This window comes from Tritonibacter mobilis F1926, from assembly GCF_000376545.2.
Taxonomy (GTDB): domain Bacteria; phylum Pseudomonadota; class Alphaproteobacteria; order Rhodobacterales; family Rhodobacteraceae; genus Epibacterium; species Epibacterium mobile.
Genome location: NZ_CP015231.1, coordinates 334,963 through 448,387 on the forward strand (window position 1 = coordinate 334,963; position 113,425 = coordinate 448,387).

At 58.7% G+C, this 113,425-nt stretch carries 115 protein-coding genes, 2 tRNA genes and 5 pseudogenes (2 of these 122 running past the window's edge); 69 read left to right on the forward strand and 53 right to left on the reverse strand.

Features of this window, described 5'->3' with window-relative positions:
• The 4 genes in view from K529_RS17050 to K529_RS17065 are tightly spaced (each overlapping or abutting the next) and all read left to right on the forward strand, a layout consistent with a single transcriptional unit that may run on beyond the window.
• Positions 1-518 carry the 3' end of an ABC transporter substrate-binding protein gene (locus K529_RS17050; RefSeq protein WP_005640572.1) on the forward strand. It extends 1,402 nt beyond the left edge of the window, so 518 of the gene's 1,920 nt are visible here — the last part of the coding sequence; its start codon lies off the left edge, out of view; its stop codon occupies positions 516-518.
• On the forward strand, positions 518-1,546 hold the full coding sequence (locus tag K529_RS17055; RefSeq protein ID WP_005640569.1) for an ABC transporter permease: 1,029 nt from the start codon (positions 518-520) through the stop codon (positions 1,544-1,546). The genes K529_RS17050 and K529_RS17055 overlap by 1 nt, the downstream gene beginning before the upstream one ends.
• Entirely contained in the window at positions 1,543-2,700 is a 1,158-nt protein-coding gene (locus K529_RS17060; protein ID WP_005640567.1) for an ABC transporter permease, read from the forward strand. Before K529_RS17055 ends, K529_RS17060 begins: the two co-directional genes overlap by 4 nt.
• Positions 2,697-4,049: a CoA transferase gene (locus tag K529_RS17065; RefSeq protein WP_046002713.1), complete on the forward strand. Its 1,353-nt coding sequence runs from the start codon at positions 2,697-2,699 to the stop codon at positions 4,047-4,049. Before K529_RS17060 ends, K529_RS17065 begins: the two co-directional genes overlap by 4 nt.
• Before the next feature lie 199 nt (positions 4,050-4,248).
• Here the strand turns inward: K529_RS17065 and K529_RS17070 are convergent, their stop codons facing one another.
• Positions 4,249-6,606 (reverse strand): mechanosensitive ion channel family protein, encoded by a 2,358-nt coding sequence (locus K529_RS17070; protein ID WP_005625964.1) that lies wholly within the window; start codon positions 6,604-6,606, stop codon positions 4,249-4,251.
• A 416-nt stretch (positions 6,607-7,022) separates the two neighbouring features.
• On the opposite strand from K529_RS17070, the gene K529_RS17075 reads away from it, so the two are divergent.
• Genes K529_RS17075 through K529_RS17105 form a run of 7 tightly spaced genes read left to right on the forward strand, consistent with a single transcriptional unit; the run spans position 7,023 to position 13,563 of the window.
• Positions 7,023-8,243, forward strand: a complete 1,221-nt coding sequence (locus tag K529_RS17075; protein ID WP_005625966.1) for a glycosyltransferase family protein — start codon at positions 7,023-7,025, stop codon at positions 8,241-8,243.
• Positions 8,240-9,484, forward strand: coding sequence for a glycosyltransferase family 4 protein (locus K529_RS17080; RefSeq protein ID WP_046002712.1), 1,245 nt, complete (start codon positions 8,240-8,242; stop codon positions 9,482-9,484). Before K529_RS17075 ends, K529_RS17080 begins: the two co-directional genes overlap by 4 nt.
• Positions 9,481-10,587 (forward strand): glycosyltransferase family 4 protein, encoded by a 1,107-nt coding sequence (locus K529_RS17085; RefSeq protein ID WP_046002711.1) that lies wholly within the window; start codon positions 9,481-9,483, stop codon positions 10,585-10,587. Before K529_RS17080 ends, K529_RS17085 begins: the two co-directional genes overlap by 4 nt.
• Entirely contained in the window at positions 10,584-11,168 is a 585-nt protein-coding gene (locus tag K529_RS17090) for a histidine phosphatase family protein (RefSeq protein WP_046002710.1), read from the forward strand. Before K529_RS17085 ends, K529_RS17090 begins: the two co-directional genes overlap by 4 nt.
• Positions 11,165-12,304: a glycosyltransferase family protein gene (locus K529_RS17095; protein ID WP_046002709.1), complete on the forward strand. Its 1,140-nt coding sequence runs from the start codon at positions 11,165-11,167 to the stop codon at positions 12,302-12,304. Before K529_RS17090 ends, K529_RS17095 begins: the two co-directional genes overlap by 4 nt.
• A 19-nt stretch (positions 12,305-12,323) precedes the next feature.
• A complete protein-coding gene (locus K529_RS17100; RefSeq protein WP_046002708.1) occupies positions 12,324-13,082 on the forward strand; it encodes a polysaccharide deacetylase family protein in 759 nt (252 codons plus the stop codon).
• Between the two features lies 1 nt (position 13,083).
• Positions 13,084-13,563 (forward strand): class I SAM-dependent methyltransferase, encoded by a 480-nt coding sequence (locus K529_RS17105; protein WP_005681150.1) that lies wholly within the window; start codon positions 13,084-13,086, stop codon positions 13,561-13,563.
• Between the two features lie 397 nt (positions 13,564-13,960).
• On the opposite strand, the gene K529_RS17110 is transcribed toward K529_RS17105, so the two are convergent.
• Positions 13,961-15,103 (reverse strand): alpha-D-ribose 1-methylphosphonate 5-triphosphate diphosphatase, encoded by a 1,143-nt coding sequence (locus tag K529_RS17110; RefSeq protein ID WP_046002707.1) that lies wholly within the window; start codon positions 15,101-15,103, stop codon positions 13,961-13,963.
• A 52-nt stretch (positions 15,104-15,155) separates the two neighbouring features.
• On the opposite strand from K529_RS17110, the gene K529_RS17115 reads away from it, so the two are divergent.
• Positions 15,156-15,839, forward strand: coding sequence for a DUF1045 domain-containing protein (locus tag K529_RS17115; RefSeq protein WP_046002706.1), 684 nt, complete (start codon positions 15,156-15,158; stop codon positions 15,837-15,839).
• Here K529_RS17115 and phnN read toward each other — a convergent pair.
• From phnN to phnG, 8 genes are all read right to left on the reverse strand, one after another.
• Positions 15,821-16,393, reverse strand: a complete 573-nt coding sequence (gene phnN, locus K529_RS17120) for a phosphonate metabolism protein/1,5-bisphosphokinase (PRPP-forming) PhnN (protein ID WP_046002705.1) — start codon at positions 16,391-16,393, stop codon at positions 15,821-15,823. The genes K529_RS17115 and phnN overlap by 19 nt on opposite strands.
• Positions 16,390-17,073 (reverse strand): phosphonate C-P lyase system protein PhnL, encoded by a 684-nt coding sequence (gene phnL, locus K529_RS17125; protein WP_005669178.1) that lies wholly within the window; start codon positions 17,071-17,073, stop codon positions 16,390-16,392. The genes phnN and phnL overlap by 4 nt, the downstream gene beginning before the upstream one ends.
• A 17-nt stretch (positions 17,074-17,090) precedes the next feature.
• Entirely contained in the window at positions 17,091-18,035 is a 945-nt protein-coding gene (locus K529_RS17130; RefSeq protein ID WP_005669181.1) for a magnesium transporter CorA family protein, read from the reverse strand.
• A 2-nt stretch (positions 18,036-18,037) separates the two neighbouring features.
• Positions 18,038-18,808 (reverse strand): phosphonate C-P lyase system protein PhnK, encoded by a 771-nt coding sequence (gene phnK / locus K529_RS17135; protein ID WP_005669184.1) that lies wholly within the window; start codon positions 18,806-18,808, stop codon positions 18,038-18,040.
• Positions 18,808-19,689, reverse strand: coding sequence for an alpha-D-ribose 1-methylphosphonate 5-phosphate C-P-lyase PhnJ (locus tag K529_RS17140; protein ID WP_005669187.1), 882 nt, complete (start codon positions 19,687-19,689; stop codon positions 18,808-18,810). The genes phnK and K529_RS17140 overlap by 1 nt, the downstream gene beginning before the upstream one ends.
• Positions 19,690-19,845: 156 nt before the next feature.
• Entirely contained in the window at positions 19,846-20,949 is a 1,104-nt protein-coding gene (locus tag K529_RS17145) for a carbon-phosphorus lyase complex subunit PhnI (RefSeq protein ID WP_046002704.1), read from the reverse strand.
• A gap of 4 nt (positions 20,950-20,953) precedes the next feature.
• The gene (phnH, locus tag K529_RS17150; RefSeq protein ID WP_046002703.1) at positions 20,954-21,529 is read right to left on the reverse strand and encodes a phosphonate C-P lyase system protein PhnH; all 576 of its coding nucleotides are present in this window, start codon (positions 21,527-21,529) and stop codon (positions 20,954-20,956) included.
• Positions 21,529-21,981 carry a phosphonate C-P lyase system protein PhnG gene (phnG, locus tag K529_RS17155; protein ID WP_046002702.1) on the reverse strand — a complete coding sequence of 151 codons (453 nt, stop codon included), beginning with the start codon at positions 21,979-21,981 and terminating at the stop codon, positions 21,529-21,531. Before phnG ends, phnH begins: the two co-directional genes overlap by 1 nt.
• A gap of 122 nt (positions 21,982-22,103) precedes the next feature.
• Between phnG and phnF the strand changes: the two genes are divergently transcribed.
• Complete coding sequence (phnF, locus tag K529_RS17160) at positions 22,104-22,826, forward strand: phosphonate metabolism transcriptional regulator PhnF (protein WP_046002701.1); 723 nt, start codon at positions 22,104-22,106, stop codon at positions 22,824-22,826.
• Positions 22,827-23,034: 208 nt separating this feature from the next.
• Here phnF and K529_RS17165 read toward each other — a convergent pair whose 3' ends face one another.
• From K529_RS17165 to K529_RS17190, 6 genes are all read right to left on the reverse strand, one after another.
• Positions 23,035-23,649, reverse strand: coding sequence for an LbetaH domain-containing protein (locus K529_RS17165; protein WP_005612276.1), 615 nt, complete (start codon positions 23,647-23,649; stop codon positions 23,035-23,037).
• Between the two features lie 157 nt (positions 23,650-23,806).
• Positions 23,807-25,126 (reverse strand): phosphonate ABC transporter, permease protein PhnE, encoded by a 1,320-nt coding sequence (gene phnE, locus K529_RS17170; protein ID WP_005612274.1) that lies wholly within the window; start codon positions 25,124-25,126, stop codon positions 23,807-23,809.
• A gap of 3 nt (positions 25,127-25,129) precedes the next feature.
• The gene (gene phnE / locus K529_RS17175; RefSeq protein ID WP_005612271.1) at positions 25,130-26,008 is read right to left on the reverse strand and encodes a phosphonate ABC transporter, permease protein PhnE; all 879 of its coding nucleotides are present in this window, start codon (positions 26,006-26,008) and stop codon (positions 25,130-25,132) included.
• A 109-nt stretch (positions 26,009-26,117) separates the two neighbouring features.
• Positions 26,118-27,020, reverse strand: a complete 903-nt coding sequence (gene phnD, locus K529_RS17180) for a phosphonate ABC transporter substrate-binding protein (protein ID WP_005612268.1) — start codon at positions 27,018-27,020, stop codon at positions 26,118-26,120.
• 68 nt (positions 27,021-27,088) lie between these two features.
• Entirely contained in the window at positions 27,089-27,907 is an 819-nt protein-coding gene (phnC, locus tag K529_RS17185; protein WP_005612266.1) for a phosphonate ABC transporter ATP-binding protein, read from the reverse strand.
• Between the two features lie 116 nt (positions 27,908-28,023).
• On the reverse strand, positions 28,024-28,956 hold the full coding sequence (locus tag K529_RS17190) for a LysR family transcriptional regulator (protein ID WP_046002779.1): 933 nt from the start codon (positions 28,954-28,956) through the stop codon (positions 28,024-28,026).
• 105 nt (positions 28,957-29,061) lie between these two features.
• Here K529_RS17190 and K529_RS17195 point away from each other — a divergent pair, with 105 nt between their 5' ends.
• Entirely contained in the window at positions 29,062-29,835 is a 774-nt protein-coding gene (locus K529_RS17195; RefSeq protein WP_046002780.1) for an SDR family oxidoreductase, read from the forward strand.
• Between the two features lie 195 nt (positions 29,836-30,030).
• A complete protein-coding gene (rpe, locus tag K529_RS17200; protein WP_005642243.1) occupies positions 30,031-30,714 on the forward strand; it encodes a ribulose-phosphate 3-epimerase in 684 nt (227 codons plus the stop codon).
• Positions 30,715-30,822: 108 nt separating this feature from the next.
• Here rpe and K529_RS17205 read toward each other — a convergent pair whose 3' ends face one another.
• From K529_RS17205 to K529_RS17225, 6 genes are all read right to left on the reverse strand, one after another.
• Complete coding sequence (locus K529_RS17205) at positions 30,823-31,245, reverse strand: PaaI family thioesterase (RefSeq protein ID WP_005642240.1); 423 nt, start codon at positions 31,243-31,245, stop codon at positions 30,823-30,825.
• Positions 31,246-31,374: 129 nt separating this feature from the next.
• Positions 31,375-32,607: a Tm-1-like ATP-binding domain-containing protein gene (locus tag K529_RS17210; RefSeq protein ID WP_005642238.1), complete on the reverse strand. Its 1,233-nt coding sequence runs from the start codon at positions 32,605-32,607 to the stop codon at positions 31,375-31,377.
• Between the two features lie 101 nt (positions 32,608-32,708).
• Positions 32,709-34,175, reverse strand: coding sequence for an aldehyde dehydrogenase family protein (locus K529_RS23205; RefSeq protein WP_131665022.1), 1,467 nt, complete (start codon positions 34,173-34,175; stop codon positions 32,709-32,711).
• Complete coding sequence (locus tag K529_RS17215; protein WP_046002781.1) at positions 34,058-35,677, reverse strand: tripartite tricarboxylate transporter permease; 1,620 nt, start codon at positions 35,675-35,677, stop codon at positions 34,058-34,060. Before K529_RS17215 ends, K529_RS23205 begins: the two co-directional genes overlap by 118 nt.
• 27 nt (positions 35,678-35,704) lie before the next feature.
• A complete protein-coding gene (locus K529_RS17220) occupies positions 35,705-36,235 on the reverse strand; it encodes a tripartite tricarboxylate transporter TctB family protein (RefSeq protein WP_005654452.1) in 531 nt (176 codons plus the stop codon).
• A gap of 97 nt (positions 36,236-36,332) precedes the next feature.
• Entirely contained in the window at positions 36,333-37,277 is a 945-nt protein-coding gene (locus K529_RS17225) for a tripartite tricarboxylate transporter substrate binding protein (RefSeq protein WP_005654450.1), read from the reverse strand.
• Positions 37,278-37,494: 217 nt separating this feature from the next.
• On the opposite strand from K529_RS17225, the gene K529_RS17235 reads away from it, so the two are divergent.
• Positions 37,495-38,274, forward strand: a complete 780-nt coding sequence (locus tag K529_RS17235; RefSeq protein WP_046002782.1) for an IclR family transcriptional regulator — start codon at positions 37,495-37,497, stop codon at positions 38,272-38,274.
• A gap of 29 nt (positions 38,275-38,303) precedes the next feature.
• Positions 38,304-39,671, forward strand: a complete 1,368-nt coding sequence (locus K529_RS17240; protein ID WP_046002783.1) for an aspartate aminotransferase family protein — start codon at positions 38,304-38,306, stop codon at positions 39,669-39,671.
• Between the two features lie 139 nt (positions 39,672-39,810).
• Here the strand turns inward: K529_RS17240 and K529_RS17245 are convergent, their stop codons facing one another.
• The 3 genes from K529_RS17245 to K529_RS17255 all read right to left on the reverse strand — a co-directional run bounded on the left by K529_RS17245 (position 39,811) and on the right by K529_RS17255 (position 43,386).
• Entirely contained in the window at positions 39,811-40,545 is a 735-nt protein-coding gene (locus K529_RS17245) for an FkbM family methyltransferase (protein WP_005664855.1), read from the reverse strand.
• A gap of 125 nt (positions 40,546-40,670) precedes the next feature.
• Positions 40,671-41,960 (reverse strand): type I glutamate--ammonia ligase, encoded by a 1,290-nt coding sequence (locus K529_RS17250; protein WP_046002784.1) that lies wholly within the window; start codon positions 41,958-41,960, stop codon positions 40,671-40,673.
• A 166-nt stretch (positions 41,961-42,126) separates the two neighbouring features.
• Positions 42,127-43,386 (reverse strand): cytochrome P450, encoded by a 1,260-nt coding sequence (locus tag K529_RS17255; RefSeq protein WP_046002785.1) that lies wholly within the window; start codon positions 43,384-43,386, stop codon positions 42,127-42,129.
• Positions 43,387-43,459: 73 nt separating this feature from the next.
• Between K529_RS17255 and K529_RS17260 the strand changes: the two genes are divergently transcribed.
• Positions 43,460-44,170: a type 1 glutamine amidotransferase gene (locus tag K529_RS17260; protein WP_040643107.1), complete on the forward strand. Its 711-nt coding sequence runs from the start codon at positions 43,460-43,462 to the stop codon at positions 44,168-44,170.
• On the opposite strand, the gene K529_RS17265 is transcribed toward K529_RS17260, so the two are convergent.
• Positions 44,167-44,817: a GntR family transcriptional regulator gene (locus K529_RS17265; protein WP_046002786.1), complete on the reverse strand. Its 651-nt coding sequence runs from the start codon at positions 44,815-44,817 to the stop codon at positions 44,167-44,169. The two genes, K529_RS17260 and K529_RS17265, sit on opposite strands and share 4 nt — an antisense overlap.
• Positions 44,818-45,061: 244 nt before the next feature.
• On the opposite strand from K529_RS17265, the gene paaA reads away from it, so the two are divergent.
• The 7 genes from paaA to K529_RS17300 all read left to right on the forward strand — a co-directional run bounded on the left by paaA (position 45,062) and on the right by K529_RS17300 (position 50,689).
• The gene (gene paaA, locus K529_RS17270) at positions 45,062-46,054 is read left to right on the forward strand and encodes a 1,2-phenylacetyl-CoA epoxidase subunit PaaA (protein ID WP_005665833.1); all 993 of its coding nucleotides are present in this window, start codon (positions 45,062-45,064) and stop codon (positions 46,052-46,054) included.
• An 88-nt stretch (positions 46,055-46,142) separates the two neighbouring features.
• Complete coding sequence (paaB, locus tag K529_RS17275; RefSeq protein WP_005654578.1) at positions 46,143-46,427, forward strand: 1,2-phenylacetyl-CoA epoxidase subunit PaaB; 285 nt, start codon at positions 46,143-46,145, stop codon at positions 46,425-46,427.
• Positions 46,427-47,188: a 1,2-phenylacetyl-CoA epoxidase subunit PaaC gene (gene paaC / locus K529_RS17280; protein ID WP_046002787.1), complete on the forward strand. Its 762-nt coding sequence runs from the start codon at positions 46,427-46,429 to the stop codon at positions 47,186-47,188. Before paaB ends, paaC begins: the two co-directional genes overlap by 1 nt.
• 125 nt (positions 47,189-47,313) lie before the next feature.
• Positions 47,314-47,790, forward strand: coding sequence for a 1,2-phenylacetyl-CoA epoxidase subunit PaaD (gene paaD, locus K529_RS17285; protein WP_046002788.1), 477 nt, complete (start codon positions 47,314-47,316; stop codon positions 47,788-47,790).
• Between the two features lie 13 nt (positions 47,791-47,803).
• Positions 47,804-48,874 (forward strand): 1,2-phenylacetyl-CoA epoxidase subunit PaaE, encoded by a 1,071-nt coding sequence (paaE, locus tag K529_RS17290; RefSeq protein ID WP_005669936.1) that lies wholly within the window; start codon positions 47,804-47,806, stop codon positions 48,872-48,874.
• Between the two features lie 144 nt (positions 48,875-49,018).
• Positions 49,019-49,882 (forward strand): branched-chain amino acid aminotransferase, encoded by an 864-nt coding sequence (locus tag K529_RS17295; RefSeq protein WP_005669939.1) that lies wholly within the window; start codon positions 49,019-49,021, stop codon positions 49,880-49,882.
• Between the two features lie 351 nt (positions 49,883-50,233).
• Complete coding sequence (locus K529_RS17300) at positions 50,234-50,689, forward strand: universal stress protein (protein ID WP_005626394.1); 456 nt, start codon at positions 50,234-50,236, stop codon at positions 50,687-50,689.
• 302 nt (positions 50,690-50,991) lie between these two features.
• On the opposite strand, the gene K529_RS17305 is transcribed toward K529_RS17300, so the two are convergent.
• Positions 50,992-51,066 (reverse strand) — tRNA-Thr (locus K529_RS17305).
• A gap of 83 nt (positions 51,067-51,149) precedes the next feature.
• Here K529_RS17305 and K529_RS23725 point away from each other — a divergent pair.
• The 18 genes from K529_RS23725 to K529_RS17390 all read left to right on the forward strand — a co-directional run bounded on the left by K529_RS23725 (position 51,150) and on the right by K529_RS17390 (position 63,684).
• A complete protein-coding gene (locus K529_RS23725) occupies positions 51,150-51,305 on the forward strand; it encodes a hypothetical protein (protein ID WP_005626392.1) in 156 nt (51 codons plus the stop codon).
• Between the two features lie 5 nt (positions 51,306-51,310).
• Positions 51,311-52,582, forward strand: a complete 1,272-nt coding sequence (murA, locus tag K529_RS17310) for a UDP-N-acetylglucosamine 1-carboxyvinyltransferase (protein WP_005626389.1) — start codon at positions 51,311-51,313, stop codon at positions 52,580-52,582.
• Positions 52,582-53,058, forward strand: coding sequence for a DUF2948 family protein (locus K529_RS17315; protein ID WP_005626385.1), 477 nt, complete (start codon positions 52,582-52,584; stop codon positions 53,056-53,058). Before murA ends, K529_RS17315 begins: the two co-directional genes overlap by 1 nt.
• 24 nt (positions 53,059-53,082) lie before the next feature.
• Positions 53,083-53,595 (forward strand): GNAT family N-acetyltransferase, encoded by a 513-nt coding sequence (locus tag K529_RS17320; protein ID WP_005626383.1) that lies wholly within the window; start codon positions 53,083-53,085, stop codon positions 53,593-53,595.
• Positions 53,596-53,668: 73 nt separating this feature from the next.
• Entirely contained in the window at positions 53,669-54,973 is a 1,305-nt protein-coding gene (gene hisD / locus K529_RS17325) for a histidinol dehydrogenase (protein WP_046002789.1), read from the forward strand.
• 279 nt (positions 54,974-55,252) lie between these two features.
• On the forward strand, positions 55,253-55,732 hold the full coding sequence (locus tag K529_RS17330) for a UPF0262 family protein (RefSeq protein ID WP_005620767.1): 480 nt from the start codon (positions 55,253-55,255) through the stop codon (positions 55,730-55,732).
• Positions 55,733-55,735: 3 nt separating this feature from the next.
• Positions 55,736-56,191, forward strand: coding sequence for an arsenate-mycothiol transferase ArsC (locus tag K529_RS17335; protein WP_040642297.1), 456 nt, complete (start codon positions 55,736-55,738; stop codon positions 56,189-56,191).
• On the forward strand, positions 56,192-56,587 hold the full coding sequence (locus tag K529_RS17340) for a ketosteroid isomerase-related protein (RefSeq protein ID WP_005620772.1): 396 nt from the start codon (positions 56,192-56,194) through the stop codon (positions 56,585-56,587).
• Positions 56,587-57,174 carry a GNAT family N-acetyltransferase gene (locus K529_RS17345; RefSeq protein ID WP_005620778.1) on the forward strand — a complete coding sequence of 196 codons (588 nt, stop codon included), beginning with the start codon at positions 56,587-56,589 and terminating at the stop codon, positions 57,172-57,174. The genes K529_RS17340 and K529_RS17345 overlap by 1 nt, the downstream gene beginning before the upstream one ends.
• 106 nt (positions 57,175-57,280) lie before the next feature.
• On the forward strand, positions 57,281-58,159 hold the full coding sequence (locus tag K529_RS17350; RefSeq protein ID WP_005620779.1) for a carbon-nitrogen hydrolase family protein: 879 nt from the start codon (positions 57,281-57,283) through the stop codon (positions 58,157-58,159).
• Between the two features lie 84 nt (positions 58,160-58,243).
• A complete protein-coding gene (gene infA, locus K529_RS17355) occupies positions 58,244-58,462 on the forward strand; it encodes a translation initiation factor IF-1 (protein ID WP_005620785.1) in 219 nt (72 codons plus the stop codon).
• Positions 58,463-58,594: 132 nt separating this feature from the next.
• Positions 58,595-59,176, forward strand: a complete 582-nt coding sequence (locus K529_RS17360) for a Maf family protein (protein WP_005620787.1) — start codon at positions 58,595-58,597, stop codon at positions 59,174-59,176.
• A complete protein-coding gene (locus tag K529_RS17365; protein ID WP_005620790.1) occupies positions 59,173-60,195 on the forward strand; it encodes a ribonuclease E/G in 1,023 nt (340 codons plus the stop codon). The genes K529_RS17360 and K529_RS17365 overlap by 4 nt, the downstream gene beginning before the upstream one ends.
• Positions 60,192-60,374, forward strand: coding sequence for a DNA gyrase inhibitor YacG (locus K529_RS17370; protein WP_005620791.1), 183 nt, complete (start codon positions 60,192-60,194; stop codon positions 60,372-60,374). The genes K529_RS17365 and K529_RS17370 overlap by 4 nt, the downstream gene beginning before the upstream one ends.
• Positions 60,375-60,455: 81 nt before the next feature.
• Positions 60,456-60,530 (forward strand) — tRNA-Phe (locus tag K529_RS17375).
• A gap of 227 nt (positions 60,531-60,757) precedes the next feature.
• On the forward strand, positions 60,758-60,865 hold the full coding sequence (locus K529_RS23615; protein ID WP_131665015.1) for a helix-turn-helix domain-containing protein: 108 nt from the start codon (positions 60,758-60,760) through the stop codon (positions 60,863-60,865).
• A 731-nt stretch (positions 60,866-61,596) separates the two neighbouring features.
• Positions 61,597-62,745 (forward strand): copper-containing nitrite reductase, encoded by a 1,149-nt coding sequence (gene nirK, locus K529_RS17385; RefSeq protein ID WP_005620794.1) that lies wholly within the window; start codon positions 61,597-61,599, stop codon positions 62,743-62,745.
• Positions 62,746-62,817: 72 nt separating this feature from the next.
• Positions 62,818-63,684, forward strand: a complete 867-nt coding sequence (locus tag K529_RS17390; RefSeq protein ID WP_005620795.1) for a formylglycine-generating enzyme family protein — start codon at positions 62,818-62,820, stop codon at positions 63,682-63,684.
• Here the strand turns inward: K529_RS17390 and hemN are convergent.
• The gene (gene hemN / locus K529_RS17395; RefSeq protein ID WP_005620796.1) at positions 63,672-65,027 is read right to left on the reverse strand and encodes an oxygen-independent coproporphyrinogen III oxidase; all 1,356 of its coding nucleotides are present in this window, start codon (positions 65,025-65,027) and stop codon (positions 63,672-63,674) included. The two genes, K529_RS17390 and hemN, sit on opposite strands and share 13 nt — an antisense overlap.
• A gap of 272 nt (positions 65,028-65,299) precedes the next feature.
• Here hemN and K529_RS24080 point away from each other — a divergent pair, with 272 nt between their 5' ends.
• Both K529_RS24080 and K529_RS17400 read left to right on the forward strand, forming a co-directional pair.
• On the forward strand, positions 65,300-65,506 hold the full coding sequence (locus K529_RS24080; RefSeq protein WP_080929635.1) for a 5-formyltetrahydrofolate cyclo-ligase: 207 nt from the start codon (positions 65,300-65,302) through the stop codon (positions 65,504-65,506).
• 163 nt (positions 65,507-65,669) lie between these two features.
• Complete coding sequence (locus K529_RS17400; RefSeq protein ID WP_005620803.1) at positions 65,670-66,365, forward strand: Crp/Fnr family transcriptional regulator; 696 nt, start codon at positions 65,670-65,672, stop codon at positions 66,363-66,365.
• An 11-nt stretch (positions 66,366-66,376) separates the two neighbouring features.
• On the opposite strand, the gene K529_RS17405 is transcribed toward K529_RS17400, so the two are convergent.
• A complete protein-coding gene (locus tag K529_RS17405) occupies positions 66,377-66,631 on the reverse strand; it encodes a DUF1858 domain-containing protein (RefSeq protein WP_005620806.1) in 255 nt (84 codons plus the stop codon).
• A 125-nt stretch (positions 66,632-66,756) separates the two neighbouring features.
• Here K529_RS17405 and K529_RS17410 point away from each other — a divergent pair, with 125 nt between their 5' ends.
• From K529_RS17410 to K529_RS17440, 7 genes are all read left to right on the forward strand, one after another.
• Positions 66,757-67,209, forward strand: a complete 453-nt coding sequence (locus K529_RS17410; protein WP_005620807.1) for a c-type cytochrome — start codon at positions 66,757-66,759, stop codon at positions 67,207-67,209.
• A 66-nt stretch (positions 67,210-67,275) separates the two neighbouring features.
• Complete coding sequence (locus K529_RS17415; protein ID WP_005620809.1) at positions 67,276-68,619, forward strand: cbb3-type cytochrome c oxidase subunit I; 1,344 nt, start codon at positions 67,276-67,278, stop codon at positions 68,617-68,619.
• Between the two features lie 2 nt (positions 68,620-68,621).
• The gene (locus K529_RS17420) at positions 68,622-69,416 is read left to right on the forward strand and encodes a CbbQ/NirQ/NorQ/GpvN family protein (RefSeq protein ID WP_005620811.1); all 795 of its coding nucleotides are present in this window, start codon (positions 68,622-68,624) and stop codon (positions 69,414-69,416) included.
• Positions 69,417-69,420: 4 nt separating this feature from the next.
• Positions 69,421-71,298, forward strand: coding sequence for a nitric oxide reductase activation protein NorD (locus K529_RS17425; RefSeq protein ID WP_046002790.1), 1,878 nt, complete (start codon positions 69,421-69,423; stop codon positions 71,296-71,298).
• A 1-nt stretch (position 71,299) separates the two neighbouring features.
• Positions 71,300-71,479, forward strand: a complete 180-nt coding sequence (locus K529_RS17430) for a hypothetical protein (RefSeq protein WP_005673214.1) — start codon at positions 71,300-71,302, stop codon at positions 71,477-71,479.
• A complete protein-coding gene (locus tag K529_RS17435) occupies positions 71,476-71,700 on the forward strand; it encodes a hypothetical protein (RefSeq protein ID WP_046002791.1) in 225 nt (74 codons plus the stop codon). Before K529_RS17430 ends, K529_RS17435 begins: the two co-directional genes overlap by 4 nt.
• Positions 71,697-72,380 carry an NnrU family protein gene (locus K529_RS17440; RefSeq protein WP_005673154.1) on the forward strand — a complete coding sequence of 228 codons (684 nt, stop codon included), beginning with the start codon at positions 71,697-71,699 and terminating at the stop codon, positions 72,378-72,380. Before K529_RS17435 ends, K529_RS17440 begins: the two co-directional genes overlap by 4 nt.
• A gap of 106 nt (positions 72,381-72,486) precedes the next feature.
• Here K529_RS17440 and K529_RS17445 read toward each other — a convergent pair whose 3' ends face one another.
• The 4 genes and pseudogenes from K529_RS17445 to K529_RS23220 all read right to left on the reverse strand — a co-directional run.
• Positions 72,487-73,686 (reverse strand): NnrS family protein, encoded by a 1,200-nt coding sequence (locus K529_RS17445; RefSeq protein ID WP_046002792.1) that lies wholly within the window; start codon positions 73,684-73,686, stop codon positions 72,487-72,489.
• A gap of 79 nt (positions 73,687-73,765) precedes the next feature.
• On the reverse strand, positions 73,766-74,194 hold the full coding sequence (locus tag K529_RS17450) for a pseudoazurin (protein WP_005658351.1): 429 nt from the start codon (positions 74,192-74,194) through the stop codon (positions 73,766-73,768).
• 661 nt (positions 74,195-74,855) lie between these two features.
• Positions 74,856-75,314: pseudogene (locus tag K529_RS23215) on the reverse strand (type I restriction enzyme endonuclease domain-containing protein); the annotation flags it as partial.
• A pseudogene (locus K529_RS23220) lies at positions 75,315-75,812 on the reverse strand (type I restriction-modification system subunit M N-terminal domain-containing protein); the annotation flags it as partial. It lies immediately after the preceding pseudogene.
• A gap of 429 nt (positions 75,813-76,241) precedes the next feature.
• On the opposite strand from K529_RS23220, the gene K529_RS17460 reads away from it, so the two are divergent.
• From K529_RS17460 to K529_RS17475, 4 genes are all read left to right on the forward strand, one after another.
• The gene (locus tag K529_RS17460; protein ID WP_131665020.1) at positions 76,242-77,597 is read left to right on the forward strand and encodes a DUF4123 domain-containing protein; all 1,356 of its coding nucleotides are present in this window, start codon (positions 76,242-76,244) and stop codon (positions 77,595-77,597) included.
• On the forward strand, positions 77,594-79,381 hold the full coding sequence (locus tag K529_RS17465) for a hypothetical protein (RefSeq protein WP_046002794.1): 1,788 nt from the start codon (positions 77,594-77,596) through the stop codon (positions 79,379-79,381). The genes K529_RS17460 and K529_RS17465 overlap by 4 nt, the downstream gene beginning before the upstream one ends.
• A gap of 11 nt (positions 79,382-79,392) precedes the next feature.
• Entirely contained in the window at positions 79,393-79,740 is a 348-nt protein-coding gene (locus K529_RS17470) for a hypothetical protein (RefSeq protein WP_005612570.1), read from the forward strand.
• Positions 79,741-80,324: 584 nt separating this feature from the next.
• On the forward strand, positions 80,325-80,624 hold the full coding sequence (locus K529_RS17475; RefSeq protein WP_040641479.1) for a hypothetical protein: 300 nt from the start codon (positions 80,325-80,327) through the stop codon (positions 80,622-80,624).
• 100 nt (positions 80,625-80,724) lie between these two features.
• On the opposite strand, the pseudogene K529_RS23225 reads toward K529_RS17475, so the two are convergent.
• A pseudogene (locus tag K529_RS23225) lies at positions 80,725-81,362 on the reverse strand (IS5 family transposase); the annotation flags it as partial.
• A gap of 57 nt (positions 81,363-81,419) precedes the next feature.
• On the opposite strand from K529_RS23225, the gene K529_RS24085 reads away from it, so the two are divergent.
• Positions 81,420-81,680, forward strand: coding sequence for a BrxA family protein (locus K529_RS24085; RefSeq protein ID WP_052032028.1), 261 nt, complete (start codon positions 81,420-81,422; stop codon positions 81,678-81,680).
• Here the strand turns inward: K529_RS24085 and K529_RS23530 are convergent.
• Entirely contained in the window at positions 81,610-82,077 is a 468-nt protein-coding gene (locus K529_RS23530; RefSeq protein ID WP_005635798.1) for a hypothetical protein, read from the reverse strand. The two genes, K529_RS24085 and K529_RS23530, sit on opposite strands and share 71 nt — an antisense overlap.
• 576 nt (positions 82,078-82,653) lie before the next feature.
• On the opposite strand from K529_RS23530, the gene K529_RS17495 reads away from it, so the two are divergent.
• Entirely contained in the window at positions 82,654-82,827 is a 174-nt protein-coding gene (locus K529_RS17495; protein ID WP_005635795.1) for an Arm DNA-binding domain-containing protein, read from the forward strand.
• An 83-nt stretch (positions 82,828-82,910) separates the two neighbouring features.
• Here the strand turns inward: K529_RS17495 and K529_RS23535 are convergent.
• Positions 82,911-83,425, reverse strand: a pseudogene (locus tag K529_RS23535) (integrase core domain-containing protein); the annotation flags it as partial.
• 74 nt (positions 83,426-83,499) lie between these two features.
• Here K529_RS23535 and K529_RS17505 point away from each other — a divergent pair.
• The 3 genes from K529_RS17505 to K529_RS17515 all read left to right on the forward strand — a co-directional run bounded on the left by K529_RS17505 (position 83,500) and on the right by K529_RS17515 (position 85,871).
• The gene (locus K529_RS17505; protein ID WP_005635793.1) at positions 83,500-83,889 is read left to right on the forward strand and encodes an NUDIX hydrolase; all 390 of its coding nucleotides are present in this window, start codon (positions 83,500-83,502) and stop codon (positions 83,887-83,889) included.
• Positions 83,890-84,091: 202 nt separating this feature from the next.
• Positions 84,092-84,343: a GlsB/YeaQ/YmgE family stress response membrane protein gene (locus K529_RS17510; RefSeq protein ID WP_005635792.1), complete on the forward strand. Its 252-nt coding sequence runs from the start codon at positions 84,092-84,094 to the stop codon at positions 84,341-84,343.
• Between the two features lie 82 nt (positions 84,344-84,425).
• The gene (locus tag K529_RS17515; protein ID WP_005635790.1) at positions 84,426-85,871 is read left to right on the forward strand and encodes a phospholipase D-like domain-containing protein; all 1,446 of its coding nucleotides are present in this window, start codon (positions 84,426-84,428) and stop codon (positions 85,869-85,871) included.
• Positions 85,872-85,958: 87 nt separating this feature from the next.
• Here K529_RS17515 and K529_RS23540 read toward each other — a convergent pair whose 3' ends face one another.
• From K529_RS23540 to K529_RS17535, 4 genes are all read right to left on the reverse strand, one after another.
• Positions 85,959-86,348 (reverse strand): hypothetical protein, encoded by a 390-nt coding sequence (locus K529_RS23540; protein ID WP_065335637.1) that lies wholly within the window; start codon positions 86,346-86,348, stop codon positions 85,959-85,961.
• Positions 86,345-86,809, reverse strand: coding sequence for a pyridoxamine 5'-phosphate oxidase family protein (locus K529_RS17525; RefSeq protein WP_005635787.1), 465 nt, complete (start codon positions 86,807-86,809; stop codon positions 86,345-86,347). Before K529_RS17525 ends, K529_RS23540 begins: the two co-directional genes overlap by 4 nt.
• A 15-nt stretch (positions 86,810-86,824) precedes the next feature.
• Positions 86,825-87,784, reverse strand: a complete 960-nt coding sequence (locus K529_RS17530; RefSeq protein WP_052699557.1) for a UdgX family uracil-DNA binding protein — start codon at positions 87,782-87,784, stop codon at positions 86,825-86,827.
• A 160-nt stretch (positions 87,785-87,944) separates the two neighbouring features.
• Entirely contained in the window at positions 87,945-89,423 is a 1,479-nt protein-coding gene (locus K529_RS17535) for an FAD/NAD(P)-binding protein (protein ID WP_080929645.1), read from the reverse strand.
• A 144-nt stretch (positions 89,424-89,567) separates the two neighbouring features.
• Between K529_RS17535 and K529_RS23545 the strand changes: the two genes are divergently transcribed.
• Positions 89,568-89,729 (forward strand): hypothetical protein, encoded by a 162-nt coding sequence (locus K529_RS23545; protein ID WP_157888511.1) that lies wholly within the window; start codon positions 89,568-89,570, stop codon positions 89,727-89,729.
• A gap of 277 nt (positions 89,730-90,006) precedes the next feature.
• Complete coding sequence (locus tag K529_RS17540) at positions 90,007-90,831, forward strand: Crp/Fnr family transcriptional regulator (protein ID WP_005610707.1); 825 nt, start codon at positions 90,007-90,009, stop codon at positions 90,829-90,831.
• 52 nt (positions 90,832-90,883) lie between these two features.
• Here the strand turns inward: K529_RS17540 and K529_RS23910 are convergent, their stop codons facing one another.
• From K529_RS23910 to K529_RS17565, 5 genes and pseudogenes are all read right to left on the reverse strand, one after another.
• Positions 90,884-91,069, reverse strand: coding sequence for a DUF892 family protein (locus K529_RS23910; protein ID WP_005610704.1), 186 nt, complete (start codon positions 91,067-91,069; stop codon positions 90,884-90,886).
• A gap of 257 nt (positions 91,070-91,326) precedes the next feature.
• Positions 91,327-92,004 (reverse strand): annotated as a pseudogene (locus K529_RS23730) (IS110 family RNA-guided transposase); the annotation flags it as partial.
• 200 nt (positions 92,005-92,204) lie between these two features.
• The gene (locus K529_RS17555) at positions 92,205-93,236 is read right to left on the reverse strand and encodes a reverse transcriptase family protein (protein WP_005610701.1); all 1,032 of its coding nucleotides are present in this window, start codon (positions 93,234-93,236) and stop codon (positions 92,205-92,207) included.
• A gap of 182 nt (positions 93,237-93,418) precedes the next feature.
• On the reverse strand, positions 93,419-94,204 hold the full coding sequence (locus K529_RS17560; RefSeq protein ID WP_005610698.1) for a DUF3037 domain-containing protein: 786 nt from the start codon (positions 94,202-94,204) through the stop codon (positions 93,419-93,421).
• Positions 94,201-94,986, reverse strand: a complete 786-nt coding sequence (locus K529_RS17565) for a HipA family kinase (RefSeq protein WP_005610693.1) — start codon at positions 94,984-94,986, stop codon at positions 94,201-94,203. The genes K529_RS17560 and K529_RS17565 overlap by 4 nt, the downstream gene beginning before the upstream one ends.
• A 471-nt stretch (positions 94,987-95,457) precedes the next feature.
• Here K529_RS17565 and K529_RS17575 point away from each other — a divergent pair, with 471 nt between their 5' ends.
• Positions 95,458-95,997 (forward strand): hypothetical protein, encoded by a 540-nt coding sequence (locus K529_RS17575; RefSeq protein ID WP_005610687.1) that lies wholly within the window; start codon positions 95,458-95,460, stop codon positions 95,995-95,997.
• A gap of 321 nt (positions 95,998-96,318) precedes the next feature.
• Here K529_RS17575 and K529_RS23735 read toward each other — a convergent pair whose 3' ends face one another.
• Positions 96,319-97,008, reverse strand: a complete 690-nt coding sequence (locus K529_RS23735) for a type 1 glutamine amidotransferase family protein (RefSeq protein ID WP_204149975.1) — start codon at positions 97,006-97,008, stop codon at positions 96,319-96,321.
• A 49-nt stretch (positions 97,009-97,057) separates the two neighbouring features.
• On the opposite strand from K529_RS23735, the gene K529_RS17585 reads away from it, so the two are divergent.
• Positions 97,058-97,333: a hypothetical protein gene (locus tag K529_RS17585; RefSeq protein ID WP_046002898.1), complete on the forward strand. Its 276-nt coding sequence runs from the start codon at positions 97,058-97,060 to the stop codon at positions 97,331-97,333.
• A 5-nt stretch (positions 97,334-97,338) separates the two neighbouring features.
• On the forward strand, positions 97,339-97,908 hold the full coding sequence (locus K529_RS17590; RefSeq protein ID WP_005660644.1) for a LysE family translocator: 570 nt from the start codon (positions 97,339-97,341) through the stop codon (positions 97,906-97,908).
• A gap of 674 nt (positions 97,909-98,582) precedes the next feature.
• Here K529_RS17590 and K529_RS23915 read toward each other — a convergent pair.
• Positions 98,583-100,706 (reverse strand): BapA/Bap/LapF family prefix-like domain-containing protein, encoded by a 2,124-nt coding sequence (locus K529_RS23915; RefSeq protein WP_065317494.1) that lies wholly within the window; start codon positions 100,704-100,706, stop codon positions 98,583-98,585.
• A gap of 547 nt (positions 100,707-101,253) precedes the next feature.
• On the opposite strand from K529_RS23915, the gene K529_RS17600 reads away from it, so the two are divergent.
• From K529_RS17600 to K529_RS17610, 3 genes are all read left to right on the forward strand, one after another.
• On the forward strand, positions 101,254-103,206 hold the full coding sequence (locus tag K529_RS17600) for an ATP-binding response regulator (protein WP_227512354.1): 1,953 nt from the start codon (positions 101,254-101,256) through the stop codon (positions 103,204-103,206).
• 86 nt (positions 103,207-103,292) lie between these two features.
• Complete coding sequence (locus tag K529_RS17605) at positions 103,293-103,931, forward strand: response regulator transcription factor (protein WP_040641406.1); 639 nt, start codon at positions 103,293-103,295, stop codon at positions 103,929-103,931.
• 126 nt (positions 103,932-104,057) lie between these two features.
• Positions 104,058-105,296, forward strand: coding sequence for a glycosyltransferase (locus tag K529_RS17610; RefSeq protein WP_005611437.1), 1,239 nt, complete (start codon positions 104,058-104,060; stop codon positions 105,294-105,296).
• Between the two features lie 18 nt (positions 105,297-105,314).
• Here K529_RS17610 and K529_RS17615 read toward each other — a convergent pair whose 3' ends face one another.
• The 6 genes from K529_RS17615 to K529_RS17640 all read right to left on the reverse strand — a co-directional run.
• A complete protein-coding gene (locus K529_RS17615) occupies positions 105,315-106,637 on the reverse strand; it encodes a BamA/TamA family outer membrane protein (protein ID WP_227512500.1) in 1,323 nt (440 codons plus the stop codon).
• A gap of 52 nt (positions 106,638-106,689) precedes the next feature.
• A complete protein-coding gene (locus K529_RS17620) occupies positions 106,690-107,784 on the reverse strand; it encodes an HlyD family efflux transporter periplasmic adaptor subunit (protein WP_005611432.1) in 1,095 nt (364 codons plus the stop codon).
• Positions 107,785-107,856: 72 nt separating this feature from the next.
• A complete protein-coding gene (locus K529_RS17625) occupies positions 107,857-110,004 on the reverse strand; it encodes a type I secretion system permease/ATPase (RefSeq protein WP_040641402.1) in 2,148 nt (715 codons plus the stop codon).
• 49 nt (positions 110,005-110,053) lie between these two features.
• A complete protein-coding gene (locus K529_RS17630; protein WP_005611422.1) occupies positions 110,054-111,337 on the reverse strand; it encodes a TolC family protein in 1,284 nt (427 codons plus the stop codon).
• Positions 111,334-112,125: a BapA/Bap/LapF family prefix-like domain-containing protein gene (locus tag K529_RS17635; protein ID WP_005611420.1), complete on the reverse strand. Its 792-nt coding sequence runs from the start codon at positions 112,123-112,125 to the stop codon at positions 111,334-111,336. The genes K529_RS17630 and K529_RS17635 overlap by 4 nt, the downstream gene beginning before the upstream one ends.
• A gap of 247 nt (positions 112,126-112,372) precedes the next feature.
• A protein-coding gene (locus K529_RS17640) for a hypothetical protein (RefSeq protein ID WP_005611416.1) crosses the window boundary here: on the reverse strand, positions 112,373-113,425 show its 3' portion. It continues 915 nt past the right edge of the window; only the last 1,053 of its 1,968 coding nucleotides appear in the window; its start codon lies beyond the right edge, outside the window; it ends in the stop codon at positions 112,373-112,375.

Consider the following 113,425-nt stretch of genomic DNA (forward strand, 5'->3'; position numbering starts at 1 on the left):
AAATCATCACCGACGACTGGCGCGATGTGGGAGTAAAACTGGTGATGCGCCCGCTTGACCGGGACATTCTGCGCAATCGCGTGTTCTCTGGCACCACCATGGCATCGGTCTGGTACGGCTGGGACAATGGCCTGCCGCAAAGCTACACCTCTCCCGCCTATCTTGCGCCAACAGATCAAGTCTTTCTGTCGTGGCCCAAATGGGGGCAGTTTTATCAGACCAGCGGCGCGGTGGGCGAAGCACCAGATATACCAGCAGCACAACGCCTGATGGAGTTGTTGGACAATTGGAATAACGCCCCCGACGCCAACAAACGCGCCGAAGCATGGCACGAGATGCTTCAAATCCACGCCGACAACGTTTTTGCCATCGGTCTGGTGGCCGGGGCACCGCAGCCGGTGGTGGTCTCCAACCGTCTGCGCAACGTACCCAAAACAGCCATCTGGGCCTGGGAGCCCGGCGCACATTTCGGCGTGCACCGCATGGATGAATTCTACTTTGAGGACGGCGAAGGCTGATGGAAATTCTGCGCTACGCGGTCTATCGCTTTGGCACCATGCTGCTGACACTGCTTCTGGTGTCGGTGTTGATCTTCTGGATCATCAACCTGCCACCGGGGGATTTTCTCTCCAATCAGATCGCAGAGCTGCGCGCCACCGGTCAGGAAGCAGGCGTCGCCAAGGCCGAATTCCTGCGCAAGGAATATGCACTCGACCGATCGCTGACAGAGCAATATCTGATCTGGATGGGGTTTTGGCCCGGGCCACACGGGTTTTCCGGCATGCTGCAGGGCAATTTCGGCTGGTCGTTTGAATTTGATCGCCCGGTGTCGGAAATCGTTGGGGAAAGCCTCTGGCTCACGGTACTGGTGAACCTCGCAGCCGTTCTGTTTGTTTATATGGTCGCGCTGCCCTTGGGCGTTCTGGCCGCCGCCAAGTCGCGCACCATGATCGACTACACCGCTGCTTTTATTGGCTATCTGGGCCTTGCCACACCGAATTTCCTGCTCGCGCTGATCCTGTTTTATTACGGGCACCAATACCTGAACCTGCCCATCGGGGGCCTGATGGCACCCGAATTTGAAGGCGAGCCAATGACTTGGGAGAAGGTCAAATCCATCCTGATCCACCTGATCGTGCCGACCTTTGTGATCGGCACCTCCGGGGCTTCTGCGATGATGCAGCGGTTGCGGGCAAACATGCTGGATGAGCTAGGCAAGCCCTATGTGGAAACCGCCGTGGCCAAGGGCATGCGTCCCTCAAAGATGCTTGCGAAATATCCGCTGCGAGTGGCGTTTAATCCCTTTGTGGCCGACATTGGCAACCTGCTCCCCGCCATGGTCTCAGGCTCGGTGCTGGTCTCCGTGGTGCTGGGGCTGCAAACCATCGGCCCGGTCTTGCTGCAGGCGCTTAAATCGCAGGACATGTTCCTGTCGGGGTTCGTTTTGATGTTCGTGGCGCTCTTGACCCTCATCGGCACCATGATTTCCGACGTGCTGCTGGTTCTGCTTGATCCGCGCATCCGCTATGAGGGGCGTGAGACATGAGCCAGAAGTCCCCCGATGGGCGGTATGTCGATGATGCGCCCTATGATCCGCAGACCTCGATCCGCGAATTGGAGCGCAAGGATCTGGACGCGCCCAACTGGGTGTTGATCTGGCGCAAGTTCAAGACCCATCGTCTGGGCCTGATCTCCGGCATCTTCCTGCTGTTTTGCTATGTGATGCTGCCCTTTGTCGGCTTCATCGCCCCCTATGGGCCGAATGAACGCGACGCCGAACATCTTTACTCGCCACCGCAATCGGTAAATCTGTTCCATGAGGGCGAATTTATCGGCCCTTTCATCTATCCGCTGACGTCTGAAGCCGATCTTGAGACCTTTCAGTGGGTGGTAAAGCCCGACTACGACAACCCGCAAAAGATCCGGTTTTTCTGCGAGGGAGAACCCTATCGGCTGGCGGGGGTGATCGAAGCCGACACCCGCCTGTTCTGCGCCCCCGAGGGCGCGACGCTGTTCCTCTGGGGGTCGGATCGTTTGGGGCGCGATATTTTCAGCCGTATCCTGTTTGGCGCGCAGCTGTCGCTGACTGTGGGCCTGATCGGGATCACGGTATCTTTTGTGCTGGGGATCTTTTTTGGCTCTGTCGCGGGCTATTTCGGCGGTAAGATTGACTGGGTCATCAACCGCGCCATTGAGATCCTGCGCAGCCTGCCAGAGCTGCCCTTGTGGCTGGCGCTCTCGGCGGCGGTGCCTTCGACCTGGTCGCCGGTGGCGGTGTTTTTCATCATCTCAATCATCCTCGGCATTCTTGATTGGCCGGGGCTTGCGCGTTCTGTCAGGGCCAAATTCCTCAGCTTGCGCGAGGAGGAATACGTCCGCGCGGCTGAAATGATGGGAGCCTCCTCTGGCCGCGTCATCAGAAAACACCTGTTGCCCAACTTCATGAGCCACCTCATCGCCTCGGCCACATTGTCGATCCCGGCGATGATCTTGGGCGAAACCGCGCTCTCGTTCCTCGGCCTTGGTCTGCGCGCACCTGCGGTCAGTTGGGGCGTGATGCTCAATGATGCCCAAAACCTCGCCAATATCGAGATCTACCCTTGGACTGCGATCCCGATGCTGCCCATCATCGTCGTGGTGCTTGCGTTCAATTTCCTCGGCGATGGGCTGCGCGACAGTCTGGATCCCTATCAGCAATGAGCCTCGTAACCACCCTGCCCGCGACTGGCATCTATCGCGTGACCAGCGAAGGCCATCGCCCCAGCCTTTATGCGGTGTCGGAGCTCGCCAATGCCTCGGTTGCTGCTGTGGGTCTGGCGATGGCGGATCTCATAAAGGCACTCGGGTTGGCCCCGCATGCGCCCGAGGTCACCGTGGATCAGCGTCTGGCGTCCTTATGGTTTGGCTATTCTTTCCGTCCCGAAGGGTGGGAGATGCCATCGCTGTGGGACCCGATTGCAGGCGACTACCCTTGCGCGGATGGCTGGATACGGCTGCACACCAATCTGCCACATCACCGCGCTGCAGCGCTCTCTGTGCTGGGCTGCGCTGAGGCGCGTGACGCCGTGGCGGCAGCGGTGCTGAACTGGCAGGGCGACGCTTTGGAATCTGCGGTGGTCGGCGCGGGTGGCGTTGCAGCCGCCATGCGCGGCCGCTCAGATTGGCTCGACCATCTGCAAGGAGCGGCAGTGGCGCAAGAACCACTGATCGACTGGATCAAACCTCGCCGGGTTGTGCTGCGGGATCGCCCGAAGGCATGTCTGTCCCGCCCCCTTCAGGGGATGCGGGTGCTCGATCTGACGCGCGTGTTGGCCGGTCCGGTCAGCACCCGCACGCTGGCCGGGTTCGGCGCCGATGTGCTCAGGGTCGACCCGCCGGAGTGGGACGAGCCGGGCGTGTTGCAGGATATCTCGCTGGGCAAACGGATGGCCTCGCTGAACCTGCGAACAACATCAGGCCGTGACCGCCTCAGAGATCTGATGTCGGAGGCGGATGTATTAGTCCATGGATATCGTCCGGGGGCATTGGACGCGCTGGGGCTGGATCTGGCCACGCGCGATGCCATCGCCCCCAACCGCGTTGAGGTCACACTCAACGCCTATGGCTGGACCGGTCCTTGGGCCGATCGGCGCGGGTTTGACAGCCTTGTACAGATGAGTTCCGGGATTGCCGAGGCCGGGTGGCGATGGGCACAGGCTGAAAAGCCAACCCCCTTGCCGGTTCAGGCCTTGGATCACGCCACCGGTTACATGATGGCGGCCGCAGTTCTCTCCGGACTGGCCACGGCAGCGCGAGGCGAAAGTGTCGGTGTTGCGCGCCTGTCGCTTGCACGGATGGCGGAGGAATTGACCGGCTTGCCAAAAACACTTCCTGGGCCTGAGATTACAGGGGCCACAGGCGAAGACTACGCCAGCCACGAGGACAGCGGTTGGGGACCCGCATTGAGACTACGGCCGCCGCTCTCGCTTCATGGCTGTCAGATGTGCTGGAGCCTGCCATCCAATCCAAGCGGTCGTCATCCGGCGCAGTGGCCTGAGGCGCATTTCTGACCTCATTTCCCACGCCCTCTGTCTCAGAATAGTCGTATGCGACACCCGACAGGTATGATTTCGCTTCGGGCTTTGCCCGAAGCGACCCGCGCGGCGCGGACCCTCTGGGTCCGCGCCGCGCCAGGCCCAACTCCAAAGGAGGCGCAGGGCACCTGCGGCTCACTGCGGAGGCGGGAGTGCCCCCGGTCCGGCTCCCCTGTCAGCGATCGTCTCCAGTACCGCCGTCATTGGCATCCATCAGATCATCCTCAATCGCCGCATGCGCCGCCCCCAAGGCCGCATCGCGCTTGGCTGGCGTGACCTTTTCACCGTTGTCGGCAACAACCCGCACCGTAACCTCGCGGTGCGCAAACTTGATACCTTCGCGTTCAAACAGATCGCGAATCTCCTGAAACACCTTCTTGCGCACCAGCCATTGATCACCGGGTTTGGTCATGAATTTCACGCGGATGATCATCGCAGAATCCTGCATCTCGATCACACCTTGCGATTTCAATGGCTGGATGAAGTTATGCCCGATCACCGGATCGTTCAGCAGCTCCTGACCCAGTTTCTTGATCAGCTTGCGAACCTTTTCAACATCCGTGTCATAGGTCACCCGCAATGGCAGTTTCATAATCACCCAATCGCGCGAGTAGTTGGTCAGCACCTGAATTTCACCAAAGGGGATCGTATGCAGCGCACCAAGGTGATGGCGCAACTGGAATGAGCGCACGGAGATCTTCTCTACCGTTCCTTTCACACTGCCAATGTCGATATATTCCCCGCGCCGGAACGCATCATCAATCAAGAAGAACGCGCCCGAGAAGATATCACGCACCAGCGTCTGAGACCCGAACCCCACCGCAAGACCGACAACACCCGCCCCAGCAAACAGCGGGCTGACGTTGATGCCGATTTCCATCAGCACGATGAGAACGATGGTGACAACGACCACCGCCAGAATAGCCCCTCGAAACAGCGGCAACAAAGTGGCGAGACGGCTGGCACTGCTGCCGCCGCCCTCGTCGCCCAACTCCCCATCCGGCTGGTCCTGCGTCTCTTCCTCAATTTTGCTGTCGATCCAGATCCGCGCGATGTGAAAGACCAGATAGCCGATGAACAGGATCACCAGCACATCAATCGTCCGGTCCAGCCGGGGCGCATCCTGAAGCGCAAACTCCGGGTCCCAGACATAGATCAGCGACACAGCCCCGCCGAGAAAGGCAAGGATACCTGCCGCGCGCCGGGCCAGATCCTTGAACGTCGCGATGGGGTGCGGTGCACGCCCCGGCGCCGGGGCATCGTCCAACAGTACCTCCGCCCCCTCATCTTCTGCGCTGTCAGAGCTTGGCACATCAGAGATCACCCTGCGACGGGTCGCGAATTGCTCAATCACATAGTTGATCAAGCCGTAGACCACCAAAATCGAGGTCAACACCGCAAACAGACCCATGTTCGGCGGCACCGGGCTTGGGTTTTCCAAGACCAGATCAAAGGTCAGCGCAAGCCAGCCAAAGACAATGTAAAGGATCACCATCGGCGCCCAGACCCATGACAGCAACCGATTGGGCCAGGCCACCGCCTGCGCCTCTCCGTTGCCTCGGATCGCACCAGAAATTGCCCCTGCGTTAAACAGCACCAACAAGATTGCCAGCAATGACGACGCCAGCATCAGGATCGAATAGGTCAATGCGTAGATATTGTAATTCAGGCCAAAATCCTGAACCCAGGTCGAGACCATCACCGCCGCGAAATCAAAGGTCGCAAGCCCCGACAGCCAGAAATAGAGCCGCCGTGCGGCTCGGTCATCCAGCGACGGAATACGGTATTGGCTGAGATAGGGCGACAATACCATGCGCCAAAGATCGGAGATGGTCCGCGCCACAAAAAAGGTCAGATAGACCGCAAGCGAGGTGAACTCGACCGACACATCGCCAGAGGTTCCAAATACCAACAGCGTCACCACCAAGGCAAATATCATCGCAAAAAGCGTCGCCCCGACACCTGCGAAAAAGCGGATGAACAAAAAGGGCATCTTGCCCGCGTAGCCTTCGGGTTGCTCTTCAATACGGCTCACCACATAGCGTTTGATCAGTCGCTTGCCGTAGATCTCTGTCGAAAGCCAACGCCCGATCAGCAGCAGTATCGTGGTAATCACCACCACACGCACATAAGTCATGATGCGCCCATCCGGGCTGGTGGCGCGCAAAATATAGGCCATCTCATTATACGAACTGGGCAGCGCTTTGAGCCGCTCGTTCAGCTTGGCGCGAAAATCACGCACCTCGCTTTGGGCTTTCATCATGGTGGATGCGCCGCCCATGACGCCGGGTTCCTTGACCATTTCGGCTTCGGCCTGCGCCACGACCTCTGCACCACTCAGCGCCCGACCGCTGCTGTCGACAATCACCACACCGACACCAGCCTCTGCGGCTTGGCGAATGGCCGAGGCCAGATCCTGCTGTGCTGCTGCCTGCGGTGTTTCCGCAGCCTGCGCCTTGAGGGCAGCACCGCTTAGAAGACACAACGTGGCAGCAACCAGACACAGGCATAAGGCATTTATAAGTCTTGGCATGGCATCGCTTCCTCTCCCTCGGGCGCATTATTTTCCAGCTTAGCCGCAAACGGGCCACGATTGTCGATTTTGCGCCTCCGATTACGCTCGGATTCCATAGGTTTGATTGCACGATGGGCCGACGCAAGCTATATCACGGATGTTTCAGAGCTTGGGTTGTTGTCATGGCGTGTTCACACGGCCATATGAAGCCCCGGTAACAGGCATGAGAAATCCGGCCGCGCCGCTGGTTCAAAGAGGCGCGTTCAAAGGACGTTGGGGCGGAATATGGCCAAGACGCATCGCGCCACTCAATCGAGGCGCTGCACATCCCCCCCGATGCGGCACCACGCCGTCTCTCGCCATGCGCGATTATCACATTGCCTGCGCCCCTCTTTGACCATCCGCCCGACCATCAGTTGCAAGCGAGCCCCCGCATGAGCGCCAGCACCACCCCCCGTTTAGGCCCCTCGGACCGCGGCCCGCGTATCCTGTTTTACAGCCACGACACTTTTGGCCTTGGCCATCTGCGCCGCTCGCGCGCTCTGGCGGCGGCGATCACCTCCGCCGATCCAAAGGCCTCTGCGATGATCCTGACCGGCTCTCCGGTGGCGGGGCGGTTTGCCTTTCCCAACCGGGTGGACCACATGCGCCTGCCCGGCGTCATCAAACGTGCCGATGGCTCTTATGCCAGCCGCACCATGGGCATGAATATCGAAGAAACCACTGAGTTGCGCGCCGGGCTTATCCGCTCCACCGCCGAACAATTCGCGCCCGATATTCTGGTGGTTGATAAAGAACCCACCGGTTTTCGCGGCGAGTTGATCCCGACACTGGACCTGTTGCAGGATCGCGGTCAGGCGCGATTGGTTCTGGGGCTGCGCGATGTGCTGGACGAACCCGAAGTGCTGCGCGCCGAGTGGGACCGCAAATCCGCTCTGCAGGCCACCGAAAAATACTACGATGAAATCTGGATTTACGGGCTGCATGATGTCTACGATCCGACCGCCGGCTTATCACTGAGCAAAGAGGCGCAGGCACGGATGCATTGGACCGGCTACCTGCGCCGCGACCTTGGCGAGGTGGGAGAGCCACCCGAGCAGCCCTATGTGCTGATTACCCCCGGCGGCGGTGGCGATGGCGCCATGATGGTGGATCTGGCAATCTCGGCTTATGAACGCGACCCCACCCTCGCACCCCGCGCGGTTCTGGTCTACGGTCCGTTCCTGTCGGGAGAGACCCGCGCCGCGTTTGAGGATCGCGTCGCAGCACTGGATGGTCGTGTCACCGCTGTCGGCTTTGAAAGCCAGATCGAGACTCTGTTTGCCGGTGCGCAGGGGGTGATCTGCATGGGCGGTTACAACACCTTCTGCGAGGTTCTGTCCTTTGACAAACCCGCCGTGATCGTGCCCCGCACCACCCCCCGTCTGGAGCAATGGATTCGCGCCAGCCGCGCCGAGGAACTGGGCCTTGTCACCATGCTCGATGAAACCCGCGATGGCTGGACGCCGGATGCGATGATCGGCGCAATCCGCGCGCTGGAGCGTCAGCCCAACCCGTCCAAAGCAATCTCTGACGGGCTGCTTGATGGGCTTGATTATGTCACCACACGGGTGGATGCCTTGTTGCACCAACTCCCGCGCGAGGCCGCCGAATGACCGCTGAACGCCCGGCGCTCGCCGTATTGGTCAAAGGCTGGCCACGCCTGTCTGAGACCTTCATCGCGCAGGAACTCGTCGCCCTTGAGGATGCAGGCCAGCCATTTGAGATCTGGTCGCTGCGCCACCCCACCGACAAGAAAACCCACCCGCTGCATGATCGCTTGCAGGCCCCGGTGCATTATCTGCCGGAGTATCTCTATGACGACCCGGCCCGCGTGGCCAAATCGCGCGCCATGGCGCAAGCCCTGCCCGGCTATGCCGCCGCCTATCGCATCTGGCGCGCGGATCTGCGCCGTGACCCCAGCCACAATCGCATTCGCCGGTTTGGTCAGGCTTGTGTGCTGGCGGCGGAACTGCCGCCTGAGGTGCGCGGGCTCTATGCGCATTTCCTGCACACGCCCTCATCGGTGGCGCGCTACGCCGCCATCATGCGCGGCCTGCCATGGAGCTTTTCCGCCCACGCCAAGGACATCTGGACCTCGCCCGAATGGGAATTGCGCGAAAAGCTTTCATCACAGACCCATGGCGCGGCCTTTGGCGCGACCTGCACGGGCTTTGGCGCGAAACACCTGCAAGATCTCTCGGCTGGCACACCGGTAGACCTGATCTATCACGGCCTTGACCTGACGCGGTTTCCTGCCCCGCCCGACCGCGCGTTGCGCGCGCCTGACGCCCCCTTTCACATGATGTCGGTAGGGCGTCTGGTCGAGAAAAAGGGCTTTGACCGGCTGATCGCCGCGCTGGCGCTGCTGCCTGCGGACCTGGACTGGCACTGGACCCATATTGGCGGTGGCGGGTTGGGCGATCTGCTGCAAGGCATGGCCGAGGACGCAGGGATTGCAGCGCGCATCACATGGCGCGGTGCCTGTGACCAGCCGGAGGTGATCGCCGCCATGCGCGCTGCCGACCTCTTTGTGTTGCCCTCGCGTGTGGCCGAGGATGGCGATCGCGACGGGCTGCCCAATGTTCTGATGGAGGCAGCATCGCAGGGCCTGCCGATCCTGTCGACGCCCGTGTCGGCGATCCCGGAATTCATCCAAAGCGGCACCCATGGTCTCCTAAGTGATGACGCGCCCGCAGCGCTTGCCGATGCGATGCTGCGCCTCGCGCATGCCCCAGACGAGGCCCGCCGCATGGCCGACGCCGCGCTCAACCGCCTGCGTCGTGATTTTGGCATGGCCCCGGGCATCCAGCAGCTGAACACCCGCCTGAACACCATGCTCAAGGCCCCTGCATGACCGCGCCCCGCATCGCCTATTATGCGCCGATGAAGGCCCCGACCCATCCGACGCCCTCCGGCGACCGGGCCATGGCACAAAGCCTGATGGGCCTGTTGGAAAGGGGCGGTGCGGAGGTCATTCTCGCGTCCGAGCTGCGCCTGCATGACAAACTCGGCGACCGCGACCACCAGCAGATCCTGCAACAGCGCGCTGCGGATGAGGTGGGCCGCCTGATAGAAGAGCTGCCCGAGGTCGACGCCTGGGTGACCTATCACAACTATTACAAAGCCCCCGACCTGATCGGCCCCGCCGTGGCTGCCGCCCGCGACATTCCTTATGTGCAGATCGAGAGCACCCGCGCCAGCAAACGCCTGACGGGCCCGTGGTCGGAATTTGCGCAAGCCGCACATGCGGCAGCCGATCAGGCGGCGGTGATTTTCTACCTCACCGAACAGGACCGCGAGACACTCGAGCGTGATCGTGCGGGCAACCAGCAACTGGTGCACTTGCGCCCCTTCCTGCCGCAGGATGCCCTCCCCGCGCCCAGCACGGGTGATGGCCCAATGCTTGCTGCCGGTATGATGCGACGGGGTGACAAGCTGGCCTCCTATGCGCTCATCGCCGAGACGCTGCGCCATCTGGAGAGCACAGAGCGCGCGGTCGACTGGCAGCTTTTGATTGCGGGCGACGGTCCCGCGCGCGCCGAAGTGGAATCGCTTTTTGCACGCTTTGGAGCACGCGTGCGCTTTCTCGGGGAGCTTGATGCCGCAGCCATGGCGGAGGCCTATCGCGCAGCACAGCTGTTCCTTTGGCCCGGCGTCAATGAGGCCTTCGGCATGGTTTACCTGGAAGCGCAATCCCACGGGCTGCCGGTGGTGGCGCAAGACCGCCCCGGCCTGCGCGATGTGTTATTGCCCACAATGCCCGGTGCCTATACTGCGCCCGACGCCGGGGCCTCCGCACTGGCGGGTCGCGTTCTGCGCCTTCTCGACAGTGCGTCTGAGCGCGACGACCTCGGGCGGCGGGCGCGCGAACATATCGCCACGCACCACCTGCGACCCGCCGCCGCAGACACCCTTTGGGCTGCGCTGGGGCCACTGATAAAGGAACGGGGCATATGATCCGTCTTGCCCTGCTGCGTCACGGCCATACCGCATGGAACCGTGCGGGCCGCATTCAGGGGCGCAGCGACATCCCGCTTGATGAGACCGCACGCGCAGACCTCGCCGCGCAGTCTCTCCCCGAGGGTTGGAACGACGCGGATCTCTGGTCCAGCCCCCTCACACGCGCCTCTGAAACCGCCGCGCTTGTGGCCGGGCGCGCCCCCCAGACCACAGCTGCGCTCATCGAGATGAACTGGGGCGCATGGGAAGGCCAGCACGGGGTGGACCTGCGTGCAGATCCCGCGTCCGGCTTTCGCGACATCGAACACTGGGGCTGGGATTATCGCCCCCCCGGCGGTGAAAGCCCGCTTGAGGTCTGGAACCGCATCAATCCGTGGATCAAGAGCCTCGCGCGCGACACCATCGCGGTCTGTCATATCGGGATCATGCGTATGATCCTTGCCCGCGCCTATGGCTGGGATTTCGACGGCCCTGCTCCGTTTCAGGTCAAACGCAATCGGCTCTTTGTGGTGGAGGTTTCTGGCGACAAGCTCACGCCCTGGCCCGATCCCATTCGACTTGAGCGACGCCCATCATGAAGGTTCTGATTGCCGTCACTCACCTTTTGGGCACCGGGCATCTGTCACGCGCCCTGACACTGGGGCGCGCATTTGCGTCCGAAAATCATCAGGTTACGGTGGTTTCTGGTGGTTTTCCGGCACCGCAACTCTCTGCGCAGAGTCTGCAGTTTGAGCAGCTACCTCCCCTGCGCTCTGATGGCGTGGAGTTCTCGCGCCTGCTTGGCGCGGATGGCACGGTTGCGGATGAGGCCTATCACGCGCGCAGGCGGCAACAGATGCTGGCGCTGGTGCAGGATCAGCAGCCGGATGTGCTGATCACCGAGCTCTATCCGTTTGGCCGTCGTTCCCTCCGGGGTGAGTTTCGCGCCCTCTTGGAGGCGGCGCACGCTCTGCCCCGCCGTCCGCTGGTGCTGTCGTCAATCCGCGACATCCTCGCACCGCCCTCCAAGCCCAAGAAGGCCGAAGACGCCGATGCAATGATCGCCACCTATTACGATGGCGTGCTCGTTCACTCGGACCCCAAGGCCACGACGCTGGACGTCAGTTGGCCGGTCTCAGAGATGCTGGCGTTACGGCTGCAGTATACAGGCTATGTCGCACCACCTGCTGCTGCACCGCACCCCGAGGGCCTCGGCAAAGGGGAAATCCTCGTCAGTGCAGGCGGTGGCAGCGTCGGGGATGCGCTTTACGCTTGCGCGATCGAGGCCGCCAAACTGATGCCCGATCACCGCTGGCGCATTCTGGTTGGCGGCGCGGATGCACGCGCGCGCATCGCTGATCTTGAGGATGCAGGCTCGCCCGCGATCCTGGAACCTGCCCGCCCGGATTTTCGCGCCATGCTGCCCCACGTGGCGGCCTCTGTCAGCATGTGTGGCTACAACACCGCGCTTGATCTGCTACAATCCGGCACACCCGCCGTTCTGGTGCCGTTTGATGCGGGCAAAGAGGTGGAACAATCCCTGCGCGCCCAGAGCCTTGCACCCCTCGCGGGCATTGAGGTGGAGGGGGCAGCAACCCTCACCCCGGCTCGTCTGTGCGCCGCACTCTCCCGTGCCATGCACGATACGCAACGCGGCCTTGACGGCTTTGAATTTGACGGGGCGCAGCGGAGCGTGGAGATTGCCGCAACGCTGCTGAGGCGGCAGCGCGCTTGAGCGCAACGGGGGGACGGACATGACACAAGGCTGGGACGCGCTGGACGCGGAGTTGGCGCATTGGGCCACGGAGGGCCTGCGGCTGCCGCTCTGGTGGCGGGATGATGATGCGATTGCGCCCACGGAGGCGCTGGCCCGGCTGGAAGCACTGGCGACGCGGCTCGACCTGCCGGTGCATCTGGCGGTGATCCCCGAAACTGCGCAGCAGGAACTGGCACAGGCGGTTGCGCAATCCAGCCACCTGATCCCGGTGGTGCATGGCTGGGCGCATAAAAACCACGCCAGCGCCGACAAGAAGAAATGCGAATTTCCCAGCACCCGCCCGGTGGATGAGGCGCTCAATGCGGCGGAGCAGGGGATGGATCGCCTGAAACATCTGTTTGGCCCGGCGTTGCAGCCGATGTTTGTGCCCCCTTGGAACCGGATTTCTCCAGCCATGCTGCCCTGGCTTGCGGGTCTGGGCTTTGCTGCGGTCTCCACCTATGGGCCACGCAAGCGCGTTCAGGCCGCGCCGGGTCTGGTGCAGATCAACACCCATATCGATCCCATCGACTGGAAACATGGACGGGGTCTGGTGCCCGAGGAGCACCTCCTGACTCGGTTGGTCGACACGCTCATAGCGCGCCGCACCGGTCAGCAAGATAACGCAGAGCCACTTGGCCTGCTGACACATCATCTTGTGCACAGTGCCGAGGTGTGGGAATTCTGCGAAACACTGCTGCGCCGACTGCTGGATGGCCCGGCACACCCTTGGCGTTTCAATGAAAGGATTGGCTGAGATGAGCCGACTGGACAGCATGCTGCGCCGCCTCACTGCGCAACGCGATGGGCTAAACTGGGCCGCGCAACAGATCTCGGGCGTTGCGGGGGATGTGCTTGATCTGGGATTGGGCAACGGGCGCACCTATGACCATCTGCGCGAGGTCATGCCGGAGCGGCGGGTCTGGGTCATTGATCGCGTCCTGCAATGCCACCCTTCTTGTGTGCCCCCGAAAGAAAACTTCCTGCAAGGCGAGGCAGAACCGATGCTGGCGCGACTTGCAGACGGCGGACACCGGCTGGCGCTTGCACATTACGATCTGGGGTTTGGCGTCAAGGAACAGGATGTTGCCGAAGCCGCAAAACTCTCGCCCGCGATTTTGCAGGTTATGGCAGCGGGAGGGCTGATCATTTCGGGCCAGCCACTGGTTGGGTTTGAGGAAATCGACGGCCCCGAAGGCATCCCCGAAGGCCGTTACATGTTCTACCGCGCCGGGTAGGCCGCGATCTCTTACCCCAGCGGAGAGCCTTGCGGCTCTCAGGTTTTGCGCTTTGCTTTGCAAATCGCGGTGGGGCGGTGGCCGCGCCTGCGGCGCGGCCACCGCCCGGCCCAACGCTTTTGGGGGAGGCTTTGCCTCACTCATAAAGGGGCGGGAGGTCCCCCTCCCTGCAACACAGAGAATAGATCAGCACTCCTGTCATATTGTTTCGCATGCGAAACAACAGGTCACAGAGACTGATACTTTATGTGGGCGTTGCGCATGCAACGTACGCTGACATCTGGGGATGCGCTGGCTTGCACCAGATGTGAACGGACTCACCGGCTCTTTAAACTACTGAAACATAACGCGCACCCACGTAAGGCGCGCGTGTTATCGCTTCCCAACGCCTTCCCCGTCAGGCGACACGCGCACCGCGCGCATAAACCGCCCGTGGCATCGGAACCCCTTCGCCAACACGGAACCGGATGAGGTCTGCGCGTTTGCCAACCTCCAGCACGCCGCGATCCGTCAAGCCAACCGCAGCAGCAGGCGCCGCTGTCACCGTCGCCATACCCCGCGCCAGATCGCCCCAGATGTCACCGAGTTTGACCGCCGCCTGCAACAGTGCCGCCGGGATGTAATCTGACGAGACGATGTCCAGCAGTTCCAGATCCGCAAGCTCGCGCGCCGCGACATTGCCGGAATGCGACCCGCCGCGAATGAGGTTCGGCGCACCCATCATCACCTTGATGCCATGCTCGTGACAGGCCCGAGCCGCCTCGACCGTGGTGGGAAACTCGGCCAGTCGGATGCCGTGACCTGCGGAGGTGGCAACCTGCTCGGCGGTGGTGTCATCGTGGCTTGCGAGCACCGCCCCAAACCGCGCCGCCTCAGACACCGTGGCCGCTTCATGCATATCGCCATATTGCACGCGCAGGTCTTTCAGCTCGGCCACATGGTTGATGAACTCCTCATCGGACATGCCGCGTTTGGATTTCACATATTGTTCGAGCTTGGAGATGTCGCGGAACTGACGCTGACCCGGCGTGTGGTCCATCAGGCTGACCAGCCCGACACGGTCCTCGGCGGTGAACTCCGACAGCTCCTCGGCCAGTGTTTCCGAACAGACCTCGGCGCGCAGGTGCAGGAAGTGGCTGATCTTCAGCATGTCCTTGGCGCGCAACTCCAACATCTCGGTGGCAAGCTGGCGGGCATATTTCAGGTAGCGCCCCTTGCCGCGCGGGATCGAGCCCACGCGCATCGCATCAAACACCGTGGTGATCCCGGTGGAGGCCAGTTCCGCGTCATGGGCCACCAGCGCTGCCGCGTGGGGCCAGTCCACGCCGGGGCGCGGTTCGATGTGGCGTTCAAGATTGTCCGTGTGCAACTCCACCAGACCGGGGCTGAGGAAATCGCCCTCAAGATCCACCGCACCGGCAGGAACAGCGGCACCCTCGGAGATGTCGGCAATCACGCCTTGGCTGATTTTCAAGCTACCTGTGCGGGTTTCACCTGCAAGGATCAGCGTGGCATTGGCAAGGATCAACTCTTGTGTCATCTGAAGTTCACATCTTTCGGGATAGGGAAGGCCCACGTCTTAGGAGGCCAATGTGACATTTACGCGATATGCGATTTATTATGCGCCCCCCGCCGCGGCGGCGTGGAGCAAATGGGCAACCGGCTGGCTCGGTTGGGATATGGAGGCGGGCTGTGCGACCGCGCTCCCCGACGCCGGGGCGTTGGATGTGGCGGCGATCACGGCAACGCCGCGCAAATACGGGCTGCATGCGACCATGAAGCCGCCAATGCGGCTGGCGACAGGCACCAGTGAGGACGCCCTGCGCGCGGCGTGCGCGGCACTGGCCGCCACCCGCGCCCCCGTCAGACTGGATGGTTTGCAGGTGGAACGTCTGGGCCGGTTCTTGGCACTGCGCCCGCTTGGGGATGTGACCGCGCTGAATGCGCTGGCTGCGGCTTGCGTGACCGAGCTTGACACCTTTCGCGCGCCCGCACCCGATGCGGAGATCGAGAAACGCCGGGCGGCGGGTCTGAGCGCTGAGCAGGACAGAAATCTCATCCAGTGGGGCTATCCTTATGTGCTGGATCAGTTCCGCTTTCACGTCACCCTCACCGGCAAGCTGCCCAAGGGCGATCTGCCCGCGGTCGAGGATTACCTCGCGACCGAGCTGGCACCGCTGTTGCCACAGCCCTTTGAGATCAACGATCTGGCGCTGATGGGCGAGGCCGAGGATGGGCGTTTTCACCTGATCCAACGCTACCCCCTCTTGGCCTGAATGATCGACTGAGCCTGAACGATAGCGGCGCAAAGATCGCCGCTGTTGTCCACCTCATAGACCTGTTTCAGCCCGTCGGGCAGCGCGAGGCTGGCGCGTGCAAGGCGGCGTTTGACCTCATCGGCATCCTCGCGCCCCCGGCCTGCCAGCCGCTCTGCCAGAACCTCTGGCCGGGCGGTGACGGAGATCACGCGGAAGTCGTCAAACACCTCCTGCGCTTGCAAAAGCACCGCGCGTGACAGGTTCACCAACACACCGGACGCACCGATGCGCAGTTTCTCGATGTCGCGCGGCACGCCGTAGCGCAGCCCATGGGCATTCCAATGGAGCGCAAAGACATCCGCCTCGACCAGGGCAGCGAACTCCGCCTCGCTGACGGGTTGATAATCCTCCCCCCCGGCCTCTGGCGCGCGGGTGATGACGCGGCGCATGCTGCGCAGGCGCGGATCGGCCACGGCAAGACCGCTCATCAGACTGTCCTTGCCGACGCCCGAGGGGCCGACAACGGCAATCACCGGCCCTTTTGCGGGGTTTATGTCGGCAGGCGCGCTCATGCGGCGGCCTTGGGCGCAAAGGCCGAGACATCAATGAAATGGTCGCAGACCTGTTCACGGGCGGATTCGTCGTGGAAAATGCCGATGATGGCCGCGCCGCGATCCTTGGCGGTCTCAATGAGGTTCAGCACGGTTGCGCGGTTCTGCGCATCAAGGCTGGCGGTCGGCTCATCAAGCAGCATCGCCGGATAGTCATAGGCAAAGCCGCGCGCAATATTGACCCGCTGCTGTTCGCCACCAGAAAAGGTTGTGGGGCTCAGGGTCCAGAGCCGCTCGGGAATGTTGAGCTGCGCCAGAAGCGACGCCGCGCGGTCGCGGGCTTTTTCCACCGGGGTTCCCACCGACAACAGCGGCTCTGCCACCACATCCAGCGTCGAGACCCGTGGCACCACCCGCAGGAACTGGCTGACATAGCCCAGTGTCTTGCGGCGCAGTTCCAGAATTTCGCGTGGCTCGGCATTGGCGACATCCAGCCCGCCAATCATGATATGGCCGGAGGCGGCAAGGTAATTGCCGTAAATCAGCCGCATCAGGGTCGATTTGCCGGCGCCCGAGGCACCGATCAGCCCGACACATTCGCCGGGGTTCACCGAAAGGGTTGCCCCTTCCATCACCGGGATCAGGGCGCTGCCCTGATTGTGCAGCGTGAAGGTCTTGGAGACATTTTGAATGTCGATCATAGGAGAGTAAGACGCGGTCATAGCCAGCCTTTCCATCGGAAGAAGAGAAGCGTGCCGAGCGCAGAGAACCCCATCAATCCGGTGGCGATCAGCCAGCCGAAATCAGAGTGCAGCCCCGGCAGAAATTCGAAGTTCATGCCATAGACAGATGCCACCAGCGTCGGCGGCAGAAAGATCACGGCCACCACGGAGACAATGCGCCCCGTGATACCCTGTTCGAGCGTGACCATGCCGAGGATCACATCGGTGAGATGCGAGATCCGACCGGAGAGAAAATCCGCATGCACCAAAAGCGCCTGAATGTCGCGGCCTGTCGCCTGAGTGAAACCGCGTAGATCCTTGGCATCATGGGTGACACCAAAGGTCGACAGCGCCCGGTCAAGCGTCAGCAAGCACTGGCGGTACTTTGCCAGCATCTCACCCGCACGCCCCACATCGCGCAGCATCGCCTCAAGCGCATCACCCCAGACGCCCTTGTCGTCAAAGAGCTTGGCCGCGCGTTCGTCCAGCTCGCGCCCGACCCCCTCAAGAAGGTCGGCCATCCGGGCGACGATCTCTTCCATCAGAGTGAGGAAAAGATGCGGCACCGTTTTGCAGCCCGCATTGCTGCCCTCCGCATGGGCGGGGAGCGTCTCAAACGGGCGTGGCGCGTGGTAGCGCACCGTGACCAGACGATCCGGCCCCAAGAGACAGGCCACCGGGCCAAAGGTGCGGTTTTTCTCCGGGTCCAACCCCGGCAGGGACACGGTCAGCACATCCACTTTGCCCGCCCGATAGAACCTGTTGGAGACCTCGATCTCCTCCATATCCGCAAGGGTCGGAACGCTGAAACCCAGCGCCTCCACCCGTGCCACCTGTTCCGGCTGGGGCCGGTAGAGATCGACCCAGTGGGCCGTCTCCAGCGGGGCATCATCTGCCAGCCGGGTCAGGGTTGCGTTATCCATCGAGTAGGCAAAGAGCATGTTCACACCTGCAGCACTGAAGAGACCAGAAGCTGAGTATAGGCATGTTGTGGATCATCAAGCACCTGATCCGTGAGACCCGTTTCCACGACGTGGCCCGATTTCATAACCATCAGGCGATCCGCCAGCAGACGCACCACAGCGAGGTCATGGGTGACGATAATCGCCGAGAGGCCCATTTCGCGCACCAAGCCGCGCAGCAGGTCCAAAAGCCGCGCCTGTACCGACACATCAAGGCCGCCGGTGGGTTCATCCATGAACACCAGACGCGGGCCAGTGACGAGGTTGCGGGCAATCTGCAAGCGTTGCTGCATACCGCCCGAGAAGGCCGTGGGGCGATCATCCACTCGGCTCTCGTCGATCTCCACGCGGTCGAGCCAATCGACGGCACGATCGCGGATGTTGCCATAGTGGCGGTCGCCGACGGCCATCAGCCGCTCACCGATGTTACCACCGGCAGAAACCGACATGCGCAAGCCGTCGCGGGCATGCTGGTGCACAAAGGCCCAGTCGGTGCGGCCAAGCATGCGGCGCTCGGGTTCCGACATGGTGAGCGTATCAACAGGACCACGGTCGCGAGTGTCAAAGATCACCTCGCCGCCGTCCGTGTCCAGATGACCTGCAAGGCAGTTCAGCAATGTGGATTTGCCGGAACCGGACTCGCCCACGATGCCCATGACTTCGCCCGGATAAAGGTCAAAGGAGACATCCGTACAGCCGATGCGATGGCCATACATCTTTTTGATATTATTGACTTTCAGAAGGGGATGCATCACGCGGCCTCCGGTCCGGTGGTGAGAGGAGCGTCCTGGCCCAGACGGCCCACATGGCCCGCCTCACGCCGAGAGCGGCAATAATCGGTGTCGGAGCAGACGAACATCCGCCCGCCCTGATCGTCGAGGATCACCTCGTCGAGATAGCTGTCCTCTGCGGCGCAGAGATCACAGGGGTGGTCGGCCTTGGTGGCCTCGAACGGGTAGTCCTCAAAATCGAGAGAGACCACTTTGGTGTAGGGCGGAACCGCGTAAATACGCTGCTCCCGCCCTGCACCAAAGAGCTGGATCGCGGCCATTTCCATCTTGGGGTTGTCGAACTTCGGAATGGGAGACGGATCCATCACGTAGCGCCCCTCCACCTTCACCGGATAGGCGTAGGCGGTGGCAATGGCGCCATGTTGGCTGATGTCTTCATAGAGTTTCACATGCATGAGGCCGTATTCCTCAAGCGCGTGCATCTTGCGGGTCTCGGTCTCGCGCGGCTCCAAAAAGCGCAGCGGCTCCGGGATCGGCACCTGATAGACGATGATCTGATCCTCGCGCAGATCGGCCTCCGGGATGCGGTGGCGGGTCTGGATGATCGAGGCTTTTTCGGTTTCCTCGGTGGTGGCGACACCTGCGGTGCGTTCAAAGAACTTACGTATGGAGACCGCGTTGGTGGTGTCATCTGCGCCCTGATCGATCACCTTAAAGGTGTCATCCGGCGTCAGCGCCGCGGCAGAGACCTGCACGCCGCCGGTGCCCCAGCCATAGGGCATCGGCATCTCGCGACTGGCAAAGGGCACCTGATAACCGGGGATGGCGAGACCCTTGAGGATCGCGCGACGGATCATCCGCTTGGTCTGCTCGTCGAGGTAGGCAAAGTTGTAGTCAGACATATCGAGTCCTTTCGGTCGCTCGAAGGGATCGGGAATGGGTGAACACGGGTGCGGCTCTCACGCCCGGGGCGCTTGCGGCCCGGGCTGCGCCTGCCTGCCCCCCGGCAGGCGCATGCGCGCCCGCCCAGGCAGTCGCTGCCCTCATGATGGAGTGCTTCATTCCGCCGCCTCCCGCGTTTGCTCCGCTGCGGCACGCGCGGCCTCGGCCTCGCGGCGCAGCTTGCGCACCAGTTCGAGTTCGGACTGGAAATCGACGTAGTGCGGCAGCTTGATATGTTCGAGAAAGCCGGTTGCCTGAATGTTGTCGCAATGGCTGAGGACAAATTCCTCATCCTGCGCGGCGGCCCCCAGGTTATCCTCGCCGAGTTCTTTCCAGCGCAGCGCGCGATCCACCAGTGCCATGGAGATCGCCTTGCGCTCTGTCTGGCCAAACACCAGACCATAGCCGCGAGTGAACTGTGGCGGCTCGGTCTTGGAGCCTTTGAACTGGTTCACAGTCTCGCATTCCGTCAGTTCTACCTCGCCGATTTCAATGGCAAATCCCAGCTCGGGGATGTCCATTTCCACCGCGACGGTGCCGATGCGCAGCTCGCCCACAAAGGCGTGATTGCGCGCATAGCCGCGCTGGGTGGAATAGGCCATGCCCAGCACAAAACCCTCGTCACCCCGCGTGAGCGTTTGCAACCGGGTGGGACGATCCGCCGGAAAGGACATCGGCTCGCGGGTGATGTCCTTAGGGGTTACATCCGACTCTTCCTCGGTCTGGATGATGTCCTCACCGCGCAGGAAGGATGTCACATGCGGTGTCGGCTCGCGACGCGGCTCCGCAGCAGGAGCCTCGGGCACCTCGCCTTCGGCGGCGAGCTTGAAATCCAGCAAACGGTGCGTGTAGTCGAATGTCGGCCCCAGCACCTGCCCGCCCGGCACATCCTTGAAGGTCGCGGAAATCCGGCGGTCGCAGGTCATGTCCGCGGTTTCTACCGGACGCGAGTTGCCAAAACGTGGCAGCGTGGTGCGGTAGGCACGGATCAGAAAGATCGCCTCGATCAGATCGCCCCGCGACTGTTTGATCGCCAGTGCGGCCAGATCGGGATCATAGAGCGAACCTTCGGCCATCACCCGGTTCACCGCCAGTTTCAGCTGCTCGCGGATCTGCGCCAGCGTCATCTCTGCGATGCTTTGATCGCCCCGGCGTTCTTCGGCAAGCCACGCATGCGCGTTGTCGATGGCGCGCTCACCGCCTTTTACGGCTACATACATCTGCTTAGCCCTCCGCTTGGATCTGGGTCGAGCGCGGCAGCGCCGACACTTCCGACCCGCAGGTGAAGAACAGATCCACCCCAAGCGGGTAGAGCATTGAATTGCGCTGCATCAGCGCCACATCGGGCAGGTTCATCCGCACGGTGTCCTTGATGCCCGGACCGGTGAGCGTGGCATTGGGGGCGGCAAATTCCGCCAGTTCCACCACCAGCGTGGCGGAGCGGTCCGGGTACTCCGAGGTGCCGATGCGGTATTGGTCGATGGGCATCAGCGCTTCCCAGCCCCCCACGGCAAAATCGGCCTCCGCTGCGAGTACAATCGGCGCGCCGGTGTGGAAGGTGATCCAGCCGCGCAAGGCAGAGCTGTCTACATCCGACGCGAGATAGATGCCGGTTTCAGGGTCGCAAAGCGTCAGGATGAGGCTCGCCGCCGCGATGCTCAGCCCATCAGGCGCCACAGCACCCGTGATTTCGCGGATCTCGCCCGGACGTGCCATCACGTCCATCGCAGCGCGAAAGCCATGGGCCGAAGCCACCGCCGGGTCGGCAAAGCCGCCCGTGTAGATATTGGTCTGCGTCATCAGTCCTCTCCTCGCACCATGGTGAAGAAATCGACCTTGGTGGCGGCTGCCTTGGCGGCGCGGGCATCGCGGGCCGCGTCACGCTCAGTGCGCAGGGGGGTCAGGATCTTATCCTCGACCTCTGCCGCAGCCTCTGTTTGCATCATCGCGTCGAGCTTTGCGGCCAGTTCCGCCTGCCGTTTGCTGCGGCCCTGCACGTACCCATGCCCCACCGCGCCGGACGCCAGTTTCAACGTGCATCGGGTGACGGTCATCTCACCGAGGTTAAAGGGCGCGCCGGTGCCCCCTGCCCGGCCCCGCACCATCACGCCACCGGTTTCCGGCGCGCGCAGGGTGTCATGGTCGGGGCTGTCGTCCAGCTTGTCGAAGAGCGCGGCAAGCCGGGCCTCGGGCGCGGTGGACAGCAGGCTCATCCAAGCCTTGCGTGCCTCCGGCGTGATTTCTTGTGTCATGTCTGGTGTCGCCTCTTGGCAGATTTGTCTACATGTCCTATACAACTAGACAAATAATACATGAGTCGGCTCAAGGAACGCAAGCCGCTCTCTCGTGAAGGTTTCGTGACAGAGGATTGAACATGGCCAAATCCGCCACCCGCACACCGGTCTGGAAGTCGATCGCGATCACTTTGATCGATGACATTGCGCAGGGCCGTTATGAGACGGGAACAAAACTGCCAGCCGAAGCGCAACTCGCCGAACGCTTTGGTGTCAACCGTCACACCGTGCGGCGCGCATTGGCGGATATGGCGGAACAGGGGCTGGTGCATGCACGCCGTGGTGCGGGCGTGTTTGTCGCGGCAAAGCCCACTGATTATCCGGTGGGAAAGCGCATCCGTTTTCACCAGAACATTCGTCGCGCAGGACGCGTGCCGAGCAAGAAAGTCCTGCGCCTGGAGGTGCTTGCAGCAGATGCCCGCGAGGCGGATGCGCTGGATCTGGACCCCGGCGATCCGGTGGTGGTCTATGAGGGGCTGTCTTATGCGGACGATCACCCCGTGGCGCTGGCGCGTACGGTGTTTCCGGCAGAACGGCTACCCGGCATCCTCGACGCGCTGGAGACACATGAGTCGATTACGGCTGCGCTGAACGCCTGCGGGGTGGAGGACTACACCCGCCGGGAAACCCGGATCACCGCCAAGCTCGCCACCGCGACGCAAGCGCTGCACCTGCGCACATCAGAAGGCGCGCCCATCCTGCGCACCACCGGCATCTCGGATGATGCGGGCGGCACACCGATCGAATTTGGCCGCACCTGGTTTGCGGGCGACCGGGTCACCCTCACCGTCGGTGACGATTGAACAAACAAGGGGGCACTCCCGCCCGTCGCTGGATCGCGGATGCGATCCGCTCCCGTTGGGGGTGGCGCCGCCGGTGTACCGGCGGCGCGCCGCGCGTCCCCGAAGGGGACGCGCGGCCGGGCCCAACTCCGCCAAGGGGTTTTGGCCTTTTAAGGCCAAGGCACCTGCGGAGGCGGGAGTACCCCCCTTATGGCGCACACCCCTTATTTCATTCGTATTTCTCCAAAAACTCTTCCGCCTTTAGATTGCGAAAATCCACAAGCCTCTCGCGCAACACCGCGTGATCCCAATCCCACCAGGCAAGTGCCATCATCCGGTCCGCGACCTGCTCCGAATACCGCCGACGGATCAGCTTGGCGGTGTTTCCCCCCACGATGGTGTAGGGTGCCACATCCTTCGTCACCACAGCCCCGGAGGCCACCACCGCCCCATGGCCAATCGTGACCTCTGGCTTGATCAGCGCCCCATGGCCGATCCACGTGTCATGCCCGATCACGGCGCGGCGGCTCTTGCGGTGCTGAAACCAATCCGCGTCATCCTCGGCATCTTCCCAATAACTCGCGGAGCGATAGAGGAAATGGTGCAATGAGGCCTTCTCCATCGGATGATCCGTTGCCCCAATCCGCACGGAACTGGCGATATTGGCGAATTTTCCGATCTCGGCATTGGCGATGTCGCACATCCGGTCGCAATAGCTGTAGTCACCAAAATGACTGTTGGCGACCCGGGTGTCGGCCCCGATCTCAACCCAAGCCCGAAAGGTGCTATTGGTCAGGCTACACCCGGCGTGCACAAGCGGTTCGGTGGCGGAAAGTCTGGGCATCTGGGCACCTGTCGAAATTCAATATACAACTAGACTTATACTATCATCGCGAATGTCAGAGGGCCACCGGAAACACCACGAACCGGATACAAAAAGACCCCTCTCAAGGCAGCGAAAGGGGTCTTTTGACAGAGGCATCGGTATCGGCGGTACGCCTTTAGTGGCCGCCCTCGTCCCCGCTGATCAGACGCTTGCGCAGCCAGCCGGAGAACCAGTCCATGAACATCACCATGACGATGATCAGCACGATATAATAGGAGACCTCTTCCCAGTCCTTCTGGGTGATGATCGCCTGCGTCAGCAACAGACCGATACCGCCGCCGGTGATCGCCCCGATGATGGTGGCCGACCGCGTATTGGACTCGAGGAAATACAACAACTGCGACAGCAGAACCGGCGTGATCTGCGGGATCACCCCAAAGCGGTAGCGCTGGATCGGCTTGGCACCGGTGGAGGACACCCCTTCGATCTGCTTCTCATCGACGTTTTCCAGCGCCTCGGAGAAGATCTTCCCAAAGGTGCCGGTATCCGTGATCAGGATCGCCAGCGCCCCGGTCAGGGGACCGGGCCCAAAGGCGCGGGCCAGAACCACGGTCCAGATGAGCGAATCCACACCGCGGACAAAGTCAAAGAACCGCCGCGCCGCAAAGCGGATCGCAAGGATCGGCATGAAGTTACGCGTCCCGAGGAAGGCCAGCGGTAGCGCCACCAGACCCGCACCAAAGGTGCCGAGGAAGGCCATCAAAATGGTCTCTCCAATGGCCCATGCCACATCACCGTGGCGCCACATCTTGTTGTTCCAGAAGTCATTCCAGATCGCCCCGGCCTCGCCAGACACTGCACGGCCCGCCAGTTCAAACGGGTTCAGACCGTGATATGGGCTGTCGAGCGTAAAGAAGAACAGCTCCCAGCCATAGAAATAGCGGAAAACCTCGGCACGGTTGCGGGTCACTGTCAGGCGGCCTGCGTCGGTGGTAATCGCCAGACGGTTTTTCGACAGGTTGATCCATTCAGGCACGTCACCTTCGGGCAGGACGGTCTGTACGCCCTGGCTGCGTGTTGGCGTGGCGGTGACCAGACCGTAGCCCGGAATATCATATTCGATGGATTCAGGACCAAAGCGCACAACATGACCACCGGTCAGATCGATCACCGTTGTGGACCCCGGGGTGACCCATTCGGGGCTCATGCCCTCGGGGTATTCGCCTTTGCGCTCCCCCTCGACCGCATAGGTCACATCGCCCGTGCGATTGTCGCGGGTCACATGGGTTTTATAGCTATAGGTGTCAGACACCAGCGTGCGCGCATTGTCCATTGACGCGCGTTCCCACAGGCCCGGCACGTCAAAGGCAAAGAACACATAGGTCAGATAGGCCAGGATCATAGCGGGAATGCCGAAGTTCATCAGCCGTTTCTTGAAAAACAGCTTGTCCATCTGCCCTTTGAGCGGCGCGGTGTTGAGGTCCATGGTGGTCATGTCTCAGGCCCCTTTCCGGTTGCCGTGGGTCAGACGGTCGCGCAGCGCGCCAGAGATCTGGTCCACCACCACAATGGTCACAAACAGCAGAATGAAGATCGCCGCCGCCTCGTCATATTTGCCCTGACCCCAGGACATGGAGTTCTTGAGCTCATACCCGATGCCGCCCGCACCGACAAAACCGAGGATCGCAGAGGCGCGAATGTTGATTTCAAATCGCAACAGCGCATAGGACACATAGTTCGGCCCCACCTGCGGGATCACCCCGAGCCACATGCGTTGTGCCCAAGAAGCACCGGTGGAATTCAGCCCCTCGACAGGTTTGAGCGAGGCGTTTTCATTGACCTCGGAGAACAGCTTGCCCAAGGCACCCGCTGTGTGGATCGCAATGGCGATCATCGCAGGCACCGGGCCACCGCCCAGTAAGAAAATCAGCACCAAGGCGATCACGATTTCAGGGATCGCGCGACAAATGTCCATCACCCGACGAAACACCGGTATCAATGCGGGCCAGGGGGCCATGCCGCGGGTCGACAAGAGTGACAGGAGCGTGCCGAAAATCGCGCCGATCAACGTCGCGGCACCGGCGATGTTCAGAGTCTCGACCAAGGCCGGGAAGAAATGGACCACATGGGAGGGCAGCTCGGCCACCTTTTCCCCCGCCTCAGAGAGCACTTCTGCGGGGTAGTCAAAGATGCGCTGATACCCATCAGCAAAAGAGCCAGCATTGCGGTCATCGGCGGTGCGGAACCCTGCCATCATCAGCGCGACGAACAGAGCCAGCAAAACCCCGCCATAGATGCGCTTGCGGCGGGTGAGATCGGCGTATTGCGCCTGAATCTCAGCCACCGATCCGGGGGCCTGAGCGGTCAGATCAGCCATTGAATTCTTCCTGAGTCATTGGGAGTGGCCAGCGGCAGAAAATACATTGCGGGCCACGAAAGCGGGGTCCGGACCTTGGCCCGAACCCCGCGAAGACGTAAACGCGCGCTTAGTTGGATTTCAGCTTGCGCGCTTCGATGATGACTTCATAAGCCTCATGCGTGATCGGCTGGAAGCCTTTGGAGTCGCCCGCTGCAACAGAGTAGTAGCAGTCGTAATCCATCGCCGGCATGGAGGCCATCAGCGCGGTCATCTTGACCTTGACGTCCTCGGGCAGGGCTTTGCGCAGAACAACCGGGCCTTCGGGGATCGGCTTGGACTGCCAGATCTGGACCAGATCGTTCATGTCGATGAGACCTGCATCAACCGCCTTGCGCAGCGCGCCGGAGTTGTAGCCATCTTCCCAGTTGCCCAGACCGTCGGCCCAGGTCACGCCAGCGTCGATGTCGCCGTTTGCAACCGCGACGATGGTCTGCTCGTGACCGCCGGTGAATTTCACCTCACCAAAATACTCGCCCGACTGCATGGTGGAACCAGTTTGCTGCGGGATCTCGATGGAGGGGATCAGGAAGCCGGAGGTGGAGTTCGGATCACCAAAACCAAAGACCTTGCCTTTGACGTCCTCAAGCGCGTTGATGCCGCTGTCTTTGCGAGCAAAACCAACAGAGTAGTAGCCATAGCCGCCATCGACGTTGACCTTGACCAGAACCGGCTCAACCGCTTCGGGGTCGGAGAGATAGGTCTTTGCGTAACCGGATGCGCCCAGCCATGCCATGTCGATGGTGCCGCCCAGCAGACCCTGGATCACGCCGTTGTAGTCGGCAGGGGCGAACAGCTTGGTTTCAACACCCAGCAGCTCTTCGGTCTTGGCGCGCAGGCACTCGTTGGAGTTCAGACGGTCCTGAGCGTTTTCGCCGCCGAGGATGCCGATGCGGAATTCAGAGATTTCTTCTGCCATGACCGGGGTGGTCAGGGCGGTGGTGGCCAGTGCGGCAAGGATCAGTTTTTTCATCGTGGAACACTCCGGTTGTTGGTTGGCCCGAGACCACACCGGCCCCGAGGTGATGAAAGGGGTCAGGATCAGACGTAGGCCTCTGCCGTGCGTACGGCTTGGGTCTTGTCGAGCGTCTCAATTTCAGTGGAGGTGGCGGCCTCAGAAAAATCCGCGCCAGCGCCATAGATTTCGCGAGCAACGCCGGTGGTCAGCTGCTCTGGCAGGCCGTCAAAGACGATACGCCCATCGCGCATGCCCACCACTCGGTCACAATAGCGGCGCGCGGTGTCCAGCGTGTGCAGGTTGGCGATAACGGTGCGGCCGTCTTCTTCGTGGATGCGGCGCAGGGCCTCCATCACGGTTTGTGCATTCATCGGGTCGAGCGAGGCAATCGGCTCGTCGGCGAGGATGATCTTGGGGTCCTGCATCAGCGCGCGGGCAATCGCTACACGCTGCTGTTGACCACCCGAGAGGGCCTCGGCCCGTTTGGGCGCATGTTCGGCGATACCCAGACGATCCAGAATCTCGATCGCCTTGTGAATGTCTGCCATCGGATAAAGGTTGAACATGGTCGCCAGCGTCGAGCGCCGATTGAGCGTACCGTGCAGGACGTTGGAGACCACATCCATACGTGGCACCAGATTGAACTGCTGAAAGATCATCGCGCATTCGGACTGCCATGCGCGTTTGTCTTTGCCCTTCAGGGTGGTGATTTCGCGGCCCTCAAAGCTGATCGAGCCCTCAGAGGCATCGCCCAGACGGTTGATCATCCGCAGCAAGGTGGATTTACCTGCGCCGGAACGTCCGATGATGCCCAGCATGCAGGGTTTGTCGATATCAAGCGTCGCGGCTTCTACAGCCGTTTTGTCGCCGAATCTCTTGGTCAGTTTATTGATGCGCAGCACTTGGCGGCCCCCTTTGGTTCCGCGATGGCTTACGCATTTCGCTCAAATCATTTGTGTCGAACGTGTAAAACTTTTGTAAACGGCCCCGAATTCAACGGGGCTGCTTTGGCATAGCCTTAAATCTGGGCAGATCTCGCGCGTTCTTGGTGTGATGCGGAGCCTAGATGCGCGCTCAGGTAGTCCAACATCACCCTGAGCCGGGTCGGCATATAGGTGCGACTGGGATAAAGCGCCCATGCGCCGCTTTCAAACCCGGTGGCGCTGACCTGCCAGTCTGGAAACAAGGGAACCAAGCGCCCATGCGCCAGATCATCCGCAACCAGCCAATCTGCAAGTAAAGTCGGCCCCAGCCCGACCCGCGCCGCCTGTCGCAGCGCCAATGGGCTTGTGATCACCACTTTGCCGGTGACGGGCACTGTTTCCTCTTGTCCGCTGGGGCTGCAAAAACGCCATGTGCCGTCGAACCCGCGCAACGGCATGCGCAGGCAGTCATGGCCGTTCAGGGCCGCCGGCGACGGCAGATGCCCTGCGCGCGCCAGATAGTCCGGCGATGCACAGACCAGATATCGGGTACACCGCAGATGGGTGCTGACCAAATCGCCCTGCGGCGCAGGTGCAAGACGAATAGCCAGATCGATCCCCTCGGCCAGCAGGTCCAGATAGGTATCGGTAAAGATAAGCTCCAGCTCAATTTCCGGGTAACGGCTGCGAAACTCGGGCAACAAAGGCACCAAACATTCCTGCCCCCATGCCACGGAGGCTGTGATCCTCAATTTACCGGTGGGTGCGCGCCGGGCAGAGCGCGCCTCTTCCGCGGCAAGGTCCAGTTCTTCCACCAGCGGCGCAATCCGGTCCAGATATCCGCGCCCCACACCCGTCACCGCAAGCCTGCGCGTGCTGCGCTCAAAAAGTCGCACGCCGAGACGCGCCTCTGCCGTCGCCACCACACGCGAAATGGCTGAAGGGTCCTGATCCAGAGCACGCGCTGCAGCGGCAAAGCTGCCAAGACGCGCGACCGTCAGAAGGGTTTTAAGTTGCGAGATATCCATTCATGCGAATTTCGCATCAAGGTCACGATGAAACAAGCATTTCGACGCGAATTCAGCAGCAATAAGATATGAGCGACTTTGACATACCGCAGGAGCCTCTCCCCGATGACCGACATGACTGGAAAAACTGTCATAATCACCGGGGCCAGCCGTGGCATCGGGGCGGCAGCGGCAGAAGCCTTTGCAGTCGCGGGCGCAAATGTGGTGCTGGCCGCGCGCAGCCAAGATGAGATCGCTGCGATTGCGGCAGATATCACCGCTGCGGGTGGCAACGCGCTGGCCTTGCGCTGTGATGTGGCCGACTGGGATGCGGTTGCAGCCTTGGTAGCTCAGGCAGAAGAGGCCTTTGGACCGACCGATCTATTGATCAACAATGCAGGCCTCATCGACCCAATCGCGCGCCTTAGCGACAGCGATGTCGAAGGCTGGAACAAGGTGATCGATGTGAACGTCAAAGGCGTTTACCACGGCTTGCGCGCGGTGCTGCCGGGGATGCAGGCACGCGGCAAGGGCACCGTCATAAACATCTCATCTGGCGCGGCGACCAGCGTGCTTGAAGGCTGGAGCCACTATTGCGCCTCCAAAGCGGCGGTGCTGTCACTCACCCGCTGCGCTCATGAAGAATATGGCGCGCAGGGCCTACGCATTATGGGGCTTAGCCCCGGTACGGTCGCAACCGCGTTGCAAACCAGCATCCGTGCATCGGGCATCAATCCAGTATCGCAGCTGGATCCCGCCGTGCACATCCCCGCCGAGTGGGTCGCAAAAGCGCTGGTCTGGTTGGCGGGTCCCGGCGGAGACGACTGGGTTGGACAGGATTTCGCCCTCAAAAGTGATGAGGCGCGGGAAAAGGTCGGGCTGCCGCCAGTCTCCGGCTGAGCGGCGCGTCCGGGCGGATGCTGGCGGGTATTATCGAGGGCACCCGTCAGCACCCGCGTCGGCGAGCAGTCATATTCGGCGTCCAGTCATATCTAGAAATGCGACCCTGTGCAGCAGCACAGAGACGCGTTATATGGCGCGCAGAAACATGAGACTCATCCCGTCTCAGCCACTTTGCTCCAAGGAACCCTGCTGATGTCCTTCGACCGTTCCATCAAGATCGCCCCCTCCATTCTGTCGGCGGATTTCGCCAACTTCGGCCAAGAAATTCGGGCCATCGAGGCCGAAGGCGCAGATTGGGTTCATGTGGATGTGATGGACGGGCATTTTGTACCCAACCTTACCTTTGGTCCCGCTGCGGTAAAGGCCTTTCGCCCGCATGTGAAAACCGTGATGGACGTGCATCTGATGATCGCACCGGTTGACCCTTACATCGACGCATATGCGGATGCGGGCGCAGATGTCCTTACCGCCCATGTGGAGGCCGGACCGCATATTCACCGGACCCTGCAAGCCATCCGTGGTGCAGGCATGAAGGCAGGTGTTGCCCTCAATCCCGGCACCCCCGCCGAAGCGGTGGCACATCTTCTGGACCTCACCGATCTGATCTGCGTGATGACTGTAAATCCCGGATTTGGCGGCCAGAAGTTCATCGACATGACCGCCAAGATCCGCTCTCTGCGAGAGATGATTGGTGACCGTCCGGTGCATATTGAAATCGACGGTGGCGTGGATCCGAGCACCGCACCTTTGGTGGTCGAGGCCGGAGCTGACGTTCTGGTGGCAGGCTCTGCGGTCTTCCGGGGCGGCTCTGTCGACGCACCGCGGGTTTACGGCGAAAACATCCGCAAGATCCGCGAAGCTGCCTCCAACGCTTGATCACAACAATCGCTTATCCGTGGCGGGCGCTCTCCCGCCCGTCACGAATGCATTAATAAATGCACCCCTTCCCGTTGGGCCGGGCGCCGGGCCTTGCGGCCCGGCGTATCAGCGCGGGTTGATCCGTCGGAAGATCGCGGTCGCCGTTGCCACCAGCCGACCGTCAGCATCGTGCAACTCACCCAGCACATGAGCCGTGCTTTTGCCGCCACCGATCGCACGCGCAGTTGCAACCACCTGCCCGATCTTGGTCGACGCGATGTAGGATAGGTTCAACGCAATCGTCACCAAGGCGGCACGGCCATCGGGGTCGAAATACTGCGCAGCCGTGTTGCCGCAGGCCACATCCATAACGGTCGCAACCATCCCCCCGTGCAAAATTCCGTGCCGGTTGAGATGCCGCGCCTCGACCTCTAGAGTGACTGTGCAGATCCCGGAGGCGTCTATTTTTGTCTCATACCCCACCATGTTCTGACACCCCGGATCGGAAATCTCTCTTCCACCCACGTCATGCGTCTCAGATGTCATCATTGCCCCTTCTCGCCTGCACAGCTTGGTGGCGACTGTGGCCCGGACCTCACCTGAGGTCCAGCCCACTTTCCGGCAGGAAAGATGGGCGCGGCGCATCCGGCCTCGATGGTCGGATGCGCCGCCCTTCCCTCAGTGCGAGATCACGCCTTCTGCGACCCAGCGATCAAAACGTGCAAGCACCGCATCGGTAAAAGCCACATCATTGATATGGCAGGGCAATTCCTGCACATCGACATTTGCAGGCGATCTGCTGCGCATTTCCTCGCAAAAGGCAGAAAGCCCTGCTGCGTCATGCAAATCACCGCCCGCGCGATCCCACTCATTGCACCCCGCAGTGGGCAAAAAGAACGCCACCGGAGCAGTTGCACCAGCCAGCTTCTCACATATGGATCGCGCCACCACACGCCGCTCCTCAGCCGCCAGCATGGCCGAGGTCAACAGGCGATTATGCGCGTGACACTCCCGCCCGCGAAGCGGTGCGGGCACGCCCTGCCACCCCACAAAATCCACCAGATCATAACAGCCCGGTGCGATCATCTGCGGCACGCCCGCGCGACCCGCATGGGTCATGCGCCCCTCACCGGCCGAGAGCCCGCCAAACAGATGATTGCTCACCTCCTGCGGTGCAAAATCCATTACGGCAGCAAAGGCACCATCGCCTGCGAGGCTCTCAAACGCCCGTCCGCCCATTCCGGTGGCATGAAACACGGCCACATCAAACCCGCGCCGTTCAAGCTCCGGTTTCAGCGTCACCATGTAGCGCAGCACCGTCTTGCCAAAGGAGGTCATCCCGATCATCGGCCGCGTGAACGTCGGTGCCTCCACCGCGCGAGAAGCACCCAGAACCGCCCCCGCCGCCTGACTGAGCGATGCCTTGCAGATGTCATTCAATCCATAAAGTCCCCCGGCCCAGAGGATCATCTGCACATCCGCCGGAATGCGATCCGGCGGCAGCAGCGGCGAAAACGCCACGGTAGAGACCACATATTTCGGCACCCCAAGCGGCAATGCTCCGCAGAGATCCAACGCCAGATCGGTACCCATGGTCCCGCCCAGCACGATCACACCGTGAATGCGCCCCTCCCGCCACAGATCAAGCACAAGCCGGGCCGACCCTGCCCCCATGATCTGCATCGCGGTATTTTCATCCCCGCTGTCGATCGCCGCCTGAATGGAACTGCCCGCCGCCTCGGCTACCTCGTGTTTTGACACATCCGTGGGCAGCTTTGGATCGCCCAAGACACTCACATCCATGCTGAGCACCTGACCACCCTGCCCCCGGATCACGTCTGACAGATAGGACAGCTCATCATCCTTGGTGTCCCAGGTTCCGGCCACAAGGATCGTCTTTTCACCGCTCATCTCATCCTCCCCTCAGGTGCCTCCCGCGCCTGTCTTCATCTTCTTCCAAATATCCCCGCCGGAGGCCGCGCGGTCAGGGCGCAGCCAGGGCCGCGCTCCCGTCAAAGCTGAATCCAGGCGGTTTTTAGATCGACGTATTTCTCCAGCGCATGCAGGGACTTGTCATGTCCGTTGCCGGACTGGCCAACACCGCCCAAAGGCACCGTATTATCCGTACCGCCATAGGTGTTCACATGCACCACACCGGCGCGTATGCCCGCGACACAGCGATGGGCACGAGACAGATCCTGCGTCCAGACCCCGGCGGCAAGGCCATAGTCGGTGGCATTCGCGAGCCGTAGCGCCTCTTCTTCCGTCTCGAACGGGGTCACCGCCAACACAGGCCCAAACACCTCGCGTTGAAACAGGCTCGCCTGCTGGGTCACGCCGGTCACGACAGTGGGGGCCATATAGGTCCCGCCAGTGTCCTGGAGAATTCGCCCGCCACCACACAGCACCTCGCCGCCTTCGGCGATGGCGCGTTCCACATGCGCGAGGTTGGCCTCTAATTGCACCTCAGAATTCACCGCACCGATCTGGGTGCCCAGATCCAACGGATCACCGACCGTCAATGCTTTGGCATGATCCACCACCCGCGCGACAAATTCATCATGGACCGACGCCTCCACCAGCAGGCGGGAGCCCGCGACACAGACCTGCCCGGAGTTGCGGAAAATCCCCATGGCAGCGACCTTGGCCGCGTGCTCCAGATCCTTGGCATCGGCAAAGACGATGTTGGGTGACTTGCCCCCCAGCTCCAGATAGCAGCGTTTGAGGTTCGAACGTGACGAAGCCTCCAGCAACCGCCGTCCCGTCGCGCCAGAACCGGTAAAGACCATCACGTCCACATCCATATGCTCCGACAGGGCGGCACCTGTCACAGCCCCCGGCCCGGTCACAACATTCAGCACGCCATCCGGCAAGCCGCAGTCCGAACAGATCTCCGCCAGCCGAAGTAGCGACAGCGACGCGGTCTCGGCCGGTTTCAACACCACCGAATTGCCCATCGCGAGCGCGGGCGCCAGTTTCCACGCGCCGATCATCAGCGGGAAGTTCCATGGCACGATCGCACCCACCACACCGACGGGCGCGCGCTGCACCAGCCCCAGCACATCCGGCGCGGTGGGGGCCACTTCGCCCGCCACCTTGTCCAACGCCTCGGCGTAATAGCGAAAGGTCCCGGCAGCAGATCCGGCCTCGGCCTTCAGCGCCAAGTTGAACTCGGTGCCGTTGTCGCGCACGCCAAGCACCGTAAGCGCCACTGCCTCGGCCTCGATCCTGTCAGCGATCCGGTGCAGTACTTTCTTGCGCGCCGCCGGCGCCAGCCCTGACCAGCGGCCATCCTCGAACGCCCGCCGCGCAGAGGCAACGGCCCGGTCGACATCCGCCGCCGTGGCCGTGGCCAAGGTGGTCAGAACAGATCCGTCAATCGGCGAAGTAGTTTCGCGTGGCGTGCCCGAACCTTGCGTCCATGCTCCTTCAAGAAAGAGGTTCTGCGGCGCAACAGCAGTGCTCCGAAGCGTGTTGATGAGGTCTTGGTTTGCCATTCGGCCTCCTTCAGCTCGCGCGCTTCCTTGCGAATGCGAAGGATATGCGTCGCCAGCACGATCAAGATGAGAGTGAACAGGATGAACGCCACCGGGCGGTCAATGAAATCAAAGGGTGTTTTCACCCGCGCCATGGCGGCGCGCAGCTTCACTTCCATGATGCCGCCCAGAACCATGCCGAGGATGATCGGCACCGCGGGCAGTTGCAGGCGCTTGAGGATGAAGCCAAAGAGACCAAAGCCTGCCGCAATGAAGCAATCGGTGGCGGAGTTTCTCAGGGAGTAAACGCCCACAAAGCTGAGGGTGAGGATTGCGACACCCAGAAACCGATTTGGGATACGCACCACCTGAATGAGCGATCTGGTTGCGCCCAAGAGGAAGACCAGCACCAGCACATTGAGGATCAGCAGCGCCAGATAAAGCGCGACGACAAAATCCATCTGGTTCTGAAACAACCCCGGCCCCGGCACCACGTTGTGCACGTAAAAGACCGAGAGCATCATCGCCGTCAGCGCCTCACCCGGAATGCCAAGCGCCAAAAGCGGCACCATGGCGGCGGCGGGCACGGCATTATTTGCGGTCTCGGCGGCGATCAGCCCCTCGGAGGAACCATTGCCAAAATCCTGCGGCCGTTTCGACGTCTTCTGCGCGTAGGTGTAAGACATGAACTGTGCCGTGAACTCGCCCACGCCGGGGATCATGCCCATCACAACGCCAAAGCCCGCCGACACGGAGGCCACGCGCGGGTGGCGCGCCAGCTCGCGCAGGCCCTGAAACATGCCGCCGCGCAGTTTGGTCAGGCGGATTTTCTCGTCCTCATCAGTGAGCAGCACAAAGGCCTGCGAGATCGCGAACAGCCCCAGTACAACCACGATGAGGTTGATGCCCGAACCGAGTGCATCCGTGCCAAATGTGTAACGTTGGGTGTATTTCACCGGCTCCATGCCGATCGTGTTGAGAAAGATCCCCAGACAGGCCAGCGCCCCCGCGATCAGCGCCTGTCCCCGGTGTGCCACAACCACCAGCAGCAAGCCCAACAGCGCGGCGAGGAAGATCTCGCGTGCGCCAAACAGCGGCGCGATTTTCGCCAGCACAGGCGCAAAGAGGATCAAACAGATCACCGAGAAGATGCCACCAAAGAAGCTTGCGGAGTACGCGAGGCTGAGGGCGCGGCGCGGCTCGCCTCGGGCGGTCATCGGGTAGCCGTCATAGGTGGTGAGCGCATTGACGGCGGTGCCGGGGGTGTTGATCAGGATCGCAGGGATCGCACCGCCATACATCGACGAGCCATAGATGCCCAGGAGCACCGTCAGCCCCACGATGGGATCAAGCGAGAAGGTCGCAGGCAGCAGGATCGCGATGGCCACTGCCGGGCCGACGCCGGGGATCGCCCCAATCAGCACACCGCCGACGGAGCCCGCCAAAAGCGCCAGCGCCACATCCCAGCGCATCAGGATTTCAATTGCAGAGAGGATCAGGTCCATGCGCGCGCGTCTTTCTGAAACAGGGCCTTAGAGGTAGAGAATGGCAAAGCTGCGCCATGCATCCGGCAGGTATTCATAAAGCGCCGCACCGGGGATACGCACAGCCAGAACACCCTTGAAGAACAGGACAATGAACACCGCAAACCCGGCACTGATCGCCATCATCTGCGGGCTGCGATAGCCGATCCGCCATGCCAGAAGTGGTACGAACACCAGTGTCACGGGCAGGTAGCCAATAAGCGGCACCAGCACGACATAGCCCATGAACCACAGCGTATATTCCAGCGCGGCGGCCCACCGCAGCGCCTCACGCAAGTCCGTGCGTGCAATCCGGCGAAAGGGGAGCCGCCACAGGTGCAAAGCGGTGAACAGCACCATGCCGCCCACGCCCACTGCGGGCCAAAATCGCGGCTGGGCAAAGAAATCGGTTTTCTTCACCCATGCGGTCTGAGTGCCGATCTGCGACAGGAGCAGCACCGAGAGGGTCAGGAAGGTCAGGACAAACAGAAGCTGTCCCCGGCGCGGGCCGACAAATCTGCGTTCGCGTTCGCTTTGCATGGAAGGTCTCTGGCTGGGAAGGCGGATCGTGTGGGTGCATTCAGCGCTGAAAAAACCGCCGGGTCATATAGATGACACCGGCGGAAGGTCGGGGAGGTTACTCCAGTGTTTCGCTAATCCGCGCCATGGTCTCGATGTCGTTGGCGACCCGCGCTGCGCTTTCATCGGCGTTTTGCCAATAGACGAGCGCGCCGGTTTCAGCCGCCACAGCTTGTGCGCGCTCCGAGAAGACGGTTTCCTGCGCCACTTCGATGATCTTGTCGCGTACGTCCTGCGGCGTGTCCTTGGTCACGAACAACCCATTCCAGAGCGCGATATCCAGATCCGGGTTCAATTCACCAATGGCAGGCGCATCCGGCACCAGTGGGATACGTTGGTCGGTAATGGACACCAGCACTTTGACATCATCAATGCAGGGCAGGATCAGCTGCAGCGTGGTGTTGATCACATCCGCATCGCCCGAAGCCAGCGTGTTGCAATCCAGCGCATCAAAGGCCGCGTCAGACCCCCACTCAAAGCCCGCCGATTTGGCATAGGCCTTGGTCACTTGGGTCGGCGTCAGCACATCGCCAAAGTGGCCAAGCACGACATCGTTGTTCTGTGCGTATTCTGCCAACTCCTCCATGGAGCTGTAAGGCGCATCACCCGAGGTCGCGATGACAAAGGGATAGGTCAGGAAAATCCCCAGTGGGTCGAATTTTGCAGGTGTGAGCGGCGGGATGTCGATCTGATGCCCCATCACCGGCACGCCGATCACGAAGGAGCCCACGGTGTAGCCATCCGCCGGCGCATTGGCGACCTCAATCGCGCCGGGGAACGGTCCACCGCCGCCGCCGGGCTTGTTCACCACCGCTGCCGCAACGCCGTATTTCTCTTGAAAATCTTCGGCGATCATACGGGTCAGCACGTCCTCAAGATCACCCGGCGGCCAAGGCACAATAAAGTTCACGGGCTTTTCCGGGTAGTCCGCAAACGCGGCCCCCGCTGTCAGTGCAAGGCCGGCTGCGGCCACACATCCCTTGAGTGCAGTTGTCACGGTCATTGGCTGTCTCCCTGTTCGCCATTCAAGTTGCCGTTGGTCAGTTGGCGACGTTTTTCGTCGCTCGCTTGGTTGGACTCTTGTTGGTTCATTATTTGAACCGTTGGTTTGAAATTAGATTGACAGCCATAGGGGATATCTGTCAACAAAAATGAAAGCGCATCGGTCGGCCGTGACTGTCTGCGCCAGAATTTCAGGCAAGCTAGGACTGCGATCACTCATGGGAACCGTCTCCAAAGCACTGACATTGCTCACGTATTTCAACCACGGACGGTTGGAGATCGGCCTGAGCGACCTCACGCGGTTGTCAGGTATGAACAAAGCAACCGTCTATCGGTTGATGGCAGAATTGCAGAGTGCAGGATTCGTCGAACAGGTCGATGGCGCGCGATCTTATCGCCTTGGTCCGCAGGTTTTGCGTCTCGCGGCCCTGCGCGAAGCCAGCGTGCCGATTCTGTCGGCCTCGCGTCGGGTTCTGCGGGAACTTTCTGAGGAAACCGGCGAAACCACCCACCTTTCGCTCTTGCAGGGCGATCAGCTGGCATCACTCAGCCATGCATATTCGCCCCGCAATGCGACCAAGGTGATGATGGAAGATGCCGAGGTGCTGACTTTTCACGGCACCGCCTCGGGTCTGGCGGTTCTGGCCTACTCGGATGCGGGTTTTGTTGATGCCGTCCTGACGCAGCCGCTGACCGCGCGCACGGCCCACACCCAAACCGACCCGGCCGCCATCCGCGCCGAGCTTCTGGAGGTCCGTCAAACGGGGCTTGCGCAATCCGTTGGTGGCTTTGAGGCGGAGGTGCACTCTCACGCGGTGCCGATCTTTGGCCCGGACCGCGCCGTTCTGGGTGCCTTGGCCGTGGCGGCACCCACCTCACGCATGACCGACGAACAAAAAACCGCCATTCCACGCGCGCTGCGTGCGGCTGGCCTTGCCCTCACCGAACGTATCGGCGGCGCTTGTCCGCCAGAGTTCCCCACCGACATCGCGGCTTGAGACGCCGCGCCGCGACAAGGAGACAGACCATGACCGCACATCAGCCCGATGCCAATTTCCTCAAGGAACACAACGCCCGGAGCCTCTGGCATCCGATGGCACACCCCGGCGATAGCCTCGCCAATCCGCCCACCATCATAACCGGCGCCTCCGGCGTTCGGATCAAGGATGTGGACGGGCATGAGGCCGTTGACGCCGTGGGCGGCCTGTGGAACGTGAACCTCGGGTTTTCCTGCCAGCCCGTAAAGGACGCCATCGCCGCACAGCTGGATGTGCTGCCCTATTATTCGATCTTTCGCGGCACCACCAATGATCAGGTGATCCAGCTGGCCGAAGAACTGCGGGCGTTTTTCGCGCCCGACGGCCTCAGCCGCGCGTTTTTCACCTCGGGCGGCTCAGATTCGGTGGAGACCGCCCTGCGGCTGGCGCGGCAATACCACAAGGTGCGCGGGGAGCCGTCGCGGGTGAAATACCTGAGCCTGAAGAAAGGCTACCACGGCACCCATTTTGGTGGTGCTTCGGTCAACGGTAACGCCAATTTCCGCACTGCCTATGAGCCGCTGTTGGCGGGCTGCCACCATATTCCGGCCCCCTATACCTATCGCAATCCGTTTAATGAGACGGACCCGGAGCGGCTGGCGCAGCTGTGCCTCACGGCGCTGGAAGATGAGATCGCCTTTCAGGGTGCCGGTACCATCGCGGCCTTCATCATGGAGCCGATCCTAGGCGCAGGCGGCGTGATCCCCCCGCATGAAAGCTTCATGCCCGGTGTCGCGGAGATCTGCCGCAAACACGGTATCCTGTTGATCGCGGATGAGGTCATCACGGCCTTTGGCCGCACCGGGTCGTGGAGCGGATCACGCCATTGGGGCGTGCAGCCGGACATGATGTGCACCGCCAAGGCGATCACCAATGGCTATTTCCCCTTTGGCGCGCTGATGATTTCTGAGCGGTTGGTCGAGGTCTTTGAAAAGGACGAGAGTGGCAAGGCGGCGATCGGTCATGGCTATACTTATTCAGGCCACCCAGTGGGCGCAGCGGCGGCACTGGCTTGTCTGGCCGAGACCAAGCGGCTTGATGTGCCCAGCAATGCGGCGGCGCGCGGAACGCAAGTATTCAACGGCCTCAAGTCCTTGCAGGATAAATATTCCCTGATCGGCGATGTGCGTGGTGGCCACGGCTTGATGAGCGCGCTGGAACTGGTCAGCGACCGCACAACCAAGGCTGCGATTGACAAGAAGACCATCAACACCATCCAGGAGGTCGCCTATCAAAACGGTGCCATGGTGCGGGTCAGCGGGCCCAATATCATCCTGTCGCCGCCGCTGGTCGTGACGGAGGCGGATGCCGCGCAAATCCTGTCGGCACTGGACGCGGGCTTTGCTACGGTGAGCTAACACACGCGTTCAGGCGCGACCGCCTCCGGGCCCCAATGGGGCGCGGAGGCCACCAGATACCATGGCGGCCCCGAAGCCAATGGCTTCGGGGCCGCGCTTTTCGGCAGCGCCGCTGGCGCGGCGCGGTCCCGCGTGGAGTTTAGGGTGCCGCACCTTCGCGGGTGCAGGTCCAGACAGTCCGGCTGGAAACCTCATCGAGTTTTTGAAAACCTGCCTCGCGCAAGATGGTCTTGCAACGGCGCATGCCTTTGACCTCATAGGCCTCCGGGTGGAATTCGATCACGATGGCCCGGAAGGGGCTGAGGTCCATCGCTTCCAGCAACGCCAATTCGCCGCCCTCGATGTCCATCACCAGCACAGTGGGCTGAAGTTCAGCAACCACCTCGCCTATATCTGCGGTCGGGATCTCCACCACGCGCGACGGACGCCCGCCCTCGTTCAGCAGCGAAGAGCCGAGAAAGCTGTTGCGCAGGTGGAATTCCATATTCTCGGGTCGGTCTTTCCCGGCAAAGAGCACCTGATTGCGCAGCTCCACCCGATCGCCAAGATCATTCATCTGGTGCAAAGCGCGAATGACGGGCACCAATTCCGGGTTGGCCTCGAACGACAAAACTTTTTCGGGCTTGGCGTTGGTTGCGATCACCGCCCCCACCACACCAAGGCCTGCGCCAACCTCCAGCACCCGGTCGTCTTCACGCACCACATGCAGCGCGCCGGCAATCTCCTGGCCCTCATAACGCGCCGCATTGATCCGATTGATCCGCGTTTCGGTCAAAAAGGACGACTGCGGCACCTTCACGCCAAGGCAGGTCGCTGCGACCTCCTGCGTCACCACCGGGCCCGCATCATGCGGTGCCACTTCTGTATCAGACATGTTCTGCTCATTTCGCCTGAGTTGATTGTGCCGACACTCTGGCGCTGCCGCGCGAGAAAAAGCAAGCGCAGGCCACAGCGGGCCTGCGCAAGAGCCACTATCTGTGTCTCAGTTCAGACAATCCGTCAGACGAAATGTACGTAAAAATCGCGCAGCGCATCCCCTTCCAGATCGCGGGTTTTGCGGACCTCTTTCTGTTTCATATAGACATGGTTGGCGATCAGATCCGGCCCTACGGCCTGTGTCAGCGCGACGTCCTTCTCCAGATCCGCCACCGCGCCCTTCAACGTCATTGCGGTGCTTTCGCGGGTATCCGTGCGGTCAAACCCGTCGCCTGTCTCCATCGGCCCCAGCGCATAGCCCTGCTCCACCCCAAGAAGCGCCGCCTGCAACAGCGCGGCCACCGTGGTGTAGGGGTTCGACGAGGCATCCGCCATCCGGTGCTCCAGCCGCGCCTTGGCGCCGCCTTCGGAGCTGATCCGCGTGGTGACATTGCGATGATCGCCGCCCCAGTTCTGCCAGAAGCCCGACAGGCTGCCGGGTTGCAAGCGCATGTAACTGTTGGCGGTGGGCGCGATCAGACCTGCCAAGCCCTTGTGGTGATGCAGAAAACCCGCAAGGCAGCCGCGTGCCAGATCATTCATGTGCTCCGGCCCGCCGCGCGGTCCGGAGGACAGCGCATTGCCGCCAGCCTCATCTGTGAATGACAGGTTCACATGCATGCCGGAGCCGCCCGCCTGCGCCACCGGCTTGGGCATGAAGGTCAGCAAGATGCCGTATTCCAGCGCAATCTCCCGCGCCATCAGACGGAACAACACGATGTCATCCACTGCCTTCACCGCATCGTCAAAGGTCAGCGTGTATTCGAACTGCGGGCTGTCAAACTCGGCGGTGATCATATCGAGCGAGAAGCCCATCTCGTCCGCCATCGCCCAGATGCGGTCGTTGAACCGCAACGGGTCGGCAAAAGGCCCGGTGCCATAGACCACGCCGCCCGGCGCGTCATAGGGCACCAACCGGCCATAGTCGTCCGGCTGCAGGGCAAAGGCTTCCAGTTCGATCCCCACCTTGGGAGTGAGCCCCCTGGCCTGCCAGCCCGCCACCGCGCGCTTCAACGCGCCCCGCGGACACAGCGTGAGCAGCTCGCCCGCATCGTCATAGAGATCGCCCAGCACGATCTTGGTCGAGGCATGCCAGCTGTCGCGGATCTCCTCACCGCGCCAGCGCAGCTCCATATCCGGCAGGCCCTGTTTCACCATTGATCCCGGCGCATCCAGCAGATCGCGGTCGTAGTGCGTTCCAAAGACGGAGCGGCAGAACCGGGTGTCATCGTCTCCGATCTTGGAATGCGGCAGGTATTTTCCGCGCATGATACTGAGATGGTCGCAGAAAAGCGCACGCAGGCGGGTTTTCATTTGGCTTCCTTTCCTGTTGGCGGCCTGCGCATCTTTGGCGTGCGTCTTGGCCCAGATTGGGTCCCAACAGAGGGCAGTGGCCGACCTCGGGTGGGTGCGAAGCGCCCTCCCGTGGGGGAGGTCGGGCGCTGTCCGGGCGACCGCCCGAACGGGTCTTCTGTTGAGCCTACGCGGCTTCCACCCGAACCGGCAATTCCTTGATGCCGCCGACGAAATTCGAGCGCAGGAATTTATGCGCACCGGCTGGCTCAATGGACTTGATCCGCTTGGCAAGCTCCTGAAACAGCACGGTAACCTCCAGCCGCGCCAGCCACATGCCAAGGCAGACATGCGGGCCGAACTGGCCAAAGGACAGGTGCCGGTTGGGATTGCGCATCAGGTTCACCCGGAACGGGTCGTCAAAATAGCTGTCGTCGCGATTGGCGGAGATGAACCAATAGAGCAGCTTGTCGCCCTCGCGGATGGTCTTGCCGTGCATCTCCACATCCTGCGTCGCGGTGCGGCGGAAGTAGAGCGCGGGCGTCGCCCAGCGGATGATCTCATCCGCCGCCGTCTCCCAGACCTCGCCGCCCGCCTGCATCTGCACCAGAAGCTCCGGCTGATGACACATCGCCTGAATGCCAGCTGCGATGGAGTAACGCGTCGTGTCATTGCCCGCAGCCACCAGCAGGCAGAAGAAATTGCGAAACTCAGTCTCGGTAATGACAGATCCGTCGCGGGCCGGCTGCAAGATCATGTTGAGTACGCCAGATGTGTCGCCCGCCTTTTCCTTCGCTTCCATCGACTCCTTGGCATAGATGTATAATTCTGCCCCCGCCGGAGAGTTGAAGGGCATCATGCGGAATTCATCCGTGTTCATCTTGTCCAGTACGTGGGAAGTGAAATCCGGGTCGGTATTGGCGATCAACGCATCGCCTTTCTCCACCAGCCACGGCAGATCCGAGTCCGGCAGGCCCACCACGCGCCCTAGCATCCGCATCGGCAATTGCCGGGCGATCTCCTTGGTGGCGTCAAAGGTGCCCTTTGCCAGCGCCGCGTCCAGAATTTCGGCGCAGAGGTCGCGAATATCCGCCTCGTATTGCGCCATGGTGGTCTTGGAGAACGCCTTCAGGAGCTTCATCCGCACCTGTGAATGGTCGGGCGGGTCGGTTTCCTGAAACGTACGCCGGGCGAGGTATTCCTCATAGGTCTGGTCCTCCATGCGGATGCCACGCGCCGAGGAGAATACCTCCGTGTTCTTGTTCATTCTGGTGATGTCGTCATAGCGCGTGACCGACCAGAAATTTTGCCCGTCCGGGTAGTCTGTCCAATGCAGCGGATCATCACGCCGGAGCCGGGCAAAGGTGTTGTGCGGCGCACCACCGGCAAAGGCGTCATGGCTCGACAGGTCCGCGTATCCATCATCGGTCGGGGTCCAGATCGTCATGGCGGGGCTTCCTTTGGGTTACTTCACATGTATATTATTAAGCACTGTAAATATGCATATGGGAAGCCTGAACATGCGCATCGCGATTTTGATGACCAATACGGACGACAGCGCCTTTGCACACAGGCACCCGAAGGATGGCGCAAAGTTCACCGCACTGGTGCAGATGGCGCGGCCCCACTGGTCCTGTGATGTCTTCGCGGTGAAGGACGATATTTTTCCCGAAGATATAAGCCGTTATGACGGAGTGATGATCACTGGCAGCCCCGCCTCCACCCGCTCTGGCGCGCCCTGGGTGGACCGGCTGCTGGCGCTGATCCGGCAGATCCATGATCGCAAGATTCCGCTGTTCGGAGCCTGTTTTGGCCATCAGGCGATTGCCCTCGCCCTGGGTGGTCGTGTCGACAATCTGCCCGGCGGCTGGGTGCATGGCCGCACCGAGAATCACCTGGTTGCGCGCCCGGAGTGGGCCACTGAACTGCCAGAGGTGGTCTCGATCTACGGCTCTCATGTGGAATATGTACGCGAATTGCCGAAAGGGGCCGACCCGCTGATGACCCGCGACGGCCACAACACCGGCTTTACCCTCGGCACCCATATCGCCACCAGCCAGCACCACCCGGAAATGACACATGCGTTTATCAGCGCGCTGACCGAAGAGCTGCGGCAGGACATGGGCCCCGAGGTCTACGCCCGCGCGCAGGAGAGCCTAAAGCAGAAGGTCAACCAGCCCGCACTGGCAGAGGCCATCGCGCGGTTTTTCGAGGCTGCGCGCGCCGCCTAGCCAAGTGCTGCGAGCAGATCCATCACCGTGACCTGATCAAACAGCACATGCGCCTGCATCGCGGCCTCGGCACCCGCGCGGTCATGCGACAGGATCAGCGTTGCGATCTCGCGATGTTCCAGCGCCGATTGCGCAATGGCGCCGGGATAGCGGTAGCGAGCGCGATAATAGGCCATCAACTTGCGGGCATTGGTCTTGATCATCTCGACCAGAAACGGGTTCGCCGCGCCCAGCGCGACCGTTTCATGAAACCGCAGGTTCAACTGGTAATACCCATCGGGGTCGGCGTCGCCCTTTTCCGACGCATGCGCCTCGCAGGCTGCGACCACCGCGTGCAGCTGCTCTCGCAACACGGGCGAGATCCGCCGCGCGGCCAACCCGGCCGCCTGCCCCTCCAGCTGCGCATGCACCTCCTGGATGGCGAGGAATTCCTCCAGCGTGGGTTTGAACAGCACCGCACCCTTTCGGGGCAGACGCCGGATCAGGCCAGAGGCTTCGAGCTGTATATAGGCCTCGCGGATCGGGGTGCGCGACACCGAATGGCGCGCAGCCAATGCGGCCTCGTCAATCTCATGCCCCGGCGCCAGCCGCCCGGCGTCGATATCCTCAAGGATCGCGGCAATCAGCGTATCTGTCTGCCCGGCCATCGCTTTCTCCTGCTGCCTGCCCCCTGCTTACGGCAGTATGGTTAGATTTGGCAACGCAGCAGGCCGATCCGCGTGGGAGGTCAGCACATTGCGTTACCATTTTTTGCGAATGTGTATTTTTGTGTTACATTTTTCTTGAGCCGAATCGAGCGCGGGCGTAGATTGATCCTGCGTCGCGCAACATGCGGCGATGCACGCCAAGTTATTCGGGCCGAGTATTGGGCCAGGACCGGAGGAGCCAGCTATGTACGCGCAAATGGTCAAATCGACCGGCACGGGACTAAAATCCGCGGACGAGATGAGCGCCGAGGAGCGCGCGTTTCAGGCCCGCATCGACGCGGGCGAAAAGATCGAGCCCAAGGACTGGATGCCCGAAGGCTATCGCAAAACACTGATCCGCCAGATCGGCCAGCACGCCCACTCCGAAATCGTCGGCCAACTGCCGGAGGGCAATTGGATCACCCGCGCGCCAACATTGGAAAGGAAGGCGATCCTCCTGGCCAAGGTGCAGGATGAGGCCGGCCACGGGCTCTATCTCTATTGCGCCGCTGAAACGCTGGGCGTCAGCCGCGATGAGATGACCGAGATGCTGCTCGATGGGCGGATGAAGTATTCGTCGATCTTCAACTACCCGACGCTGACATGGGCCGATATGGGCGCGGTCGGCTGGCTGGTGGATGGCGCGGCAATCATGAACCAGGTGCCGTTGCAGCGGACCTCCTTTGGCCCCTATTCGCGTGCGATGATCCGCGTCTGCAAGGAAGAGAGCTTCCACCAGCGTCAGGGCTTTGACATCATGATGAAGATGGCTCAGGGCAATGCGCAGCAGAAGGCGATGGCACAGGATGCCCTCAACCGCTTCTGGTATCCGGCGCTGATGATGTTCGGCCCCTCGGACAAGGACTCGGTGCATTCTGCGCAGTCGATGGCGTGGAAAATCAAGATGAACACCAATGACGAGCTGCGTCAAAAGTTCGTCGATCAGACCGTGCCACAGGCCGAATACCTCGGCCTGACGGTGCCGGACGAGAACCTCAAGTGGAACGAGGAAAAGGGCGGCTACGACTTTTCTGAGCCCGATTGGGAGGAGTTCTTCGAGGTCATCAAAGGCAATGGCCCCTGTAACACCGACCGTCTGGCCGCGCGCAACAAGGCCTGGGACGATGGCGCTTGGGTACGCGAGGGCATGATGGCCCACGCCGAGAAGAAACGCGCCCGCAAGATGGCGGCGGAATAAGCGCCCCCTTCGTTTTGACATTCCCTGCGGCAGCGCCGCGCGCCCGCAGCCCCGGGCGCGCCCTGTCTCAGCACCGAAAGGACCAAACATGAAAACCGAATGGCCCCTCTGGGAAATCTTCATCCGCGGTCAGCATGGCCTCAGCCACCGTCACGTCGGCAGCCTGCACGCGCCGGACGCTGAAATGGCGATCAAGAACGCCCGCGACGTCTACACCCGCCGCAATGAGGGCGTGTCGATCTGGGTGGTCGAGGCGGCGCAGATCACAGCATCCTCTCCCTCGGAGAAAGGCCCCATGTATGAGCCCTCCGAGAGCAAGGTCTACCGTCACCCCTCATTTTACGACATTCCCGAAGACGTGGGGACGATGTGATGTCGCGCGACGCAGCTTTTTATGAGTTCCTGCTCAGGATGGGGGACAACACCCTGATCCTCGGCCATCGCGTCAGCGAATGGTGCGGTCATGCGCCGGTGCTGGAAGAGGATATTGCGCTCGCCAACACCGCGCTCGATCTCATCGGTCAGACCCAGATGTGGCTTGGTCTTGCGGCGGAGGTGCAGGGCGAGGGCAAGACCGCAGACGATCTGGCTTTCCTGCGCGACGCCTGGGACTTCCGCAATCTGCTGCTGGTCGAGATGCCAAACGGCGATTTTGGCCAGACCTTGATGCGGCAGTTCCTGTTTGATGCCTGGCACGTGCTGCAACTGCGCGCTCTGACCGCCTCCTCAGACGACCGTGTTGCCGCGATTGCCGCCAAGGCGGTGAAGGAAGCGACCTACCATCTGGAGCGCTCTGCCGAGACGGTGGTGGGCCTTGGCGACGGCACCGGGGAAAGCCACGCCCGGATGCAGGCGGCGCTTGATTACCTTTACCCCTATGTGGGCGAGATGTTCCTGAGCGACGCAGTGGATGCAGCGCTGGTCGAAGCCGGAATTGCCCCTGATCCCGCGAGTTTGCGCGCGGACTACGATGAAACACTCGCCCGTGTTTTGGGCGAGGCGACGCTGACACTCCCCGAAGCCCGCCGCGCCCGTGGCGGGGGCCGCGATGGCAAGATGCACACCGAACACCTCGGGCATCTGCTGACCACCATGCAATGGATGCAGCGCGCCTATCCGGGAGCGACGTGGTGAAACTGCTGAGGGCAGATCCCGTCCGCAGGTGGGGGTGTAGCCCCCGCCCGTCAAACCGCAGGTTAGCCTTCGGCAAAACGGGGCGGACGGGGGCCGCCCGGCCTTCGTCCGGGCGAGGTGTCTAAATGCAAGACACGCAATCCAACCAACCTTCCCTCGCGCAGATCTGGGAATGGCTCGATGCGGTGCCTGATCCGGAAATCCCGGTGATCTCCCTCGTCGACCTCGGCATCGTGCGCGATGTTGAGTGGAGCGACGACGGGCTGATCGTCACCCTTACGCCCACCTATTCCGGCTGTCCGGCGACCTCGATCATTCGGCTGGATGTGGAAACCGCGCTGGCCGCCCACGGGGTTGAGCACGTGGAAATCAAGACCCAGATCGCGCCGCCCTGGACCACCGACTGGCTCTCGGAGAAAGGCCGCGCCCGGCTGGAGGAATACGGCATCGCGCCGCCCTCCCCCGCTGGCGGCCCCGACCATTGCCCCCGCTGCGGCAGTCCCGATGTGACCCGCGTGAGCCAGTTTGGCTCCACCCCGTGCAAGGCCCATTGGCGCTGCAACAGCTGCCTGGAACCTTTCGATTATTTCAAGTGTATCTGAGGAGGCTCGCTCCATGGCCCGCTTTCACCCTCTCGAAGTCACCGACATTAAACACACCATCCGTGACGCGGTGGTGGTCACGCTGAAGCCCGTCAATGGCGCCGCGGCAGAGTTCGACTTTACCCAAGGCCAATACCTGACGTTTCGCCGCGATTTCGACGGCACCGAGTTGCGCCGCAGCTATTCGATCTGTGCGGGCAAGGACGAGGGTATCCTGCAAGTCGGCATCAAACGGGTCGATGGCGGGGCCTTCTCGACCTGGGCCAATACTGACCTCAAGGTGGGCGATACGGTCGAGGCGATGCCGCCGCAGGGTCGGTTTTTCACCGATCTCGATGCGGCAGCCGAGAAACACTACCTGGGCTTTGCTGGTGGCTCCGGCATCACGCCGGTGCTGTCGATCCTGAAAACCACCCTGCAGGCAGAACCCCAGTCCCGTTTCACGCTGGTTTACGCCAACAAAGGCATCAACTCGATCATGTTCCGCGAAGAGATCGAGGACCTGAAAAACCGCTACATGGGGCGTCTGTCGGTGATCCATGTGCTGGAGGCCGACGCGCAGGAGGTGGATCTCTTCACCGGCCTGGTCACCCAGGAGAAATGCGCTCAGCTGTTTGAGCGCTGGATTCCGATCCAAAGCATCGACACCGCGTTCATCTGCGGACCCGAGCCGATGATGCTCGGCATTGCCGAGGCACTGCGCACGGCGGGCCTCTCGGACGCGCAGATCAAGTTTGAACTCTTCGCCTCCAACCAGCCCGGACGTGCTGCGAAAAAAGCCGCCAGCGGAAATGCCGCCGCCAGCGCGCCGGTCACCGCTGCCATCACGCTGGATGGGGCCACCCGCTCGGTGACGCTGGATCGCAATACCAGCGTGCTAGAAGCGGCACTGGACAACGCCATGGATGCTCCGTGGTCGTGCCGCGCCGGTGTCTGCTCCACCTGTCGCTGTCGCGTGATCGAGGGCGAGGTCGAGATGGCCGCCAACCACGCGCTGGAGGATGACGAGGTGGCCAAGGGCTTTGTGTTGTCCTGTCAGGCCTACCCGCTGACCGACAAGCTGGTCGTAAGCTACGACGAATAAGCACGCCTTAGCGCGACAGATCGATACATTTCTTGCAAGTTGCCCGATATGTGTCGATCTGGCCTTTCGGCTGGACCTCGCCGCGCCTGCCCCCTAACGTCCCGACAAATCACCCAAGACGTTCCAAGAACCCGAGGTTTCCCAATGGCTGTCGGCAAGACGATCCGCACCTATTTCAACGGCCAATGGCATGATGGCGATGTACCGATCATGTCCGCCGCCGACCATGCCGCGTGGCTTGGCTCTTCCGTCTTTGACGGAGCACGCTGGTTTGACGGCGTCAGCCCCGACCTCGACAAACACTGCGCCCGCGCCAATGCCTCTGCCGAGGCGCTGATGATGGCCGCCACAGTGCCCGCCGATCAGATGGTGGAAATCGTGAACGAGGGGCTCAAGGCCTTCTCCCCCGACAGCGCCGTCTATATCCGCCCGATGTATTGGGCCAGCGAAGGCGATCAGACCCTGATCGCGCCCGCACCCGAGGCCACGCAATTTGCGATCTGCCTTGAGGAAATCCCGATGGCACCAGAGGCGGCCTCTGCCACCCTGACCCGCACCCGCTTTCGTCGCCCGGTTCTGGAATCCTCAGTCGTGAACGCCAAAGCCGGCTGCCTTTATCCAAACAATGCCCGCATGCTGCGCGAGGCGCGCGCCAAAGGGTTCACCAACACTCTGACCTGCGATGTCATGGGCAATGTGGCCGAAACCGCGACAGCCAATGTTTTTATGGTAAAGGATGGCGAGGTCTTTACGCCGATTGCCAATGGCACATTCCTTGCTGGTATCACACGGGCCCGCCACATCGAGAACATGCGCGCAGACGGGATCGCGGTGCATGAAACCGTGCTGAGTTATGCCCATTTTGAAAGCGCGGATGAGATTTTCCTGTCCGGCAACATGTCAAAAGTCACGCCTGTGACGGCCTTTGACGATGTGAGCTACCAGCATGGCTGTGTTACGCGCCGCGTGCGCGAACTTTACTGGGATTGGGCGAAATCCGGCAGCTGACCCCCCGGTTGGACTGCCCAACCCACCGCGGGAACGCTCCCGCCCCCGCGCGATCTTCTGGCTGCGCCAAAGATCCCTGGCGGCGTTGGGCCGCGCATCGCAGCCCTGACGGACTGCGATGCGGTTGAGCCCAGATCCTGCCCTCACCGCAGAACGCAACTGCGCCGGACGGCAGTCCGGCGCTCGGCCCAACGGATTGCGTGGCATTTTCAATGCAATGAAATCGGGCGGGAGCCCCCCTTTCGTCGGCGACGCTCAACCCGACACTGATGACAAATGCGATCACAGGCCTCTATTGCGCGGGAGGGTTGCATCGGCCAATATGGCCAAGACACGACAACAGAGGTTTTGATGCGCAAATTCTTGGTCGTCCTCGACGACAGCCGTGAATGCCTGAACGCCATGCGCTTTGCCGCGATGCGCGCTTCCAACACCGGTGGTGGCGTGGTGATTCTGTCGGTCATTCCACCGGATGAGTTCAACCACTGGATCGGTGTTGGCGAAGTGATGCGCGAAGAAGCCCGCGAACGCATCCACGCTCATTTCGAGGTCTTCGCCAAATGGATGCGTGACCGCCAAGGTGTCGATCCTGAACTGGTGATCCGCGAAGGTGACATTGTCCCCGAGATCCTCGCCCAGATCGAAGCCGACCCGGAAGTCGGCATTCTGGTTTTGGGTGCCGCCAGTGATCGCAAAGGCCCCGGCCCCATTGTCACCCAATTGACCCGCACCGCAGGGACGCTGCCGTTTCCGATCACGATCGTGCCAGGTGATATGTCCAAAGAAAAACTTGAAGCAATCACTTAAGGTCAGAGTTCACGGCCTATCAGCATCGCAGAGCGATCACCAAACATACGGTTTACCACGCACAAAGGTCGGTGTTCATCACATCAGCCCCCGTGAAACGGCATATTGCAGCCTCGCCACTGCACACTCACCAACAGACGGGACAACCAAAGCCGTTGCAGTGCGGGAAGGATAGTTCAGTAGTTCGCCGAAACCAATATATACAGTGACAACCCAACCAGCGATCAACTCAAACCAACTGAAAAGAGCTGGATGAGTGAGCTTTAGCAGCTTCTGGGTATATTGGCATGCAACTGATTTTATGGTGCTGCTGGAGAGAATTGAACTCTCGACCTCTCCCTTACCAAGGGAGTGCTCTACCTCTGAGCTACAGCAGCGCCGTGTGGGGGCTTCTATGCATATTCTCAGGAGAGCGCAAGAGCATCTGGACGGTTTTTTTTGACTAAGTTAGACAAGCTCTATGGCAGAGAAAAAGAAACCCACCGGTAACCGATCCGAGGCCTCTCGCGAGGACCGCTTAAAAGCGGCGCTCAAGGCGAATATGGCCCGGCGCAAGGCACAAGCCAAAGCACGGTCCGAACAAAAAGACGGCGCCTCGGGCGACGCTGAAGGATAGAGCAGATGGATTCGATTTTGGTAACTGGCAACGGCCCGCTAAACGGAGTGATTCCGATTGCCGGGGCCAAAAACGCGTGCCTGACGCTTATGCCCGCCACATTGTTGAGCGAAGAACCGCTGACCCTCACCAATGCACCGCGCCTAAGCGACATTCGCACCATGACCTCATTGCTGCAATCGTTGGGGGCGGAAGTCTCCGCGCTGCAAGAAGGGCAAGTGCTGGCCATGTCCAGCCATGGGCTCGACAATCACACGGCACATTATGACATCGTGCGCAAAATGCGGGCATCGATTTTGGTGCTCGGCCCCATGCTGGCCCGCGAAGGGCATGCGGTGGTGTCATTGCCGGGTGGCTGCGCCATCGGTGCACGTCCGGTTGATCTGCACCTCAAAGCGCTGGAAGCGATGGGTGCGGAACTGGATCTACGCGACGGCTACGTCCATGCCAAAGCACCGGGCGGGCGTCTTACCGGTGGAACCGTGGACTTCCCTATTGTCTCGGTGGGGGCAACGGAAAATGCGCTGCTGGCAGCAACATTGGCCAAGGGCACCACAGTGCTGAAGAACGCGGCGCGTGAGCCTGAAATTATCGATCTGGCCGAGTGCCTTATCAAGATGGGCGCTCAGATTGAAGGGCACGGCACCAGCACGATCACCATTCAGGGCGTTGATCGACTGCATGGTGCGACTCATCCGGTGGTCACAGACCGGATTGAACTGGGCACCTATATGCTGGCACCCGCGATCTGCGGCGGCGAAGTGGAACTGCTGGGCGGTCGGCGCAATCTGCTGGAGGCCTTCTGCGCGAAGCTCGAAGAGGCTGGCGTGGACATCTCAGAAACCGATGCGGGCCTGAAAGTGAGCCATAAATCGGGCCGCGTCAAAGCCGTCGATGTGGTCACGGAACCCTTCCCTGGCTTTCCGACCGACCTGCAAGCGCAAATGATGGCGCTGATGTGCACCGCCGAAGGTGAATCGGTGCTGGAAGAAAAGATCTTTGAGAACCGCTTTATGCACGCCCCGGAGCTGATGCGGATGGGGGCACAGATCGATGTCCATGGCGGCACCGCCAAGGTCACCGGTGTTGAACGCCTGAAGGGTGCGCCCGTGATGGCGACGGATCTGCGCGCCTCTGTGTCGCTGATCCTTGCAGGGCTGGCGGCAGAAGGTGAGACGCGCGTCAGCCGGGTCTATCACCTGGATCGCGGTTATGAACATGTGGTGCGCAAGCTCTCTGCGGTGGGCGCCAAGATTGAACGCATCAAGGAAGACTAATGTCCGATGCCAGCTTTGAAGACGGCCGCGAACGCCCCCTGAACCTCGGCGCCTATGAGGCTGAGGATCTGGAGGTCATCTCCTCGCTTGTTCAGGATGCCGTGTTTCCTGTGACGGAAATGAGCTGGCGCGCCTCTGCGCGCCGCTTCGCCATTCTATTGAACCGGTTTCGCTGGGAAGACCGCGTCGCAGCCGAGCGTCGCGGGCGTGCCTATGAGCGGGTACAATCTGTGCTGGTTGCAGAAAACGTCCTGAACGTGGCCTCTCAGGGGATTGATCGCACCGATAAGGATATGATCCTGTCGGTGCTGTCGGTCACCTATGAGCCGGGCGAAGATGGTGCCGGGCATCTGTTGCTGACGCTCGCCGGGGACGGAGCAATCCGGCTCTCCGTGGAGGCACTTGAAGTCACACTCAAAGACGTGACACGCCCCTACCGCGCACCGTCCAAGCACATGCCACAGCACGATACATGACACCACGCGCACTCTCGAAGGGGGATGTCGTCGCCCTTCGCCGCCTGTGGCTGGATGGGCTTGAGCGCTTCCCAAGCGCGTTCCTGCTCACACCCGCAGGAGCGCGCAACCTCTGATGCCGCATTGGCAACCGGATGCGAGGCGGGGCAGTACTGGGGAGCCTTTATCGGAACGGAACTTGCGGGATTTGCAAAGATACGCCCGGGTGGGTCCGAGCGATTGCGCCACACTTGTGATCTCGGCCCGCTCTATGTCCCCCCGGAACATCAAGGTAAGGGCATTGCGCGCGCACTCATGTCCGCAGTCATTCAACACGCGCAATCGCTGGGCCTCAAACAAATGGAGTTGTGCGTAGATCAAGAAAATACAGCAGCGATCAGGCTCTATCGCGCTTGCGGTTTTGTGCCTTTTGGGATGCGCCCGCGATCGGTGATACTTGACGGCGAAGCACGCCACGATCTTCTCATGATCCGAATGTTGGATGCGGCCATTCACCCCGAACGGATTGCGCAAATGGCGCGCGCCGCTGTTGACTGAATTCAACCTGCTGCCAATCAAACTTGAGGCAGACGCACAGGCAGGGTAAGGCTCCGCACAAAGGAGTGCCGTAATGCCCGTATTTCTGACCTCTTCCGATGCCGACTTCGACCAGTCCTTCACCGCGCTGCTGGGCGCAAAGCGTGAGGACAGCCCGGATGTGGACGCAATTGTTGCAGATATCATTGCTGACGTGCGCCACCGGGGGGATGCCGCGCTGCTGGAGTTGACGGAAAAGTTCGACCGGCTCGCCCTCAAGGACGCAAACGCGCTGCGGATCTCGGCAGCCGAGGTCGATGCGGCCATCGCAACTGTATCAGACGCAGAGCGCAGCGCACTCGAACTCGCGGCCGACCGCATTCGCGCCTATCATGCCGAGCAGATGCCCGAAAACAAGACCTGGACCGATGCGAGCGGTGCAACGCTGGGCTGGCGCTGGTCGGCGGTGTCTGCGGCGGGGCTCTATGTGCCCGGCGGTCTGGCAAGCTACCCGTCGTCCGTGTTGATGAACGCCATTCCGGCCAAGGTTGCAGGTGTCGAGCGTCTCGCGGTGACCGTGCCGACCCCGGACGGGCAGATCAATCCGCTGGTTCTGTTGGCCTGCCGCATTTCTGGCGTGGACGAAATCTACCGCGTGGGGGGCGCGCAGGCCGTGGCCGCGTTGGCCTATGGCACCGACACCATCGCGCCTGTCGACAAGATCACCGGCCCCGGCAATGCCTTTGTCGCGGCGGCCAAGCGGCGTGTGTTTGGCAAAGTGGGCATCGATATGATTGCGGGGCCTTCGGAAATCCTTGTGATTGCCGACAAGGACAACAACCCCGACTGGATCGCGCTCGACCTCCTGAGCCAGGCGGAGCATGACGAGAGCGCACAATCCATTCTGATCACGGATGATGCAGACTTCGGCAAGGCCGTCGCGGCTGCGGTGGATAAACGGCTGGAAACGCTGGAGCGGCGCGCCATCGCGGGTGTGAGCTGGCGCGATTTTGGTGCCGTCATCGTGGTGCGGGATCTGGATGAGGCGGCCGCGCTTTCTAACCGGATTGCACCGGAGCATCTGGAACTGTGCGTCGCCGATCCGCAATCGCTGGGCGAGAAAACCATCCATGCCGGTGCGATCTTCATGGGGCAGTATACTCCAGAGGCTATCGGCGACTATGTCGGCGGCCCCAACCACGTCTTGCCCACCGCCCGTTCCGCCAGGTTTTCCTCCGGCCTCTCGGTGATGGATTTCATCAAGCGCACCACGCTCAGCCAGATGACACCAGAGGCACTGCGCGCAATCGGCCCTGCCGCAGCAACGCTTGCCAAAAGCGAAAGCCTTGAGGCACATGGGTTGTCGGTCTTGGCACGGCTGGACGCATTAAACACCTGAATGCGAAGGTTCAGCCAGTGGGGCTGCCCTCCCACTGACTGAACCTGTTGCAGGCCGAAACTTGACGCTTCGGACACAGAATGATGAAAGTGCCGTCACGGTTAATAGAGTATTGACGCCAAGGCGCGACAACTCGCTTTTCTCTCAACTCTCACAGATTTAACGCAGCGATGACGTGACACTTGCGCAATGATTGCGCAGGGTCAGTCAACACGCCCGATTGTGCGAGAGGAAGCGATCCGCTAGGTCATGAGGGGAGACAGTACTGGGACCAGAGCCATGAGCCGGATCAGCCAAATTGAACTAGACGATCGCAACCTGCCGCCGCCAACGCCGGAAATTGAGCAGGAACGCAAAGTCGCAATTTTCGATCTGATCGAAGACAATAGCTTTGTACTGCCCAAACGTGATGAGCGCGACACGCCCGAGGGGCCTTATCACCTCGCGTTGTCGATCCGCGAAAAGCGTCTGGTCTTTGATATCGAGACTGAAGGCGGCGACAAGGCGGCGGAGTTTCACCTGTCGCTGTCGCCCTTTCGGCAGGTGGTCAAGGACTACTACCAGATCTGCGAAAGCTACTTCACCGCAGTCAAAACCCTGCCGCCGAGCCAGATCGAGACCATCGATATGGCACGCCGGGGCATTCACAACGAAGGCAGCCGCGTCCTGCAAGAACGCCTTGAAGGCAAGGCGGAGGTGGATACGGATACCGCCCGTCGCCTGTTCACCCTGATCTGCGTTTTGCACTTCGGAGGCTGATGCGTGACGGAGCTGCCGCAGTCCATTTTGTTCTGCTGTGACCACAACGCGGTCCGATCCCCAATGGCCGAGGGGATCATGAAAAAACTCTATGGAACCGGCACTTATGTGCAATCCGCCGGGGTCAAGAACGATCTTGAGATCGACGGGTTTTGCATCTCCGTCTGTCAGGAGATTGACGTGGAGCTGTCCCGGCATCGCTCCCGCTCCTTTGACGAGATGGAGCAATGGGGCGACGATATTTCCTCATATGATCTGGTGATTGCGCTTTCTCCGGCGAGCCAGCGCCGCGCGCTGGAACTCACCCGTTTTTTTCACCTCGATGTCGAATATTGGCCAATTATGGACCCAACTGGGCTCGGCGAGTCGCGGCAAGCAAAGCTAGAAAGCTACAGACAAACCCGAGACCAGATCCTCGAGCGGCTGATTGCGCGCTGGGGAAACACGACGGAGACATAAATGAACGACACAATCGCGCGCTATTTCAACGCCTTCAACGCCGGTGACACCGATGGCATGCTTGCCTGCCTCGCAGATGATGTGGCCCATCACGTCAACGAGGGGAATATCCGCGTCGGCAAAGAGAAATTCGCAGACTTCTGCGCCCATATGAGCCGCTGCTACCGTGAAGAGCTGACCGATATGGTGATCCTTGCCAACACGGATGCGACACGGGCGGCGGCGGAATACACCGTAAATGGCACCTACTTGCAGACCGACGAGGGCCTGCCGGAAGCACATCAGCAAACCTACAAGCTGCCCGCGGGATCATTTTTTAACCTGCGCGACGGCCTCATCACCCGCGTCACCACCTATTACAACCTCTCTGACTGGATCAAACAGGTCTCAGCCTGATGACCCTGCGGATTGAGACCCTGACCGGCGCGGCACTTGCAGCCGCGCTGGACGATGTGGCGCGCCTGCGGATCGAGGTGTTTCGCGCCTGGCCCTATCTCTATGATGGCGATCTCGCTTATGAACGTGATTATTTACAGAGCTATCGCGACAGCGCAGGCGCGGTCGTTGTCGGCGCATTCGATGCAGATCGTTTGGTGGGAGCGGCGACTGGCACCCCTCTGGCCGATCACGCGGATGACTTCGCCGCAGCCTTCGCCCAAAGCACGCTCGACATGGCGGATATTTTTTACTGCGCGGAATCGGTGCTTTTGCCTGCTTATCGCGGCCAAGGCGCAGGACACGGTTTTTTCGATGCCCGAGAGGCTCACGCGCGTGCTCTCGGTTTCGCCAAGTCAGCATTCTGCAGCGTGATACGCCCCAAAGAGCATCCGCTTCACCCTACGGGATATACCCCGCTTGATCCGTTTTGGCGCAAACGTGGCTATCGGCCACTGCCGGGGGTTGTTGCAGAATTCGCTTGGAAGGACATAGACCAGCCCAAGGAAACCACCAAGACCTTGCAGTTCTGGCTCCGGGATCTCTAAAACTCTCCTCGACCCCGACGTCCCTTGGTCGTGACAGCACGGCACACACTGTTCGACGGTCGCATAATCGGCTAGCCATATGGCAAGACCTTTAATGGAGCTCCCTATGAAGATCGCAACCGCCGCATATCCGCTCGACTGGCTTGAGAGTTGGAATCACTACGAGGACAAACTGTCGAAATGGGTCTCGGACGCGGCAGGCAACGGTGCGGATTTGCTGGTGTTTCCAGAATATGGGGCAATGGAACTCGCCACGCTGGATGGCGCTGAGATCGCAGGCAACCTCGAAGCCTCCATTCAATCCGTTTCCGACAAGATGGAAGAGGCCGCCGCGCTTCATCTGAAGCTGGCAGCGGAACACAACGTACACATCCTCGGAGCCTCTGCCCCCGTGCATGCAGGCTTCGCGCGCCCTGTAAACCGAGCGGAGTTCTATACGCCCACAGGCCAGCGCGATCATCAGGATAAACAGATCATGACGATGTTCGAGCGCGCCCCATGGGATATCGCGCCGGGCGGCCCGCTCAAGATGTTCGACACAGCGCTTGGCAAGATTGCAGTGCTGATCTGTTATGACAGCGAATACCCGCTGCTGGCACGCGCATTGTCTGAGGCAGATATGATCCTTGTTCCATCCTGCACCGAAGCCCTGGCCGGGTACTGGCGGGTTCGCATTGGTGCCATGGCGCGTGCGCTGGAACAGCAATGCATTACCGTGATGGCGTCGGTGGTCGGCTCTGCCGCATGGTCAGAGGCCGTCGACGAAGGCTGCGGCATGGGCGGTATCTTTGGCCCACCAGATACGGGGTTTCCCGGCACCGGCGTGATCGCAGAAGGCACGCTCAATCAGCCAGGCTGGACCTATGGCGAGGTGGATCTTCAGGCGGTTCACCACGTGCGCCGTGCCGGTGTTGTCCGCAACCGCAGCCACTGGGATGAGCAGGAAACGCGGGTCAAAGATGTTGTTAACCATAAACTGCTATAAAAGCGCTCTTGAAAAATGGGGCAAATAGGCCCATTTAAGCGCACGTCCCGTCGATATTCGGGAAAACACAACTATGGAGACAACATGGCCAAGGAAGATACGCTCGAATTTCCCGGTGTCGTGAAGGAACTCCTGCCAAACGCGACGTTTCGGGTCGAGCTGGAAAACGGCCATGAAATCATAGCACATACGGCAGGAAAGATGCGTAAGAACCGCATCCGTGTCCTCGCAGGCGACCGGGTCCAGGTGGAAATGACACCTTACGACCTCACCAAAGGACGGATCAACTACCGCTTCAAGTAAGTGCGATTCGTTTGAGATGGTAAGAGCCCGGCCCGGTGCCGGGCTTTTGTTTTGCCGCCGCTTTCGGTTTCATGGTTTTCTGCCGCTGCCTGCAGGCCTAGAACAGGGCGGCACAACAGCAGGAGTTCAGGCATGGGGTTTATTCTTGGCTCGGGTAGCCCGCGTCGGTTGGAACTATTGGCACAACTGGGCGTAACCCCCGATGATATCCGCCCGCCGGATATTGATGAGACCCCACTCAAAGGGGAACTGCCCCGCGATTATTGCGCGCGTGTAACCCGTGAGAAAGTACAGGCCGTGACTGCAGCGCCCGACGATCTGGTGCTATGCGCTGATACCACGGTGGCGCTTGGGCGGCGCATTATGGGCAAGCCCCGCGACGCAGGCGAGGCCGCAGAATTCCTGCTCGCCCTGTCTGGTCGCCGCCACCGCGTCATTACCTCCGTGGCGCTGCGCCGAAACGATAAACTATGGCAGCGTGACGTCGTGAGCCAAGTCAAAATGAAGCGCCTCTCGGACGAAGAGCTTAACGGCTACCTCGCGACAGGCGATTGGGACGGCAAGGCAGGCGGCTACGCCATTCAGGGCCCCGCGGGTGCTTTGATCCCGTGGATCAGTGGTTCTTTCACCGCCATCGTGGGCCTGCCATTGGCCGAGACCGCCACCCTGCTGCAAACGGCAGGATATCCCCTCTACAAGGACAAAACACCATGAAGGGCACTCAGATCATTCTCGATCACATCAACGGGCGTGAAGCCGCGGCCCTGATGATCGATGGAACACTCGACGATTTTCTGATCGCAGGCGATGCGCCCCTGCCCGGCACCATCTATCGCGCCCGCGCCGACCGCCCCGTAAAAGGCCAGGGGGGCATGTTCCTCAGCACGCCTGATGGTCCTGCCTTCTTGCGTCAGGTGAAAGGTCTCGCGCCCGGACAGATGCTGTTGGTTCAGGTCACAGGCTATGCTGAACCCGGCAAAGCCCTGCCCGTCACGCAGAAGCTGCTGTTCAAGAGCCGCTATGCAATCGTGACTCCGGATGCGCCAGGGCTGAATATCTCCCGCGCAATTCGCGATGAAGACGAACGCGACCGTCTCCTTGAAATTGCACATGCGGAAATGGATGGCGTGGATTTTGGGTTGATCCTGCGCTCGGTCTGCGCTGGTGCCGATCCGGAGGACATTGCCGAGGATATCGCCACAATGGTCGCCACCGCCCGCCAGGTGCTTGAGGATCCGTCTGAGACATCCGAAGTTCTGCATGAGGGCGACGCGCCCCATCTGCAGGCTTGGCGCGAATGGACCGATCCGGCACAAATCGAACAAGACCCCGGCGGTTTTGAGCGCTGCGGTGTTCTGGACGCGCTCGACACCGTCCGCACTGGCAAAATTCCCATCGGGGCGGGCGCTTTTCTTTACGTGGAGCCCACTCGCGCACTGATAGCCGTAGATGTGAACACCGGTAGCGACACCTCGCTTGCCGCAGGTGTTAAGGCCAACATGGCCTGTGCGCGTGCCTTGCCCCGCGCACTGCGCTGTCTCGGCCTCGGTGGCCAGATCGTCATTGACGCCGCACCCATGCCAAAGAAAGATCGCCGTGCTTTTGAAAGCGCTCTGCGTGCGGCCTTCAAATCTGACCCCGAAGAAACCACGCTCGTGGGTTGGACCACCCTCGGACATTTCGAGCTACAACGAAAACGCGCACGCCTGCCCCTGTCGGAGATTCTGTCATGAGCTGCCCGATTTGTGGCGAACCCACCCTACAGAGCTACCGCCCCTTCTGCAGCAAACGCTGCGCCGACCTGGACCTCGCAAAATGGCTGAACGGTGGCTATTCGGTCCCGAGTGAGGATCAGGAAGATCTTGAAAATGCACTAGAACAGCAAGAGTCGCAGTCCCCGACCGAACATTAGTGATTTTCTTTAAAAAAGCCTCTGGACACTGCCGCACACAGCGCATAGAAGGCCCTCACCCAAGGCGAGACGCCTTCCCGTGCCCGGGTAGCTCAGGGGTAGAGCAGTGGATTGAAAATCCTCGTGTCGGTGGTTCGATTCCGCCCCCGGGCACCACAAAATCTCCAAAGAGAACAAATGCTTAGCTGTGAGATTGAGACGTGGCTTAATCGGCATGTGTAGCCCTGAGCTACATATGAGCTATAAACCATCTCTGCTCACTTTGGTGAGCTACAGGCGTCTTATTGGTCAGTCTCAAAAATACTGATATTTCCTACGGCACAACCAGCTCCTCCGCACGTATAGAGAATCATTCGAACACCTATCTGCGTCATGGAGCCAGAATGACCACCCTACCTCACGAACAAAATCGCTACCTCCCAGTTGAAGATGTCGCCACACGCTTCAACGTCTCGGTCGATACAATCTACCGCTGGCGTCGCAAAGGCTAAAGGCGCTGGGCGACAAACTCTGCACCCGTGCCGAGCAACGCAAAGCATGGTCCTTGAACCTCGGACACGAGAGCGTCGTCGTCACGGATACACACTACGGGAAAATGACTGATGGGGCCCGGCTGCAAGTTCTAGACTCACTTAAGGAGGAAGATCGGACCTCGGATGATGAGAAGGAGCTCCTGCTCAAATATTTCTTCCATGCTCTGGTTCCTGGGTCTCCCGAATATAGGGCTGCACGGATTTTGGTGAGAAAGCGAGAAGCAGCATTGGATGATGACGTGCGAGAGTGACTGACTTTCCGCTGGGTGCATGCGGCAGAGCAGCGCAGTGTTGGTGCGATACTGGTGAGGCGCTTCATTTGAAGCGCCCCCGCCCTTCTCTCGAAAATACCATCCATGCTGGATTTCACTCCCAAGATCACGGCGAGAGCCCACATTCAGGTAATGAACGGCGCTCACGGAGGCGGCATATCGCGTATGCCCGAAGGACCTCATTACAGGTTGGCGTGACGATTAGGAGCAGGCGCGGGAAAGAGCCGCTTCTTGCTACAGCGGTATCTGTCTTTTTGCGCGAAACGCCTTAGCTGGAGTCGACCCGTTACTGATGTCCTGACCATAGCAGTCCATCAGGCGATATCCTTATCGAAGGTTGTCCCTGATCAACGTTCACATCCAAATCTCCGCATACCTTTCAAGCTAATCATACATGCATGGAAAGGAGATAAGGACATGCTTACCAGACGCGCCGCGCTTATTGGGGCCGCAGGGATTGCAGCGATACCCGTACTTCACAAAACTGCTCAAGCAGAGGAGATCATGGACACATCCATGGTCCCACCAGCTGATCTGTCTAAGCTCAAGCGGGTGAAACGTAAATTAGTGCGCCCTCCGATGGTTCACGAGCACGAGCAGGTGGCTTCGACAGAGCCGCAAATTATCGAATTCGAGATGCAGATCGTTGAAAAGGAGATCGAAGTCGATAGCGGTGCCTACCTACAGGCCATGACCTTCAACGGGTCAGTACCAGGACCTCTGATGGTCGTACATGAAGGTGATTATGTCGAGCTTACGCTCTACAATTCTCCTGAAAATCTCATGCAGCATAACATTGACTTCCACTCAGCAACCGGTGCCCTTGGCGGTGGTTCTCTGACGCTGGTCAATCCCGGTGAGAAGACAACATTGCGGTTCAAGGCAACACGTCCGGGCACCTTTGTCTATCACTGTGCGCCGGGTGGCCCCATGATCCCATGGCACGTCGTCAGTGGGATGTCGGGCGCGATCATGGTGCTGCCCCGCGATGGTCTAAAGGATCACAATGGCACCCCCGTCAGCTATGATCGCGTGTTCTACATCGGCGAGAATGACTTCTACATCCCGAAGGATGAAAACGGAGAATACAAACGCTTTGAAGATGTCGGCGAGAGCTATCCCGACACGCTTGAAGTCATGAATGGCCTCATCCCGAGCCACGTGGTGTTCAACGGTAAAGTCGGCGCGTTGACTGGTGACAATGCATTGCACGCATCACAAGGCGAGAAGGTTCTGTTCGTACACTCGCAAGCCAATCGCGACTCTCGCCCGCATTTGATCGGCGGGCATGGGGATCTGGTCTGGGAAACCGGGAAATTCAACAACCCACCGGAGCGCGACCTTGAAACCTGGTTCATCCGCGGCGGGTCGGCTGGGGCAGCGCTTTACGAGTTTTTGCAGCCGGGCGTCTACGCCTATGTGAACCACAACCTGATCGAGGCGGTAAACCTAGGCGCAACCGCGCATGTCGTGGTGGACGGCGATTGGAACAACGATCTGATGGAGCAGGTCGAAGCGCCAACAGCCTATGACGCAGCCTATGAAGGCAAGACCGCACTCCCATAACCCGCAGGTTTTATCAAAGAACACGGTCGGCCGGCACGACCGGCCGGCTTTGAAGCGCTTGGGAGATCACCAATGAAACCATCACTCAAGAGTGTCGTTGCCACAAGCCTTGTGGTTTTGGTTGCACTGGGTGCCATAGTTGTGACCCGCGCGCCCTCCCCCAGCCTATCACCAGAAGTAGACCTCATTGAGGTCCCAAGTGGGCGCATCAGCTATCGTCCGTTTGGCAATTTTGTCGAGAATGGAAAATCGCGCTCACCACACCCCTACGAGATTGAAGTCGCGGGATTTTCCATCATGAAATATCAGGTCAGTCGCCGCGAATACGCAGCCTGTGTCGCCGCTGGCGCTTGCCCCCCGGTGCCAACAATGGGCGGCGATTATCCGCAAACCCATGTAAACTGGAAAGACGCCCACGCCTACGCAACTTGGTACTCCCGCAAAACCGGCGAGAACTGGCGCCTGCCCAGCGACATGGAATGGCAGCTGGCCGCAGGCGAACGCTATGGGGACGCGGCCCCTGACACCCGAGAGATGGACCCCGGACGACGTATGCTGGCCCAATACGCGGCAGGAACTTTGCTGCGTGGAACCGCCAGTCCTGCGTTGCGTCCAGCGGGCGGATTTGGCCTCAACTCGCATGGTATTGCAGATATATCCGGCAATGTCTGGGAATGGACCGATGGTTGTATGCAAAGTGGCTCATTGCACCCGGACGGCACCGTTCGAGAGAGCGAACCCTATTGTTGGGTTCGCATTGCAGGCGGCATCCACCGCGCGGCAATCGTCGATTTTGTTCGCGACGCCAGCGTCGGCGGCTGTGCCGTGGGATTACCTCCAGATCATCTGGGATTTCGACTGGTTCGGGAACACGCTGAGGCTCCCGAACCTTGGTGGCGGTCTTTGTGGCAAAGGATGCGCCCGGGTCAGGACGCCTGACTGTAACGCCCGTTCATCGGTGCATAGGCATCAAAACAGCTGGCGATGATCCGCGTCAGCGCCCGGCCCTCCGGCAGTATCTCAAACCCATCGGGCCGGATCTGAACCATGCCGTCGAAACGATCAATCACGAGGGCGGTTTCTGGTCGCAACGCTTCCGTAAGAGCGCCGAATTCTCTGAACAGTTCCGCGAAATCCAACTGGAAATCACACATGATCATCTCGATGGCGCGGGCGCGCAACAGGTCTGCGCGGCTCAGTATGTGGCCCCGTGCTCCGGCTAGCTCTCCCGCTTTGATACGCTGGACATAGGCCGCAGTGGCGGATGCATTCTGGATATAGCCGGTGGGAAGTCGCGACACCGAAGACGCGCCCAACCCAATTAGGGTGGAGCAGCTATCATCCACATATCCTTGAAAATTCCGCCGCAGCCGCCTTGTCTCCATGGCGCGGGCCAACCCGTCATCAGGCTTGGAGAAATGATCAATCCCGATGCTGCGGTAGCCAGCATCCCTGAACCGCGTTGCAGCGTATTCGGCAAGATGAAAACGCTCCACCTCTTTGGGCAAGGCCGTCTCATCGATCAACCGCTGTCGTTTGGACATCCATGGCACATGCGCATACCCAAAAAGCGCAATCCGATCCGGTGCAAGATCCAGCACCTTTGAAACGGTATCATTCAGTCGAGTGATGTCCTGATGTGGCAGACCATAGACCAGATCGGCATTGAGCGACTGAATGCCAGCCGCGCGCAGATCCTCCACACATTGCTGGGTGACATCAAACGGCTGCAGGCGACCAATCGCGTTTTGCACTTTGGGATCAAAGTCTTGAATCCCGAGCGAGGCCCGGTTCATCCCTTCCTTTGCAAGTGCCGAGATCTTCTGGCGATCCACCATGGTCGGGTCGATTTCCACGGAGAACTCCCAATCCCCAGTCGGCGGAATCACCGCCTTAACCGCCCGAGCCAGCCGGTGAATCAGCTCTGGTGGCAAGATTGTGGGTGTCCCACCGCCCCAATGCATCCGTCCCATGCGCAGGCCCGCAGGCAAGATATGCTTTAGTAGCGCCAGCTCTTGTTCCAGCGTCGTGATGTAGCTTTCAACCGGGCTGAGCGTCTTTGTCCCCTGTGTGCGGCAGGCGCAAAACCAGCACAAGCGCTCGCAAAACGGGATGTGCAGATAAACAGATACGGGATCACGGGGATCAAGCACTCTCAGGGCTTCGGTCTGCTCTATGCTGCCGATCTTAGGCGCAAAAACAGGCGCGGTTGGGTATGAGGTGTAGCGGGGCACCCGTGCCTCAAAAAGGCCATGGGCTCGAAGGCGGTCAATCTGTGTCATGCGGCGACCATGCGCCCAAACGCAGGGCGAGACTTTGCGTGGGCTCAATATGCCGGTTCAATTCTCGAAAAAATCACAGCAGATGCAAGGCGCGCGCGCTCGGGCAATCTCCGGCTATTGGCCAATCTAGGGCGAGCCGGAGATTGCTCCATTGATGAAAGAATTGCACGATGCAGGCACCGAGATCGTTTTGCCGGCGGTAAAAAAACACAAGCGCCACTGGTCTTTCGGCGCTGAACACCTGAAACGCGCATGATGGCGGTGATTGGCACATCCCGGTGCCGCCCACAGACGCACCCGAACGAACGCCCAACATTCTATTGGCCCCTTGCGCAGGCAGGAGCGCGGATGGCTATCGGCTCGGCCAGGGTGGCGGCTACTTTGATCGCGCACTCGCAAACCTAACCCCGGCACCCACCGCAATCGGGATTGGGCTGCTGCAATCCCGTATCGCAACAGTCCGCCCCCCAGCCGTATGACATAAGGCTCGACATGACCGTAACCGAGCAAGGGCTGACCCAAGGCTGAGTGATGCAGGAAAGTCGAGCACGCCGGTTTTGGAATTTTCTCAGATGTCCAAACCGTGATTTTCTGATAGGTCGCTGCGCAACAACACATGACTGACGCCAGCATGAGGCCGCTTTGAAACAGCTCGATGAAAGCCTGCTCGCGGGTTTACCCCCGTTCAGTCGCCTGCAGCGCGGAGAAATTCGCAAAATTCTGGATCAGGCCACACCGAAGCGAGTCGAGGCCGGCACCGAAGTCTTTCACGAAGGCCATGACGCAGAGCGGTTCTATCTGCTGCTCGACGGCTACATCCGCGTCGTCAAAGTCACGCCAACCGGCGAGCAAATCATCGCATTGCATATCTCTCCGGGGCAGTTGTTCGGCATTGCTCCCGCCCTCAGTCGGGACACTTATCCTGCCACCGCAATCTCTGTGGTCGAATCCATCGCCCTTTCGTGGCCGGTCCGCCTCTGGGCAGATTTCACTGCTCGGTATCAGGGGTTTGCGACCGAAAGCTACAAGACCCTCGGCGAGCGGCTCGGCGAAATGCAAAGCCGGATTACCGAACTGGCCACGCAAGCGGTCGAGCAGAGAATTGCAACAGCGCTGCTGCGTCTCGTGAACCAGTCGGGACGCAAAACGGACCAAGGGATCGAGATCGCCTTCCCCATCACGCGGCTCAACATCTCGGAGATGACCGGAACCACCTTGCATACCGTGAGCCGCCTGCTCTCGGCATGGGAGCGCGACGGGATTGTTGCCTCACGCCGCAAACACATCGTGATTACAGACCCGCACCGGCTGATGCTGTTGAGTACGCCGGAGAGCTAAACCTCTGATGGTCACGAGCCGGAAGCGCATCGCGCCCCCGGTCGCCGCTGCGGCGGTCGCACCTTGTCTGGATCACGCAGCATCGCACGGAATGCCTGTTCCCGCAGCCCGTATTCCTCACACGCGTCGATCACAGTGTGAAACGGGGCGATAGGACAGCCCGGACAGAGCATTCTGTAGGCGAGAAACACCGCCACCATCTCCGGCCAATGTGCGAATAAATCTGCAAGCGGCAGATCCGGGTCATCCGGGTCGTGTTTGGCCATCGGTCAGATCCTCCTATTCATACATTCTGCATTCACGAACAGATCCGAACTTTGCGCTTGCGCAACATCTGACACACGTCGGCCACTAAGGGTTGGGTATCCGCAACTGTACTCAGGACCGCGACATGTCAGAGATACTTACCAAATCGCGGGCCAGGAACGTGTTTTACGGAGGCTCCTTGTTCTTCGTTGTCGTGTTCGTGGCCATGACCGTGCATAGCCACCGCTATATCGTCGAAACCTCCACCGCCGGAATGCCGCTGACCGACGAGGTGCGCCTCGGCAAACACGTCTGGGAACGTGCCTCCTGCATCAACTGCCACACCCTGCATGGCGAGGGTGCGTATTTCGCACCTGAGGTGGGCAATGTGATGACGCGCTGGGGCGTCCTTGATGACCCCGAAAGCGCATTTGAGATCCTCAATGGATGGATGCAGGCTCAGCCCTCGGGCATCGATGGACGCCGTCAGATGCCGTTCTTCGACCTCACGGAAGAAGAAACCCGCGCCCTCGCAGAGTTCCTGAGATGGGCCGACCAGACCGACACCCAGAACTGGCCACCCAACGACGCAGGCTGAGGGAGAGGCGCGCAGCACGCGATCAGTTCATCACGTTCTGATCAGCGCAGGCGCAAGGAGAAAATCATGAAATATCAATCACAAAAAGTGGCCTACGCCTATTTCCTCGTGGCGATGGCCTTGTTTGCGATCCAGGTAGTGGGCGGACTGCTCGCTGGCTGGATCTACATATCACCCAATACGCTGAGCGAGCTTCTGCCGTTCAACATCATACGCATGCTGCATACAAACGCGCTGATTGTCTGGCTGTTACTCGGCTTCTTTGGCGCCGCTTATTATCTGGTGCCCGAAGAAAGCGAACGAGAGCTGTTTTCGACCAAACTGGCCTATATACAGCTTGCGATCCTGGTCGTCGGCACTCTTGGTGCCGTGGTGTCCTATCTCGTGGGCATCCATGGCGGGCGCGAGTTCCTCGAACAGCCGCTTTGGGTGAAATTCGGCATCCTCGTTGCGGCGGTAATCTTTCTCGTGAACATCTCGCTCACCGTCTTGGCCGGACGTAAAACCGCGATCACCAATATCCTGCTGATGGGGCTATGGCTCCTGTGCCTGCTGTGGGTCTTCGCCTTCATCAACCCCGACAACCTGTCGCTTGATAAAATGTACTGGTGGTTCGTCGTGCACCTCTGGGTCGAGGCCACATGGGAACTGGTGATGGCGGCAATCCTTGGCTACCTGATGCTGAAGATGACCGGCGTCGACCGTGAGGTCGTTGAAAAATGGCTCTATGTCATTGTCGCGACTGCATTGTTCTCGGGCATTCTGGGCACCGGTCACCATTTCTTCTGGATCGGGACACCGGGATACTGGCAGTGGATTGGGTCGATCTTCTCGGTCTTCGAAGTGATCCCCTTCTTCGCGATGATGAGCTTCGCCTTTGTCATGGTCTGGAAAGGTCGCAAGAACCACCCCAACAAAGCAGCCCTCCTATGGTCGCTTGGGGCCTCGACCGTCGCGTTCTTCGGCGCAGGCGTCTGGGGCTTTCTGCACACGCTGCATGGGGTCAACTTCTACACCCATGGCACCCAGATTACCGCAGCCCACGGTCACCTCGCCTTCTATGGGGCCTATGTTGCGATGAACCTTGCAATGTTCACCTATGCGATGCCGCAACTCCGGGGCCGCGCGCCCTATAACCAGGTGCTCAACATGGCGTCCTTTTGGCTGATGACCGGCGGCATGTGTTTCATGACCTTCGTGCTGACGTTTGCGGGCACAATCCAGACCCACATGCAGCGCATTGTCGGCGACTATTACATGGAAGTGCAGGACCAGCTTGGCCTCTTCTACATGATGCGGTTCGGCGCAGGTGTTGCGGTGGTCCTTGGGGCACTCCTGTTCATCTACAGCCAATTGGTCGTGCGGCGTGAACTCATCGCGCCCGGCCCAGTCACAACTCCGGGAGAGTGATCATGAACGCAATCAACACCCCGAAAGTCCCGTTCTATCAGGCGGCACATGACGAGGTTTCGGTCTTTGAAATGGCACAGGCGAACCAATTGCCCATGTTGCTGAAAGGCCCGACCGGCTGCGGCAAGACCCGCTTTGTGGAACATATGGCAGCCCGACTCGGGCTGCCCCTCTACACCGTTGCCTGTCACGATGATCTCTCAGCAGCCGATCTGATCGGGCGGTATCTGCTCAAAGGTGGCGAAACAGTCTGGGTCGACGGGCCGCTGACCCGCGCGGTGCGCGAAGGGGGGATTTGCTATCTCGATGAGGTGGTCGAGGCCCGCAAGGATGTGGCCGTGGTGCTGCATCCGCTAACCGATGACCGTCGCCGATTGGTGATCGACCGCACCGGCGAAGAGCTGGTCGCTCCCAAATCCTTCATGCTGGTGGCAAGCTTCAACCCCGGCTACCAGAACATCCTGAAAAAGCTCAAACCTTCGACACGGCAACGCTTTCTGTCCATTGGCTTTGATTTCCCGGATACCAAAATTGAAACCGCAGTGGTCGCCGAGGAAAGCGGCCTGGATCATGATCGCGCAGCGGCTCTGGTACGACTGGCGGGGCATATCCGAAACCTCTCGGGTATGGATCTCGAAGAAGGGGTCTCGACCCGGCTGTTGATCTACGCAGCCACGCTGATTGCAAATGGCATGAGCGTGGATCGCGCGCTGGAGGTGGCAATCATTGCCCCCCTCAGTGACGAGGCAGACATCTGTCAGGCGCTGCGCGACCTCACTGCATCTGTCTACGGGTGACATCATGATGCACGCGCTTGATCTTCTTGAACCCGAAGAGACCGTGGGCAACCTGTGGCACAATATGGCCACGCGCATCGGGGCTGAACGCCCCGATGCAGAGGCAGCAGTGCGCTACAATGATGTGCGCAGCAGCATTGCCACCCTGTTTCGTGCGCTGGGTGGCGACAGCGGCGTGGAGATTCTTGAGGCACCAGCCGTCGCGCTAGAGCACCGGACAGCGCTGCTGCGCCGTCTCGGCACCCCGCGTGAGATCGGCTATGTCGCCAGCTTTGATGGTGAGCGGCTGCGCCTGCCACCGGTGATGGCGGCGTTCCCGACCCCAACTCTCAACCGACAGGCCTATCTGTGGCTCGCGGCCATGGCCGCTCATATTGACCTGCCCAGCGCAGTTGGTGATCCTTATCAGGCAGATCAGGGCGAGATTGCCGCCAACGCACAAGCAGCGGATCGGGCCTTTGCCTCCTGCCCCGGATTGCGCAGCGCCTATGGTGCGCTCTGCGCGCATATCGCGGCCACACGACAGCGCAACAACCTGCCCCGGTTTGAGGCCCGCATCGAACGGATGATCCTTGACCAGCTTGGATTGCCCTGCGCCGTTGTCGAGCACTGCGACTGTGCCGCACCACGCGGATACCGCCGCTTTCAACCGCTTCCAATCTGGTTGCGCCTGCCCGCAGCGCACAAGGGCCGCCCGCCTGCCGCCGATAGTAACCAGTTGGGCACCGCCAGTGTGGAGATGGCCACCCGCAAGACCGGTCTTCGCGAAGAACGCGAACAGGCCGGTCGCAAGGACAGTTTCATCGTTCACCGGTTCGAGTCGATCCTCTCTTGGGCCGAAAGCCTGAACATCAACCGGATGGTGGATGACGACGATACCGAGAACGCACAAAAAGCGGCGGAGGATCAAGACAATATATCCCTGTCCCAGCAGATGAAACGCGCAGCCTCGCGCCTGCGGATATCGCTCGATCTGTCGCCGCAGGATGCCGAACACGAACGCTTGGCAGCGCGTTATACCTATCCGGAGTGGAACCACCGCCTGGCGCGCCACATGCCAGATCATACGCGCGTACTGGAGGTGGACGCCGATCCTGCCACCGATTTCAGCCCGGACCCGCGTTTGGTGGCACGAGTGCAGCGCCAGTTTGCGCCGCTGATGCCGAAACGTGTGATGTTGCCCCGGCAACTGGACGGTGAAGAGTTGGATCTGGACGCGGCTGTGCAATCCCAAATCGACCTGCGCATTGGGCAACAAGGCAGCGACCGTGTGTGGCAGGCCAACCGCCCCATGGCGCGGGATCTCAGCGTCGCGGTTCTCATTGATTGTTCCCGCTCAACCGAAGCAACCGTGGGCCAACGCCCGGTGATTGAGACCGCGCGCGAGGCACTCGCCGCGCTGGCTGCTGGAATTGCAACCGCCGGCGACCGCCTTGGCATCTGGGGGTTTTCCTCACTGCGCCGGGACCGGGTCTTTCTGACTCGCGCCAAACGCTTTGATGAACCGATGGATGCGAATATCACCGCCCGGATCGGCAGCTTCACCCCCGGTCACTACACACGGTTGGGTGCCGCGATCCGTCACGCCTCGGCCCAACTGACCCAAGAAGGCAGCGCCCGCCGCCTGCTTCTTGTTTTGACTGATGGCAAGCCCAACGATCTTGATCACTACGAAGGCGTGCATGGCATCGAAGACAGCCGCATGGCAGTGCGCGAGGCCCGCGCGCTCGGGCATGCAGTGCATGCGGTGGTGATCGACGCCGACGGGCAGGACTGGTTTGCGCGCATCTTTGGCCGCGCCGGTTTTACCCTGCTGCCGGACCCGGACAGATTGCCCCGCGCCCTGCCCGAGATCTATCAATCCCTCACGATGGAGCACTGAAATGAAACGTCTTTATTGCGCACTCGCATGTGTTTTGGTCCCGTTTTCCGCGCGTGCCGAACGCTTCGAGCGGCCCATTCCACAACCGCAAACCGATGTCGCGGAGTTCTGGTTCTTCATAGCTTCTCTGGTGTTGCTCGCTGCGTTGGTCTGCGTTCATCTGCTGGTGAGCCGGCGATGACCCATCGTGTTTCGTGCAAATTGGTGGCGGGTCTCTACCCCTTTGCGACGGGGGCCGCTGCCATCAACGTCTTTTTTGCCTCGCTGATCGGCAGTTGGCTTGGTTGGGACGTACTCACCCCACAAATGAGCGTAGTGATCGGTGGAGTGCTCGGCCTGCCTGCGGCGTGGATATTCGCCCGCCATATCCGCAGATTGATCATTCAGGCCGAGAACACATGACTGGCTGGATAGAATTTATTGTGGCAGTGGCGGCATTTATGCTCAGCCACCTTCTGCCGCGTGTCGGCGGCCTCAGGGGAAATCTGATCAAGCGCTTGGGGCGGCGCGCTTATTTTGCCCTTTACGGGCTGGCGTCGCTGATCCTGTTGGGCTGGGTGATTTCAGCCGCAGGCCGCGCGCCCTATATCGAGCTTTGGCCCCAGGCACCATGGACGCGCTGGATTCCATTCGTGGCAACACCAATTGCGTTCGTGCTGGCCGCCTGCGGGATCGGGGCCGGACTGCCCGGTAGCCTTGGTGCCAGTCGCAGGCGAGAGTATGATCCCACCCACCCCGGCTTTGCCGCGATCACCCGCCACCCTGTGCTGCTGGCGCTCACACTTTGGGCTCTGGCACATTTGCCGCCCAATGGCGATCTGTCGCATGTTCTCCTTTTTGGTCTTTTTGCACTGTTTTCGCTGCTAGCGATGCCTGCATTTGACCGGCGGGCACTCAGAACCATTGGCCCTGGCGCTTTTGCCGCTGCGCCGATCCTGTCGCTTCGGCCAGTGTTTGATCACGCATGGTGGCAGGAAAATACCCGCGCCGTTATGTTGCGCGGCGCGGTTGGCGTGTTGCTCTGGTGCCTCGTCTTGCACCTGCATGCATCTGCTATCGGCGCATGGCCATTTCCCGGATAATCCCTGCGCAGCACACGTGTCCCACCCCACACGGACATCAGGCACATGAAACGATGCAGGCGGATAATCCCGCCTGCATCTGCATTCTACCGGCCCAAGCTTCAGATCAACGACTGCGCAGCGGTGTCGGCCGTTTGCGATCCTGGCGTTGCATCGCGAGCCACGGCACAAGCTTCCAGCAGAGCAGCGCAAAGGAAAGCGTCCAGAACAACGCCGCCAGATCAAGCCCCGTGACTCCGCCCGGATACTCGACATGAGGAAATAACCGCCCCAACAGTGCTGGTATCAATCCTATGAAGGCGAGGTTCAGTACCGGTCCCGACACCAGCGCACGTCCGGTATGCCCCATTGTCGCCCGCATCATCACGGCAACTGTCATGCCGCCAATCGCGCCGATGCCCCAGATGTGCAGGCCGGCGCTGGCGTCAAGAGACCCAATCGCCGTCGCCGCATTTGCCAGCATCCCGACCGGCGCAAACAGGAACGCGATATGCAACATCGCCAGTACCGGATTGCGCAGCGTCGACAATCCACGCCACCGCGCCAGACGCGCCGTCTGCAGCAGCGCCGCCAGGCACATCAGAACCGCAACACTCAGGCTCTCTGGCCGAATAACCCAAACCACCAGCGCCGGAATCGTGGCAAGAAGGCTCAGTTGGTCAAACTTTCCGAACGGAGCAGGAAGAGCGCGATATCCCCTCTGGTTCAACCAGTTGCGGGTAAAGCTGGGAATGACACGCCCACCGATCAACAACACAAGGAAGATCACCAGCGCAAGGCCCAACCGGCGGCTGACGTCTGCTTGCCCCATCAGCGCACTCTCAACAAAAAAGCACAGATTACTCACTCCAAGAAGCGAGACCGGCACCAGAACCATCAGGTTGCGCCAGTTTTTTCCTGAGATGATTTCCCGCGCCACAAGTACCGACAACACCAGCAGAAACGCACTGTCGACACTGGCAACCGCACCCCATGACAGGGGTACCACCCCCAATACAGCAAGGCGGCCCGCCAACCACAGCATCAGCATGGCGCATAGCGGCCAGCCCCGGGTCGGCATGCCGCCGGTCCAGTTAGGCACCGCCGTAAACAAAAAACCTGCAATCACTGCGCTGCCATAGCCAAAGATCATCTCATGGCTGTGCCAATCGACGGGCATCAGGACACTTTGCAGCGTCAGCCCGCCCGTCCAGATCAACATCCACAGCGGTATGATCACAACGGCGAACAGGCACGCCGCCATGAAGAATGGGCGAAATCCGTAGGACAGAAAAGCAGGGCCGGAATAAGAGTGAGGGTGGGACATGGTTTGTCTCCTCTAGCGGGACACAAAAGGCGACACCGCGATGGTGCCGCCTTTGCTAGGTCTGAACTGGACTGTCCGATCACTGGACTTGCGCGAACAAATCTTCAAAGCGGCCTTTGGATTTGCCTTTTTGCGTGACACCCTGTGCCTCTTCGAGATTCACCGCCTCCCCGACCTGAATGAGGGCCACCATACCCATGCCATAGTGCGGTGTGCATTTCAGCCCATAGAGCCCCTCGGCATTCACGGTCAGCTCGTAGTCGACGTTGAACTTGCTCTTAAAGCGCTCCACTCCCTCGGGCAGCATCCCCTTGATGCTTTCGACGTTGTGGCCCTTGTCTGTCGCAATGAAATGAATGACATCGCCGGGCATGGCTTTGATGTATGCAGGTTCAAAAACCATCGCGCCAGCCTCACCCTTGTTGAGCATTTTGACCTCAAAGGTCTCCGCTTGGGCGATGGCCGCAGTGCACGCGAAGACAACGGCGTAGCTGATTTTCTTGAACATCTGAGTTCCTTTCATGCGTTCTGAAGATCTCGTTTCTGAACGCCTTATCGACCATCGCCGGAACGCATTTGTTGTTCTTCAACAAACTTCAAAGCAAAGAAGCGGTACACACTACGGGAAAACGACTGATGGGGCCCGGCTGCAAGTTCTAGGCTCACTTAAGGAAGAAGATCGGACCTCGGATGATGAGAAGGAATTGCTGCTCAAATATTTCTTTCATGCTCTGGTTCCTGGGTCACCGGGATATAGGGCTGCGCGGATTTGGTCAGGAAACGAGAAGCCGCATTGGATGATGACGTGCTAGAGTGACTGGCTTTCCGCTGGGTGCATGCGGCAGAGCAGCGCAGCCTTGGTGCGATGTTGGCGAGGGGCTTCATTTGAAGTGCCCCCTTCTCTTGAAAGAGTATCGGCGCTGGGATTTTACTCCCAAGGTCACGGCCCTTAAACCAAGGACGGTGAATCCTGCGATGGAAGGCAGCGCCGACATACTGACCATAAAATCCAAGTCCGCCCAAATCAACGCATCAAGGGCAGGAACTGAGCCCAGCGCAGCCGATAATTGTTACGCTTGGTTTAATCCGCATCGTAAACACATGGTGCGCCCGCGCGATGCGCTCATCGAAACAACAGCAAAGGCAACTTAAGCGTGGAGCCCCGCAGATTACTGCGGAGCCTGCCAACTCAAGAGCGTTTCGGCTTGGCTCAGGACCAAACTGATTGCTGCCGGGGCCAAATCGGGCGGGTAGCCATATTTCTTCAATATGCGCCGAACCAAAACTCGCAACTTCGCTCGTGCACTCTCTTTGCGCTGCCAATCGACGGTCACGTTTTTCTGGAGTTGTTCGACAAGCACATGAGCGATCTGTCGCAACTCGTCATTGCCAAGCACCTCTAGCGCGCTCTGATTTTGAGCCAGTGCGTCGTAGAATGCTAATTCCTCCTCATTCAGCCCAAGATCATCGCCACGGTCTGCCGAGGCCTTCATATCTTTGGCCATGTCGATCAGCTCTTGAATCATCTCAAGACTGGTTATCGCGTTGGCATGATACCGGGCAACGGCAGCCTGCAAGCGCTCCGAGAACGCCTTGGCCTCGACAACATTGCGCTGCTGTCGTGCTTTGCGAACAACGGAACGAGGTGTGAAGAACTCGCCGCCACGCTTGCCCTCGGCGCTGTCGTGCATTTTAATGTTGGAGAAGAGGTCCACCAGCTCGCCCAGCATGGTCTTGTCCAGCGTCGGGCGGGCGTAATTCTTGGGGAGAACACCTTTGAGGGTTTCGTTGGTGGGCTCGGCCTCAATGGCCTCCATCGCGTCGTCGATGATCTTGCCGATGTTCTCAGAGCGAGCGTTTTGCTGGATGTGGGACCAACGGGCGGTTTCCGGCACCCAAAAGACGTTCTCTGCAAGGTATTCCTCGGGGTCCTCGGGATCGGCAAACTCATCTTGGGCGAGCTGATCGTGCATCGCCTGGAATGCTTCCGAGATATATTTGAGGAAGATCAGCCCCAGCGCGACGTGTTTGTATTCGGACGGTTCAAGGCCCCCACGCATTTTGTCGGCTGCTTAGAAAAGGTCGGCGGCGAAGTCGAGATCAGCGGAACGGGAGTTTTGCGCCATGCGAATAGGTTCTTTCAAATAGATGCTTGGCAAAAGAGGTAGCAGAGGTTTTTGCCAGTTCACAATGCCCGCTGCCGCTTTTTGGCGTCATTTGTGGACGCATATAGTCTGGATTGGCCTTGGGCAGTGTCTATTCTCACCTGGCACGTGCATTCGCGCTTCTTTCGGCGCGGCATGGCCTCCGCTCGCGCTGGGCGTGGTGTGCGCCGTTTCTTGCGTTCAAGAACTTGAGCTTGATGGTCGACACCATTTTCGACGGCGCACGGACTGGCCCAAGTGTCGGAAACCCGATGCCGCACCAAATGTTACCGGTAGGATGACATCGTCTGGAGAAAAGGGAAGTTTGCTCAAATACCGCTTCGAGCAACAAAGTCGGTTGTAGTCTACCTCTGTTTGGGTCGATATGAGACGGATTCTGTCAAAGATTAATTGATTGAGTGTTTTTGTATGTGCGGCTTAGAAGCATGGATCGGTGATTGCTACTTACGCGACGTAGAAGATGGCACCGACTATCGCTGTCACGCTGCCGTGTGGGCATCGGATCACGACAACTTTTGTGCGGCTCTTGCGGCTCACATCGAACCTCTTGGTCTTGCGATCATCTGGCTCGAAGAGGCATTGCCCACTTCGCACTACCTTGCTCAGAACGGTACACTGGCCCCTCTACAGACCAAGGCCCTGGCGGAGGTCGTTCATTCCCGACACCTCGTTGAACTCGGACCAATGCAGCGCGTCGCGACAGACGGCGTACCGCAACGCTATCTGACGATTGAGGATCATAGGCCTGTGCCACTACACGATCAGACCGGAATCCCGGTGTGGGATCAGGACTGGATAGCGCCTGAGCTGAAAGAGCTGTTGTTCGGGCAGCCTGAAGATGAACCCAAGATGCGGACCTATCTCATCGTGGACGCCAACTTGCGCAAAAACATCACGGGAGTGTTCGACCTGGATAGTGTCGATGTGCCGGTACAGTGTTTGTTCAAAGGAGAAACCGCGCAGGAACTCGAAGAAAGCGCGCCCTACCTCATCGACATGACCCTGCCGGACGGTGCCTGGGAGGACCGCGCATTGGTTCCAGATTTTCATCGTGATTTCTTCCGAAACCACTGGGGCCACAACACAGGAATATTCATTCGGACAAACGCGCTCATGGGCGAAGTCTGGCGGCATTTCAGAAAATTTACGCTTGTGCCGCGTGAGGGCAGGAAAACCCGTGTCTTTGTCCGGTTCTGGGACGAGCAATATATCCGGCTTTATTTCCCGCATATCGCGGACAACCGGGAACGGGTTGCGCTTTGGTTTTTGCGAGACGGGTTCTGCGTCCGTGGATTGCTGGCAGATCAGGATGGCGGGAAAGCCGTCCGGGAAATTCTGTTGCAACACGCGCTGTTCCTTGTGGATAACATCCCGTCAAAGCCCTTTGAAATCACCAACTATGACCTCGCCCCCTTTTACAAAGAACGCGAGCAGAAGGATCTTCGGAAACTGGCGGCAGCCCTCAAAAAAGGCTTCCCGAATGACCTCAAACATTACTCCGAAGAGATGATCACTTCTCTGATCGACGAGCCAGTAGCTCGTATGGTGGCCTATGGTTTCAGCCAGCAAAAGCACCTCTACATTCTTGCCGCTTGGTCGCTGTTTTTCGGGAAGACCTTTGACCAAAAAGACCCCTCCGGCTACCTTCTCGATATTTTCAAAAGTTCTTTAAGTGAGGCCGACAAAATGAGTGCCCTTAAAAATCGTATGGACCAATTGTCCCCCGCAACGGGAACAACATCATGACCGATCTGACTCCCGCAGAGGTGACCGCACAGGCCGAACCGGTCGCGAATACACAGTCCGGCACATTTGGTGGCGTCTGCCAGACCTGCACTGCGCCGCGACAGGTTAAGTTCTTTTATGATGATCCGTTAACGACGCCCGTAACGGATTTGACAACGCGATTTCTGGATGCTGATGAAACGGTTTTGGCACAAACTCGCACGTATCACCCGCTGAACTATGGTGCCAAAGACACCGAAGCCCAGATTCAGGAAATTCGGGATAATCTCGGCATTGCAGAGCAGCCTGACCTGCCGCATGCCCCTCTAACCATCGACACAGGTGCAGAGGCGGACATAGACAGCGCCGCCGATGATGCATGGGAGCTCGAGAAAGGTCTTGTCGGCGATTTATGGACATTTGAAACGGCAATGGTGCGTACCTTTCAACCCTATGTGGATGAATGGAATCGTGATGGTTGGACGGGTGCCGCAGGGGATTTCATCAACGGTGTTGGGCGCGGTATTTCGTCGTGGTGGAATGGGGAAAAAGACTTTTGGGGGTCTGCATGGGGCTGGCTCAAAAGCACAACCAGCAGCGCGGCGAGTGCTGCGTGGGATGCTGTTACTAGTCCGATTGAAACGGCTCAGGCTCTTGGACGTGCCGCATGGGATGGAGCGCAAGCCGCTTACGAACAACTGGAGAATCTGGTTGAAATACTTCGCGCCCTTTTGACAGGCGACATCGACGCATTTTTCGAGAAAACACAGCTTCTTGCGGCACTCAGAACCGCTGGCGGTGCTATCGGAGAATTCGGGCAGATGATTTACGACGCCTTCCAAAACGGCGTTGAATGGCTCAATTCGCTGATCGAGATGATCCGACGCACACCAGTTCTAGGTCTCATCGCCAACACAGCGATGCGGGTCATCACCATGATGACACCAAATTTTTGGGCTGAGATGGTCGGCACGGGCGGCGGTTTCGTCATTCCTGAAGTCATCATATGGTTGATTTGTCTGCTGATTGGCGCATTGGCCGCTGCGTCTGGCGCAGGCGCAGCCCCAGCCGTAGCAGCTTTGGCAGCGCGGGCGGCGTCAACAGCGGCAAAAATCCGAAGGCTGATCAAAGGCTCTGGCAATGCGTTTCGTGCCATTACTCGCTTTCTTGATCTGCTACAGCCGATTATCGCCAAAATCGGCCCACTTGGCCGCAAACTACGTGACAGCATCCGTGAGATACAGCGCGGAGTTGTCGATAAAACGCAAAAGCTGTTCATGCCGACGAGGTACTATCTACAGCGCCTGCGACAGCTAGAGTTCGATGTACCAGGCGCACACGGCCCACAACGGCATGAAGGGGATGTAACTGCGAAAGCACTGGGGGATCGTACGTATTACGGCATTGATCCTATGACAGGTACAAAGGTGGACGGTGTGCATGGGGGCAATCACATGGCCCCACGCAATTCCACCAAGTTCAAAACGCCCGCTGATTATGTGCGGGCGGATGATTTTATGAGAAATACGGCAGATTTCAAGGCTGGGGTCTCGTCAGGAGATAGTTCTATTGAAGTAATTGAATCGATATCTAATCCAAAACTATTTGGCCCAAGTGCGCAAAGCCGATTTATGGGGAAGCAACGCGTTGGTTCTGCAAAAAATCCAACTGGCATGCGTGATCTTGATTTTCGCAATGGCACAATCAAAGCGGTATATAAAAAGAAACCAGACGGAACATATGGTTTATATACAATGTTCCCTCAGCACTCTGGTGTTTTTCCTGCTGTATACCCATGGAAATAAGGAATCACAAAATGGAGCTCAGTGAAGAATCTTTAGAAAAGAAAATGGATGGCATAATTACGTTATACATAAATCCAAGCATTGGCGAGCCATCATCTTTAAAAAAAGAAGTCTTACGGTGCAAATCGGAACCAGTATCGGATGCAGCTATTGAAAGACGTTCCCTTGAAAAAGCCGCATTTGAAGATTTCCTTAGGCGCCGCTACATGACTATAGACGATTTCGACAACGCTACAAATGGTCTTTACATGAAGTCCGAAAAGGCAATCTACCAATACATGCAGGCGGTTTATGATTACGTCTACAAAGACGGAGCGGAACCAGATTGGAAAGACTACATTCACCCTGATTATATATGAAGATACAATAGCTATTTGGTCGCAAACTGCGTTACAGCATCCGTGAGATAGCGCGTGGTGTCGTTGATAAAACGCAGAAACTGTTTCGCCGAACACGGTATTGGCGTGAGACGCTGGATGATCTTGCACGGCAGGTCATGGTCCGCAGCATCATGAGGGTGATGTGACGGACAAACAACTGTTTAATCGTGTCTACCGTGGCATCGATCCAATGACAGGCAATCATCACCCTAGGCGGAGTAATGGCTCAGTGATGGGGGTAGGCAGGCATTCTACAAAGTTCAACACACCAGCCGACTATGTAAGAGCGTATGAGAAAGCTATAGAAGACCCCGTGTACAAAGCACTTAGAAATAGCACTGTAGACGGGAGGGATAAAGTTACTCTCAAAATGACAGACGTTTTCGGCCCAAACTTTCAGGCGAGGATTAAAGGATTTACCCGCGCCTCTGGGAAAACAGGCCGCCAACCCATAATCGTAAGGACGGCATTTCCAGATAGTACGGAAATTGTGGCCGTGTTTGAAAAAAGGCAGTGTTGTCGAACTTCTGACAATGTACCCGGACCCAAAATAGGATATAATGATGTTTTCTGCGGAGCTAAAAAATATTTTGATCGAATACGATCCCAATGCGATGCGCCCCGATCAAGAGAGAATAAACCCCAAGCCCTTTGTTCAATCATTGAACGAAGTTCAAAAGAAGTCCTTGATGGCGGAGATTGACAATCTTATTAGAGCTGATGATTTCAGCCAGAACCTGATTAGTCAATATTCTGGAGAAGAGTTTGAAAGTGATGGGGCGGCAAAAAAATTTATGTTGCGATTAAATAAATACCTGTTCGAAAAAGGAGATGAACCCGACATTTCGGATTATTTGGCATGATATCACCATGCTTAAATACACTACTTAGTTCCTACAATGCAAACATATTAGGACCAAACCAAGATGACTATGAGATTGGCGCTTATTTTTACGAGCTAGGTCATGTTGACAAATGGCGCACCCAGAGCCGGATGGATGTGATGTCGATGAACCCGAGGTAACTTTCTGCAGTTTTGTCATACCGGGTAGCAACGCGGCGGGCGTTCTTGAGCTTATTGAAACACCGTTCGACCAGGTTTCTCAATCGATACAGCCCATGATCCACGCCGACGCGCATCTTGCGGGTCTTTCGCATCGGAATTTGGGTCAGGATATCACGTTCATTCATGTTTTTCCGAATGCGATCAGCATCATAGCCCCGATCTGCCAGTAGCACTTTCGGCTCAGGCAGATTATCAGACATGACGAGATCAAAACCAAGGTAGTCCGAAGTTTGCCCCGGTGTGATGTCTGTTCTCATGGGCAACCCGTGCGCGTTGACGCGGAGGTGGATCTTGGTCGTGAAGCCACCTCTTGAACGGCCAAAACCCTGTCTCGGAGTCCCCCTTTTGCGCCCGCTGCTTGATGATGCGCGCGAATAACAGTGCTGTCGATCATTTGGAGAGCGTTTGGAACGGCCCCGCTTTGGTTCAAGGCTTCGAGTATGTCCTCCCACAGCCCAGCCAACGTCCAGCGCCGGAATTGGCGGTAAACACTGGACCATTTGCCAAACTCTTCGGGCAAATCTCGCCAAGGTGATCGAAAGAAGCTGCGACGCACGCTCTCTTCGCGGTTGCAATCAAGCATAGCGCAATTTTGGCGGCCTTCCTGAACCGCGTTGTCAGGGAGCAATTTCGCACCTTTAAGCACGACCTGCCGCGCAAGCTCTGGCCCGAATTCGTTGAGCATCTACGAAATGAGGACGAGGCCATGCCAGTCTGGAACGATGCTACAACCAACAAGCTCGGTGACAGCATCTTCCAAATCTTGAAGGAGGTCGGGTTCATCACCGACACGAAGACCTACCGTTTGCAACCGGTACAGATTTCGTCCGAGGTTCTCGCCTGTCATCTTTGATGATCCGGTTTCCTCGCTCGATCACCTCCACAGGGAAGCCATCGCCAAACGGCTCGCGCGCAAGGGCAGGGATCGACAGGTGATTGTCTTCACCCATGACTTGCCGTTCCTGTTTTTGCTGGAGCGCGCGTGTAGTGAGCCCGACGATGGCCTGCCGCAAACACCCGTCGCCATCAGGCACGTCGCCAAACGTGGAGACCGACCCGATCATTGCGAAAATCAGGCCCCAATGAAAGCGCAGAATGCTACCAAACGGGTCGAAACCATTGGAAAGCACCTCGCCAACACGCGACTGCAGTATGATCAAGACCCCGAAGTTACCTGGCTCTTTACCGCGAAAGGCATCCTCGGGCAAATTCGCGACACTTAGGAGAGTGCCGTCGAGGCCGCCGGTCATCAAAACCTTCTCTCACAAGGTCAACACGAAAGGTTTCGCCAAGCTCTCCGTGATCACAGAGGCCGATGCAGAATCCATGCGTGCAGCCTACGGTCGTTGCTCCGAACTTCTCCATCACGCCAGTGATGCAACGAACCCCTCGATCCCAACTCCTGACCAGATCGAAGTCGAACTCAAAGTTCTTGCCGAGTGGCTGGAGGACATTTCGCAGCGGCAAAAAGCCGTCTCATAGCTGCCCCTCATAGCTGAGCGGGATACTTCTCACGCTCGTCGCCAAATATAGTCCAAGGCGAGCCCGCCGAGTCAACCTTGGTCGTGGGTGGGACGCCGATCCGAAAAACTACAAGAAACAATGGGACGAAAAACTGTCCCACCTGCCTCTAAGACCTTGAAATGCCGTTGCTCTGTGATGCCGCCCTCGGGCACCACAATCACTTCCAGTTGTGGTTTGTAATTTCTTCTAATAGCCTGATTTCTGTCTAAAACAGTGGACCCTTTGTCCGATTTTGTCCGGAGCGATCCAGCCCAATCTACCCTCAAAGGGGGTATGGGGCGGGGTGCCGCCGAGGTCGTGAAATGAGGGTACCCCCACGTGATGCCAAAGTCCGCGCGCTGAAGCCGGAAGAGAAACCCTATAAGCAGGCCGACTTTGACGGCTTGTCCCTATTGGTCAATCCCGGTGGCTCCAAACTGTGGCGATTCAAGTATCGCTGGATGGGCAAGGGTGCTGTTGCACAAATTGTGGTCTGAGCGCGGTTCCCCTTGATCAGCCCCACTTGAGTGGTCCAATTTGATTGATAGTGCATGACCGGCCTTTGGTCCACCTGAACGGTGGTTCCTGGCGCCGGAGGGCGTAGCCCAGAGCACCATGTGGGCGTTTCGTGTTGTAGTGTTTCCTCTATTCTTCGATCAGGATTTTCGCCTCACGCAGGCTGTAGAAGGTTTCGCCACTCAAGAACTCATCCCTGAACCGGGCGTTGAAGCTCTCGCAGTATCCGTTCTCCTACGGTGACCCAGGTTCCATGTAGGCTGTCTTTGCTCCCACGGCTTTGATCCAATCCTGCACGGCCTGCGCAACGAAGCAAGCCATTGAAGGCGCCATTGGTTCGAGCCCAATGGCGAGCGGGCCATTGTCAGACCGAATGAACGAGGGCACACCGCGCAGGATGAACAGGTCGCTCAGCGCATCGATGACGTTGCCTGAGTTCAGCTTGCGATCTACACGGATGGCCAAACATTCCCTGCTGTATTCATTGATGATGTTGAGCGTGCGGAACGCTTTCCCGTCGTCGGTCCGGCAATGCACGAAGTCGTAAGACCAGACATGTTCGCGATGCTCCGACCGCACCCACAGATGTCATTGGGAAAACAGAAGTCTTGCGCTACTGAGCGCCTGAAGCACCAATCATGAGGAGCGCCATTATGGAGATTTGCATCGCTGCTGCCGCCATTCTTCGGGAAGATGGAGCAACCTTGCTTGTCCGGAAACGTGGAACGACCGCATTCATGCAGCCCGGTGGGAAAATCGACGGCGATGAAACGCCCGTGAACGCTCTTCGCCGTGAACTCTTCGAAGAGCTCGCACTAGATCTTCAACCCGAGGAAGCCGAATATCTCGGTCAATTTTCCGCCCCCGCGGCGAATGAGCCACGCTGCCTCGTTACGGCCGAAATGTTTCGCATTCATCTCAACGATCATGTCGAAGCGCGAGCAGAGATCGAAGAGATTCGATGGGTGTATCCGAACTCGCAAGACAAACTTGATCTCGCGCCTTTGACGCGGGACATGGTTCTCCCTGCGATTTGGCGCTAGTAACTCGGCGGGATGGGTCTGTTCATGTAAAACAGCTATTGCGCTGGTTTCACAAGATATGTCCCGCATCATGCCTTTGCGCAACAAATTCAGGCGAGATGATATCACACCCATTGAGAACGTTTAGAAGACGATTAAATCTGACATACGCCTTCGGATAAGGTCAGGTTCAATGAGATTAGTTCTGTGGGAGGGAGCCATCATGGAAGATGCAGGAATTGGCTGGATTGCAGCCATTATCGTTGGAGGGCTGGCCGGTTGGATTGCCTCTGCGGTGATGAAGGCAGACACTGGCATATTTTTGAATATCATCCTTGGAATTGTCGGCGCAGCCGTGGCGAGTTTTTTGTTTGGCCTATTGGGCGTGTCCTTTGGGGGTGTGCTAGGGTATCTGGTCGCTGGGGTTGCAGGGGCCTGCATTCTTGTCGGCGGAGCACGCGCACTGAGGCGCTGACCGCCCTGTGGCGACTTGTGGTGCGTAACACAGGTGTGGATCTTGATGAGGTGCTGACGATATTACAGCAGGATATAGGCGCATGAAGTTGAAACCGGGACGGAATTGCTGGCGTCTTGAGCAAGCCGATAGGTTCGCTTTCATCGTCGACGCTGAAAACTACTTTGTCGCTGTTCGCGCTGCGATGCTTAAAGCGCGGCATAGTATTATGCTGATTGGTTGGGATTTTGATGCCCGCATCAGTTTGGGAGAAGGCGAAGGGCCGGAGCAGCTTGGCGATTTCATGCTGTGGCTTGCTGACAGAACGCCGGCACTTCAAATTCGACTGTTGCGCTGGGACACGGGCGCCTTTCAGGCTATGTTTCGTGGCAACACGCTTTCTACGATATTGCGCTGGAAGTGGCACAAACAAATCATGCTGAAGCTTGACGGTGCCCATCCGTTTGCCAGTTCGCACCACCAAAAAATCGTGGTGATTGATGACTGCATCGCATTTTGCGGTGGTATTGATATGACTGTTGGACGTTGGGATCGGCGCGACCATGAAGATAACGACCCCGGCCGCATTGACCCGGATGGTAAACCCTATGGGCCATGGCATGACGCCACCAGCGCATTTGACGGAGCGGCGGCACGCGCGATGGGCGATCTGGCCCGCAAACGATGGAAGATCGCAACGGGTGAAACACTGAAGCCGGCAGGTGACAATCATGAGTGCTGGCCGCCTGCGCTTGAGGCAAATTTCAAAAATGTGGAACTGGCCATAGCGCGCACGCAACCGGAGATGCCGGATGTCGCGCCACTGCATGAAATCGAGGATATGTATCTCGACCTCATCGCGAGTGCCAAGCGTTGGATTTACGCCGAAAGCCAGTATTTTGCATCGCGTCGTATCGCCCATGCTGTGGCCAAGCGACTGGTTGAGGTGGACGGCCCGGAGATCGTCATCGTCAACCCAATTTCCGCCGAAGGATGGCTCGAGCCTATAGCAATGGACAGCGCGCGAGCGCGGCTACTTGAAGCCCTGCGTCGGATCGACAAGCATGACCGGTTTCGCCTCTATCATCCTGTGACCGCACAAGGTGCCGAGATCTACGTGCATGCAAAGGTGATGGTTGTCGACAACCAGTTTCTGCGTGTCGGGTCTTCGAACTTCAATAACCGCTCTCTGCGGCTTGATACGGAATGTGATGTGGTCCTCAGCGGAGTAGGTCCAGAAAATGCAGAGCTGTGCGAAGAGATTGCGCTGCTGCGGAACGATCTGATCGCGGAACATCTTGCGACGACACCGGACGAGGTCGCACGCCGACTGAAGAGCTCGGGATCACTGATTGCTGTGATCGAGGCTTTGCGTGGTGAGACGAGCGGGCGAACATTGCAGGCATTCGAAATGCCAGAGTTGAGCGACATAGAGGAATGGTTGGCCGACAATGAAATTCTCGATCCTGAAGGGCCGGATGCGCTGTTCGAACCGCTGAGTAAGCGCGGATTGTTTTATGGGTGGCGCAAGCGATTGCGACCGCATTGATCGCTTGTATATCCCTAAACTGCCATTCTGACGCTACAGAATTTCTGCGCTGAAATGTTGGCCGGCAGCTTTGCGACACGAAAGATATTACGGCAGTATATGCGCGCCTCGGCGGGCAGAGGTTGTGATGCGCGAGAAACCTTCTCTCTTCACATCGAGTTTAACCGTCTCAGAGGTGCTGACGTCAGACAAGCCCGGCACATGACCTGCAGGGTGAAAGGACAGCGTAACGCCGCCGACGTCATGCGGGCTCTGCGCTACTTGTCGCGCCCCGGCAGAGCCCTCGCCACAGCGGATCGCCATGATATCAGGAGTTTGCGCAGCCGCCATCACCACGCCATGTACCGCGCGGGCGTGATGGGTATGGCCATGGGGGATGCGCACAGGGGGCGCTGGATGGATGGAGCCCACATAGAAATCACCCGAAGGGCAGTAAAGCCCCTCGGGTCGATTTATGAGGATCTCCGCTGGGTTCAAAATGTCACCGTGACATGACGGCCCACGTCAGGCTGCGTATCAGTCAGATTGGCCTTCAGAGTTTCATAGAGAAACACCATCCCGCTTTTGGGGCTGAGCCACAATTCAGAGGTCTTGGGCGTCATCCGGACCAGAACCAAATCAGGATCATCCTTTCCACCCTCGAACCAGGAGGCGGCGACGAAGTTCCAGACCTCGGCCAGTTTTTCGCGATCTTCCGACAGCTGTAGCGTGCCGTTGACAACGCCATGCAGCCCTGCGTCCGTATCGCAAATGGCAAAGCGGATCTCTTTCCCGGATTGCGCAGCCTTGGCTGCGTCGGTGCCACGGGCGGTCAGGAACCAGATGCACCCATCCTCGGGGGCGCAGTTTGGCGACATGGGAATGAGGCGGCCATCCACCTCCATCAGTCCTGCGCGCACATTGGCGAGGCGGTCCCAGAATTCTTGTGTGTCGGTCATGAGGTTTCCCCTTTGTTAAAGGCTTGTCGCACCTCTAACGCCCTGCGCGCCCATTCGTTCCTTCGCAAGCCCCGCAGCGCGGCTCAAATCGGCGGCCAGTTCGGCGCGCATCTCCGCGCCACGTGATCGCGCGCGCAGGATCGCTGCGGGATGCCAGGTGATGAGGACGTCACCGCCACGGATTGCCGGTTCCAGCGTGCCACGTCGTGACGTCAGCGCGGCGCGACGCCCGGTCAGCGCAAATGCGGCGCTCGCGCCAAGCGCGACGGTAAGCCGGGGCCGGATCAGCCGTCGTTCCTGGTCCAACCACCAGCGGCAATGGTCTATCTCGCCGCGCGTCGGGCTTTGGTGCAGCCGTTGCTTGCCACGCTGCCTAAACTTAAAATGTTTCACGGCGTTGGTCAGATAAGCGGGCGGGCATCCGGCCTCTGCCATCGCGGCGCGCAACAGCTGACCAGCCGGGCCGACAAAAGGCCGGGCTTGCTGGTCCTCGTGATCGCCGGGTGCTTCGCCGACGATCATCAGGGAAGCGTCGGTGGGCCCTTCACCCCAGACCATCCGTCGCGGAGCACAAAGGTCACAGCGCGAACAAGTCTCGGCCTCCGCACGCGCCTGATCGAGCGTGGCAGGCATTGCCGCGATCAGTTCGACCGCTTGCTCGACCTCGATCCTGTTGACCACGGCGACAACCCCCGTGGTCTTGGCGGCGAGATCACGCGCCCAAGTCTTGCGCTCGGTCGTCGTTGTCGTGCCATCCAGAAACGCGATGCTGTCATCCACGCGCACAGATGCGTCCGAATACCACCCCGTCGCATCAAGGATCTGCGCGATCCGCTCCGCGATGCGAGTATCCGCAAGCCCCGGCTCCACATCCACCGCCTGATCGGTAGAGGTTACCTCACCACCCGCGTCCGCAGGCGTCTGGGCCAACACGGGTGCGGCCGTTAAAAGCAATAGGATCAAAAGGATGCGCATGGCGACCTCGGTTTGGATAGGTGCGAAGTTTGGGCCAAGGGGAGCCCGATACATATGGGAGCGTAGGTGCCGACATAGGCCCGGAACAAGCTTTGCAGCATCAGAAACGGTTTGCCATGCCTTTATTCTCTGCGCCTTCCTGTGTCGTGCCTGTGAAAGCTCAAACCTCTTTTGAGTTACAGAGAGATTTTCTGGCCCACTCAACGGTCACGTCGCCAAAACAGTCGATGAGCGAATCCGTTGCCCACCTTTGACCTTCGGTCGTACGGCCGAGCACGGAGAGCCCAGCCGTCACTGGTTTCAGTCCGCAGTCGACTTTTAGGTGTCCAGCGTGGATCAAACCGCGCACCAAGGGATCGGTGATATCGTCGGGCGATGGTCCGGGAAGAACGCAATCGATCATCGCGTCGGCAAGGATCTTGTCATCCAGCCGCCACCCACCACGCTCCAGTACGATCGACGGGTCCTCCGCAACGGTCAGACGGACTAGGTCGTTGTTGATCAGGGCCCGAAGCAGGCGGGCGCTGCGCACGGGTGGGCCGTAGGAATAGCGCTTGAGCCCATTTTCAAAAGTGACCAGCGCGGAGCGGGTCTCGCAACTGCCGCCGCACGCCGCAAACGGACCCCGCACATCCTGTTGTAGTTTTCGCCAAATCTGCCCGACCGCATAACCGACTGAGGGCGCGCGCTGTCCTTCCGCCATCAAGAGTCCGATCTCGAGCGCGGACGCCGGGTCATCGCCTTCTTGCGCGCCGGGCGCGTCGCGCTCCGCGGCGAGCCACGGCTGGGGATCGGTGCTGGTGATGCGCGCGACGATCGGCGCAAGGGCATCGGTCAGGCACTGGACCGCAGCATCCGGCGAAAGCGTCAGTGCCCGCGTGACCGCGCTAATGACCGCGCGCCGCTCGGTTGGGAGCGGATCAAAGAGGGCGTCGATATCGGCATTGGCTGGCTTCGGAACAGGAGGCATCCCGTCAAGGGAGAACGGCACGATGAGCTTCGGTTCCCGCCCCGAGGCGCGATAGCTGTCGCCATCCATTCTGCCGCCTTGCCCAAGCGTGAGCAGGGCGATCACATCCAGCGCCGAGAGTGCGAGCCCACGCAACGCCGCGACCCGCCCGCGCCACTCTGTGGAGCGGATCGCCGTTGTCGGGTAGGCGTCGATAAAGGTTAGCCTTTGCGCGGCGGCATGCGTGCTCCAGCGGGCGGCCTGCGCATCTTGCGTCACCGGGGGTTGGCCTTGCGTCAGGAGCAGGTTGTCAAACGGCCCCCGGCCATCGACGATCCAGCCGCGATCATAATGCGCCGACACGGCAGTGGCGGGGACATGTTCAACGTGTGGTCGCAGTCTCTGCCAGCGCTCCGTCAGGTAGCGGCCCACCTCAGCCCTTGGTGGGTAGGCCTCGGGCGCGCCCCCCAACCAGTCGGCAAAACGCGGGGCACCAAGATCAAGCTCGCGAACCGGCAGGTTCAAAAGGCACTCGGGCGCTTCGTCTGGACGAAAGTTTGGTCCGACGCCTGGGTACGGACCTGGCTCAAAAATGCAGATATGCAGGTCAGGAGCAACCGCCAGCGCCGCCTCGGCGGCGGCCAGCCCCCTGGGGCCGAACCCTATGATTGCTAGCTTTTTCACTGACACGAGAGGCGGCGTAGCTCAGCCGCAGTGGAAAGTAAAGCGCGCGGTTTTCTGGACTTGCGTCGAAAAATGCCAAGCGCGTCAGAACATGATCGTGACCAACGGAACAAGCGATGCCGGCGAAATGGACGCGGGACTTCAAGCCAAATGCTGTTCCCATGGGCAGCCAACGACCGAATGGAACGTGGCCTCGCAATCCACGCCTTGTGTATGGCGATCAATCTGGGCCTGCCAGCCCACAAGGCTGCAATCCAAACACGGATCGCGGACCGCACCATTGGTCCTACGACGATCACAGAAATCCTTTGAAAGCATCATTTCGAAGATTGTCAAATCTCATCCTGCGCGAATGTGGCTGCTTCTTGGATACGATACAGATGGCATGTCCGAACCTGTGAGCGTAGCCAAGTGGGGCAATGGCGCGTCAAGCCAGAAGTGCTTTTTAAACCCGACTTGTAGAAACGCGCGGAGCGGTGGACCGGTGTCGGAAAGGTTGAAGGTGAGCAGATCTATTGCAGACAGACTTTTGTTCAAGGTAAAATCTGTCTTTGTAGCGCGGCACTGCGGAACAGGCGCGGTGGCCGTGATGAATTATGATAAGATCCGGAAGACCAAAGATATTGAAAGCTGCCTTGTCAGCCGCCTTTCCCGTTTCGTTGACCTGACTGAGCGTGAACGTGCCTTCATCGCTGAAATGGAAAAGGATGAACGACCTTGCCGTAAAGGAAGAACGGTCATCAGCGTCGGCGACCGGTCGGATGGCGTGACCATTCTTAAGTCCGGCTGGGCTATCGTGAGGTCTGACAGCACCGACGGCCGAAGCCAGATATTGAGGATTTACCTGCCCGGAGAAGTGATGGGACTGGCAGAGATCGGATCGTCACGTGCCAATCATCGCGTCGTCATGCAGACCGACGGGGTCTTGTGCCCATTCCCCAGAAAGGGGTTGGCACCGCTCTTTTCGGACCATCCGCGGCTTGGGGCACTTCTGACTGCGGTTGGCAGCCTCGATCAGATCGCGCTGAGGCACCATGCCAGTAGTCTGGCGTCAATGGATGCAACGCGAAAGCTCAAGTTTTGGCTGCTGCAATTGCGATCACGTCTTGAAATCGCGAAGGTCGGTTTGGGCAACCGCTTCAAAGTGCCCTTCAGCCAGGTCGAGATTGGACAGGCGGTCGGCCTGACATCAATCTACGTCAACAAGCTGCTTCGCAGGTTTGTGGAGGACGGTGAAATCGAAATCGAGCGTCCTTACATGCGTCTGCTGGATCGCGAGAGATGGGAAAAAGACTGTGAGTTCGTTGATCCATTCGTCGACATGGATACGTCTTGGTTTCCACAGCCCGACTCTGAGGGACGCGATGCGGCCAGCCCGGCTAAATTGGCCGAGCCAGAGTTGGAGCCAGATTAGGGCGTCCAGGTTGATGCCATCAGTTGCCAGCGGAGTCATCGTGCGGTCGCCGTCATAAAGTACATTGAGGCAATGCCTTCAGCCCAATCATGTCACTGTCCAATTTCGGCAGGTCGGCGAAAGCCGCAGGGCATCCGTAACCTGCGATCGCATAGTGGACCAGCCGCTGATACTGCGTGATGATCATGGCATCGGGCGTTGCGCCCTCGCCGAAGCTATCTTTGACCGCATGCGGCATGCGCTTGTGGCTATTCGGCTGACTTTTCCAGTCCCTCTCAGTGCTCCCCCAATGGTGGGCTCGTCGTGCTCACTTAAGATCTTCGCGATGGCCTCAATTCCTTGCTGGATGCCCTAGGCTCCGGCATTCAGGGCCTGCATCAAATCGGCGTCTGAGGCTGCTTCCACCAGTCTCTGGGTGGCCTCCAACGCTTGCGAATTGGCGCTTTTCATTTCCTTGAGTTGCTCAAAGTATGGGTCTGCCAGAGTGTAGATACTCATGCCCGGCACCGACATGACGTTGACGCAGTTCTCTTCGGTTCGACTAATTTCTTCGATCTCTGCCGACACCTTGTCGATGCGGTCGTCCATCCACACCCAATCGCCGTAAAGGCCGATCAAAATCGAGCGCATTCGCGGCGATATCTCGCCTTTACGCTCTTCGAGGATCGCCTCGAACGAGTTCCTCAAAGCGCGCAGACCTTTGCGAACAGTGATGCCCTGTTCAATCAAGAAGGCGCGGATCTGATTGATGGTCGCTGTCCGGCGAGACACAAGCCGCGACCGGACGCGATGTAGAGCTTATAGATCAAGCTGCTCCTGGCTCTTCTCGGAAACGGTCTGCCGGTTGAGCCGAAGCGCCGCCTCGGCAATAGCTTCTGCATCGTTGTAGTCATTCTTCTGACCCTTGGTGAAAGGTTTCACATAGATCGCAGGAATAATCCGAGGTTCGAACCCCATCTGCCGTAATGTGCGGCTGACAAAATGGGCGCTCAAACACGCCTCCATGCCGACAATACAGCGCGGCAGCTTCTCGAATGATGCTACCAACGCCAATCGCTTGATCTGTTTGCGCAGGACACGCTGCCCATCGTGGTCAAAGCCAACAAGGTGGAACGTATCTTTGCCGATATCGATTCCAATCGACATCAACTCGTCAAAATCTGTCTTCGCCATGCTACTTCTCCTATCTGCAGGTGAAATAGGCTCAGCCTAACCTGCTGGGTGAAGCAGCCGGTACATCCCATTAGCGGACATGACCTGTGCAGCCGCAGCACCAAAGGCTTTCAGAAGTGACGGCGGGGAGCCGACATTCTCTGCGACTTGGACGAACGTCGGCGATGAGCAGAGAATGGATATACTATGAAATGCAGGTTCTAGCCTCGAATGTACTCAGACTTTCGCAACAGGCTCTCTACTGCATTCTTCATTTCCAATAGCCTTGCGTCATGCCCCGTGAGAAAGATAGCGTGAGCGATCCGGCCATGGATATTGTTAAGGTATGCTATGGAGTTATTCCACCCAGAAACCCGCGATTGCTCCTCAACCCCATACTTGGATATGTAATAATATTCCTGTCGAAGCTTGCGAATGAAGTCACGGCCAGGCCCAAGTTTTTCGTTCACAACTACACCCGTGACTTTTTGCCTCTGATGCGACCGGATCAAACGGGTTTTTCCGGAGTGCATTTTTAGATCAATATCTCTAAGTTCCCGATTCACAAACGCAGACAGCTCTGAAAAATTTATTCCACTCCCGGAAATTGAAATATCATCGGCGTAACGCGTAAAGCGAAACTTCCGCTCAGTGCAGTATGAGAAAACCGCCTTATCAAAACTCGTCATGTAGATATTGCTCAGATAGCCGCTAGTTGGCGCGCCCTGAGGAAGGGCGTTTTCCTTGCAGCAAATGGCAGTCAAGACCATAGAGACGGCTCGGGAGTATCCCAGGCTTTGGAAGTGACTGTAAACCCACCTACTACTTATTGATCCGAAGAAATCTCTGACATCACTCTTGAACAAATGACGCTGACCTCGATGGAACCGCGCGTTTTGCTTGATGGAGGATTTCTTTAGATACGCCTTAGCTGCAGGATGGATAGCCTGAGGCTCAAGAATATTTTTTAGAACCCATCTTTGAATAGAAAGAAGCAAGGGTAGTGGCGCAGATATCTTCCGCGTGCCCCCGCTCTTTTTCTTTGCACGGTATTCCCTGTAGAAATGCTGCGGAGCATTGGATATCGCGTATATGTCCTCCAGCCGCATTTGAAGAAGGTGACCTAAATGCTCCGGAGATAGTATTACCGTCAGGCCTTTGCTTTCAATCCTAGAAGCATACAGATAAACTAGTTCCCGATGATTTTCATCTACACCGTCGTCAAATCTAATATTGAGGGCCGAGGGGGTCATTGAAGGAAGCTCTGGAGGTTACCGAAAATCATAGGAAATATTTTCATTAATTTTCCTAATGAGGACTTGTCCGAATTACCGTCACAGTTTTCGCAGCTCCGCGAGAAAATTGTGACGGTAATGGCTTGTTGTACGTCCGGTCAATGGATGGCGACTCGCCATCCCGGCTTGCAGTATCAAAACTACTCACCACTACTAACCTCCCGAGCCAAAGAACTCGCGAGAGAGCTTCCTACAATGAACTCCTTGGTGTCACCCTTGCCTGGCAGGCGCGCGTCTTGTTTGAAGTCGATCAAGGGGGGCTTGTTCGCTCCGTATGCCTTTCTTAGTGCTTGCACACCTTCGCTGGTAAGTCGAGGTCTTTCAGGTGTTTTTTCAAGCAGGCCCGCTAGCTCAAGCAAGTTCATTCGTCTTTCGATCGACAGGCGACCTTGCGCGAGCAAAGCGTTTGGAAATGATTGCTTATAATACAAGGCTCTTAGAATCCACTTATACCCAACACCCAGTTTTTTATTCCGAAGTTGGAACAGCTCATCCTCAAAGCCAGCAGATGTCTCGGATTGTGGCTCCCACCGAGAAACATACCTCGAATACAATAGGTCGAGCTCGTCGCTAGGAGAAGTCGTCACGCCAGCTCCAGACTCAAGCCAGCGAAAAGCACTGTCATCATCTGGTAGCAAATTTTTCGCAATTGCCGATGCGCTCAACTCATGTTCGGGAATCAAATCTCGCTGAGCGCGGCTCGAAACTGATCGGATTTGAAATTCAATTGCCCTTAATAGTTTTCGAACCTTAAATGCATCGACGCCGGGATAAGCCTTCTCGATTCTTTCATAGGTGTCTGTGACTTTCATACTCACAAACTTAACATCTTGAGCCGCTAGCAAGACGCCCACATTCAGGGATTCTCCAGACCACGCATCGTGTCGATATTGCAAAACGGTAAAGGTGTAGTGAATTTCGATCATGATCTTCGATTGACCTCGATTGCATCCCGTATCGTCTCAACATTTTCGATTGCCTCAAAAATGTATTCAGAAATTCTGTCGCTGGCGCTACGAGACCAAATGTTGAACTCGACACCAGAGCCATAGGATTCAATCTGCTCTTGAGGAAGGCGCTTAAACTTTCGAACTATTCCATCAAATGAAATGCCACGACGGTTTTTTATTCTTTCCCAGAGCGGATGCTCTTCGAACTCTCCACTGTGGTTGGCCACACCGTTCTCCATCCAAGGTTTGGGCAGATAGCTGCGTTCCACTTCAAGCCCAGCTGCCTCGACGAAACTTTCCTCTTGATCTATCATGCCATACAAGTCGTTTTTTATCAATAGGTTCGGATTGTGTATAACGCGATCCCAGTTCTGGACGAGGGTGTCGAAGAAGTAGATTTCGGCGGCCATCTTGAGCTGATTAATTGAGGCAGGTGCTACTGGTGTCCACTCCGACCATCCAGTTCCTAGGGAAATGGATCCGATCAGTAAGTCCGGTCCATTTTGAAGTGATTTGGATATTGGAAATGCTCCCTGCAACATTGCGCCATCATCTTGGAAAACTTCCGCAGCCATCCTGATGAGTTCGCTGGTGACCTCGACAGGCACGATCTTTGCACAAGGTAAACGCAGATCACGTGCCAGATGAGAGGCGAACCACTCCCGCTCTAGGCATACAGGCGATTTTTTCTCATGAAATGCTGGTGACTTAAGGTAAGCCTCAACAAGAGTTCCTGAACTGTTGCTGAGCGTTACCATCGGAGGGCGAGCTCTTCCGCTTGTGGCGCGCCTGAGAAATCTAACAACTTTCCAATTCATTTAGGTATCAGTTTGCGCAGTTTTTTTGATTCTTGATCCACATCCATTGGGATTGAGCAAGGCCCTGGCGCGCGCCTTGTTGCCTGCCAACCTAATCGGCTTTCCGATTGCGACACAGTCCATTAGGTTGACCTATGTCAATTTCATGTTGAAACTCCGGCATGCGATCTTTGGAACTATCCCGCGAGGGCGTCAGATTGTCAACGACTGGCGGGAACCGACTGAAAACAATTCCGTAGTATCAGTGGGCTGTGCCACGGCGATCGCGTTCTTGGGCTGGGACTGGCCATCCGCTGCGCCTGGCACGAAGGTCGGCTGTGGGCCGTCCCCGGCACACAGGCTCGAAGATTTCACCTTCCTCGCAATGCCGGTAGAAAAGATGCCGTGTAGAAGCTGGAAGGGGCTCGAATCGTGACAAAGAACTGGACTGCGATAAAGGGGGCGTTGTCGGGGTTTTCCAAGGTACAGCTCCTAGGCCTCGTCCAAGACCTGTATCGCGCCGACCCGAGGAACCAGGATTTCCTGCATGCAAGATTCCTAGCTTCGGATGGGGGCACCGACCTTTCGCCCTACAAGAAGCGGATCAAAGCAGCCATCAATCCAAGCCGGTGGGACGCCCCCATCAAGTACCGAGACGCCAGACGCGCAATATCCGATTACAACAAGGCTAGGGGACAGCTCGGCGAAACGCTGGAGCTGATGTTCTACTACGTCAAATGCGGCAATGACGTCACGCTGGAGTTCGGTGATATGGATGAGACGTTCTACAACAGCATGGGGTCCATGTTTGGCTCGATCGTGAAGAAACTATCCATCCAAGCCGACTCGGAACTGACAGCAACTTGGCTGGACCGGCTGGAGAAAGAATATCAACGGGTTGCGGATACCGGCTGGGGCTATGGCGACGAACTTGGTGGCTACCTTGAAGACCTCAGGTCTTCGCAAAAATAGTTCCTATTCAGTCCTGTCAGCGCGGAATCAACAGTGTCCCGCTCAGCAGACCTTCACCCTCCGAAAATGCTGCACGACGAAGGAATGGCCGGTCTCGTGAAGCTGCACCGCAGCGCTCGGCCAGAGACTGAACGGCAGGTCTGGGCCGCACAGCGAACTCGCGCGGGACCGGTATCGAAGGTTCGGTTTGGTAGGAAAGCCCTAGGTGAAGGACAGCCCCTGCGCGGGGAGGAGGAACGACGCCCGGTGTGCCATGAGGCGCTTCAGTCGGACCATCTGGCGCAGGTGACGCCGCCCGTCGCGGGGCGGCGTCACAGGGCGTTACAGCAGGGCCAGGACCTTCTTCGCGGCATCTTCCGATGATGCGGGGTTCTGCCCGGTGACCAGGCGGCCATCGGCCACGGCGTGAGGCTGCCAGTTGTCGACGCCGTCGAACTTTGCGCCGAGCTCGCGCAGCTTCGTTTCCAGCAGGAAGGGCACGGCCTCCACAAGGCCCACGGCTTCTTCCTCGCTGTTCGTGAAGGCGGTGACCTTGCGGCCCTTCACGATGGAATCGCCGTTCGCATCCTCGACCGCAGCAACCACGTGATCAATCGCCGCCAGGCCCGCATCGAGCTCTATCCTTTGCGCCCTCACCTCCTCCGCCTCCGTCACCAGTTCTGACCGGGCCGTTGCCACTTGCTCCTTCTCCAGGGAAATTTCTCCCGCACGGGCATCCAGATCCGCGGATTTGATCCGCGCTTCTTCTGCCTGTTCTTCTTGGCGCTGCTCTCGCTGCGCCAGCTCATGTTCTTGCGCCACGTGCGCGCGGGTATTTTCCGCCAATGCGGCTTCGGCCGCTTCCACGGCCTCGGTCCTTTGGACCAGAGCCACCTTCTGCGCCGCGATTGCGGCTTCTTTTTTCGCGAGGCGGGCCATATAGGTCCGACGCCGTTTCTCCTTCTTTTCTGCAGCCACCGCCTTGGCATCGAGCTCTGCCAGGTGGCGACGCGTCTTCTCAGCGGAGGCCATCCCGACCACCTGGCCTTTGACAGGCCCGCCAAGTATTGGAGTAGAGCGAATGAACACAATGTCGGACAGGCGCAACGATTTCCTGGAGCCTGCGCTGTTAGAGACGCGCCGCAAGCTAAGATCTGTCGCAATTGAATTTCTGGCGCTGACAGGGTTGCTCGTGAGCGTCGTTCTTGCCGTGATGATTGATGTGAAAGTCCTCAAGAATTCCGCGTCAGAATCATCTCTCACTGAAATGCTGCATGCCTTGCTAGCGCTGGGTTCCGCGCTCATATATATACGGCGGGCGATACGTGAGGACGAGGCGCGGGGTTATCGGTCGTAAATATCGTGACACCGGGACCGGCAAATCTGAACACGCTGCGCCGGGCCGTGCAGTTGGGCGGCAAACGGGTCCTGCCGACAATTTTTGGCAACGCCCTCGGTCTTGCCCTTGGCGGGGCCATTTGCGCAGCTGGCATCGGGTCCTTTGTGATGGCGTCGGGCTTCTGGTGGTCGCTCTTTCGTTGGCTGGGGGTGGCCTATCTGGCCTGGCTTGGCCTCAAGCTGATCTTCAGAAAAGAAAGGTTGTCCCTGACGGCAAAGGCAGAGGCGCCTATGCGCGCCAAGGCGCTGTTCTCCGAGGCATTCCTGCTTGCCGCGTCCAACCCCAAGGCGCTGCTCTTCTATATGGCGCTGTTCCCGCAAATCCTCGACGCGGAGCGCGGTCTAGCGCCGCAGGCCGGTATCTTGATTCTGACCTATTGCGGCCTGTCCATCCTGTCTCTCAGCACCTATTCCGCGTTGGCCCATGTTCTACGCACCCGGTTCATGACCCAGACGAGATACGACAGGTTTCGGCAGGTTTCGGGCGTAGTTCTGTTGGGTTTTGCGGCCAAACTTCTCGCCGAATTGAGTTAGAGCAATGAAATACGGTCTTTTGCTCCTGCTGGGGGTGTTGTGGAGTCTGCGCCTTGCCGCCATGAAATCAGCGGGCGGTCGGACATTCCGCCCCACGTGGTTGTCCCGGTGTCGATACTGGGCATAGCGGTCCTCTATTCCGGAACGTCGGCCATGCGCCGTAACTGGCCACCAATCGATCGCCCTGCCTTTGCGTTTTATTGTCTCAGTGGCCTCTTTGGTTTTGTCTTGCCCTTCATCCTGGAGATCATGGTCTCTCCCCGGCTTCCCTTGTTCGCCTTTGCGTGACGCATTTGTCCCACAGCGCCTCCTTCCATTCCAACGAAAGGGCCACACCATCGAACCGCGGGGTCAAACACTGTCCGAGGCTTACCAAAATTACGCTACCACTACCGACGCTACTGTAGAGCACAATACACTGTAGCAGGGACGCGCCCCAATAGCCTCCCAGCAAAACCGCGATCACACCAGAAATCATTCCTACGAATAGTACTCCCAATGTTCCTTCTCCCTTCATTGTGCCTAGACACTGCAAGCTCGAGCAGCGGGCACTCACACAAATCCTACAATGCTGATGGTGAGAACCGGACAGGCTGCCTGATATTCCAAATGTCGTTTTCAGTAATCGAGGACCGGACACATACACATCCGGTCCCAACTGTCGGGAAACGCCGTTAGAGCAACCCACCTTCATCACTTCCGGTGAGGCCAGCCAGCAAGTCATCCCCAAGCAAGCCATCGGTTACACCAGCCAGCGGGTTACCATCGCCGAGGAGCCCTCCAACGAGGCCATTTTCACCAAGCACCGTGTCAACTAGGTCGTCAACAAGACCATCCTCGCCAAGCACGCCATCCACGACACCGTCCTCACCGAGAATACTTGCGAGGAGACTGTCAGAGTCGCCTAGCAAACCATCGGTCACGCCGCCCAGCGGGTTTCCTTCGCCGAGCAGTCCACCGATGAGGCCATCATCACCAAGAGCACCGCCAACAAGGCCGTCCTCGCCAAGGACACTATCAACAAGCCCCTCTTCGCCAAGCACACCGCCAAGAAGTCCGCCTGCATCACCCAGCAGCCCATCAGTCACGCCATCCAGCGGGTTGCCCTCGCCAAGAAGGTTTCCGATGAGGCCATCTTCACCGCCAAGCAATCCGCCCACGAGGCCGTCCTCGCCCAGAACCGTGTCAACCACACCTCCGACAAGCCCGTCTTCGCCAAGCACACCGTCGAGCAGGCCATCTTCGCCGCCCAACAAGCCGCCAGTCAGACCGTCCAGCGGGTTGCCACCAGCGAGCAAGCCGCCCACGAGGCCGTCCTCGCCCAGAACCGTGTCAACCACACCTCCGACAAGCCCGTCTTCGCCAAGTACTCCGTCGAGCAGGCCCTCTTCGCCGCCCAGCAAGCCGCCAGTCAGGCCGTCCAGCGGGTTGCCACCAGCGAGCAAGCCGCCCATGAGGCCGTCCTCGCCCAGAACCGTGTCAACCACACCTCCGACAAGCCCGTCTTCGCCAAGTACTCCGTCGAGCAGGCCATCTTCGCCGCCCAACAAGCCGCCAGTCAGACCGTCCAGTGGGTTGCCACCAGCGAGCAAGCCGCCCACGAGGCCGTCCTCGCCCAGAACCGTGTCAACCACACCTCCGACAAGCCCATCTTCGCCAAGCACACCGTCGAGCAGGCCATCTTCGCCGCCCAACAAGCCGCCAGTCAGACCGTCCAGCGGGTTGCCACCGCCGAGCAAGCCGCCCACGAGGCCGTCCTCGCCCAGAACCGTGTCAACCACACCTCCGACAAGCCCGTCTTCGCCAAGTACTCCGTCGAGCAGGCCATCTTCGCCGCCCAGCAAGCCGCCAGTCAGGCCGTCCAGTGGGTTGCCACCAGCGAGCAAGCTGCCCACGAGGCCATCCTCGCCCAGAACCGTGTCGAGCAAACCTCCCCCATCAGAGTTGTTGCCATTGCCATCACCAAGTAAACCTGCACCAAGCAGTCCTCCGACCAAACCGTCTTCGCCAGTGACATCAGACAGCAACCCGTCGTTCCCGACCAGATCGCCAAGGAGGCCATCGCTTCCCGTTACATCTCCCAACAGGCCGCTATTGCCGGTGAGTTCACCAAGCAGACCACCGTCAGCAACAATTGGGTCGAGAATCCCGGCCTGCGCATCGGTAGGGTCTGTGCCGTCAGTGGGGTCCGTACCGTCGGTGGGGTCCGTACCGTCGGTGGGGTCCGTACCGTCGGTGGGGTCTGTGCCGTCGGTGGGGTCCGTGCCGTCGGTGGGGTCCGTGCCGTCGGTGGGGTCCGTGCCGTCGGTGGGGTCCGTGCCGTCGGTGGGGTCCGTGCCGTCGGTGGGGTCCGTGCCGTCGGTGGGGTCCGTGCCGTCGGTGGGGTCCGTGCCGTCGGTGGGGTCCGTGCCGTCGGTGGGGTCCGTGCCGTCGGTGGGGTCTGTGCCATCGGTGGGGTCCGTTGGGTCGGTATTGTCATCGTTTGACGCCAAGGCCGCAATGCCAACAGCGCCTAGGCCAGCGAGCGCGGCGATCTCGCCACCTCCCATCGCACCTGCGAGGCCTGCCCCCCCTTCAGCCCCTTCTTCAAGTTGGGCTTCCGTCCCATCCGCAAAGATCAGACTGTGCAGTGACCCGTTTTCAGCTGGGACATAGAAATCCTCTACCAGAATACGGTCACCCGCTTTCAACTCGACAACAAGGTCATCTCCGGTGCGCAGATAGCGCAGGACCTGATCGCGCACTGCATCAACTTGGACGCCGATCTCACTTCCTGCCTGAATTGTTCTGTCTACCACAGCTCTGTCTCCTTAATTTCCCACCCGCCCAGGCGTGGTGCTCTTCAAAAACTGAACGATAATCACTCTTTAGTATGTATTACCCATACCTTTGCATGTTCAGTCAACCCAGGAGTGGGAATTATCCTTTAAAATTGTATCTTTTTCTCTCGTGAGGAAGTCAGGAACCTAATTTACACCTATACTTGCTTACACATTCAGGATTCAGTTGTTTTTGCCCCGGGAAACTTCGCACAACCAGTGAGAGAATTACGCAAATCGAATCGACCACAACCTTGCGGGCGCTACCTTCACTATGAGACGGTTACGCGCATCACGAACTAAAGAATGGGTACAGAGTGCATCGCATGAATTCTTTGCATCCCACAGGAGCATGACTATAAGTCAGTATCGACTTGCCTCCGAAGGATGCATACTTCACCTGAGCGCTTAACATGCGTGCTCACCTCAAATGGCGGAGGGGACATTGCCCACAGAGGAAAACACTTCGACATCACCCCCTCTACAGTCACACTCGGCGGTCGAGGTCACTTCATTGCGGTCCACTTTGCAAACGATCGCGCGCATTATTTCGACAGACCGTCGCGCGACGATCCTAGCAAGTGAAAATGGTGATGTACTTCTGGCCAATGCGGCAGCGCAGCGTGTCGGAATCCACGAACACCTCACAGACAAGTTGACTGCGTGGTCGACACATTGTCTCAACGCCAGACGCGCAGGAACTCAGACTATACAACCGGAGCTGGACGATAGGTCGGTAGAAGGGCTGCTGGTTCACCTACCCTTGGGATCAAATGAGGCTTATTTGATTCGCCTGTCGGAAACAGAGCAGGAAGCAGCATCACTGAGAAATCGGGCCCGCGCAGCAACCCTTCTGCGTGTCGCCCACGATCTCAAAACCCCAATCCAATCCCTATTGTCCGCATTTGAAGAGTGGTCCAATACCACAAGCACCGCCCCCAGAACTTTGCACGAAGATACGCGCTCGGATCTCGATCAAACTGCCCAACGGGCATTGGATCAAATCGATCATGTGCTGAGCATCATTCGCAGCGAACAAACGCCAGGACAGATCAACCCTGATGAAGCCTTCAGCCTTACGGATGAACTGAAGGGGCTCATCTCGATGATTAGACCGATTGCGCGCTCTAAGGAAACACTGCTCGAATATAACCAAACACCATCTGCAGATGTCTGGGTAAGTGGCCCAGTTCGATTTGTCCGCGCACTCTTTCAGAATATGGTGGACAATTCTGTGAAATACGGCGGCCCGAAAGTCGAAATCGGGCTTCGTTGCATAGAAGAACCCCTCGACGCAGAGCGCGCTGACGATGCCCAGCAACTCCGGATCCGTTTCGAGGTTGGCGATTGGGGAGGCGGGCTGCCTGTTGAACAAAAAGCGCGTCTATTGTCCGCGCTCGGTCATCCGTACAAATCGGCTGCGTCAGACACTTCGCCACATCGCTCCTCTGGTCTGACCATTATGTTACACGCCTTGCGCCAACTGGGTGGCACGATGGAGGTCTTGGACCGACACACGAATGGAACACCAGCGCAAATGGCTGACGATACACCCGTTGCCGGTACAATCTTGCGCGCTGAATTTAGCCTACTGTCAGCCACCCCACCGGCCTCTAGAGCCACGCAATCACATGCTCCGGCTTACGCCGCGGCAGACATGTCTCTCGAAAACCACAAAATTATCGTTGTTGAAGATAGTCCCGCAAGTCGCGACTGGTTGGTGCAGGTGCTACAGCGTGCCGGAGCAACTGTCTTTGCAGCTGGAAACGGAATGGAGGCGTTGGAGCTGTTGAGCGCACCGGAAACCTTGGACGATGGCCTCGAGCAATGTCGCTCAATCCTCCTAACTGATATGACCCTGCCCTACAACATGAGCGGATTGGACCTCGTGCAACGCCTCCGCGCGGCTCAGGATGCTGCGGAGTGTAAGTGGACCGGCCAAATCGTTGGCCTAACCGCACATGTGGATGATCAGTTACGTAAAGCCTGTCACGAGTCCGGCTTCTACCGTGTGCTGGACAAACCGATCCGCGCCTCAGCCCTGATTCAAACTATAAAAGAAGCCGGTCGCGTCGCACAAACCGCACTCTCAACCGCGAACACGCAACCACACTTCTTGCAAACGGGCGATTTGCTCGCACAGCAGGTAGTTGCAGATTTACTGGAACAGATGGGCAGCACTTCGACGCAACGCTTCATGAAGCGAGCATTGACAGAAGCGGAGGTAATTGTGGGTGATTTATTGGAGAATGGGGCCACCCCCGACAGCCGCCGTCAGCTACATGCAGCAACTGGAGCATGCGGATTGACGGGGCTTTCCAGAGCAGAAAAGGCGCTACGCGCCCTTGAGCTACGCCTCGAAGAAGACCGTGAACTCAACCGGGATCATCTGGAAGACGCCCGATCACTACTTGAAGCCACTCGCCACGCCATCGAGGAACTGGCGCTTGCGCAATGCGCGCTCAAACAGGTGCTATAAATACACTTATGGACATCCCGCCTTAGCAGCCACTAAAATGCGCCGTGTCGACGCAATAGGAGCTTTGCTCCGCAGAAAGATTAAAAATGACCGCTAGCGCGCCCAAACCAGTTCGAATACTCGTTGCAGACGATCACGCCATGGTACTGGAAATGTTTGAGCATTTCCTTTCTAACCTCCCCAATGTGACGGCAGAGACTGCTGCTGATCTGGATGAGGCGCTGGCGAAGATCGAACAAGGCGGAGCGTTTGATCTCGTACTTCTTGATCTCAACATGCCCGGCATGAACGGCACAAGCGGCCTCAGCAAAGCCATTGCCCTCAACGAGGGTAAACCTGTTGCAATTCTGACCAGCAACCCGTCGCAGAAAGTCGTTTCAGACATTTTGTCACTCGGCGGAGCGGGACTGATCCTCAAGACCACATCCCTAAAGGACCTTGGCAATGAAGTGAACTTCATCGCGGCGGGGGGGCGCTATATACCTGTCGACCTCATCGAAACGCAGCGTGTGAAGACACAAGATACAACCAGAACACCGCTATCGGATCGTGAAACCACCGTTCTAAATTTACTGGCCGAGGGAAAACCGAACAAGGAGATCGGCAGCGACCTCAACCTTGCAGAACCCACTGTAAAGATGCACGTAAAGTCGATTTGCACCAAACTCGGTGCAAGCAACCGCACACAGGCTGTGATCGTGGCGCGGGATTTGAACCTCATCTGACGGTCCTTTTACCCCGTTCGGAACTAGCCAGGGTCCGGTGGTTTTATTGTTCAACGGGTTCACACAGGCCTCCACACCACATGCATTAGTCTGTATGGTGATGAGTACATACTCTCGGAGGTAACCGTGACAAAGCCAGTCATTGTATTTGTGGGATCCGTCTATCCGGGCCAATTTGGCGGCCTCTGTGATTACCTGCGAAAATCGGGTGTCGCCGAAACATATTTCTTAACAACGCCAGGGCACCGAGCTCGGAACGTGGACCGCGGCGCGCATATCCTTGCCTTCCAGCCCGACGGAAAGATCGTTGGCGAGCAAAGTTACTACTATTCAGCTAAAGTCGAGCGTTCAGCACGGATTGGTCGCGGTGTTCTGAACGCATTAAGAGAATTCCAAAGCAAGAAGAAGATTGATGTAGTTGTCTCGCATTCGCTCTTTGGTGCGCCACATTTTCTCTATGATGAAATAGATGCCGCAATCATCAGCTATATTGAATTCCCTAGCTACCAAGCGCACGGCTGGGATCCGGCCTATCCACCCGACTTGGCGCAACGCATGGCCGACAAAAATACCGAGATGCTCAACTTCCATCAAGCGGTTCGAAGCGATCTGGTAATCTGCCCAAGCCACCATGCCAAGCAGATGTTCCCCCGCGCGCTGCAAGGCAATATTGAAGTCCAACTGGAAGGCTTTGATTTCGAAACCAACTCCCATGCAGCAAGAGCGAAGGCATCGGATGCGCCTTTCACCATCGGTTTTGCCGCCAGGGATCTATCCAGCGCCAAAGGATTTGATACCTACATGGGTCTGGTCAGCCAGCTGATCGATCAAAAAGCCGAAGCCCGCTTCATAGCGCTTGGCGGAGCTGGTGTTACCACCTACGGCTACGAGGAGCAGTGGGTAAGGCGAGAGCACAATGGGGCAATAGCCAATTTCTGCGAGCATTTGAAATCAGTTTACCCTCAGGCGGGCGAAGCTGTCGAATTCGCTGGCACGCTTCCTTACGAAGAGTACACACAGCGGATCGCCGACATCGACCTGTTCCTTTATCCGTTGAAATACGGCGTAGCGAACTGGGGCCTCGTCGAGATACTCGGAAGAGGCGCATGCGTTATTGCTCCAGATAGCGGGTATCCCACAGAATTGATCATCGACGATGTAAACGGTTGCTTGCTACCAAATAAGGACGCGGCATGGATTTCTGCGATCAAGGCATTGATGGAAGATCCAGATCGGCGCAAGCGTTATGGTGCAGCGGCGCGGATCATGTCGATCCAACACCATAGCTATGCAGCAGTTACACCGCGCTATATGCAGCTGTTCCGAAAAGCGATGCAAAACAGGAAGATGCGGAACCCCTCGTGACATCACATCGTTGAAAGCTTAAAATCGCGCTGAAACACTTAAGCCGAAAGTCTGGCTCTCATCCCCAGCTTCTCGCTCTATAGGATGTGCCACATAGAGCGAGACCGGTATATCGGCCACATCAAAGGTCAAAGACACCCCAAGGCTACTACGCCGGTGCCAGCCATCATCGATCAGGCCATCGCGATCGTCATCCAATCCCCAGCTGGTACCGACATCGGCAAAGATCCCCGCTAGAAAATTGGGGCCGTGCTCCAACTCAAATTGACGTTGTAGCTCAACTGATCCGACAAGATAGTAATCCCCACCCAAGACATCATCACCGTCTTGCGGCCCAAGACCGCGGGGAGCAAAACCGCGAAAAGCCTCGCCCCCGGGAAAAAAACGATCCACGGCACGGGGCGAATTTCCATCCATTCCAAGTACAGCGCCACCTCTTAGCCCTAACACCAAGCGCGTTCGGGGCTGCAGCGGCACGTATACTCTCCCACTGACGCGTGTTTCAGATAAAACATCATCTGTACCTAGGTTCCAAAAGAATTGCTGTAGGCTCGCCTCATACCCCATCCTCACAGCCTCATCGCCATCCAGATTGTTCAGCTGTAATCCAAATCGCAAATAAGGAGCCGTTACCTCGCCCAGCGATATCGCCTCATCTATCAGCAATGGACTTGCATCCGGTTCGACGCCTTCCATGCGGTACTGGCGCACCCCCATACCGACCTCAATCCGAATTCCATCGTCCGGTCGCCATGCCAACTGCGGCTCGATTTGAATGCTCTTTTGCGCATAGCTGCGATCGTCGTATTCAAGGTGCTCGCCATAAACGCTCAAGCCAAAATCAAGCCCTTCGCCTAAGGCGTCGTCCCAGATCAACCGCCCATCTAGTCGCTTGATTTCAGGGTTGAAACTAACTTCGAGCGCGCCGTAGACGCCGGGAAACAGGTTTTCACGCTCATATGACAAACGCGCGGTGACATCATCCTGAGAATCATAAAACAGCGCGCCAGACAAACGGCCCGGACGCGTATCAAGCTCAACCACGTCAATAATGAGCGCATCACTCTCTCGATACAGAGAAACGCGCTCGAATACGGCCGTGGACATCAGACATGCCTCGATATCGCGCAACTCAGCGTCGCTATAAGGTACGCCTGCCTCCACGCCACATGTACGCTGAATGTCCTCCTCAGGAATAAACTGCGCACCGCGAACTTCCACTCTGGAGCTGACAGCTCCCCAAAGGGGACCGGCCGCTGCCACTAAAGCAAAACCTGTCAGTCCCGCAATTACCTGCGTACATCGTGACAGGGTGGCGAAACGAATAGTGTTCATTATCATATTGGAGTGCATCTTTCATTGTCTTCCGCCGCATCGCTGCGGGAGCATAGTTTCAACGCAGCCGCGCCCTCAAAAGCGGGCGTGTCAGATAGCTCAGAACTGAACGCTCTCCGCTCTCGATATCGACCTGAGCAAGCATCCCCGGACGGATCGCAAATGTCTCACCATGGCGCTCCAGAAAATTGTTCCCGGTCCGAACCATGACGCGATAATAATCCTGTGGCCCCTGCGGCGTATCTTCTTCGACAGTATCCTCTGAGATCTGCGTCACAACGCCCCGCAGATCCCCATAGGTGGAGAAGTCATAAGCTGTAATTTTCACGCTGGCTTCCATTCCCGGCGCGATAAAGGCCACATCGCGCGGCAATACCTTGGTTTCGATCAAAAGCTGGTCATCGGTCGGGGTCACCTCCATGATCGGCTCTCCCGGCTGAATGACACCGCCCAAGGTCGTAATGTCGATATTATTAACCCGACCAGAGACCGGAGATCGGATTTCTGTTCGCAGAAACTCGTCTTGCTTTCGCACCACATCTTGCTGCAATGCGGTCAACTTAGCTCGTCGCTGCGCCAAATCCTTGTAGGCGTCTTGAACATACGCGTTGCGAGTGTCGCTGATTTTGCCTTCCAATTCTGCACGTTGTTGCTCGAGACGCAGTACATCAATGCGGCTGACAGATCCCTTCGCCACGAGCGGACTGGTAATATCGATCTGCTCCTGTATTGAGAGGCGCTCAGCCTCGAGCGCCTCGAGAGAGGCCTCCAATTTGGTTCGCCTCGCTTCAAACAGGCGCAATTCTGTGCGCTCTGCCTCGTCAGGGTTCTGTCCAAAATCGAGCTTCGGCTGCTCCAGCACCTCTGCTTCCAGCCGCGCCACCTCTGCCGCCAGAGCAGTAATTTCAGCATTGGCAGCGAGGAAAGCAGACTCGGAGCGGGTTGGATCGAGGCGGACAAGCACTTGCCCCTCTTCCACAATATCGCCTTCACTGACGAGCAGTTCTGCAAGGATACCACCCTCAAGGCTCTGGATCATCTGCATGCGGCGCAGGGGCACGACCCGGCCGTCACCACGCGTAATCTCATTGATCTGCGCAACCGACGCCCATCCAATTGCAAGTAGCAACGACAAGACGATCAAATTGATCATCAATCGTGACTTCCGCAAAACTTGACGGCGATAGCTCCCGTCCATTTGGCTGGGTGACGTGTCCATATCCAATCACTTAACAGCCTGAACCGGTTTGACTTGTGTCGTGTTCGACCGCGCAGAATTGAGGATTTGCAACAGATCACCATCCCGTACGACCCGACCATCCTTTAACACCACGGCCCGCTTGGTCAGACTCAACAGCTCTCGTTTGTGAGTTGAGATCACGGTGGTCCGTCCCTCCAGCCATTTGCTCAAGTGATTGATCACATGCATTTCGGTTAAATGATCGAACGCAGCCGTCGGCTCGTCCAGCAAGACTATCTTTGGATCTTGTAACAACACCCGCGCCAGACCAATCGCTTGCCGCTGTCCACCAGACACATTGGCGTTGCTATGAATACGTAGATCTAATCCGCGCACATGGCGCCGTACAAAGCTACCCAGTCCTACCGCGTCCAGCGCTTCCAATAGTTCCTCATCAGAATGCAACCCATGATCAAGCAGCAAATTGTCCCGCAAAGTACCTTGGAAAAGCGCCACGCTCTGCGGCAAATATCCAATCTGCCGACGCCGGTCGATTGGATCGATCTGACTGAGTGCAAGATCATCCAGCAATACAGTACCAGACTCTGGATCAGTCAGCCCAGCCAACATGCGTAACAACGTTGACTTTCCTGCGCCATTCCCACCCAAGAGGGCTAAATGTTCACCGGCGGGAATTTCGAAATTATGGATCGATACGACGGGCGGCCCTTCGGGATCATGGCGGTAAACGGCATCATCCAAACGATACGCCCCATTTATATTTGAGGCCCGCACAAAATGACGATCATCCGGGCGCTCCACCTTCAGGTTCATAATCCCGTCCAGCCCTTCCATTGCCGCCCGGACATGCTGCCAGCGTGCTAAAAGTCCTGCCACTTGCCCCATCGGGGACATGGCACGACTTGAAAGCAACGTACAGGCGATGAGGCTGCCCACCGTAAGGGATCCGTTATTGATCAGATAGACACCGGCAATCACCACGCCTGCATAAGCCAACTTTTGTACTGTCGAGACAAGCTGTGTTGTGATCGTGGTGAGATGCCGAGTCCGTACAGCAGTGTTCGCCATCGTGGCGGTAAGCTGTGCGTAGGCCCGCTGCAGGCGCCCTTCGGCCCGAGACGCCTTGACGGTCTCGAGGCTCGAAATGGTCTCAAGCAGAAGGCCATTCAACGCGGCTCCTTCACGCGTGTTTTCCTTTGATGCAGCAGCCAGTCGCCCTTGCATAAGAAGCCCTGGCAATACACTAAAAACCACGCCAGCCAGAACAACCAGAGCAACCTCACCGCCGATGAACCAAATCACCGCCACAAAAACCAAAACAAATGGAAGATCGCATAAAGCCGTCACGGTTCCTGAGGTAAAGAACTCTCGCACTGTGGCAAAGTCTCTGACCTGACTAGCAAAGGCACCTGTTGACGATGGTTGCTGCGCCAGCCGCATGTTGGCTACTTTTTCAAATAGACGCGCAGAGAGTGTCAAATCGAGGTCTCGGCCAGACACATCGACCAATGAGGCCCGCATGAGCCGTAGTACGAACTCTAGCACAATCGCAATGCCAACACCGCTGGCCAGAATCCACAGCGTATCGAAAGCCTGATTGGGGACGACCCGATCATAAACCTGCATTGAAAACAACGCCGTTGCCACTGCGAGTAAATTAGCCGCGAACGAGGCTGTCATTACATCCCGATAGATCCGCACATTTCCGAGAACCGGACGCAGCAACCAATGGCCCTTCTGCGGTTCTTTGCCATCCAGTCGACTGGATACAAGATCGATAGGCTTAGAGACCAGCAAGCGCCCGTCATAAGCCTCAAGCAGATCACCCCGATTCCATATTGCACGACCGCCAGCCGCTTCAGGGTCAATCACGCGTGCTTCAGTTGCCCCGAATGCCTCCAGAACCAGTGTGCGCCCGTCTTTGAGGAACACGAGGACGGGCAAACTACTTGCAGGGAACTTCTCCAAAGGCTCACGGCTGATCCGACAGCTCATATTTGCGCGCCGCAAGGCAAGACCGATCTGCCCTTCACTCAGCGGCTCATCAACCTCAAGCGCCAAGCCATCCGTCAACTGGGCCGCAGATGTGGAAATCCCATGAATTCGGCACAGTTCCAAAAGCCCCCGAACGACCGGATCTATGTACTCCAGATCTCTCATCGCATTCCCCATTGGCAATTCAGCGAATTTATAACAGTGCTCATAGTAAAAGCCCTCGCCTCTAGCCGCCTGCAGACAGGATTAGAGTGCCCAAGACCCCCAGATCTCTGGCGTTCTGATATTCAGTTCTCTTCCTGTCATCGTAGGTCTCAATGACATCAATCTGCGCGTCATAGAGGTCTCGCCCCGTTGACAACAGATCCACCAGTTCACGCTGCCCGGCAATGAATTGCTCTTCATAGGTGTCCAGAACCTTCTCGGCTTCAACGAGTTGACGCTTGCGAGCGGCTTCCGTTCGTCTCAGGGTTCCCAACTCGGCAAGCGCATTTCGTGCTGCGTTGGTTAAGTCTCGCTCAACCGCCAGGAGCGAGGACTGTGCCGCTTGATTGTCTAACACTGCAGCCTGCATCTGGCGTTTACCAAACCCACGAGAACTCAAATCGACGCCCGCAGAAATACCAACCGCCGTCCGTGAGCGCCCACCATCCAAACTTCCGCGCGCTTGTGCCTCTAGGTTAATTGTAGGCAACCGTTTAGCTTTAGCGACGCCAATATCTGCTGCGGTCTCATCCACAAACGCACGTGCTGAAATATAATCTGGCGCAATTCTTACCGCCGTTTTGAGACGTGAAGAATTCCCATAGATACGATCGAACCCAATTTCTGGTGGAGATATCGTTCTTCCCGGGCCTTGCCCAATTAGAAACGCAATCTGCTCTACTGCCCGATCACGGCTAGACGTGAGTTGCGACATCTCATCTCGCGCACGTGCAATTTCCAGATTGGCACGCGCCACCTCAGCCCGATCCCCTAAACCGCCCTCTGCACGGTTTTTTGCATGCTCTGCAATTCGTTCTGCAAAGCTCAGATATTCGCGAGTTTTTGAAATTTTCAGATGGAGCGTTTCAACATCAAGAAAGTAGAATGCGACCTGAAGCGTCAAATCCTCTACCGCCATTTTTAGATCCGCTACAGCCTGTGTTCGGACCTGCGTAGCGGCGGCGATCTGGTTACGGATCAACCCCCAGTCAAACAGAATTTGCGAAACCGTCAACGTAATTGCCGGTCCATCACTGTCTGTTGTACTGCTTTGTCCAGACAAGCTGAAGCTGGGGTAATAGGCATCGCGCGCAGACTCGACGTCAACGTTACGACTGGCAACCCGCTGTCGCATAGCAGTGACATTGGCATCGCGCTCAGCTGCGATGATCACCGCGCGCTGTAAAGACAAATCCGCAGTGGCGACCGTGGCTGATACGCTCGCACAAAATGCAAATATTGCACATTTAAGAGTCAACTTTTGAGGCGCAACTTGTCTCAGCCAACTATTCCAAAGACGCATCATAGCCCCACTTCGCTTTCAAATTCGGGGGTAAGCCCTGTCAACAGGTCTATTTCGACAGGAAACATCACCGCCATATCGGCACCAGCCTCAGCGAGAGGGGAGTCTTCGCCGCCAGTTTCTGATGCGTGGTGATTATCACCTCCAACCACCTCAGGCTCAGACGCTGGCATGAAGGCAGCGATGTCGTCGCTTCCACCAACAGACACCAGCCCTAAATCTTCTTCGGTGACCACCTGCCCGAATGTCGTAAACTGTTCCGTCACGTCGAGCACATGCGCGCTTTGGTCGAAAACGTCATCGCTTGGGGCGGAGCCACCACCTCCTGCGATCATCCCCGCACCTGAGGCAAGCCCTGTCCCGGCCAACAGCGTGATGAAGTCTCCACCACCCTCAGAAACCAGCGCGGCACCTCCAGCCTCGCTTTCGATCGCGCCTGCATCAGCGGAAACTGGATCTTTAAAGTTTGGGAAAACTTCGTTGTCTTGTGTGTCATCAAATTCAGCCGGTTCTGGAACTTGCAGCCCGGATACGACGATCTCTCCGGTGGAAGCCACGAGCGTGCTAAATCCCCCTTCCGGCCCCACAACAAAAAAATCTTCGATAAAAACCCGCTGCCCGTCCGCGAACACCACGGATAGATCACGACCGCTTTTGACAAGATCAGAGATTTCAGAGTGAGTGGAGTCTAAGCTTACGCGTTCTGGCGCACTCAGTTTCAGCACGCGGGCGATACTCGTAGGCGAATTATCTTCAACGCCCCCCAACCCGGACACCAATTCCGTCGCCATTGACACACCTCAGGCCTGTAAAAAGAATTCAAATATTGAGGTGATAAATTACCCCTCGTCTCCCCTCAGAATGCAAGTCTGCAAGAAAAAATGCAAGTGATTAAAGTATCTTAAAGTTTATTGACCTCCCCAGAAATAGGGATGCGAATCGCAGCGACGCTGCCTAATGGCGATTGCCCGCCGCTTGAAAGCAAGAAAACGTCACCGACTTTCAATTTTCGCATTTATTCATGCAGTTAATCTAACGTCAGATGTCTGCATCTCCGGCATCGTCAAACCCATCAAGCACTCCAGACCCACCGAGCAAGGTACCCAGTGCGTTTTCAACACTGAAATCGTCATCGGAAATAAATCCGTCCCCTTCAGCGCCAGTCGCATCATCCGGCTCGCCACCTTCCTGGAGGAACGAGGCAAGTGCGACATCGCCGGTTACGATACTGCCGGAGCCACTGCCCAAGATCGTGTTGAGCAACTGATCAACATCATCGACGGTCTCAGACAGAACCGCCCCACCACCTTCCAGCACGCCCTCGTCAACAAGAGTACCGCTCAACGCATCCACCCCGGCAAGCTCGGACAGTAGGTCTCCATTAGAAAGATCATCTTGTGGCGCAACGTCCAGACCAAGCAGATCTTCGTCACCAAGTAAGGCTTCAAATACATCTGCACTCACTGCGCCGCCTATCTCCAGCGTTGGGGAGACAAGTTCGTTTTCACCGACAGTGGCCACACCGAGCAAAGTGTCCAGAAAGCCGCCGTCACTTCCGGATTCGCTATCCAGTGCGACGACATTCTCCCCATCAGAGGACTCACTTGAGGAGCCACCCAAAACCCCGCCAAGCAAACCACCGCCACCCAGCAGCCCCCCTAACAAGCCGTCATCGCCGACAACGTCATCCAGCACACTACCAACGATGCCATCCTCGCCGAAGACACCATCCACCAAGCCGTCGTCACCAAGTAACCCGCCTGCTACGCCATCGCCACCGAGCACACTATCAAGAATGCCATCGTCGCCCACAACCGCGTCAAGAACTCCGCCCACAACCCCATCATCGCCGAGGATTCCATCTATCAATCCACCATCACCCTGCAGACCTTCGCCGCCAGCAACCGCATTAACAACGCCAGCGACAATGCCGTCCGCACCAAGCACGCTTCCAACGACGCCATCTTCACTGAGGAGGTCGTCAACCAGACCATCTTCACCCAGAACATCGCCGACTAGACCCTCATCGCCGAGCACACTGCCCAGCAAACCATCGTCACCTACAACCGCGTCAAGAACTCCGCCAACAAC

Bases quoted from the DNA above. Each gene is read 5' to 3' on its own strand.
- K529_RS17055 (WP_005640569.1), top strand. From the start codon at position 518: ATGGAAATTCTGCGCTACGCGGTCTATCGCTTTGGCACCATGCTGCTG.
- K529_RS17060 (WP_005640567.1), top strand. From the start codon at position 1,543: ATGAGCCAGAAGTCCCCCGATGGGCGGTATGTCGATGATGCGCCCTAT.
- K529_RS17065 (WP_046002713.1), top strand. From the start codon at position 2,697: ATGAGCCTCGTAACCACCCTGCCCGCGACTGGCATCTATCGCGTGACC.
- K529_RS17070 (WP_005625964.1), bottom strand. From the start codon at position 6,606: ATGCCAAGACTTATAAATGCCTTATGCCTGTGTCTGGTTGCTGCCACG.
- K529_RS17075 (WP_005625966.1), top strand. From the start codon at position 7,023: ATGAGCGCCAGCACCACCCCCCGTTTAGGCCCCTCGGACCGCGGCCCG.
- K529_RS17080 (WP_046002712.1), top strand. From the start codon at position 8,240: ATGACCGCTGAACGCCCGGCGCTCGCCGTATTGGTCAAAGGCTGGCCA.
- K529_RS17085 (WP_046002711.1), top strand. From the start codon at position 9,481: ATGACCGCGCCCCGCATCGCCTATTATGCGCCGATGAAGGCCCCGACC.
- K529_RS17090 (WP_046002710.1), top strand. From the start codon at position 10,584: ATGATCCGTCTTGCCCTGCTGCGTCACGGCCATACCGCATGGAACCGT.
- K529_RS17095 (WP_046002709.1), top strand. From the start codon at position 11,165: ATGAAGGTTCTGATTGCCGTCACTCACCTTTTGGGCACCGGGCATCTG.
- K529_RS17100 (WP_046002708.1), top strand. From the start codon at position 12,324: ATGACACAAGGCTGGGACGCGCTGGACGCGGAGTTGGCGCATTGGGCC.
- K529_RS17105 (WP_005681150.1), top strand. From the start codon at position 13,084: ATGAGCCGACTGGACAGCATGCTGCGCCGCCTCACTGCGCAACGCGAT.
- K529_RS17110 (WP_046002707.1), bottom strand. From the start codon at position 15,103: ATGACACAAGAGTTGATCCTTGCCAATGCCACGCTGATCCTTGCAGGT.
- phnN (WP_046002705.1), bottom strand. From the start codon at position 16,393: ATGAGCGCGCCTGCCGACATAAACCCCGCAAAAGGGCCGGTGATTGCC.
- phnL (WP_005669178.1), bottom strand. From the start codon at position 17,073: ATGATCGACATTCAAAATGTCTCCAAGACCTTCACGCTGCACAATCAG.
- K529_RS17130 (WP_005669181.1), bottom strand. From the start codon at position 18,035: ATGCTCTTTGCCTACTCGATGGATAACGCAACCCTGACCCGGCTGGCA.
- phnK (WP_005669184.1), bottom strand. From the start codon at position 18,808: ATGCATCCCCTTCTGAAAGTCAATAATATCAAAAAGATGTATGGCCAT.
- K529_RS17140 (WP_005669187.1), bottom strand. From the start codon at position 19,689: ATGTCTGACTACAACTTTGCCTACCTCGACGAGCAGACCAAGCGGATG.
- K529_RS17145 (WP_046002704.1), bottom strand. From the start codon at position 20,949: ATGTATGTAGCCGTAAAAGGCGGTGAGCGCGCCATCGACAACGCGCAT.
- phnH (WP_046002703.1), bottom strand. From the start codon at position 21,529: ATGACGCAGACCAATATCTACACGGGCGGCTTTGCCGACCCGGCGGTG.
- phnG (WP_046002702.1), bottom strand. From the start codon at position 21,981: ATGACACAAGAAATCACGCCGGAGGCACGCAAGGCTTGGATGAGCCTG.
- phnF (WP_046002701.1), top strand. From the start codon at position 22,104: ATGGCCAAATCCGCCACCCGCACACCGGTCTGGAAGTCGATCGCGATC.
- K529_RS17165 (WP_005612276.1), bottom strand. From the start codon at position 23,649: ATGCCCAGACTTTCCGCCACCGAACCGCTTGTGCACGCCGGGTGTAGC.
- phnE (WP_005612274.1), bottom strand. From the start codon at position 25,126: ATGACCACCATGGACCTCAACACCGCGCCGCTCAAAGGGCAGATGGAC.
- phnE (WP_005612271.1), bottom strand. From the start codon at position 26,008: ATGGCTGATCTGACCGCTCAGGCCCCCGGATCGGTGGCTGAGATTCAG.
- phnD (WP_005612268.1), bottom strand. From the start codon at position 27,020: ATGAAAAAACTGATCCTTGCCGCACTGGCCACCACCGCCCTGACCACC.
- K529_RS17190 (WP_046002779.1), bottom strand. From the start codon at position 28,956: ATGGATATCTCGCAACTTAAAACCCTTCTGACGGTCGCGCGTCTTGGC.
- K529_RS17195 (WP_046002780.1), top strand. From the start codon at position 29,062: ATGACCGACATGACTGGAAAAACTGTCATAATCACCGGGGCCAGCCGT.
- rpe (WP_005642243.1), top strand. From the start codon at position 30,031: ATGTCCTTCGACCGTTCCATCAAGATCGCCCCCTCCATTCTGTCGGCG.
- K529_RS17205 (WP_005642240.1), bottom strand. From the start codon at position 31,245: ATGATGACATCTGAGACGCATGACGTGGGTGGAAGAGAGATTTCCGAT.
- K529_RS17210 (WP_005642238.1), bottom strand. From the start codon at position 32,607: ATGAGCGGTGAAAAGACGATCCTTGTGGCCGGAACCTGGGACACCAAG.
- K529_RS17215 (WP_046002781.1), bottom strand. From the start codon at position 35,677: ATGGACCTGATCCTCTCTGCAATTGAAATCCTGATGCGCTGGGATGTG.
- K529_RS17220 (WP_005654452.1), bottom strand. From the start codon at position 36,235: ATGCAAAGCGAACGCGAACGCAGATTTGTCGGCCCGCGCCGGGGACAG.
- K529_RS17225 (WP_005654450.1), bottom strand. From the start codon at position 37,277: ATGACCGTGACAACTGCACTCAAGGGATGTGTGGCCGCAGCCGGCCTT.
- K529_RS17235 (WP_046002782.1), top strand. From the start codon at position 37,495: ATGGGAACCGTCTCCAAAGCACTGACATTGCTCACGTATTTCAACCAC.
- K529_RS17240 (WP_046002783.1), top strand. From the start codon at position 38,304: ATGACCGCACATCAGCCCGATGCCAATTTCCTCAAGGAACACAACGCC.
- K529_RS17245 (WP_005664855.1), bottom strand. From the start codon at position 40,545: ATGTCTGATACAGAAGTGGCACCGCATGATGCGGGCCCGGTGGTGACG.
- K529_RS17250 (WP_046002784.1), bottom strand. From the start codon at position 41,960: ATGAAAACCCGCCTGCGTGCGCTTTTCTGCGACCATCTCAGTATCATG.
- K529_RS17255 (WP_046002785.1), bottom strand. From the start codon at position 43,386: ATGACGATCTGGACCCCGACCGATGATGGATACGCGGACCTGTCGAGC.
- K529_RS17260 (WP_040643107.1), top strand. From the start codon at position 43,460: ATGCGCATCGCGATTTTGATGACCAATACGGACGACAGCGCCTTTGCA.
- K529_RS17265 (WP_046002786.1), bottom strand. From the start codon at position 44,817: ATGGCCGGGCAGACAGATACGCTGATTGCCGCGATCCTTGAGGATATC.
- paaA (WP_005665833.1), top strand. From the start codon at position 45,062: ATGTACGCGCAAATGGTCAAATCGACCGGCACGGGACTAAAATCCGCG.
- paaB (WP_005654578.1), top strand. From the start codon at position 46,143: ATGAAAACCGAATGGCCCCTCTGGGAAATCTTCATCCGCGGTCAGCAT.
- paaC (WP_046002787.1), top strand. From the start codon at position 46,427: ATGTCGCGCGACGCAGCTTTTTATGAGTTCCTGCTCAGGATGGGGGAC.
- paaD (WP_046002788.1), top strand. From the start codon at position 47,314: ATGCAAGACACGCAATCCAACCAACCTTCCCTCGCGCAGATCTGGGAA.
- paaE (WP_005669936.1), top strand. From the start codon at position 47,804: ATGGCCCGCTTTCACCCTCTCGAAGTCACCGACATTAAACACACCATC.
- K529_RS17295 (WP_005669939.1), top strand. From the start codon at position 49,019: ATGGCTGTCGGCAAGACGATCCGCACCTATTTCAACGGCCAATGGCAT.
- K529_RS17300 (WP_005626394.1), top strand. From the start codon at position 50,234: ATGCGCAAATTCTTGGTCGTCCTCGACGACAGCCGTGAATGCCTGAAC.
- K529_RS23725 (WP_005626392.1), top strand. From the start codon at position 51,150: ATGGCAGAGAAAAAGAAACCCACCGGTAACCGATCCGAGGCCTCTCGC.
- murA (WP_005626389.1), top strand. From the start codon at position 51,311: ATGGATTCGATTTTGGTAACTGGCAACGGCCCGCTAAACGGAGTGATT.
- K529_RS17315 (WP_005626385.1), top strand. From the start codon at position 52,582: ATGTCCGATGCCAGCTTTGAAGACGGCCGCGAACGCCCCCTGAACCTC.
- K529_RS17320 (WP_005626383.1), top strand. From the start codon at position 53,083: ATGTCGTCGCCCTTCGCCGCCTGTGGCTGGATGGGCTTGAGCGCTTCC.
- hisD (WP_046002789.1), top strand. From the start codon at position 53,669: ATGCCCGTATTTCTGACCTCTTCCGATGCCGACTTCGACCAGTCCTTC.
- K529_RS17330 (WP_005620767.1), top strand. From the start codon at position 55,253: ATGAGCCGGATCAGCCAAATTGAACTAGACGATCGCAACCTGCCGCCG.
- K529_RS17340 (WP_005620772.1), top strand. From the start codon at position 56,192: ATGAACGACACAATCGCGCGCTATTTCAACGCCTTCAACGCCGGTGAC.
- K529_RS17345 (WP_005620778.1), top strand. From the start codon at position 56,587: ATGACCCTGCGGATTGAGACCCTGACCGGCGCGGCACTTGCAGCCGCG.
- K529_RS17350 (WP_005620779.1), top strand. From the start codon at position 57,281: ATGAAGATCGCAACCGCCGCATATCCGCTCGACTGGCTTGAGAGTTGG.
- infA (WP_005620785.1), top strand. From the start codon at position 58,244: ATGGCCAAGGAAGATACGCTCGAATTTCCCGGTGTCGTGAAGGAACTC.
- K529_RS17360 (WP_005620787.1), top strand. From the start codon at position 58,595: ATGGGGTTTATTCTTGGCTCGGGTAGCCCGCGTCGGTTGGAACTATTG.
- K529_RS17365 (WP_005620790.1), top strand. From the start codon at position 59,173: ATGAAGGGCACTCAGATCATTCTCGATCACATCAACGGGCGTGAAGCC.
- K529_RS17370 (WP_005620791.1), top strand. From the start codon at position 60,192: ATGAGCTGCCCGATTTGTGGCGAACCCACCCTACAGAGCTACCGCCCC.
- K529_RS23615 (WP_131665015.1), top strand. From the start codon at position 60,758: ATGACCACCCTACCTCACGAACAAAATCGCTACCTCCCAGTTGAAGAT.
- nirK (WP_005620794.1), top strand. From the start codon at position 61,597: ATGCTTACCAGACGCGCCGCGCTTATTGGGGCCGCAGGGATTGCAGCG.
- K529_RS17390 (WP_005620795.1), top strand. From the start codon at position 62,818: ATGAAACCATCACTCAAGAGTGTCGTTGCCACAAGCCTTGTGGTTTTG.
- hemN (WP_005620796.1), bottom strand. From the start codon at position 65,027: ATGACACAGATTGACCGCCTTCGAGCCCATGGCCTTTTTGAGGCACGG.
- K529_RS17405 (WP_005620806.1), bottom strand. From the start codon at position 66,631: ATGGCCAAACACGACCCGGATGACCCGGATCTGCCGCTTGCAGATTTA.
- K529_RS17410 (WP_005620807.1), top strand. From the start codon at position 66,757: ATGTCAGAGATACTTACCAAATCGCGGGCCAGGAACGTGTTTTACGGA.
- K529_RS17415 (WP_005620809.1), top strand. From the start codon at position 67,276: ATGAAATATCAATCACAAAAAGTGGCCTACGCCTATTTCCTCGTGGCG.
- K529_RS17420 (WP_005620811.1), top strand. From the start codon at position 68,622: ATGAACGCAATCAACACCCCGAAAGTCCCGTTCTATCAGGCGGCACAT.
- K529_RS17425 (WP_046002790.1), top strand. From the start codon at position 69,421: ATGATGCACGCGCTTGATCTTCTTGAACCCGAAGAGACCGTGGGCAAC.
- K529_RS17430 (WP_005673214.1), top strand. From the start codon at position 71,300: ATGAAACGTCTTTATTGCGCACTCGCATGTGTTTTGGTCCCGTTTTCC.
- K529_RS17435 (WP_046002791.1), top strand. From the start codon at position 71,476: ATGACCCATCGTGTTTCGTGCAAATTGGTGGCGGGTCTCTACCCCTTT.
- K529_RS17440 (WP_005673154.1), top strand. From the start codon at position 71,697: ATGACTGGCTGGATAGAATTTATTGTGGCAGTGGCGGCATTTATGCTC.
- K529_RS17445 (WP_046002792.1), bottom strand. From the start codon at position 73,686: ATGTCCCACCCTCACTCTTATTCCGGCCCTGCTTTTCTGTCCTACGGA.
- K529_RS17450 (WP_005658351.1), bottom strand. From the start codon at position 74,194: ATGTTCAAGAAAATCAGCTACGCCGTTGTCTTCGCGTGCACTGCGGCC.
- K529_RS17465 (WP_046002794.1), top strand. From the start codon at position 77,594: ATGACCGATCTGACTCCCGCAGAGGTGACCGCACAGGCCGAACCGGTC.
- K529_RS17470 (WP_005612570.1), top strand. From the start codon at position 79,393: ATGGAGCTCAGTGAAGAATCTTTAGAAAAGAAAATGGATGGCATAATT.
- K529_RS17475 (WP_040641479.1), top strand. From the start codon at position 80,325: ATGTTTTCTGCGGAGCTAAAAAATATTTTGATCGAATACGATCCCAAT.
- K529_RS23530 (WP_005635798.1), bottom strand. From the start codon at position 82,077: ATGACCGGCGGCCTCGACGGCACTCTCCTAAGTGTCGCGAATTTGCCC.
- K529_RS17495 (WP_005635795.1), top strand. From the start codon at position 82,654: ATGAGGGTACCCCCACGTGATGCCAAAGTCCGCGCGCTGAAGCCGGAA.
- K529_RS17505 (WP_005635793.1), top strand. From the start codon at position 83,500: ATGGAGATTTGCATCGCTGCTGCCGCCATTCTTCGGGAAGATGGAGCA.
- K529_RS17510 (WP_005635792.1), top strand. From the start codon at position 84,092: ATGGAAGATGCAGGAATTGGCTGGATTGCAGCCATTATCGTTGGAGGG.
- K529_RS17515 (WP_005635790.1), top strand. From the start codon at position 84,426: ATGAAGTTGAAACCGGGACGGAATTGCTGGCGTCTTGAGCAAGCCGAT.
- K529_RS17525 (WP_005635787.1), bottom strand. From the start codon at position 86,809: ATGACCGACACACAAGAATTCTGGGACCGCCTCGCCAATGTGCGCGCA.
- K529_RS17530 (WP_052699557.1), bottom strand. From the start codon at position 87,784: ATGCGCATCCTTTTGATCCTATTGCTTTTAACGGCCGCACCCGTGTTG.
- K529_RS23545 (WP_157888511.1), top strand. From the start codon at position 89,568: ATGCTGTTCCCATGGGCAGCCAACGACCGAATGGAACGTGGCCTCGCA.
- K529_RS17540 (WP_005610707.1), top strand. From the start codon at position 90,007: ATGAATTATGATAAGATCCGGAAGACCAAAGATATTGAAAGCTGCCTT.
- K529_RS23910 (WP_005610704.1), bottom strand. From the start codon at position 91,069: ATGCCGCATGCGGTCAAAGATAGCTTCGGCGAGGGCGCAACGCCCGAT.
- K529_RS17555 (WP_005610701.1), bottom strand. From the start codon at position 93,236: ATGACCCCCTCGGCCCTCAATATTAGATTTGACGACGGTGTAGATGAA.
- K529_RS17560 (WP_005610698.1), bottom strand. From the start codon at position 94,204: ATGATCGAAATTCACTACACCTTTACCGTTTTGCAATATCGACACGAT.
- K529_RS17565 (WP_005610693.1), bottom strand. From the start codon at position 94,986: ATGGTAACGCTCAGCAACAGTTCAGGAACTCTTGTTGAGGCTTACCTT.
- K529_RS23735 (WP_204149975.1), bottom strand. From the start codon at position 97,008: ATGGCCTCCGCTGAGAAGACGCGTCGCCACCTGGCAGAGCTCGATGCC.
- K529_RS17585 (WP_046002898.1), top strand. From the start codon at position 97,058: ATGAACACAATGTCGGACAGGCGCAACGATTTCCTGGAGCCTGCGCTG.
- K529_RS17605 (WP_040641406.1), top strand. From the start codon at position 103,293: ATGACCGCTAGCGCGCCCAAACCAGTTCGAATACTCGTTGCAGACGAT.
- K529_RS17615 (WP_227512500.1), bottom strand. From the start codon at position 106,637: ATGATAATGAACACTATTCGTTTCGCCACCCTGTCACGATGTACGCAG.
- K529_RS17620 (WP_005611432.1), bottom strand. From the start codon at position 107,784: ATGATCAATTTGATCGTCTTGTCGTTGCTACTTGCAATTGGATGGGCG.
- K529_RS17625 (WP_040641402.1), bottom strand. From the start codon at position 110,004: ATGGGGAATGCGATGAGAGATCTGGAGTACATAGATCCGGTCGTTCGG.
- K529_RS17630 (WP_005611422.1), bottom strand. From the start codon at position 111,337: ATGATGCGTCTTTGGAATAGTTGGCTGAGACAAGTTGCGCCTCAAAAG.
- K529_RS17635 (WP_005611420.1), bottom strand. From the start codon at position 112,125: ATGGCGACGGAATTGGTGTCCGGGTTGGGGGGCGTTGAAGATAATTCG.